We start from the raw sequence: 110,360 nt of genomic DNA, 5'->3' as shown, positions 1-110,360 counted from the left end.
TGATGAATGCGCAGGCCACCTCGTGGCAGGGCTTCGCGCTGGAGGTGCGCGCGATGTCGGGCGATGGCGAGAACCCGGCCTGCTACAACCCGCATCCGCTGATCGGCCTGTGCGTGCGCGGCCATGTGAAGGGCGCGATGACGCGGGGGCGGCGCGTCCACTCCTTCGAGGCGCACGCCGGCGGCATGTTCATCTTCGAGCAGGGCTACGAGGTCGACCGCGCGACGTGGAGCGGCGAGCTCACCGAGACGATCGTGCTCGAGATAAGGCCCGAGGCGCTGCGCAGCCTCATGCCCGAGGGCGACGGCGAGCTGCACCTGCAGACGCACCTCTCGACCACCGACGCGACGCTGTCGGCGCTCGTCATCGCCATGCGCGACGAGGTGGAGCGCGGCTGCAGCTCGGGCCGCCTGCATGCGCAGGGCCTCTCGATGGCACTCGCGAGCTACCTGCAGAACCGCTACGGCGCAACGGGCAACACGCGGCGTCCGCGCGGACGGCTCTCGCAGAGCGACCTGCGCAGGGTGTACGACTGGGTCATGCAGCACCTGTCGGAAGACTTCGGCATCGACGAACTTGCGGCCGAGCTGCACATGAGCGCGGTGCACTTCACCAGGCTCTTTCGCGCCAGCACGGGCTCGACGCCTTACCGCTACGTGATGGAGCAGCGCGTGCGCCATGCGCTTTCGCTGCTGGGCGGCAGCCTGTCGCTCGCGGAGATCGCGCAGGCCGTGGGCTTCTCGAGCCAGGCGCACTTCACGCAGGTGTTCCGCCAGATGGTGGGCACCACGCCGGCACGCGCGCGGCGCGGGTAAGTCCCGGTGAGGGGTGAAGGAATCCTGCAAGCGGTGATCGCATGTCGATATACCGCGGCGGAGGGCGCGGGCAAATTCATGTCTCTACATAACAGGAGACGAGAAGATGCCAACACCCACGCCAGCCGCCCGCGCGGCGACCGCCCTCTGCCTGAGCCTCGCAGCAGCGGCCGTGCTCACCGCATGCGGCGGCAGCAGTTCGTCCGGCCCCGCCGTGCTGCCCTTCGTTCCTGCACCCGCGCCGCCTGCCGCCGCACTGGTGGCGCTGGCCTGCGACGAGAGCCTGAAGACCGCGTTCAAGCCCGATGCCGACACCACCGTGACGGTGGTGAAGCAGTTCCGCAAAGGCGACGACCTGAACCTCGACGGCAAGGCCTCGGGCACGGTGGCGACCAGCGACGTCTGCATGGTCAAGCTCAACGTCGGACCAGGCCACGCCGGTCCGGCCGATGCGCCCTCGACCTCGCCGGGCATCGGCATCGAGGTGTGGCTGCCTTCGCAGGCCTCGTGGAACAACCGCATCCGCGTGCTCGGCGGCGGTGGCTTCGTGGGCGATGCGGGCATCAGCACGAAGACTCAGATCGGCGGTGCGAACGCCGCCGCGATCGCAGCCGGTGAAGGCTCGGTGAGCGCGGTGACCGACGCGGGCCATGCGTCGAAGGCCCCGTTGCCGTCGGTCGACGGCTCGTTCGCGATGAACCCCGACGGCACCATCAACACCACGCTGTGGACCGACTTCGCGAGCCGCGGCATCCACCAGATGGCCGTCAAGGCCAAGGCACTCGCGGCCGGCTTCTACCAGCGCGACGCGAAGTACGCCTACTGGGACGGCTGCTCCACCGGCGGCCGCCAGGGCCACATGCAGGCGCAGGTGAACCCGGACGACTTCGACGGCATCCTGGCCGGCAACAGCGCGATCAACTGGACCAGCTTCATCACCGCCGAGCTCTATCCGCAGGTCGTGATGCAGCGCGACCTCGGCGGCACGCCGCTCACGCCCGACCAGCTGGCGCTGGTGTCCTCGTCGGCGGTGAGCGCCTGCGACAGCACGCTCACCGGCCAGCACGATGGCTTCATCAGCGACCCCGCCGCCTGCAAGTACGACCCCGCGCAGGACGCGGCCGTGCTGTGCACGACCAGCGGCGGCACCAACGCCACCGCCGCATGCCTGAGCACGGCGCAGGCTCAGGCCGTCAACAAGATCTGGTACGGCCAGACGCGCGACGGCAGCGCACCGGCGCCCGCCAGCGACATCGGCTACGGCGCCACGCTGGCGTCGAACCAGCTCTGGTACGGCCTCACCCGCGGCACCGCGCTCAACAGCCCCGGCGCCCCGGGCTTCTCGCTGGCCGACTCGGTGGGCGGCGTGCCCGCCCCCTTCCACATCGCCGCGCACCAGGTGGCGCTCAACCTGCAGGACCCTACGCTGGCCACCCCGGATTTCATCAACGCCACCGGCAACGGCGCGGACAAGTGGAAGGGCCTCTCGTACGCGCAGCTCGCCAACGCGAGCGACCGCGGCAAGGCGCTGCAGACGGCCTTCGCGAACATCAACGCCGACAACCCCGACCTCGCGCGCTTCCGCGACCGCGGCGCCAAGCTGCTGACGTACCACGGGCTCGCCGACCAGCTGATCCCGAACTCGGGCACCGCCAACTATTACGAGCGCGCGGCCAAGGCGATGGGCGGCATCGATGCACTGCAGAAGTTCTACCGCTACGTGGAGATTCCGGCGATGGGCCACTGCGCGGGAGTGGGCTCGGTCAATGGCCTCGCGGGCACGAGCCCCACGGCCAACCCGCCGCTGCCGGCGCAGAACCAGCTGTTCACGGCACTGACCGACTGGGTCGAGAAGGGCATCGCGCCCGACAGCATGGTGATGCAGAACGCCGACAAGTCGCTCGCGCGGCCGCTGTGCACCTATCCGAAGAAGATCGCCTACCTGGGCGGCGACGTGACCAAGGCCGAGAGCTTCGCCTGCCGCTGAGCGGGCGCGTGCCTCTATCTAATAGGGGTGATGGAGAAGGGACAGATCGTGCGGCACGGCGCATCGGCCGACCTGCTGGCCGATGCGCACGCGCTGGAAGAACTGCTCGGTGTCTGAAGACCAGTACCGGGATGCTCGAGAGTCAGTCGTCATTTTTTTCCGAGAGCCTTCGTATCTCCGCTTCGGCAATTTCGCGGTGATGTGTTGACTCTTCGAGCAACAGATACTCTTCGTACTTTTCGATGGCCCGTCCGAACTCCCCTGCATCTTCGAGCTGGCACGCTTCGAACATGAAGCGCGTCAGCAGCCTGTTGGACTCCGGATATGGTGAAGGCGAGTTCAGATAGGCCGGCTTCAGCTCAGGTCGAAGCAGGTATATCTGCTGTTCGATCTCGAATATCCTGGCAAGGATCTCGCCGATTTGTCCTATGTTTTCACGCACGGGTTCGAGCTTGGCGTCCCGTATCTCGGAAGCCGCACTGTCGAGCAATCTCGCTGCCACGGTAAGAAGCTGATGGATGGATTCCGGCGACGCCATATCAACTGTCGATTCAATAGATCACTTGCGAGGCAGCATCGACTGGCGCTCGCAACCAATAGCACTCCCCCGTCCCCGGGATGGTGCGCACAACGAAGCCTCGTCTCTCCAAGACACGCCGAAGCTTGAGGTTGGGGTTCGCACAATGCACCGCATGAACCCGCCATTCGATGAAAGCCAGGCCCTCACGCCTGGCATAGCGGTTGGCCAGTGATGCCACGCTCGGCAACGCCCCTTCTCCACCGCCATCAATGTGCGCAAGCTCCATGATCAACGCGTCGCCATCCACCTTGAACCGGCCAAGCATGTTGGCACTACCTGCCTTGAATACGAGCGGCTCATCTCTCAGAACGATGCCCTGAAGCTCTTCATTTGGCAATTGAAGCACTTCGTCGACGGTGTAGCCCTCCAGCAGGATCAGTGACATGCGCGAACTTCCTCAGTAGCTGAAACAGGTAATCGTCAGGAAGCGTAACCGAAGGGTTCCACCACCGGGTTTCACCTCTGTGCTGCGACAGTGCGACAGCCGAATGATGCTTGGCTGCACGGCCTCGGCGTGGCCGTGCCCATCCACTCGCGAGGCTGCGCATGACGTCCCTGCAATCGCGTCACATCGACAACGTCTATTCCATCGCCACCGGCGCGGCGCTGGCCGATCCGGCCCGGAGCCTGGTCCACAAGTCGTGGGCGCGATGCGTGCGCGACCACGGGCTCGATCCGTCGAAGCCGAGCCCGGCGCGCATCCTTCCGGCGCAGGAGGTGCGCGCGCACCAGCAGCAGCTGGAGCACTTCCTGCGCGCCGCGCGCTCGGGCATGGAAGACATCTACCGCCGCGTGGCCGACCTGGGATACATGGTGCTGCTGACCGACGCGGAAGGCATCACCGTCGACTACATCGGCAACCCCGCGTGGGACGACCAGCTGCGCAAGGCCGGCCTCTACCTCGGTGCCGACTGGAACGAGGCGCACGCGGGCACCTGCGGCGTGGGCACCTGCCTGGTCGAGCGCCAGCCGATGACCTGCCACCAGACCGAGCACTTCGACGCCACGCACATCGCTCTGACCTGCACCACCGCGCCGCTGTTCGACCACAGCGGCAAGCTCACGGCCGTGCTCGACGTGTCGGCGCTGCGCTCGCCCGAGGCCAAGGAGAGCCAGCATCTCGTGCGGCACCTGGTGGCCATCTACGCGCGAATGATCGAGGACGCCGACTTCCTGCGCGCCTTTCGCGGGCACTGGATCCTGCGACTGGGCAGCGCCTTCGGCCTGGTCGACGTGGCGGGCGAGGTGATGCTGGCCTTCGACGAAGGCGGTACGGTGGTGGGCGCGAATGGCGGCGCGCGGCAGGCTTTCGCCGGGCGCCCGCCGGGCGGCCCGGTATCCGAATGGCTGCACATGCCGATGGATGCGATCTGGCGCATCGGCAACGGCGGTGCATCGGCCATGCCCTTCGCCCACACGGTGCTGCTGCCCGGCGGGGGTGAGTACCACGCGTCGCTGCTGGCGCCGCGCGTGCGGCGCGCCGCCGCCCCGGCATCCGCGACGCCGGCCCCACGCCCCAGCGACCGCCTGCCGCCGCTGGAACGCATCGCGGGCGACGACCCGCAGATGCAGAAGCTGCTGGCGCAGGCACGTCGCCTCGTGGATCGCGGCATCCACGTGCTCGTCGAAGGCGAGACAGGCAGCGGCAAGGAAGTGCTGGCGCGCGCGCTGCACGGTGCGAGCAGCCGCGCGGCGATGCCTTTCGTGGCGGTGAACTGCGCGGCCATTCCCGATTCGCTGATCGAGAGCGAGCTGTTCGGCTACACGCCCGGCAGCTTCACCGGCGGCCGCGCCAAGGGCATGAAGGGCCTGATCGCGCAGGCCGACCGGGGCACGCTGTTCCTCGACGAGATCGGCGACATGCCGATGGCTTTGCAGACGCGGCTGCTGCGCGTGCTCTCCGAAGGCGAGGTGCTGCCGCTGGGCGCCGAATCGCCGCAGCGCGTGGACATCGCGGTGGTGGCGGCCACGCACCGGCACCTGCCCGGGCTGGTGGCCTCGGGACGTTTCCGCGAAGACCTCTACTACCGCCTGTGCGGCGCGGTGCTGAAGCTGCCGCCGCTGCGCGCGCGCGGCGACATGCGCTACCTGATCGAGGGCATGTTCAACGAGGAGGCCGCGGCGATGCCTTCGCCGGCACGGCTGTCGGAAGAGGCGATGCAAAGGCTGCTGGCGCACGACTGGCCGGGCAACCTGCGGGAGCTACGCAACGTGCTGCGGCTCGCGCTGGCGCTTTGCACCGGCGCGAGCGTGAGCGCGCAGGACCTGCAACTGCAGCCGCGCGCGAACACGGTCAGCGACACGGAGCCAGATGAAGACGTTGCCGCCGAAGCCGGGCGACTGCTCGACGCGCTGAAGCGCCACCGCTGGCATGTGGCGCGCGCGGCCGACGAGCTCGGCATGAGCCGCGCGACCGCCTACCGTCACATGAAGCGGCTGGGCATCGTGGTGCCGCGCCGCGGGTAGCTGCGACAGTCTCAGGTCGCGGCAGGCACGAAGCGCTCGATCGCGGCGACGGCCTGCCCGAGGCCGTCTTCCGCGCGCATCCGTTCGCCCAGCGCCCTGGCCCGTGCGCGCGCCTGCTCACCTTCCGCGAAGGCAATGCCGCGCGCGAGATCGTCCGCGTGCAGGCGCGCACCCACCACTGCCGGAGGCGCGACGCCGGCCTCGGCCAGCCGGTGCGCCCAGAAGGGCTGGTCGCCCGCGAAGGGCACGACAACCGAAGGCACGCCGGCTCGCGCAGCCGAATGGCTGGTGCCCGAGCCGCCGTGATGCACCACCAGCGCGGTGCGCGGGAACAGCCAGTCGTGCGGCGTGTCACCCACCACATGGAAGTTGGAAGGCAGCCCCTGCGTGTCCATGCCGCCCCAGCCGGGATGCAGCAGAGCGCGGCGGCCGGCGACGCCGTCGATCACCGCTGTACGCAATCGCTGCCTGTCGAAGCCCGTCATGCTGCCGAAGCCCACGTACACCGGCGGCTCGCCCGCAGCCAGAAAGGCTTTCAACGCGGACGGCGCCTGCCAATCCTGCGCGGGCGGAATCCATTGGCCGCAGACCATGGCGTTGTCGGGCCAATCGGTCGGCCGTGGCACGAGGCTCGGGGAAACGCCGTAGAGCATCGGGTGCGTGTTCCACATCGCGCGCCGCGGCGGCAGCCTGGCAACCTCCGCGCGCGCGGCGTTGATCGCCGGTCGGAAGGCGCGCCAGAGCATCGCGTTGATGAAATGGTGGCTCATGCGGCGCAGCAGGCGCGGCACCCTGGCAGGCGGCAGGAACGGCGAAGCGAAGGCCGAAGTAGGCGTGAGCGGGAACATGCCCGCCCCGATGGCCGGCACGCGCAGCGCCTCGGCCGCCGAGAGGCCGGTGAATGCACCGAGGCCGGAACACACGATCGCGTCGCAGCCGCTCGCCGCCTCGATGGTCTGGCGCAGCCACGCCGTGGCATTGGTGTTGGCGATGTCGGCCAGCGCCTTCATGGCCGCGGCCGGTCGATCGCCGAGCGCGATCACGTTCGCCAGCGTGCCCTGGATGTCGCCGGCCAGCGCCTGGGAGCGCACACCCAGCCGCTGCGCCGCGTCGAGCGTGGAGGCGTCCGCCAGCAGCACCGAGCCGTGGCCCGCGTCGTCGAGCGCACGGCATAGTGCGGCGAGCGGGCGCGCGTCGCCCTCGGTGCCGTAGGTGACGACGGCGATCTTCATGACTGCGGCCTCCTCCGCGCGGCCTTCGCATCCTTGCCTGCCTGCGCGCCGGCGATGAAGAGATCGGCGATCACCTCGAACTCCTCGCGCAACACCAGCCCGGGCAGCGTGAGCCAGCGCATCAGCGCGCCGAAGTACAGGTGATGCAGCAGCGAGGCAAGGTGCGCGGACGAGACGTCGGTGCGCAGGGTGCCGTTCTTCTGGGCCGCCGCGATCAGTGCGTCGAAGAGGCCGATGAGATCGCGCGGGAGGTCGTCGCCGTTGCCGCTCTCCGCGCCGCCACCCTGGAGCTCGCTCTCGATGTTGAGAAAGCGGAAGCGGAAATAGTCGAGCAGGTAGTCGCGGTGCTGCCCTGTCCATTCCGCCGACTCCTCGAGCAGGCGGGAAAGCTGCTCGCCGAAGCCCGCCTGCCAGTCGATGGCCGCATGCAGGCGCCGGGTGTCGTCCGCGAGCTTCAGATGCACCCAGTGCGCGAGGATCGCGTCCTTGGTCGGGAAGTGGTTGTAGAGCGTGCCCTTGGCAAGGTCCGACTGCTGGGCGATCTGCTCCATGGTGGTGGCGTCGTAGCCCTGCGACTCGAAGAGGCGCATGGCGATGGCGGCCACGTGGTCGAGCGTCTGGGCGCGCCGGCGTTCGCGGCGGCCTGGGAGTTCGGGTGCTGGCAAGTTCTTGCCCTCGAAATTTGAACGTCGTTCAAGTTTATACGATGCTCAAATTCTGGTGTCCGGCCTTGCTGCGTCGCAAATCCGTCGCAAGACCGTCTCATCCGCGCCGAGACGGCGTGCGACCGCTGCGACAAAAACACCGCCAAGTGCTTGATCCGCCGTCACCGGCACCGCGGCACGGAAGCTGCGCAGCCGGCATCGCGCCGCGCCTGCCGTGCCGCGCATCCATCAACGACGCTACGGAGACATGCAATGACAGACCCGACCACCGGCCCGACCAAGGCCGCCGCCCAATGGCTCGCCGACTTCGCCGCTGCCCTCGCGCGCGGCGACATCGACGCGGCCGTCTCGCTGTTCGAGCCCGACAGCTTCTGGCGCGACCTCGTCGCCTTCACCTGGAACATCCGCACGCAGGAAGGGCCCGAGGCCATCCGCGAGATGTTGCGGGCGCGGCTGGCCGACACGCAGCCCACGGCCTTCGCGGTGGAAGGCGAGGCGACAGAGGCCGACGGCGTGGTCGACGCTTGGTTCAGCTTCGAGACGCGCGTGGCGCGCGGCCGGGGCCACCTGCGGCTTCGCAACGGCAAGGCCTGGACCCTGCTCACCACCATGACCGAGCTCAAGGGCTTCGAGGAGAAGACGGGCGACAACCGCATCAAGGGGGCGGAGCACGGGGTGCACAAGGGTCGCAAGAACTGGCTGGAAAAGCGCCGCGACGAAGAAGCCGCGCTCGGCTACACCGAGCAGCCCGAGGTGGTGATCATCGGCGGCGGCCAGGGCGGCATCGCGCTGGGGGCGCGGCTGCGGCGGCTGGGCGTGCCGACCATCATCGTGGAGCGCAACGCGAAGGCCGGCGACTCATGGCGCAAGCGCTACAAGTCGCTGTGCCTGCACGACCCGGTCTGGTACGACCACCTGCCCTACATGCCCTTCCCCGACGACTGGCCGGTGTTCGCGCCCAAGGACAAGATCGGCGACTGGCTGGAGATGTACACGAAGATCATGGAGCTCAACTACTGGAGCTCCACCATCGCGAAGAAGGCACACTTCGACGAAGCCTCGCAACGCTGGGAGGTGACGGTCGAGCGCGAGGGCAAGCCGGTGGTGCTGCGGCCGAGGCAGCTGGTGTTCGCGCTGGGCGTGTCGGGCTATCCGAACCTGCCGAAGGTGGCGGGCGCCGAGAACTTCAAGGGCGACCAGCATCACTCCAGCCAGCACCCCGGGCCCGAGGCCTACGCGGGCAAGAAGTGCGTGGTGCTGGGCTCGAACAACTCGGCGCACGACATCTGCGCCGCGCTGTGGGAGCACGGCGCCGACGTGACGATGATCCAGCGCTCGTCGACGCACATCGCGCCCTCGCAGTCGCTCATGGAGCTGGCGCTGGGCGGGCTCTACTCCGAGCAGGCGGTGAAGAGCGGCATCGACCACCACAAGGCCGACCTGATCTTCGCGTCGGTGCCCTACAGGATCATGCACACCTTCCACATCCCGGTGTACGAGGAGATGAAGAAGCGCGACGCCGACCTGTACTCGCGGCTGGAAAAGGCTGGCTTCCTGCTCGACTTCGGTGCCGACGGCTCCGGCCTCTTCATGAAGTACCTGCGACGCGGCTCGGGTTACTACATCGACGTGGGCGCGTCGGAGCTGGTGGCCAACGGCAGCATCCACCTGAAGAGCGGCGTGAACATCGAGCGGGTGAACGAGCGCTCCGTAACGCTGACCGATGGCACCGAGCTGCCAGCCGACCTGCTGGTGTACGCCACCGGCTACGGCTCGATGAACGGCTGGCTCGCCGACCTGATCTCGCCCGAGATCGCCGACAAGGTCGGCAAGTGCTGGGGGCTGGGCTCCGACACGCCGAAGGACCCGGGCCCCTGGGAAGGCGAGCTGCGCAACATGTGGAAGCCGACGCAGGTCGACAACCTCTGGTTCCACGGCGGCAACCTGCACCAGTCGCGGCACTACTCGCAGTTCCTGGCGCTGCAGCTGAAGGCGCGGATGGAAGGCATCGACACGCCGGTGTACGAGCGGGCGCCTTCGCATCACGTGCGCTGAACGGGTGTCGTCCCCTCTCCCTCTCCCGCTAGCGGGAGAGGGAGAGGGAGCAAGTCCTTTCACTCGATGAAGCGCCGCAGCCCTTCGATGTCGATCACGGTGATCCCTCCGTACTCGATGCGCAGGAAGCCCGCCTCCTTCAGCCGGTTCAGCGCCGCGTTGCAGCGCTGGCGCGACACGCCCGAGAGATTGGCGATCTCTTCCTGCGAGGTCTGCAGGTGCGGCTCGCTGCCCGGGTGCAGCCAGGGGTGGAACAGCCCCGCCAGCGCGCGCGCCACCTGGCTGTCGGTGTCGAGCAGGCGGTGCGCCGCGTAGTTGCCCATGAACCAGTGCAGCCGCTCGTTGATCTGCTGCAGCAGGAAGTGGTCGAAGCCGCGCTGCGTGCGGTGCAGCCACTCGAAGGTTTCCAGCGGCAGCGCCGCCACCCGGCTCGGCCGCAGCGCGATGATGTCGGCCGAGCGCGGCAGCGCGCGCAGCAGCGTGCCCTCGCCGAACCAGCTGCCCACCGAGAGCCCGCCGAAAGTCACGGAGCGCCCGTCGCTTGAGGTGATCGACCACTTGAGCAGGCCCTCGAGCGTGCCGTACCAGTGCATCGGCGTGTCGCCGCGCCGGCACAGCGCGGCGCCGGCGGCCACCTCGACCTCGCGCATCTCCTCGAGCACGCGTTCGCCCGCGCTCACGTCGAGCAGCGGGAACCAGGCCGAGCCTTGCAGCAGTTGGGGGATCGTCAGCGATGCCGAACGGGGGGCCGGCTTGGTCGTGGGCATGGGATGAAAAAACGGACAGCGCGGCGCGCGCCTTCTTGCTGTGTTCTCTGCTCTTCTTGTTCTGCGTTCCTGCGTGCCTACTGCGCGCCCTTGAGCTGCTGCAGTTCCGCCTGCGCCTCGCGCAGTTTGTCCTCGCGCCTGGCCACCTTGTCGGCGCCGCCGTTGCGTCTGGCATCGCGCAGGTCGCGCTCGCGTTTCGCCACCTCGCGCTCCTGGTCGCGGATGCGCCGCTGGTGCTCTGCCGCCAGCTTCGCCTCGGTGCAGTTGCGGCGCACTTCGGCGAGCGCTTTCTCGAGCCCGCGCAGGCGCTGCTTCTGGCCCCGGGCCTTGGCCTCCTCGATGTCGCGGCCGATGGCCTCGCGCTTGGCCTCGCAGGTGGTGGGCGCCGGCGCCGGTTGCGCGGCGGTCCAGGTCGAGGCCAATGCCGCCGAGGCGGCCAGGAGGATGGGCAGCAGTTTCATGAGGTCTCCTTGAAGCGCGCGATGGCGCAAGAGCGACTTTAGCCGGTGGCGCAGGTAAACCCTGCCCTCAAATGTCGTCGCGATGACTGAGTACGAATGCGTTCAAAAAAATAATTGCCCGCCCCCATGAAAGACTCCAGGAGCCCCCGAGCATGTCGAAGCGCAAAGTGATCGTGACCATCGCCCCCACCGGCGGCATGGCGCACAAGTCGCAGAACCCCCACCTCCCCACCCAACCCGCCGAGATCGCCGCCGACGTGCTGCGCTGCTGGAACGCCGGCGCCAGCGTGGTCGCCATCCACGCGCGCCGCCCGGACGACGGTGCCACCTGCGACGCCGAGGTGTACCGCGACATCAACAGCCGCATCCGCGCAGGCGGCTGCGACATCGTCATCAACAACTCCACCGGCGGCGGCGTGCACGGCGACATGGTGAAGCCGCTGGCCGGCGATCGCTGGGAGATCGCGTGGGAAGAGCGCATCAAGGGCATGGACGCCGGCGCCGAGATGTGCACGCTCGACGCCACCACGCTCAACCTGAGCTTCGAGGGCAAGCAGATCCTGATGGACACGCCCATCACCCGCGGGCGCGAACTGGCCGCCGGCATGAAGGCGCGCGGCATCAAGCCCGAGTGGGAGGTGTTCAGCCCCACGCACATCCTGCAGGACACGACCACGCTGATCGGCGAAGGCCACGACGACGAGCCCTACTTCATCAACCTGGTGATGAACGTGCACCGCAACTTCCAGAACGCGATGCCGTATTCGCCGCGCTTCCTGCAGATGATGGTCGACACACTGCCCAAGGGCAGCATCTTCTGCGTGAGCGGCATCGGCCCCTCGCAGCTCGAGGCCAACGTGGCGGCGCTGCTGCTGGGCGGCCATGCGCGCGTGGGCCTGGAAGACAACCTCTACTTCCGCCAGGGCGAGCTGGCCACCAACGTGCAGCTCACCGAGCGCATCGTGCGGGTGATCCGCGAGCTCGACATGGAAGTGGCCACGCCCGCCGAGGCGCGGCAGATGATGGGCCTGCCGCGGGTGGGCACGCCAAGGCCCGAGTTCGCGCTGGGCTGACGGCGCACGACAAGAAAAAAGCAACCGGAGACAAGCACATGAGCACTCTTTCCCGCACCGCCCTCGCCACTGCCATCGGCATGGCATTCGCCGCCGGCGCATCGGCCCAGGTGTCCGACGACACGATCCGCATCGGCTTCATCAGCGACATGTCGGGCATCTACCGCGACTACGACGGCCCGGCCGGCGCCGAGGCCATCCGCATGGCGATCGCCGACATGGGCGGCGCCATCGGCGGCAAGAAGATCGAGCTGGTCACGGCCGACCACCAGAACAAGCCCGACATCGCAGCCGCCAAGGCGCGCGAGTGGTTCGACGTGCAGAAGGTCGACATGCTGATCGGCGGCGTCAATTCCGGCGCTGCCATCGCCATGGCGGGCGTGGCGGCCGACAAGAAGAAGCCCTACTTCGTGGTGGGCTCGGGCGCGTCCAGCCTCACCAACGAGTACTGCTCACCCTACACGGTGCACTACGCCTACGACACGGTGGCCATGGCGCGCGGCACCGCGAGCGCGGTGGTCAAGGCCGGCGGCAAGAGCTGGTACTTCGTGGCGGCCGACTACGCCTTCGGCGCCGCGCTGCAGAACGACGCGACCAAGACCGTGCTGGCGAGCGGCGGCACGGTGGCCGGCTCGGTCAAGCACCCGCTGGGCGCGAGCGATTTCTCTTCCTTCATGCTGCAGGCGCAGAACTCGAAGGCACAGGTGCTGGCGCTGGCCAACGCGGGAGGCGACACGGTCAATGCCATCAAGTCGGCGGCGGAGTTCGGCATCGCCAGGAACATGAAGCTGGCGGGCATGATCATCACCATCAACGACGTGCACGCGCTGGGCCTGAAGGCGTCGCAGGGCATGTACCTCACCGACAGCTGGTACTGGAACCAGACCCCCGAGGCACGCGAGTGGTCCCGCCGCTTCTTCGACAAGCACAAGCGCATGCCCTCCTCCTTCCATGCCGGCGACTACTCGGCCGCGCTGCAGTACCTGCAGGCGGTGAAGGCCGCGGGCAGCGACGACGCCGACAAGGTGATGGCCCAGTTGCGCAAGACGAAGTTCAATGACATGTTCGTCAAGGGCGGCTGGCTGCGCGACGACGGGCTGATGGTGCACGACATGCACCTGATGCAGGTGAAGGCGCCGGCCGAGTCGAAGGAACCCTGGGACTACTACAAGGTGGTCGAGCCGATCCGCGGCGAGGCCGCATGGACCACGAAGGCGGAGAGCCGCTGCGCGCGGTGGAAATCGACATGAGCACATCCTCGTTGGAAATCAAACGCGTGGCGGTGGTCGGCACCGGCGTGATCGGCGCGAGCTGGGTCGCGCACTTCCTCGCGCACGGGCTGGACGTGAACGCGACCGACCCCTCGCCAGGCGCGGAAGAGAGGCTGCGCGAAGCCGTGGCGCGGCACTGGCCGACGCTGGAGCGCTTCGGCCTGGCTCCGGGCGCCTCGGTGGACCGCCTGCGCTTCCACGACAGCCTGGAAGACGCCGTCTCGGTGGCCGACTTCGTCCAGGAGAACGGCCCCGAGCGCATGGATTTCAAGATCGACCTGTTCCGCCGCATGGACGCGGCCGCGCCGCCCGAGACCATCCTCGCCTCGAGTTCCTCGGGCCTGGCGATCAGCGGCGTGCAGTCGGGCTGTGCGCACCCGCAACGCGTGGTGCTGGGGCATCCGTTCAATCCGCCGCACCTGATCCCGCTGGTGGAAGTGATCGGCGGCGAGCAGACCTCGGCCGAAGTCATCGAGCGCACGATGGCGTTCTACGCGGCCATCGGCAAGCGGCCGATCCACGTGAAGCGCGAGGTGAAAGGCCACATCGCGAACCGGCTGCAGGCGGCGCTGTGGCGCGAGGCCTTCCATCTGGTCGACCAGGGCGTGGCCAGCGTGGCCGACATCGACGCGGCCATCGCGCACGGACCCGGCCTGCGCTGGGCGGTGATGGGGCCGTTCATGAACCTGCATCTGTCGGGCGGCGCGGGCGGCATCGAGCATGTGCTCGCGCACCTGGGCGGGCCGATCGAGGACTGGTGGAAGGACCTGGGCGCACCATCGATGACGGCCGAGCTGAAGCAGCAGGTGGCGCAAGGCGTGGCCGAGGAGCTTGGTCAACGCCGTACGGCAGATCTCGAATCCGCCCGCGACACCCTGCTGTTAAACCTGATTCGCGCCAAGAGCGACACCGGCAGACTCGACTGAAATGACCGACTTCCTCCTCGATGAAAGCCTGATCGCCCCGCCCCGCACGGTGCGCATCGATTTCGACGACGGCTCCTTCGCGCTGCGCTCGCCGATGGCTCTGAAGCCGTATGCGCGCTGCATCGGCGAATGGATCGAGCGCTGGGCACATGAAACGCCCGACGCGCTGGCCTTCGCCGAGCGCGACGAGAGCGGCGAAGGATGGCGCAAGCTCGACTACCGCGCGCTGCGCCAAGCGGTAGGCGCAGTGGCGCAGGGCCTGCTCGACCTGAACCTGCCGGCGGGCCAGCCGGTCGTGATCCTCTCGGACAACGCCATCGACCACGCGGTGCTGATGCTCGCGGCCATGCACATCGGCCGCACCGCCTGCTCGCTTTCCAGCGCCTACTCGCGCATGGCCAAGGACCCGTCGCGGCTGCACGGCATGCTGCAGGCGCTGAAGCCGGGGCTGATCTACGCATCCGACGCGAAGGTGTACGGCGGCTCGCTCGCGGGCTGCGGCGTCGAGGCGATCACGGTGTTCAGCCGCAACGCCGATGCGCATCCGGGTGCGCTGGCCTTCGACAGCCTGCTCGCGGCGAAGGAAACGCCCGCCGTCATGCAGGCCTTCGCCAACGTGCTGCCCGACACGCACGCCAAGTACCTGCTGACCTCCGGCTCCACCGGCAAGCCCAAAGTGGTCATCAACACGCACCGCATGCTGTGCGCCAACCAGCAGATGATGGCGCAGACCTGGCGCTTCCTCGCGCACGAAAAGCCGGTGCTGGTCGACTGGCTGCCCTGGAGCCACACCTTCGGCGCCAACCACAACCTGCACATGGTGCTGTGCCACGGCGGCGCGCTCTACATCGACGAGGGCCGGCCCGCGCCGGGCCTGATCGAAAAGACGGTGCGCAACCTGCGCGAGGTGAAGCCCACGCTGCTTTTCAACGTGCCGCGCGGCTTCGACATGCTGCTGCCCTTCCTCGAGGCCGACGATGCGCTGGCTGCCGAAGTGCTCTCGCGGCTGCGCCTTGCCTTCTACGCGGCGGCGGCGCTCGCGCCCTCCACCTGGCAGAGGCTCGAGGCGGTGGCCCGGCGCGTGCGCCCCGAGCGGCCGCTGTGGCTCACCACCTCGTGGGGCGCGACGGAGACATCGCCCGCCATCACCTCGGCGCACTGGAAGCTCGACGGCGCCGGCTGCATCGGCGCGCCGCTGCCGGGGCTGGAGCTGAAGTTCGTGCCCAACGGCGAGAAGCTGGAGATGCGCGTCAAGGGCGTCTCGGTGTTCCCCGGCTATCGCGACGCACCGCGCGAGACAGTGCAGGCCTTCGACGAGGAAGGCTACTACCGCATCGGCGACGCCGGCTTCCTGGCGAACCCGGTGCAGCCCGCGCAGGGCGTGATCTTCAACGGCCGGGTGGCGGAAGACTTCAAGCTCTCCACCGGCACATGGGTGTCGGTGGGTACGCTGCGCGTGAAGCTGGTGTCGCTGCTCGCGCCGCATGTGCAGGACGTGGTGCTCACGGGCCACGACCGCGACGAGATCGGCATGCTGGTGTTCGCCAGCCCACAGGGTGCCGCTCTTGCTCCGCAGGCGCTGGGCGAGCGCATCGCAGGCGTGCTGCGCTCGCTGCGCGACGAAGGCGCGGGCTCCTCGCAATGCCCGGCCTGCGCGCTGGTGCTGGCGGAACCGCCGAGCCTCGACGCGGGCGAGATCACCGACAAGGGCTACATCAACCAGCGCGCCGTGCTGACGCGGCGCGCGGCCGAAGTCGAGCGGCTGCATGCGCGCTCGCCCTCCGGCGCCGATGCGCTGGTGGTGCGGCTCGAAGGCTGACGTCCCGGCGGGGGCAGGCGCTCAGGCCTGCTCGAACAGGTCCAGCAGCGTGTTCTTCAGCCACCGGTGCAGCCCCGAGCTCTCGTTGCGCTGGTGCCAGAAGAGCTCGATGATGCGCGGCGGCGCCTCCAGCGGCACGGGCATCTTGCGCAGGCCCGTCAGGCGCGGAGGCTCGAACTTCTCGGACCAAGGCAGCACGGCGATCAGGTCGGAGCGGCGCACCACCTCGTATGCCGCGCCGTAGTGGTTCACCGTCGCGACCAGGTTGCGCTGCAGCCCGCGGCTGCGCAGGAACAGGTCGTAGGTGGGCGTGGTCTTGCCGACCAGACTCACGTCCACGTGGCGGGCGGCGAGAAACTTCTTCAGCGGAATCCTGTCGGCGCGCGCCAGCGGATGGCCCGCGCGCATGACGCAGACGAAGTCGGGCGACCACAGCGCCCGCGACTTGAGGAATGCCGGCCGCCGCACCTCCTCGTTGTAGACGCTGATCGCGAAGTCGGCCTTGTTGTCGGCCAGCACCGGGCCGAAGTCGACCAGCGTGTTCGGAATGGCGTGGACCTGCATCGACGGCGCGACCTTGCCCAGCCTCTGCGCCAGCCGAGGCACCACGATGGACGACACGTAGTCGGACATGGCGATGCTCACGCTCGCGGTGCTGCGCAGCGCGTCGAAATGCTCGATGTCCATCGTCGCGCGGATCGCCTGCAGCGACTGCGACAGCGGCTCCCACAGGTCGATGGCGCGCCGCGTCGGGTTGACGCCCGCGCCGCTGCGCACGAAGAGCGGATCGTCGAAGGTGTCGCGCAGCCGGCGCAGCGCGTTGCTCACCGCCGGCTGCGTCAGCGACAGCTTGCCGGCCGCGCGCGTGACGTTGCCTTCGGTCATGAGCGCCTCGAACACCTTCAGCAGGTTGAGGTCGGCGTTGCGGTAGTTCATGGCGTGCCCCGATCGTTCGTTCGTCATTTCATTCACTGGGTCAATGAACACAATCACGCATATAAATTTGTCGTGATATCCCCGCGATCCTACGATCTGCCGCTTCGTCACCGTTGCTCTTCAACGCTCCACCGAAGTCGAGGGATTCACATGACCATGCTGTCGGCCCGCATCGAGCGCCTGCCGTTCTCCGGCTTCCATCGGCGCCTGCTCCTCATGGGAGGACTGGGCTACACCTTCGATGCGATGGACGCCGCGGTGATCGCGTTCGTGCTGCCGGTGCTGCGCACCGAATGGGGGCTCGGCAGCGTGCAGATCGGCGTGCTGGCCAGCGCGAACTTCATCGGCTTCTTCTTCGGCGCGCTCGCGGCCGGCACCTGCGGCGACCTGTTCGGGCGGCGCAAGGTGATGATGTCGGCGCTCGCGATCTACTGCGTGGCCTCGCTCTTCAGCGGCATGGTCGACAGCTGGACGCTGTTCCTGGCCCTGCGCATCGTGGCCGGCTTCGGCGCGGGAGCCGAAAGCGCGATCATCGCGCCCTACCTGTCGGAATTCGTGGCGCGCCGCTACCGGGGCACCTTCACCGGCGCGCTGGCCGGCTTCTTCTCCTTCGGCTTCGTGGCGGCGGCGTTGCTGGGCTATTTCATCGTGCCGGCGCACCCGCAGGGCTGGCGCATCGTGATCTTCATCACCGCGCTGCCGGTGCTGCTCCTGCTGTGGTGGCGCCGCGCGCTGCCGGAGTCGCCGCGCTGGCTCGAAAGCCAGGGCCGGCAAGCAGAGGCCGACACGATCGTCGACGCGATGGAGTCCGACATGGCGCGCCGCGGCCTCGCGCTGCCCGCCCTCAACGAGGAGGACGTGGCCGCGCCGCCGCCCAGCAGCAGCCGCGGCAGCCTGCTGAAGAACTACGCCACGCTGGTGTCGCGCAGGCTGATGCGCATCAGCGTCATGACCTGGCTGATGTGGCTGTCGATCACCTTCAGCTACTACTCGTTCTTCACCTGGATCCCGAGCCTGCTGATCCAGAACGGCATGACCATCACCAAGAGCTTCGGCTATTCGCTGGTGATGTACCTGGCGCAGATCCCGGGCTACTTCTCCGCCGCATGGCTCAACGAGAAGATCGGCCGGCAGGCCACCATCGTGGGCTACATGCTGCTGGGCGGACTCTCGGCGCTGGGGCTGGCCTTCACGCACAGCGACACGCAGATCATGGCGGCGGGCGTGCTGCTGTCCTTCTTCATGAACGGCACCTACGCGGGCGTCTACGCCTACACGCCGGAAGTGTTCCCGACGCAGGTGCGTGCCACCGGCGCGGGGCTGGCATCGGCCATCGGGCGCATCGGCGGCATCACGGCGCCGATCCTGGTCGGCTTCGTGTATCCGACATTGGGCTTCGCGGGCGTGTTCGGCATGACGACGGCGGTGCTGCTGCTGGGCGCGGCAGCCGTCACCTTCATGGGCATTCCCACGCGGGGCCGTTCGCTGGAAGACATTGCGGCGGCCGAGCTTTCCTGAACGACAAGCGACATTCATGCACCCAAGGAATCTTCTTCTGGACGAATCGCTGTCGGCCGTCGCCCTCGCGCACGCCGACACGCAGCAACCCCAGGCCACCTTCGACGCGATCGACAAGGCGCTGGCCACGACCATCGGCCACAGGCTCTTCACCATCCTGGTCCACCATCGCGAGGCGCGCGAGTCGGAGCGCATCTACACCAACATGCGCGACGCCTACCCGGTGGGCGGACGCAAGCCGATCACCGATTCGCCGTGGATGCGGCAGGTGATGCAGCGCGGCCTGCCCTACATCGGGCGCACGGCCGACGACATCCGCGACGTGTTCTTCGACCACGAACTCATCGTGTCGCTGGGCTGCCGCAGCGTGCTGAACATTCCGCTGCGGTGGCGCGGCGAGACGCTGGGCACGCTCAACATGCTGCACGAGGAGAATTGGTACGACGACGGACACGTCGAGACCGCGCGCGTGTTCGCGCAGCTGGCGGTGCCCGCCGTGATGGAGCAACAGACCAAGGAGTCGCCCGCATGACGAACGCAGTGCTTTTCAGCAACGCCCACCTGCTCGACCCGCAACGCGCCGAGCTGCTGGAAGACCATCACGTCCTCGTCGAGGACGGCGTGGTCCGCGAGGTTTCCGACAAACCGATCCGCAGCGCCTCGGCCCGCGTCATCGACGTGAAGGGCAAGACCGTGATGCCCGGCCTCATCGACCTGCACGTGCACGTGATCGCGGTGGAGCTCAATCTCTCGCGGCAGGTGCACATGCCCAACGTGCTGGTGACGCTGCGCAGCGTGCCGATATTGCGCGGCATGCTGCGCCGCGGCTTCACCACAGTGCGCGACGCGGGCGGCGCGGGCTTCGCGTTCAAGCAGGCCATCGACGCCGGGCTGGCGCAGGGCCCGCGCCTGTTCGTCTCGGGCCGCGCACTCAGCCAGACCGGCGGCCACGGCGACATGCGCGCGCGCTCCGACTACCTGAGCAGCAACAACGACGGCGCCTGCGCCACCTGCGTGCGCGTCGGCGCGCTGGCGCGCGTGGCCGACGGCGTGGATGCGGTGCGCAAGGCGGTGCGCGAGGAACTGCAGATGGGCGCCGACCAGATCAAGATCATGGCCTCGGGCGGCGTGGCCTCGCCCACCGACCCGGTGGGCGCCTTCGGCTACAGCGAGGACGAGATCCGCGCCATCGTCGCCGAGGCCGAGGGACGCGGCACCTACGTGATGGCGCATGCGTACACCGCCGCGGCCATCGCGCGCGCGGTGCGCTGCGGCGTCCGCACCATCGAGCACGGCAACCTCGTCGACGCACCCACCGCCGGGCTCATGGCGCAGCTGGGTGCGTACGTGGTGCCCACGCTCGTCACCTACGACGCACTGGCCACCGAGGGCGAGAGCCTAGGCCTGCCGCCGGAGAGCGTGGCCAAGGTGGCCAGCGTGCGAGAAGCCGGCCTTCGCTCACTGGAGATCTACAAGGCCGCGGGCGTGAAGATGGGCTACGGCTCCGATCTGCTGGGCGAGTCGCAGCGCCTGCAGAGCAACGAGTTCCGCCTGCGCACGGAGGTGCTGTCGCCGGCCGAGGCCATCGCCAGCGCGACCACGGTGGGCGCCGAGGTGCTGGGCATGGGCGACCGTCTGGGCCGGCTGGTGCCCGGCGCTCTGGCCGACCTGCTGGTGGTGGACGGCAATCCGCTGCGCGACATCGGCTGCCTGCTGGGCCAGGGCGAACGCATTCCGCTGGTCATGAAGGAAGGCGTGGTGCAGTTCGACGAACTGGCCGCCGCGCGCTGAAGCGCCGCCGCGGGGACTACGGCTGCGCCAGCCACTTGCGCCACAGCACCAGCGCCTTGTCCTGGTAGCGCCGGGTGGCGGCCAGCAGCGCCGCGCGCGGCTCGGGCGACATGAGTTCGGCCGGCAGCAGCGGATCGCGAATGAGATGCCCGATCACGGCCCGCCCCAGCAGCAGAGACTCGCGCGTCGCGGTTTCGAGCTTCTGCGTGCGCAGGCGCTTCTCGCTGCGCTCCAGGCCCGTCTGCAGGCGGCGATAGCCGGCCTCGAGCGTGCGCACGTTCCACAGCTTGCGCGCGGCGGCCTGCGCGGCATCGTCGAGGTCGGCCAGCCGGAACACCAGTGCGCTGGACGCGAGCCCCAGCGCCACCAGCTGCGCGCGTTCGGCCTCCAGCCCTCCCGCGAGGTTGTCGGGGCGGATGTGCAGGCCCGGCCGCAGCGCCGCGAATCCGCGCAGCGAGAGCGCGAGCGCGTGATGGCGCCATGCGGTCTTGTCGGTGCGCGACACGCCCGCGTCGTGCACCGCGAGCCAGTCGCCGCGCCACGCGACCGCCTGCGCCTGCTTGTGCCGCCAGTCGTCGACCGCGCGCGAGAGCGCCGCGCCGCGCCGGTCGAGCGAATAGCTGCCGCGCTCGCCGCGGGCGATCTTGCCCTCGGCCGCCAGCCGCGTCAGGCCCACGCGCAGGGTCGACTCGCCGATGCCCATGAGCGCGCCCGCGCGGCACAGCGACTGCGCGCTGAGCGTGCCGCCGTCGGCCACGAGCAGGTCGAGGATCAGGTCGGGGGCGCTGGGGATCGCCACCGGTACATTACATATTTTGTCCATCGTTGCGAAATGAAGAAATATTTCCTACGATGGGATTTTGCCCCGGAAGGAGCTGTGCATGGCCATGCAATACGTGAGCTGCGACACAGATGGCGCCGTCTGCACCATCACCCTGAACCGGCCCGACAAGCGCAACGCGGTGGACGGCCCCGTGGCGGCCGAACTGCGCGAGGCCTTCGGCCGGTTCGAGGCCGAAGATGCGCTGCGCGTCGCGGTGCTGACCGGCGCGGGCGGCAACTTCTGCGCGGGCGCCGACCTCACGGCCGTGGGCGATCCGGCCCGCCGCAACGAGCTCGACCCCGAAGGCGGCGGCAACGGCCCGATGGGGCCGACGCGCATGGCGCTGTCGAAACCGCTGATCGCGGCGGTGAACGGCTTCGCGGTGGCCGGTGGTCTCGAGCTCGCGCTGCTGGCCGACCTGCGGGTGGCCGACGAGGACGCTGTGTTCGGCGTGTTCTGCCGCCGCTGGGGCGTGCCGCTGATCGACGGCGGCACCGTGCGGCTGCCGCGCATCGTGGGCATGGGGCGCGCGCTCGACATGATCCTCTCTGGCCGCCCGGTGGGCGCGCCCGAGGCGCTGGCGATGGGCCTGGTCAACCGCATGACGCCGCCCGGCGGCGCGCTGGCCGCCGCGCAGGAACTGGCACAGCAGCTGTCGGCCTTTCCGCAGCAATGCATGCTGGCCGACCGCCGCTCGGCCTACGAGCAATGGGACATGCCGCTCGCACAGGCGCTGCGCCGCGAGGGCGCCCAGGGCGTGCCGGTGGTCTTCGCGGAAGGCAGGGACGGTGCCGCGCGCTTCGCCGGCGGCGAAGGCCGGCACGGGGAGTTCGGGCGCTGACGACGCCGCGGGCGCTCAGCCCGCCTGCCGGCGCAGCGCGACGCGCAGCGCCTTGGCGAAGCGCGGGTCGGCCATGGCGCCCACGTTGAAGCGCGACCAGCGCGACACCTGCGTCGAGTCGACGCTGAAGATTCGCCCCGGCGCCATCACGATCTTGCGCGGCAGCAGCTCCTTCGCGAAGGCCAGTGAATCCGCCACGCCGGGCAGCGCGGCCCACACGTAGAGCGACTGCGGGGTGCGCGCGAACACCTCGGCGTCGACCGATTCGAAGAGCCTGATCGCATTGCGCGTGGCCTCGCCCAGCCGCGCCTGCAGGCGGTTGAGGTGCCGCTGGTAGTGGCCCTCGCTCAGGATGACGTCGACCGTGCGCTCGCAGTATTCCGAGCTGCTCACGTGGATCAGCGCCTTCAGGTCGGCGAGGTCGCTCGCGAGGTCCGCGCCGCAGGCGATGAAGCCCACGCGCAGCGCCGCCGAGAACGACTTGGAGAAGCTGCCGATGTAGATCGTGCGCTCCAGCTGGTCGAGCGCGGCCAGGCGCGGCAGCGAGGTGGGCTTGAAGTCGGCCAGCGGATCGTTCTCGACGATCAGCAGGTCGTGCTTCTGCGCGAGCTGCAGCACGCGGAATGCCTTGGCGGGCGAGATGTCGGAGCCGGTGGGGTTGTGCGCGATCGACTGCGTGAAGAACAGGCGCGGCCGCTCGGCGACGAGCAGTCGCTCCAGCGCCTCGAGGTCGGGCCCGTCGGCCAGGCGCGGCACGCCCAGCACCTGGGCGCCCGCCAGCTTGAGCTTGCCGAACAGCGGGTAGTAGCCCGGGTCGTCCACCAGCACCTTGCCGCCGGGCGGCACGAAGTAGCGGATGACGATGTCCATCGCCTCGTTGGCGCCGTGCGTCAACACGATCTGCCGCGGCTCCGCGCCGATGCCGAAGTCGGCGAGCTTGCGCACGAGGTGGTCGCGCAGCGGCGCATAGCCGAAGCGGCTGCCGTAGCGGAAGAGCGCGCCCAGCCCCGTGCGGACCACCTTGGGGTGGTACTTGTCGAGCCGCACGTCGGCCAGCCATGCGATGGGCGGAAAGCCGTCGCCCACGGCGATCGCGTCGGGCTGGGTCTTGAGCTGCTCGCGCATGAGCCAGACGATGTCCATGGCGCGACCGAGGCTGCCGGCATCGTCCTCGGCCGGCTTCGCTGCCTGTTGCTGCTGCGGGGGGCGCACGAAGTAGCCCGAGCCGCGCCTGGGCTCCACCAGTCCGCGCGCGACCAGCAGCTCGAAGGCGGCCACCACGGTGTTCTTCGCGTAGCCGTGGAGCTGCGCCAGTTCGCGCAGCGAAGGCAGCTTGTCGCCGGCCTTGTAGGCGCCGCTCGCGATCTGGCGCTCGATGGCGTTGGCGAGCGAATCGGCAATGGTCGTCATGGGCTTCGACTGTGACACAGCGGGCACGGATGGCCGCCTGCTGTCCGCACTGTCCCGACAAACTGTACCTTCCGCCGGCGGTACAGCCGACCTAAATTGCCCGCTCCCGAAACCGACTCCAGAACCTCCTTTCTTTCGAACGAAGAGACACGCAACGATGGTCGCCGACTCCCGCATTCCCAATTTCCGCGCACTCACTCCCGCGCAGCGCCTCGAGCACCTCGCGCGCGCCGCATCGCTCGCCGCCGACGAGAGCGCCCTGCTCGAAGCACCCGGAGCCCTCGGCGTGGAACGCGCCAACGGCATGGTCGAGAACGTGATCGGCACCTTCGAGCTGCCGCTGGGCGTGGCCGGCAACTTCACCGTGAACGGCCGCGACTACCTCGTGCCGATGGCGGTGGAAGAGCCCTCGGTGGTGGCCGCGGCTTCCTTCATGGCCAAGCTGGCGCGCGAAGGCGGCGGCTTCGAGGCCTCGAGCACCGGGCCGCTGATGCGCGCGCAGGTGCAGCTGATCGGCGTTGCCGACCCGTACGGCGCGCGGCTTGCGCTGCTGCGGGCGCGCGAACGGATCCTCGAGGTGGCCAACAGCCGCGACAAGGTGCTCATCGGCCTGGGCGGCGGCTGCCGCGACATCGAGGTGCACGTGTTCGACGACACGCCGCGCGGCCCGATGGTGGTGATGCACCTGGTCGTCGACGTGCGCGACGCGATGGGCGCGAACACCGTCAACACGATGGCCGAGGCGGTGTCGCCGCTGGTCGAGCAGCTCACGGGCGGCACGGTGCGCCTGCGCATCCTCTCGAACCTGGCCGACCTGCGGCTGGCCCGTGCGCGCGTGCGGCTCGAACCCGCCGTGCTCGCCACGCGCGAGCGCAGCGGCGAGGAAGTGATGGAAGGCGTGATCGACGCCTACACCTTCGCGGCCGTCGACCCCTACCGCGCGGCGACGCACAACAAGGGAATCATGAACGGCATCGACCCGGTGATCGTCGCCACGGGCAACGACTGGCGTGCGGTGGAGGCAGGCGCGCATGCGTACGCCTGCCGCAACGGCCGCTACACCTCGCTCACGACCTGGGAGAAAGACAACCGCGGCGCGCTCGTCGGCACCATCGAGATGCCGATGCCCGTGGGCCTGGTGGGCGGCGCGACGAAGACGCATCCGCTGGCGCGGCTCGCGCTGAAGATCCTCGACGTGAAGTCTGCGCGGGAGCTCGGCGAGGTGGCCGTGGCGGTGGGCCTCGCGCAGAACCTCGGCGCGCTGCGCGCGCTGGCCACCGAGGGCATCCAGCGCGGCCACATGGCGCTGCACGCCCGCAACATCGCGCTGGTGGCGGGCGCCACGGGCGAAGAGATCGACGCGGTAGCCAAGCAGATGGCCGCCGAGCACGACGTGCGCACCGACCGCGCGGTGGTGCTGCTCGAGGCGCTGCGCGGGAAGTAGGCACAGGCGCGACGGACGACCACAAACACAAACACAAACACAACCACAGACGGAGACAACGAGAAATGAACGCAGAAGAAGCAGCGCCCGCCCGCTGGCGGCTGGTGGAGATATGGGGCGACACGGCCGACCTGGGCCACCTTGCATGGTCGATCGTGATCGGCGTCGCGGTGAGCCTCGCGGGCTACCTCGTCGCCAGCCGCGTGCTCGCGGGCACGGTGGGCACGCCCGAGCTGGCGCGGGCCTACGCCATGCTCGCCGGCCTGGGCGGCTGCGTGGTGTCGGGGCTGATCTGCGCGCGGCTCTTCGAGCCGAAGCGCGAGGTGGTCGAAGGCACGGCGGCCGACCCGCGCTGGCGCGAGGAGGTGCTGGCCGAACTCGCCGCCGAACACGGCGGCCTGGGCTCGATGGACGACCTGCCGCCCGTGGTGGTGCGCGAGATGAAGGAGCTCGAGATTCACGAGCTGTTCGCGTCGTACGAGCCCCGCGCCCGGCGTATCGAAGGAGCCGCGCAATGATCGACGCCGCGCTCCTGAACCAGATCCTCGTGGCCACGGGCATGGGCCTCGTGGGCGCCGTGGTGTTCGCGGCCATCGGCCTCGTGTCGGGTACCGACGAGACCACCACGCTCGCGCCGCTCACCCTGCTGGTGGTGCTGCTGGGCGTGCCGCCGGTGGGCGTGTTCACCTTCTTCCTGGCGGCGGCCGTGGCCAAGCACATGACGCACGCGGTGCCGACCGCCCTGCTGGGCATTCCGGGCGACACCATGGCCACGCCGCTGCTGCAGGACGCCAACGTGCTGCGCAACCTGGGCGTGCCGCACATCGCGCTGCGCAAGATGGTGTCGGGCGCGATCATCGCGGCCTTCATCGCGGTGCCGCTGGCCGTGCTGTTCGCGGTGCTGCTGGCGCCCTACGGCGCGGCCATCACCAAGGCGGCGCCGTGGATCTTCGTGGCGGCGGCGGTGGCCATCGCGTACTTCTCCAGCGGACGCTGGGCCTCGGTGGCGACGCTGGTGCCCTTCGTGATGGTGATCGTGGCGCTGCAGGCGCTCACCGGCAAGTACGGCGTGAAGCTCAGCATCAGCTACTTCCTGGGCATTGCCATCGGGCCGCTGGTGGCCGACCTGTTCTCGGTGATCTCGCCCGCCGCGCGTGCCCGCATGAAGCGCGACAAGGTCCGCACCTTCTCGCTGGCGCCCGACGTGAAGGGCTGGTCGGGCTACTTTCCCAACCCGTTCAAGGTGCTCGACCGCGGACAGGTGAAGTGGACCTTCGCGACGGCGGCGGTCTCCAGCGCCACCTTCGTGTTCAGCCCGGTCGCGATGACGGTGGTGCTGGGCGAGCTGGTCGGCTCGCGCATCAGGCATGCGTACCACCGCCTCACCACCACGCTGGCCGCGCGCAACGGCGTGACCGAGGCCACCTACATCGCCGAGGCGCTGATCCCGCTGATCGCCATCGGCCTGCCGCTGAGCCCGGTGGCCGCCGGGCCGGCCGCGCCCCTCTTCAACGCCCCGCCGGTGTTCACCATCGACGCGGCCAGCGGCCAGACGCACAACCTGCACAACCTGCTGAACCACTGGGAGTTCCTGGGCTACGGCATGCTGGCGGTGATCCTGGCCGCGCTGGTGGCCTATCCGTTCACCATGAACTTCGCGCGCCGCGCCGCGCTGTTCGTCTCGCGCAAGGTGAGCCACGAGGCGATCATCGCGACCTTCGTCGGGCTGATCGTGGTCATCAGCGTGTGGGAAGGCCAGCTGCTCGGGTTGCTGGTGATCCTGACGATGGGGCTGCTGGGCGGGCTGCTGTCGCGCGCGATCGGGTTCAACACCGGCGTGCAGTTCATGGGCTACTACACGGCGGTGCTGACGGTGCCGGCGGCGATCAAGGCCTTTGCCTAGAGTCCGGCTAGGGTCGGGGCTGGGGCCTGGCCTTGGGCACGGGCTTCGGCGCCGGCTTCTTCGGCTTGTCCCCGCCGAGGAGTTTCTCCACTTGCTGCCCCAGGCGCGCCCCGATGGCGGTGCCCACGCCGGGCAGCACCGCGCTGCCGATGGCCGCGCCGGTGAGCGCGGCGCCGGTCAGCGAAAGCTCGGGGTCGCTCGCGGTGCCGCCGATCTTGAGCGGCACGCCGACCACGCCGTCGACGAGGTCCACCGCGATCTCGCCGTCGAGCTTGCGGTTGAAGAGCTTCAGGTTGCCGCTGGCCGTGAGCACGCCGGAGCGGGCCTTGAGGTTGCTGTACTGCATCACCACGCCGTCTTCCGTGCCCTGGGTCTCCAGCGTGCCGCTGAGCTCTTCCAGCGAGGTGGTGCCTCCGCGGCTGATGCCGGCGGTGGTGACGGCCTTTGCGACGTCCAGCCTGGTGAGGGTGGCCGGCTGCACCGAGAAGGCAGTGCGGGTGCGCAGGCTGCGGATCAGCGCGCCGAGTTCGTCCGTGCTCGCCGCCTCGGCCGAGAGCGTGGTGGTGCCCGAGAACTTGCCCGCCACCGAGGTGCGGCGCCCGAAGGCCTGCGCCAGGCTCTCGATGTCGATCTGGCGCGGCTCCAGATCGGCCGAGAGCTGGAGCTTTCCGTCGGGCTGGGTCTCGAGCCGGAAGACGCCGTTCCAGGTGCCGCCGCCCGCGTCGATGCGGGTGCGCCAGCGGTCCTGCCCGGCCTGGCGGTCCAGCCGCAGGCGCACGGGCTGGGCCGGCGGCTCCAGGCCGGCACGCTCGAGCCTGGCCTGGCGCGGGCGCCAGCCGGGGTCGAAACGGATCTCGCCGTCGTAGGCCAGCGCGATGTCGCGCCGGTCGATCCAGGTCACGTCGCGCCAGCGCAGCTGTTCCACGGGCACGGGAGCGAGCGTCCACGGCGCGGGCAGCGCGACGATGCCCCCTCCTCCGCCTTCCTGCGGCCTGGGCCCCTTGCCCCGGAACGCCCGTACCGAGGCGCGCGGCAGCACCAGGCCTTCGACCTCGATCTCGTCCACCGCGATGACGCGCTGCAGCAGCGGCGCGGGGTCGAGCCGCAGGGTGACGCGACGCAGGGTGATGGGGCGCGGCTGGTCGGTGGCGATGTCGGACAGCACCAGCACGGGCACCGGCAGCAGCGTCCAGTGGGCCCCGCCCACCTTCAGGGCGACGCCGAAGCGCTTCTCGAAGGCCTCGGCGATCTTCGCGGCCACCTCGTCGTCGGTGGGAAGGCGCGTGCTCACCACCCACGCCAGCGCGCCCAAGCCCAGCAGCACTGCGGCGGCAATGCCGATGAGCCAGTGGCGCAGAGGGCTCTGCAGAGGGCGCTTCATCGGCGCAAGGTAGCACGCAAAGGCGACTCGGTTTGTCAGTCGCCATCGCTATAGTTTTGGCCACTGTTACAGGCAAGAAGAAAGAAGCACCGAATGCGTATCTGGAAAAAAGATATCTCCGTCGAGGCGCTGACGCGCAATCATGTGGGCACCGCCGTCTCGACGCTGGGCATGGAGTTCCTGGAGGTGGGCGACGACTTCATCCGCGCCCGCTGCCCGGTGGACGAGCGCACCCGCCAGCCCTACGGCATCCTGCACGGCGGGGTGTCGGTGGTGCTGGCCGAGACGCTGGGCTCCTGTGGCGCCCACTACTCGGCCCCCGAGGGCGACCGGGCCGTGGGCCTGGACATCAACGCCAACCACATCCGCTCGGTGACCAGCGGCTGGGTGATCGGCACGGCACGGCCGGTGCACCGGGGGCGCACCACGCAGGTCTGGCAGATCGACCTGACGAACGAGGCGGGCGAGCTGACCTGCGTGTCGCGCATCACGATGGCGGTGCTGCAGCCGCGCTGAGGGCGAAGGCGGCCGCCTTCCCGCCCTCCTCTTCCTCTTTCTCCGGCACAGGGTGCGTGCCGGTGTTCAGGCCCGGGTTCATCGCCCACAATCACGCCCCGGGAAAGCCGGAGCGTCCGGGCCCCACCGCGCACAACACCCCAACAAGAGGAGAAAGAAAAAAATGTTCAACTGGACTGAACGGCCCGCGTCCGCGCTGGCCAACGGCGCGGTCATCGCGCCCGACGAGCGGCTGCCCTGGCTGCAGACCGGCGCCATGGGCGTGCAGCACGTCATCGCGATGTTCGGCGCCACGGTGCTGGCGCCGATCCTGATGGGCTTCAACCCCAACATCGCGATCCTGATGAGCGGCATCGGCACGCTGATCTTCTATCTCGTCACCGGCGGCAAGGTGCCCAGCTACCTGGGCTCGAGCTTCGCCTTCATCGGCGTGGTGATCGCGGCCAGCGGCTACGCGGGCAAGGGCCCCAACGCCAACATCGCGGTGGCGCTGGGCGGCATCGTGGCCTGCGGGGTGGTGTACATCCTGATCGGGGCCATCGTGCAGGCCGTCGGCAAGGGCTGGATCGAGCGCTTCATGCCGCCGGTGGTCACCGGCGCGGTGGTGGCGGTGATCGGGCTCAACCTGGCGAGCGTGCCGGTCAAGAACATGGCGGCCGGCAACTTCGACGCCTGGATGCAGGCCGTGACCTTCCTCTGCGTGGGCCTGGTGGCGGTGTTCACGCGCGGCATGCTGCAGCGCCTGCTGATCCTGGTGGGGCTGATCCTGGCCACGCTGGTCTACGCCGCGCTGACCAACGGCATGGGTATGGGCAAGCCGGTGGACCTGAGCGGCATCGCCAACGCCGCCTGGTTCGGCATGCCGACCTTCACCGCGCCGGTGTTCACGGCCAACGCGATGCTGCTGATCGCCCCCGTGGCGATCATCCTGGTGGCGGAGAACCTCGGCCACCTGAAGGCGGTGACGGCCATGACGGGCCGCAACCTCGACCCGTACATGGGCCGCGCCTTCATCGGCGACGGCATCGCCACCGTGGTGAGCGGCGCGGCGGGCGGCACGGGCGTGACCACCTACGCCGAGAACATCGGCGTGATGGCGGCCACGCGCATCTATTCCACCGCGGTGTTCGTGGTGGCCGCCGTCATCGCTCTGGTGCTGGGCTTCAGCCCCAAGTTCGGCGCTCTGATCCAGGCGATTCCGCTGCCGGTGATGGGCGGCGTGAGCATCGTGGTGTTCGGCCTGATCGCCATTGCCGGCGCCAAGATCTGGGTCGACAACAAGGTCGACTTCTCGCAGAACAAGAACCTGATCGTCGCGGCCATCACGCTGATCGTCGGCACCGGCGACTTCACGCTGAAGTTCGGCGACTTCGCGCTGGGCGGCATCGGCTGCGCGACCTTCGGGGCCATCATCCTTTACGCGCTGCTGGGTCGCTCGAAGAACTGAGCCGAAGGCGAACCTTCCAGGGATACCGTGGAACCGGCTTTGTCGGGCCACCGGTATCGCCCCCTGCAAGGGGGTTGGCGAAGCGGTACGAAGTACCGCGAAGCCTGGGGGTTAGCTTGGTAACCTCATGAAAGAAGTGTTTGCCGGAGGGCCTGAGGGAGGGCCCCTTCACCGGCGTTTGGCCCGCGCCCGTTAGACTCCAACGCTTTTCGCACCGACGTTTTCCCAATGGCCGATGTCTCCGCCGCGCGCACCAAGGCGGTTTTCGAATTCAAGAGCGCCACGCTGCCGCTGATCGCAGTGATCCTCAAGACGTCCGACCTGGACGTGCTGGCCGAGGCGCTCGACGCCCAGCTGGCGGATTCGCCCGACTTCTTCGAGCAGGAGCCGGTGGTGATCGACCTCTCCCTGCTGCAGGAGACCGAGGGCGGCGGCGACATCGACTTCGCCGCCCTGCGCGGCCTGCTGGCGCGCCACCAGACCCAACCCATCGCGGTGCGCGGCGGCAACGACGCCCAGAATGCCGCCGCGCGCGCGGCCGGCCTCTCGGTGGCAGCCATGCCCGCGGCCCCCGCGCCCCGTGCCCCGGCCCCGCCGGCCGAGCCCCCCGCTTCCGAAGCCCCGCAGATCGTGCGCGAGGTGCCGGTGCCGGCCAACGGCACGCTGCTGATCGACAAGCCGCTGCGCTCGGGCCAGCAGGTCTACGCCCGGGGCGGCGACGTGGTGGTGACTGCCGTGGTGAGCTTCGGCGCCGAGGTCATCGCCGACGGCAACGTGCACGTGTACGCACCGCTGCGCGGCAAGGCCATTGCCGGCGCGCGCGGCAACACCGAGGCCCGGATCTTCTCGACCTGCATGGAAGCGCAACTGGTGGCCATCGCCGGCACCTACCGGACCAACGAGGTGCCGCTGCCCGACTCGGTGCTCGGCAAGTCCGCCCAGGTACGCCTGGACGGCAAGAAAATTGCGATCGACCCGATTCCCTGACCGGACGAACCCGATCACGGAATGCGGCGACCCTGACAACCAACAACTGAATCGAAACAAGAAGGAATGGCCATGGCCAAAATTGTGGTGGTGACCTCGGGCAAGGGCGGCGTCGGCAAGACGACGACGAGCGCCAGCTTCGCGTCGGGCCTCGCGCTCGCGGGCAAGAAGACGGCCGTGATCGACTTCGACGTGGGCCTGCGCAACCTCGACCTGATCATGGGCTGCGAGCGCCGCGTGGTGTACGACCTGATCAACGTCATCCAGGGCGAGGCCAACCTGAGCCAGGCGCTCATCAAGGACAAGCAGTGCGACAACCTGTTCGTGCTGGCCGCCTCGCAGACGCGCGACAAGGAAGCGCTCACGCAGGAAGGCGTGGAGAAGGTGCTGACCGACCTCGCCGCGATGGACTTCGAATACATCGTGTGCGACTCGCCCGCGGGCATCGAGACCGGCGCCATGATGGCGATGCACTTCGCCGACGAGGCGCTGGTGGTCACCAACCCCGAGGTCTCCTCGGTGCGCGACTCGGACCGCATCCTGGGCATGCTCAGCAGCAAGACCAAGCGCGCCAAGGAAGGCGGCGAACCGATCAAGGAGCACCTGCTCATCACCCGCTACAACCCCAACCGGGTGGCGGGCGGGCAGATGCTGTCGCTGGAGGACATCCAGGACATCCTGCGCATCAAGCTGATCGGCGTGATCCCCGAGTCGGAAAGCGTGCTGCATGCCTCCAACCAGGGCGTGCCCGCGATCCACGACAAGGACACCGACGTGGCCCAGGCCTACAGCGACGTGGTCGCGCGATTCCTGGGCGAGGAGAAGCCGATGCGCTTCGTCGACGCGGAGAAGCCGGGCTTCTTCAAGCGCATTTTCGGGAGCAAGTAGCCCATGTCCTTTCTCTCGTTCCTGCTGGGCGAAAAGAAGAAGACTGCGAGCGTCGCGAAGGAGCGGCTGCAGATCATCCTCGCCCACGAGCGCTCGAGCCTCAGCGGCAAGAAGCGGCCCGACTACCTGCCCGAACTCCAGCGCGAGCTGGTGGCGGTGATTTCGAAGTACGTGTCGATCAACGCGGACGACATCAAGGTGAACCTGGAGACCCAGGACAACCTCGAAGTGCTCGACATCAAGATCGAGCTGCCCGATCCGGTTCCGGCGCCGGGGCGCTGAGCGGAAAGAAGCGAAAGCGCACGGACGGGTCCTGCAGGACCCGTTCGGACAGTGCGCGCTCCCACGCGAGGTAGTCGGCCCAGGCCGCATCGCGGCGCGGACCGAAGACGCGCATCACCGAGCCCCAGTCGTCGTCGAAGGGGGTGAGCAGCTGGGCCGGCACGAAAGCCGCGGTCAGCGGCCTGCCGGAAGCCTTCCAGCCCTGCGTTCCGCCCTGGAGCCAGGAGAACACCGCCCCTGAATCCGGCCAGCGCCGATGCGCGTCGCGCGCCACGCGGGCGGCCGCCGTGCCGTCGGGCGAAGCGAAGACCAGCGTGCGGCCGGCCACCGCGTGCGAGGCCAGCGGCGCGAGCGAGGCAGGCAGCATGTAGAGCGCGCCCGGCAGGTGGCCGCGCTCGTAGTCGAGGCTGGGGCCCACGTCGATCACGGTGACGGCGCCGTTCCTGCGCAGCTGCGCGAGGGCGTCGGGGTCCAGCGGCGGCGGCGCGCCGTCGACGGCGGCCGAGGAGTCCGGCGGGGCCTGTGGAGGCGTGAACTCGCCGTCGTACACGTACACCTCGGCCTGGCCCAGCTGCGTGAGCCAGAAGGCGGTGATGGCCGCGCGCAGGCGATGGGCCGGGTCGTCGACCAGCACGATGCGCGCGCCGCGCGTGCCCACGAGGTTCTCGAAGTGCATCAGCAGCTGGCCGCCCGGCACCTGGCGCAGGCCGCTGCCCGCGAAGGCGGGATCGGGTTCGGGCCGCACGTCGAAGACGTAGAGGGTGCGCTTGCCGTCCTCACGCCATTCGGCGAGTCGGGCCGCATCGGCGACGGGCAGCGCGAAGCGCGCGAGTAGCTCGTCGGCCAGGCCGCGCAGCACCTCGGGTGATTCGGGCGGCAGCTCGTCGTCGGGCGCCGCGTTCTGCACGGTGGGCGCGCCGCGCAGGCCCCAGTCCATGACGCCGTCCTCGACGAACACCGCCTCGCTCGCGCGGCCGAGCAGCCGCAGCGTGGTCGCGCCGACGATGCCGCGCGTGCGGCTGAAGCAGTTGATGGCCCACAGGTGGTCCGGCCCGTCGGTGCCCCGCTGCTCGAAGCGGCGCAGCGCCAGCTCGGTGCCCGGGTGGTTGCGTGCGCCGGGCAGCGAGAGGAATTCGAACTCCGCGCGCGGCCGCGCGTCGACCAGCGTGGTCGGACGGCCTTCGCGCAGGCGCGAGCGCAGCGCCTCCACGGGCAGGCCGGGCGTTCCGTAGTGCAGCCGTGCGCGGTCGCCGAAGGCCTTCACCAGCGTGCCGTAGCCGTCAATGGCGGGCAGGCCCTCGGTCACCCAGCGCTGCAGGCCGCCGTCGAGCGTGCGCACGTCGGTGTAGCCCAGTCGTCCGAGCACGGCCGATGCCGCCTGTGCCGCGCCGTCGGGCGCGTCGTAGTCGTCGTAGAGCACCACCGGCGTGGAACGGCGCGGCACCAGCGCGCCGACCTGCAGCTCGAGCCCGCTGAAAGGTGCGTTGCGCGCGAGGTTCAGGTGGTGCTGCACGAACCAGCGCGTCTCGCGCACGTCGAGCAGGGCGAGCTCGGTCGCGGGCTCCGCGAGCAGCAAGGCCCACAGCCCGGCTGGCGCGACGGCATTCTTCGGGGGCGTGCTCATGCGCGCATTCTCCAGGGCCTGTCGCTCATCAATTGGGCTGGATGCCGGCCTGCTTCACCACCGCGGTCCACTTGACGGTCTCCGACTGGATGAAGCGCGCGAAGTCTTCCGGCGAACTGCCCACCGTGAAGGCGCCGATGTCGTCGTAGCGCTTCCTGAATTCGGCCGTCTGCACGATGTCGCGCAGCTCGCGTGACAGGCGCTGCACCAGCGGCGCGGGCGTGCCGCTGCGCACCACCACGCCGTACCACGAGGTGACCTCGAAATCGGGCAGGCCGGCCTCGGCGGTGGTGGGCACGTCGGGCAGCCAGGGCGCGCGCGTGCGATAGGCCACGGCCAGCGGCTTGAGCGTACCGGCCTTCACGAAGGGAATGGCCGTGACCACTTCGTTGAAGATGAACTGCGTCTGCCCCGCGAGGAGGTCGTTGATCGCCGGGGCGCTGCCCTGGTAGGGAATGGCGGTGAAGTCGGCGCCGGTCTGCGTCTTCAGCAGCTCGCCCGCGAGGTGCGAATAGGCGCCAACGCTGATGCCGTAGTTGACCTTGCCGGGATTCTTCTTCGAATAATCGATCAGCTCGCGCGGGCTGGCCACCGGCAGCTTGGGGTTCACCAGCAGCACCTGCGGCGTCTGCACGAGCAGCGACACGGGCGTGAAGTCGCGCGAAAGGTCGTAGCTCAGCTGCTTGAAGAGCGCGGGCTGCACGGTGAGGTTGGAGGCCGGCGCGAGCAGCAGCGTGTAGCCGTCTGCCGGCTGGCGCGCGACGTATTCGAAGCCGATGTTGCCGGCCGCGCCGCTGCGGTTCTCGACCACCACCGCCTGCTTGAGCCGCTGCTGGAGCTGCTCGGCGACCTCGCGGGCGATCTTGTCGGCGATGCCGCCGGCCGGATACGGCACGACGAGGCGGATGGTCTTGGCCGGATAGTCGTCCAGCGTGGCGGCGTGGATCTGCACGTCGACGGACAGCGCGGCGAGCAACGCCAGTGCGAGGCGGGTGAGGAGTTTCTTCATGGGAGGCAGCGGAAAGGCCGGCACGCGGCTGCTGCGAATGCGCAGCCGGCAGGAGTGCGGCAAAGCCGTGAAGCGTAGGCCTCGCCCCGCCCATGGCGGAACTAAGTTTCGCGCCGATGCTTATGCGAAAAGCGCGCATGCAAGCGGCCGCTTGCTACCTAGCATCGCAGTCCCGTTCATCGCCATGACATCGACTGCCGCACCCCTTACCCAGAAAGCAGCTGCCCGCCGGCACTGGTGGTGGCACTACGAGCTGCCCACGCTGCTGCTGGCCGCCCTGCTCTACGCCGCATGGGGCGCGCTGGTGTGGTGGCACGCGGTGCTTCCGGGCTGGGCCCTGTTCATCGTGGGCGGCTTTCTCGCGCAGCTGCATTTCTCGCTGCAGCACGAGAGCATCCATGCGATGCGCCACCTGCCGAAGTGGCTGCGCCACGCGGTGGTGTGGCCGCCGTTGAACCTCTGGCTGCCCTACCCGTTCTACAACCGCGGCCACAGCACGCACCACGTCAACTTCCACCTCACGCACCCGGAGCGCGACACCGAGAGTGCCTACCACTCCGCGCCGGCGTGGGAGGGCTACGGCCCGGTGTGGCGATGGATCTACATGGCCAACCAGACGATCGCCTTCCGCGTGGTGCTGGGCCCCTTCCTGCGGCTGTGGAAGCTGCTGCGCTTCGAGGTTGGATGCGTGCTCGCGGGCGATTTCTCGCGCCTGCCGACCTGGCTGTGGCATGCGCTGAGCGTGGCGCCGGTGCTCTACTACGTCGTCGAGGTCTGCGGCATGGGCATCGGCGAGTACCTGCTGTACTTCGTGTACCCGGGGATGATGCTGGGCTCGCTGCGCACGTTCACCGAGCACCGCTGGGCCGACACGCCGCACGAGCGCGTGGCCATCGTGGAATCGAACCTCGTGTTCGGGCTGCTGTACCTCTTCAACAACCTGCACCACGTGCACCACCGCGCGCCGACCATGCCCTGGTACGAGATCCCGGTGTACTTCCGCAGGCACCGCGCGGCGGTGCTGGAGGCGAACGGCAACTTCTACTACCGGGGCTACGGGGAGATCGTGCGCCGGCACCTGTTCAAGCCGGTGTTCACCCCGATCCACCCCAACTGGTAGCGACCCGGCAGCGAACGCGAACGGGATCAGTCCTCCGTCACGAAGCGCGCCACCTGCTCCAGCACCTCGGCCTCCTTGAGGATGCGGCGGTGCCCCAAGCCCTGCGTGGCGACGAGGCTGGCTCCGGCGATCGCGTCTCGGTAGGCCTCCGCGTCGGCGAAGCGGTTCACGCGGTCGTCGCGGTCATGCACGATCAGCGTCGGCTGCGCGATGCGCGGCCCCACCGCCGCCGGCTCGAGCTGCTGCATCAGCACGCCCTCGCGCGATTCGAAGAGCCGCTGCATCGCCAGCCGCGTGGCTTCGCTGAGGCCGAAGGTGTGGGCGAAGTAGCGCGTGTAGTCGCGCGGCGAGGCCGGCGGCGCGAGCAGCACGATGCGCTCCGCCGACAGGCCGCGCGCGGCGGCCAGGGCGAGTCCGTTCGCCCCCAGCGAATGGGCGATGGCAGCGCGCAGCACGTGGCCGTCCGCCGCGAGCCGCGCCGCGACGTATGCGATGGCGCGCGCGAACTGCGGCGAGTTGCTCATCACGCCGGCGCTGCGGCCATGCGCCGGCAGCTCGAGCAACACGGGCCGCAGGCCCGCGGCCGCCACGGCCTGCGCGAGCGGCAGCATCTGGCCCGCGTGCCCGCCCCAGCCGTGCACCAGCAGCACCACTGGCGCCGACTCGGCACCGGAGTCCTGCGCGGCAAGGTGGTAGATGCCGACGCTCGCGTCCTCGAAGGCCCAGCTCTCGCGCCGCCAGTCGGCGCCGGGGCCCTGGCCACGGTAGAGCCACTTGGGCGGCAGCGGCGTGCCGAAGACGCGGTAGGCGGCACGCACGCCCAGGGCCGGCCAGAGGCGCTGGGAGGCGGTCAGTCCGAAGCGCAGCGCGCGCATGGCGCGACTGGGCCGGTAATAGTTCGACTGCGCGGCGTGCGCGGCGGCCGGAGAGGAAGTGCTCGTCATGGATGTGCGTTCCTTCCTGGCCTTCAGTACCAGACCCAGTCGCGGTTGCTGCGGGGCAGGCTGCGCAGGGTGTCGCGAAGGCCCCTGACGCCGAGGACGGCCGCATAGGCGGCGAGAAAGAGGGCGATGATCAGCATGGTGCTTCTCCTGTTTATCGCACGATTGTGCGAAATTCTGGCAAATCGAAACGCGTGAATCCGGCCTGCTTCGCGAAGGAGCCGTTCAGGCGAGGTAGCTGGAAAGAAGCCGCTGCCACGTTTGCGTGGCGCGGTCGGCGGCCTGCGGGTCGCGCAGGAAGCGCGCGTCGTGCAGCTGGGTCATGGTCAGGCCGTTGATCTCGCTCACGAGCTGGGCGGGGTCGGTGTCGGCCTTGAGCTCGCCGGTCTCGATGGCCTGCAGCACGGTGCGGCGCAGCGCGGCGCGCCAGCGGGTGATTTCGCCCAGCAGCATCTCGCGCAGCTCGCCTTCGCGGTCGTCGAACTCGAAGGCGCCGGCGGTGTAGAGGCAGCCGGTGTGCATCTCGACGTCGCGCATGCGGGCGATCCAGCGCGCCACGATGTCGTTGAGCCGGGGCAGGCCCTTGGGCTTCTGCATGGCGGGCACGAACACGTCGGCCAGGAAGCCCCGGCCGTACTCCTCGATGACGGCCTTCTGCAGCGCCTCGCGCGAACCCACGCGCGAGAACACGCCGCTCTTGGACAACCCCAGCCTGCTGGCCACGGCCTGCAGCGTGATCGCTTCCAGGCCCTCGGCCAGCGCGAGGTTCATCGCCGCGCCGACGATGGCGGCGCGGGTGAGTTCGCTTTTCTGGGTCTTGGCGTCCATGCGGCGAACTTTAGCACAGTCGTGCGAAATAACAAGCAGCCCACGAGAAGCAGCGCTTGGACTGCCTTAAAGATGTTTTGCTCATGTGAAACCAACAAACGCATCGTTCCCCGAATAAGCGCTTCTGCCGAGAATCGCCGGTCGGCCCCAGCCGGGGCTTCGATGACTCCTCCGCGCCAGATGAACTTCCAACAACTGCGCTCGGTACGCGAGGCCGTTCGTTGCGGCTTCAACCTGACCGAAGTCGCCCATACCCTTCACACCTCCCAGCCCGGCGTGAGCCGGCAGATCCGCGAGCTCGAGGAAGAGCTCGGCATAGAGCTCTTCGTGCGCGCCGGAAAGCGGCTCACGGGGCTCACCGAGCCCGGCGGGCACGTGCTGCCGATCATCGAGCGCATGCTGATGGAGAGCAGCAACCTCAAGCACGCGGGCCAGGAGTTCGTCGCGCAGCAAAGCGGCCTGCTCTCGGTGGCAGCCACGCACTCGCAGGCGCGCTACGCGATGCCGGTGGCGGTGCAGGAATTCCGCGCGCAGTTCCCCAACGTGAAGCTGCACCTGCACCAGGGCTCGCCCAAGCAGATCGCGCAGATGCTGCTCGACGGCGAGGCCGACGTGGGCATCGCCACCGAGGCGCTGGGCGACTATCCGCAACTGGTGGCCCTGCCCTGCTACCGCTGGACGCATTCGGTGATCGTGCCACCGGGGCACCCGCTGCTCGACGCGCCGCTGACGCTCGAGGCGCTCACGCGCTATCCGCTGATCACCTACGACACGGGCTTCACAGGCCGCTCGCGCATCGACGAGGCTTTCGAGCAGCGCGGCCTGCAGCCCAACATCGTGCTGGCCGCGATGGATGCCGACGTGATCAAGACCTACGTGCAGCTGGGCCTGGGCATCGGCATCGTGGCCGGCGTGGCCTACGAGGCCGAGCGCGACACGCAGCTGCGCGCGCTCGACGCGGGGCGGCTCTTCGGCATCAACCTCACCAAGCTGGCCGTGCGGCGCGGCACCTACCTGCGCAAGTACGTCTACGCCTTCATCGAATCGTTCGCGCCCACGCTGACGCGCGCGGTCGTCGAAAAGGCTCTGGGAGACGAAGCCAAGGCCTCGCACTACGAAATCTAGGGCTTGTCCAGAGCCTGTTGCGCGGTGTGTACTGCGGACGACAGAAAGGTTAAAAAAGAAGAATGCAGCTTCACACAGGCGGCGTACATTCGGGTTAATTCCCTGGCTTCCTGGAAATGGATCAGCAATGGCATCGTCGACCTCGCAGCAGCAAGCGCAACAGCAAACAAGGGCTTCCCAGAAGGCGGCCGATGCAGCAGAGCGGCGTGAACGCCTGAGACGGGCCCTGCCCGCCACGGTCGAGCTGCTGCAAAGCCGCCAGGCCGACCGCATCGACGACGCCGACATCGACGCGTACGTGAACCTCAACTGGCTCGAATGGCACGGCGGCGGCCTCCGCCTGACCATCACGGGGCGCAACGTCTGCGCCCAGTCGGTGCCCTCGGCACTGGTCTGAAGACCGGCTCCAGCGTTCGCTTCAAACAAAAAAACCGCCACGGTTGCCCGTGGCGGTTTCGTCGCTGTGCGAGCCTTCGCTTACTGGCCGGCGATGATGTTCGCGATCACGCCGGTGGCGATGGCAGCGAGCACGAAGTCGCCGCCCACGCCCACCCACTGATAGCCACGGGGCGGCTGCTGGAGCCTGTAGGCACGCCAGTCCTGCACCACGTAGTTGCGGCCGCGGTACTCCTGCGGCACGCGGCCGCCGCGGCGCCAATCGGCATGCGGCTGCGGGAAGCCACGGCGGTCGAACTGGCGGCCGTCGCGGAAATCCTGGTTGCCGCGATAGTCTCCGTGCGGACCGCGGCGGTCGAAATTGCGATCGCGCTGCTCGTAGCGACCATCGCCGGGGCGGCCGTTGTCGAAGCGGCGGTCTTGCGCGAAGGCGCTTCCCGCGGCCATGCACATCGCGAGTGCCGCGGCTCCCACGGCCATGATCTTCGAGTTGGTGTTCATCCGGAACTCCTTCATGCGTTGATGACGAGTCCATTGTGTGCACCGCATGTGTCCGTTTTCGCCGCTTCAGGTCGCGGTCAGGTGAAATCAGGTAAGCACTGGTATCCGCGCGGCGTCTTGTCCTGCATCAGCCCGGCGCGTAGCGGTTGACCACCATGCCGCTCTCGTAGGCCGTCGAACGCAACAGCCGCAGCCTGTGGCCCTTGCGCTGGTCGTGGAACACCGAGCGTCCCGCCCCCACGGCCGTGGGGTTCACGAAGAACTGGAACTCGTCGACCAGTCCCGCAGCAACCAGCGCCGACGCGAAGCCCACGCCGCCGATGCTGATGATGTCCTTGCCCGGCTCACGCTTGAGCGCATTCACCTCTTCGGCCATGCCTCCGCGCGCGACCACGGTGCGCTCCCAGCGCGAGAACGCGAGCTTGCCGGTGAGCACGACCTTGCGCGCTTCGACGATCCTCTGGGCGAAGGCGTAGTGCGGGTTCGCGGGGAAGTTTCTCGCCGCGCGGCCCCAGTGGTCGAGGTAGCCCTCTTCCGCGATCGGGCGGCTCAGCAGGATGGTGTCGATGCCTTCGAAGACGGCGTTGAAGTCCTGCTTCAGGCGATCGTCCCAGCCCCAGCGCTCGCCCCAGCCCCACAACTGCCAGTCGAGGCTGCCATTGGCCGGCGACACGTAGCCGTCGACCGACATCTGCATTTGCAGGATGAGCTTTCTCATGCCGGTATCTCCTTCGGATACTGCTTGCTAAATGCAAGCGGTTGAAGTGTTCGGCAACCGATACGAAAATGCAAGCAGTTTTTCAAAGAGATCGGAAAGAGCATGGCCTCCAGCGAAAAGTCGGCGTGTCCGATCAACCTCGCGCTCGAAGTCTTCGGCGACCGGTGGAGCCTGCTGATCGTTCGCGACATGATGTTCGCGGGCAAGCGCCACTTCCGCGAGTTCCTGCAGTCCGAAGAAGGCATCTCCTCGAACATCCTCACCGAGCGTCTCGGCAAGCTGGTCGAGTACGGCGTTCTCTCCAGGGCAGACGACCCGACCCACAAGCAGAAGGCCATCTACAGCCTCACGCCGATGGGCATCGACCTGCTGCCGGTGGTGGCGCAGATCGGCATCTGGGGCCGCAAGTACCGGCCCGTGACCGAGGAGAGCGGCGCTTCCGCCGAAGCGCTGGAAAAGGGCGGGGCTGCTCTGCAGAAGAAGATGCGGGCCGGGCTGCGCAAGGCGCATCTCGGCGGACACTGAAAGCCATCGAGAGGAACGCATGCCTGAACACGCAACACCGGCAGCCGCCGTGATCTACGCCAAGGACGTATCGCGCCTGAGCGCGTTCTATGAAGGTGTCGCGGGCCTCGCGATCATGCACGCGGAAGCCGGCTACGCGAGCCTGGAGTCGGCGTCACTGCAGCTTTTCATCGTCGCGATGAACCCGGACATCGCCGCCCGGGTGCAGATCGCCCAGCCGCCCGTGCCGCGGGAGAACACGGCGCTGAAGTTCATCTTCCCGGTGGTCGACATTGCAGCCGCACGCCAGCTCGCGACCGAAGCCGGCGGCATGCTGAAGCCGGCCTCCGCCGAATGGGAGTTCAACGGCTACCGCCATTGCGACGGGCACGATCCCGAGGGCAATGTGTTCCAGCTGCGCGTGCGCGCAGGCTGAACGACAGGACCGACGGCTCAGCCGCCGACGGCGCTGTTGACCTGGTAGCCGCGCGAGCCACTGCCCTGCCTGGCGTGGCGGTCCAGCGGCGGCAGGTCGAGCTCGATCAGCGCGCCGTGCGCCCTTGCGAGATCGAAGGTGCCTGTAGCTTGCGGCCTGTCGGTGTGCAGCACGAGCGCATAGGGGCCCTCGCCGCGCGCCGCGAGGCGTTGCCCCAGGCTGCCGCCGCCCTCCCCTTCGTTCGACGACGCACCGCCGCTGCCGTTGCCGTTCTCTCGCGGCGACGAGAGCACCAGCACGCTTTGTCCCAGCGCGACGACAGCCAGGCGCACGTTGCTGCCGGGCAGCACGACAGGCTCGCCGATGTGGGTGTCGGCATCGTCGGACACGCTACTGCCGAGCAAGGCCCGGTACCGCGCCAGCGTCGCGTCGAGGTCGCGCACCGCAACGGCCAAGCTCGCCACGCCCAGCACGCCGTTGGCATGCACGCGCACGTCGCCCTCGGGCACGCGCAATGCGCGCGGCGTGAGATCGCCGCACAGGAAAGGCAGGTCGGCCGATGTCGGGCGCGCCGTCTGCCAGCGCAGGCGCTCGCCGTCGGGCCGCACGCGGCCGCCGTCGAGCGGGCCTTCGAGCGCGAGGCCCCGCGCCTTCGCGTCGGCCACCGTGGTGGCGGTGTCGCGCGGCAGCAGCGCGAAGTCGACGATGCCCTCGCCGTGCTTCTGCAGGAGCTGCCACCAGCGTTCCGTGGGCGAAGGCTCGCGCCACGCGATCAGCTCCAGGTAGCTGCCGTCGGCGAACACCACCAGCGCGTTGTGGGTGGCGCGCCCCGGATGGTCGCCGCCGCGCAGCACGTGGAAGCCCAGCGCGCCGTAGTCGGCGATGGTGCGTTCGAGGTCGTGCACCGCGATCACGATGTGGTCGAGTTTCAAAGGCATTCGTGTGTTCTCCCGTGGATGTTTGCTGCTGATCTCGCCGACTCAGGAGGCGGTGCGCGCCGCGCCGTCGCCGCCGAGGTATGCGTCTCGGATGCGCGTATCGGCCAGCAGCTCGCGCGCCGGGCCCGAGAGCACGATGCGCCCCGTCTGCAGCACGTAGCCGTGGTGCGCGATCTGCAGCGCGAGGCTCGCGTTCTGCTCGACCATGAACACCGACACGCCCTGCGCGTTGATGCGCGCGATGAGCTCAAGCACCTTGTCGACGTACAGCGGCGACAGGCCCATGGTCGGCTCGTCCATGCAGATGAGCTGCGGCCGGCCCATGAGCGCACGCGCCATCGCCACCATCTGCTGCTCGCCGCCCGAGAGCGTGCCGGCCTGGAACTCGATGCGCTCGGCCACGCGCGGGAACAGCTCCAGCATGCGCTCGAGGTCTTCGGCCACGGCCTTGCGGTCGCTGCGCGCATAGGCGCCCATCAGCAGGTTCTCGCGCACCGTCATCGCGGGGAACAGGCGGCGCGCTTCGGGCACGGAGCCGATGCCCTTGCGCACGATCTGCGGCGTGCTCAGCCCGAGCGTCGATTCGCCGTTGAAGAGCACCTCGCCCGAGCGCGGCTTGAGCAGCCCGAGCACGATCTTCATCGTGGTCGACTTGCCGCTGGCGTTGCCGCCGAGCAGGCTGACGATCTGCCCCCTGCGCACTTCGATGTCGAGATCGAAATGCGCCTGCACGGGGCCGTAGAAGCTGTTGATCTTTCTGAGCTGGAGCAGCGGCTGCTGTTGCTGTGGCTCATTGGAAGCAGGCGCCGCGCCGCGTTCGGGCAGCTGCTCCTCACCCCGACCCTCTCCCCAAAGGGGCGAGGGAGCTAGACCGGTGCGGGCGACGGTGGCGATCATGCTGACACCGCCTCTTTCTCTTCGTGCGGCACATCCGCCGAGCCTACGTGGCGATGGCCGAGATACGCCTCGATCACCGCCGGGTCGTTGCGCACTTCGTCCGGCAGCCCCTCGGCGATCTTGCGGCCGTCGTCGAGCACGGCCACGCGGTCCGACAGCTGCATCACCAGGTCGAGCTTGTGCTCGATCAGCAGGATGGTCTGGCCGCGCGCCTTCAGGCCGCGGATGATCTCCAGCATCTCGGCCGTCTCGCTCTCGTTCATGCCGGCGGTGGGCTCGTCCAGCAGCAGCAGGCGTGGCTTCAGCGCGAGCGCGCGTGCGATCTCCACGCGGCGGCGGTTGGCGTACGAGAGGCTGTAGGCCGGGTGGTCGATGCGCGGAGCGAGGCGCTGGCCGAAGAGCGCGATGATCTCGCGAGCCTCTTCGCGCAGCGCCTCTTCCTCGCGGCGCACCGCCCCGGGCTGCAACAGCGCGAGCGTGAGCTCGGCTAATGCACCGAGCCCCGGCACGCCGCCCGCGCGCGGTTTCACGGCGCGCAGCCGCGTGTGCGCGCCGACCAGCACGTTGTCGAGCACCGAGAGGTTCGCGAACACGCGTCCGTGCTGGAAGGTGCGCGCCAGCCCGCGCTGCGCGAGTTGCTGGGCCGGCAGGCCGGTGATGTCGTTTCCATCAAACAGCACCTGCCCCTCGTCGGGCCGGTCGAGTCCGGTGACGAGATTGAAGAGCGTGGTCTTGCCCGCGCCGTTCGGCCCGATCACGCTCAGCAGCTCGCCCTCGCCCAAGTGCAGGTCGACGGCATTGACGGCCGTGAGTCCGCCGAAGCGGCGCACCAGGCCGCGTATCTCAAGCAGCGATGGCATCGTCCTCTTTCCGCGATGCGTTGGCAGCTTCGGCCTTCGAATCGACGAGCTTCACCTCGGCACGGATGGTCTGCGGATTGCGCAGCAGGTTGAGGATGGGGCAGTTGCGCTCCACCGCCTCGAACAGCGCGTCGATCTCCTCACGGCTCGCGGGCGAGTCGATGTGCACCGTGTAGCCGATCTCGTGCGGCCAGATGGGCGTCTTCTCGTGGCCCGGCTTGCCGCCGCGCGGATCGATGATGCCCGTCACCTCCACCTCGAGGCTTTCGAGCGGCACCTGCCGTTCGGCCGCCTGGATCAGGAAGATGTGCGTGACGCAGGTGCCGAGCACGCCCAGCTGCAGCTCGGGCGAGCTGGGCCCGAGGTTGTAGCCGGCGAAGTCCGGCGGGCTGTCGCTGATGACCTGGTGCTCGCGGATGCGCAGGCGGCGCACGCCGCTGCGGCCTTCGGCCTTCACGCTGGCCTTGAGCTGCACGGGCTGCGCGGTGCCCGCTTCGACGGCTGCATTGCGCGCCAGTACGGCGGCGCGCTTCTCGGCGAGGTATTCGTTGAGGTGGCTCATGGTGATGTGTTCTTTCAGACAGTGCCCAGCAAACCCTGCGGGCGGAAACGAATCAGCAGGAGAAGCGCGACGCCGTAGATCAGCATCCGGTACTCGGCCGTCACGCGGAACAGCTCCGGCAGGCTCACGAGCGCGACCGCGCCCAGCAGTGCGCCGCTGATGTTCCCGAGCCCGCCGAGGATCACCATCGTGAGCGCCAGGATCGAGATCTGCGAGCCGAAGGTCTCGTGGTTGATGTACGAGTACATGTGCGCGGTGAAGGCGCCGCTCACGCCCGCCGCGAAGCCGCCGAAGCCGAAGGCCAGCGCCTTGTAGCGGTCGGGGCTCACGCCGTAGGCGCGCGCGGCCACCTCGTCCTCGCGCACCGCGCGGAAGGTGCGGCCCAGGTGCGATCGCAGCAGGCGCCACTGCAGCAGAGCAAGAAGCACCATCGCGCCGAAGGAGGCCCAGTAGAGCGCCTCGTTCGACGAGGCATCGCGCCCGAACAGCGACAGCGGCGGAATGCTCGACACGCCGATGGGCCCGTGCGTGAGGCTTTCCCAGTTGAGGATGGTGAGCGCCACGATCTCGCCGATGCCCAGCGTGGCGATCGACACGTAGTGGCCGCGCAGCCTGAATGCCGGGAAGATCAGCGCCGTGCCGATCAGCGAAGTGAGGATGCCCGCGAGCACGATGCCCGTGCCCACCGGCAGGCGCAGGTCGAGCACCAGCAGCGACGACGCGTACGCGCCGATGGCCAGCAGTCCCGCATGGCCGAGCGAGATCTGCCCGATGGTGCCGGCCACCAGCGTGAGGCTCAGCGCGAGCGCGCCGTAGAGCCATGCGTTGGTGAGCGTCTGCAGCAGGTACGGAGACGGATCGAAGAGCGGCAGCGCCACCGCCGCGACGAACAGCGCGAGCAGCAGGCCGCGTGGCACATGCCACGGCTTGCTGGGCGCGATGAAGGTGCCCGTGAGCGGCTCCGGCGGCAATGCGCGCTTGCGCCCGAACAGCCCGTTGGGCTTCCACAGCAGGATCACGAGCAGCAGCGCGAAGGCGAAGAGGTTGCGGTACGGCGTGCCGAGGATCGCCACGCCATAGCTCTCGATCAGCCCCAGCAGAAGGCTGCCCGCGATGGCGCCCGGCACGCTGCCCACGCCGCCGACCACCGTGGCCACCACGCCCTTGAGCGTGGCCTGGAAGCTCATCGCCGGGCTGATGTTGTTGTAGTACATGCCCACCAGCAGGCCCGAGAGGCCGCCCAGCGCGGCGGCGATGGCGAACACGGTCTGGTTCACGCGGTCGACGTCCACGCCCATCTGCTGCGCCGCGTCGCGGTCTTGTGCGGTTGCGCGCACGGCCCAGCCGAGTTTCGTGAAACGCAGGAAGCCGAAGAGCACGGCCGCGCTCGCGAGGCCGATGCCCGCGATGAGGATGTCGAGTGCGCCGATAGTGCCGGTGCCGATGCGCAGGCGCCAGTCGGGCAGCTGCGTGGGCAGCGAGCGCGGATCGGGGCTGAACACCAGCTGCACGAGGATGTCGAGCACGAAGCTGATGCCGATGGTGGCCAGCAGCGGCGCGATGCGCGCCGAGCCCTGAAGCGGCCGCAGGCCCACGCGCTCGATCAGCATGCCCAGCGCGCCGGAACCCAGCACCACCAGCGCGATGGTGACGGGCAGCGGCGTGTGCAGCCAGGTGATCGACGCCCAGCCGATATACGCGCCCACCGTGTACACCGAGCCGTGCGCGAAGTTGATGAGGTGCGAGACGCCGAAGATCAACGCGAGGCCGACCGCCAGCAACGCGTAGATGTTGCCGATGATCAGGCCGTTGACGGTGTAGTCGAAGAACGAAGTGAAGCTCATGGCATGCCGGCTTTGTTCCCTCTCCCGCTTGCGGGAGAGGGTTGGGGTGAGGGTGCAGCGGCCGATGCGAGGGACTGCTGTTTTGCGAAGGCCCCTGCCCTCACCCTCACCCTAGCCCTCTCCCGCAAGCGGGAGAGGGAGCAACGCGGAAGACGGCTCACTTGGAAGCGGCGAGCGCCGCCTTCTCGTCGAGCTGCGCCCACTTGCCGTCCTTCACGACGAGGTTGACGCTCTTCACGCCGACCACGCGGCGCGTCTGCGCATCGAAGTTCGCCTTGCCGAAGATCACGCTGGGCACGTCCTTGATCTTGTAGAACGCGTCGCGCACGGCCTTGCGATCTGCGTTCGGGCCGGCCTGGCGCAGCGCGGCGGCCGCGTACACCACGGCGTCGTAGGCGTAGGCGTTGAAGGCGTCGGGCTCCTTGTCGTACTTGGCGCGGAAGCTCTTCACGAAGTCGCGCACCTCGGCGCGCGGCTCGTCGGGATAGAAGGCCGTGTTGGTGTGGATGCCGTTCACGGCCGCGCCGCCGAGCTCGATGAACTTCGGCGAATACACCGAGCCCACCGCGGCGATGGGCTGCTTCAGGCCCACGCTGCGCACCTGGCCCGCGATGAGCGCGCCGTCGGGGTAGTAGGAGATGAGCACCAGCCCGTCGGGGTTGGCGTCGCGCACGCGCACCAGGGTCGAGCGGAAGTCCTTTTCGTCTGGCTGGTAGCCCTCGGCAATGGCGACCTGCGCGCCGCGCTCCTGGGCGGCCTTCACGAGCACGTCCTTGCTGGTGCGGCCCCAGTCGGTGTTGAGATACAGCACGGCGAGGCGCTTGAAGCCCAGCGTCTTCACCGCGAGCTCAGCCAGCAGCGGCTGCGCGTCGGCCTGGCTGATGGAGGGGCTCCAGATGTAGTCGCCGCCCTTGGTGAAGTCGGGGTGCGAGTTGGTGAAGCCCAGCTGCACCAGGCCCGCGCGCTGGTAGATGGGCGAGGCAGCCATGGAGGCGGGGCTGGAGAAGTCGCCGAGCTCGATGAGCACACGCTTGTCGTTCACCAGCTTCTGGGCGATGGCCACCGACTGGCGCGGGTCGCTCTGGCTGTCCTCGAAGTTGTAGGCCAGCGGGCGGCCGTGGATGCCGCCCTGCGCGTTGATGTGCTCCAGCGCGAGATCGAAGCCCGCCTTCCACTGCGCGCCGTACTGTGCGTTCTGCCCGGTGAGCGGGCCGCTGACGCCGAACCACACGGGCTCGCCGGTGGCGGGCGCGGCCAGGGCGGAGAGCGGCGCGGCCAGCAAGGCCATGGAGAGTGCGGCCACATGACGCAGGAAGCGGTGGCGGGTGAGCGTCGGCATGGTGTCGGATCCCGGGATGAATGAACGGAACGAAGAAGCAGGCAAGCAGGCAGCCAGGGCCTGCAGGCGATTCTTCGCCCGCCTCCATCGCCGGGGAACTAACAAAAACGGGGAGGCTTATGCGCTTTCCGAGCAAAGGGGAAAGTACCCGCGCGGCTGTGGGCTGCGATTAAGCTGCGCGCCACATGAAGAGACGACACCTCCTCCATCTGCTGGCGGGCGTACCCGCGGCGACCCTGCTGGCGGCCTGCGGCAGGCGCAAGTCATCGGCCGCGGCGTTGAAGCCCGGCGCCCATGTGCTGGCCCTCGGCGACAGCCTGACCTTCGGCTACGGCGCGTCGCCCGAGGCCTCGTGGCCGGTGAAGCTGGGCGAACTCACGGGGTGGCAGGTCGAGAACGCCGGCGTCAACGGCGACACGTCCGCGGGCGCGCTGCAGCGCCTGCCGGGGCTGCTTAGCGGGGCGAGCTACGACGCGATCCTGATCGGCATCGGCGGCAACGACATGCTGCGCGGCGTGTCTGCTACAGCCACGCGCGACAACCTCGTGGAACTGATCACCCAGGCGCGTGCGCACACGCCCTACGTGGCAGTGCTGGCGACGCCCTCGCCCGACGCGATGCGCGCGGTGGTGGGCTCGCTCAGCGATGCGCCGTTCTACGAGGAGGTGGCGAAGGCGCAGCAGGCGCTGCTGGTGGCCAATGTGTATTCGAGCGTGCTGTCGGACTCGTCGCTGCGATCCGACCGCATCCATGCCAACGCGCGAGGCTACGAGAAGGTCGCGCAACTGCTCGCGGAGCAGCTCAGGTCCGCTGGCTGGCGTTGATCAGGTCGACGTAGGCACCCTGCAGAAGCTGGTCGGTGCCCACGCCCAGTTGCGCCATGAGCGCGTGCGCCTCGGCGATGCCTGCCTCGGCCGACTCGCCCTCCTCCAGCACCACTTCGAGTTCGAGGAACTCGCCGAGGCCCTCGACGCGGTCGAGGTGCACGCGCGTGCGGCCCACGAGGAACAGCCGCCGCTGCTTGCGCACGCGGCCAGCCTGGCCCCAGGCGAGCGTGAGCGATTCACGCAGCACGTCGGGCGTGCTGCAGGGCGTGATCAGATAGAACGATTCCTTCGGGCCGGCGCTGTTCGCGCGGCGGTAGAAGATCAGCTCGGCGCGGTCGGGCGCGAAGGTGCGCAGCTTGAGGCGGTCTGCGGTGTCGGCGCAGCGGAAGAAGGTGTCGTCCTGGGCGATCTCGATAGGGCCCTTGTCGGCCAGTGTTGCCGCGACGGCTGCGACGCGTTCCACGCTGTCGATGCGAGCCTTGATCTCGATATTTCGTGCCATATCAGGTTCTCCCCCAGGCTTCGCGCACTTCGTGTCGCTTCGCCAACCCCCTTCCGGGGCAACACCGGTGGCCCGGCGAAGCCGGTTCCACGGTGTTCCTGGATTGATGATCAGGGCGCACTGCCCTGCGGACCCACCGACGGCGGCGCAGCCCGCCCGCTGGACCCCGGCGATAGCTTGCGCCCGAAGGCCTCGCCCACGTTGCGCACCGGCCTGCTGGCCTTTTCCGACACGTTGTTGATGCCGCGCCGCGTGGCAGCATCCGCGCGATTGACGCCACGGCCTGCGGCGTTGGTGCCGCGCTGCACGCTGCCCACGACCTTGCCGCCGCGCGAGGGCGACTTGATGGTGTGGGCGCGCTGCGCCTGCGGCGGGTTGTCGGCGCTCTGGGCCTGTGCCGCACCGGCAGGCAGCCAAAGGGCTGCGGCCATCGTCGTGGCGAGTGCCGTGTGAAGAAGGGTGTTCGACGGTTTCATGGGGTCTCCTTGGTGTCTGCAGCGGCCGCGCGTGCCATGCGCTCGCTCTTCCAATAAACGTCGTCGCCGCCGTTCATCCGGTTGAGCACGCGCGCGAGCACGAAGAGCAGGTCGCTGAGCCGGTTGAGGTATTGCCGCAGCGCGTCGTTGAGCTGCTCGGTGGCGCCAAGCGCCACCACGGCACGCTCGGCCCTGCGTGCCACGGTGCGGCACACGTGCGCGAGCGAGGCCGCGCGCGTGCCGGCGGGCAGGATGAATTCGGCCAGGCGCGGCAGCGCGGCGTTGTGCTCGGCGAGCGCGTTGTCCAGCTGCAGCAGGGCCTCGGCCTTCAGCAGCGTGAAACCCGGCATCGACAGTTCGCCGCCGAGGTTGAAGAGCTGGTGCTGCACGTCGACCAGCAGCTCGCGAACGGGCTCCGGCATGGGCTCGCACAGCAGCACGCCGATGTGCGAGTTGAGTTCGTCCACCTCGCCCATCGCGTGCACGCGCAGGTTGTCCTTCGACACGCGCGTGTTGTCGCCGAGGCCGGTGGTGCCGTCGTCGCCCGTGCGGGTGGCGATCTGGGAAAGTCGGTTGCCCATGGAGGCTCCTTCCTGTTCCTATTCCTGCTCAGCGATCGACGACGGTCGATGCGTCGATCTTGCCCGCCAGCCACTGCAGGCCCGCGAGATGCTGCTGGTCGTGGCTGCACAGGTAGTGGATGAGGCTGCGCATCGTGAGCGGACCGTAGCCTTCGAACACGGCCGTGCGCGCGAGCTGGGCGTCGCTCAGGCTGGAGATGATCTCCATCGTCTGCGCGCGCGCCATGCGGAAGTCGGCCAGCACCTTCGCCGGGTCTGCCACGCCGTAGTTGCGCTCGATGGCGAGCGGTTCGCTGTCGATGGAGGCGAGCGTCGGATGGCTTTCGGCCAGCGTGCGCCGGAAGCGAACGTGGTAGCCCTCGATCTCGATGTCGCGCACATGGCACAGCTGCTCGATGGCGGTGAAGGCCTCGCTGGGCACGCCTTCCCACGAGGGCGGCGCCCAGTGCCTGGAAGCCGTGGGAATGGCCGCGAAATGGGCCTCCAGCTGCGAAGGGAAGGCCGCAAGGGCGCTGAGTGTGGTGGGGTTCATGTTTTTACGAAGCGCATTATGGTGCTCGCTCCGTAGAATGGCCGATCCCCCTCACCCCGCCAGGAGACTCCCGATGAACGCCCCGACCCAAACCTCGCACCTGCTGCCGGAGCTTCATCTGCGCGAAGTGCCCGACAGCCTGATCGAGGCGCTGAAGGCACGCTTCGGCGCCAACTGTTCCACGGCGATGGCGGTGCGCACGCAGCACGGCCGCGACGAGTCCTCTTTCGACGCGCCGCCCCCCTCCGCCGTGGTGTTCGCCGAGAGCACGCAGGATGTTGCAGACGCGGTGAAGCTCGCGAGCGAGCACAGCGTGCCGGTCATTCCCTTCGGCGTGGGCTCCTCGCTCGAAGGCCACCTGCTGGCGGTGCAGGGCGGCATCAGCATCGACGTGTCGCGCATGAACAAGGTGCTGTCGGTCAATGCCGACGACCTCACGGTGACGGTGCAGCCCGGCGTCACGCGCAAGCAGCTCAACGAAGAGATCAAGAGCACGGGCCTGTTCTTCCCCATCGACCCGGGCGCCGACGCCTCCATCGGCGGCATGACCGCCACGCGAGCGAGCGGCACGAACGCGGTGCGCTACGGCACGATGCGCGAGAACGTGCTGGCGCTCGAGGTGGTGACGGCCGCGGGCGAAGTCATCCGCACCGGCACGCGTGCGAAGAAGTCGTCGGCCGGCTATGACCTCACGCGCCTCATGGTGGGCAGCGAAGGCACGCTGGGCGTGGTCACCGAGATCACGCTGCGCATCTACCCGCTGCCCGAGGCGGTGTCAGCGGCGATCTGCTCGTTCCCGAGCATCGAGGCCGCGGTGCGCACGACCATCGAGACCATCCAGCTCGGCGTGCCGATCGCGCGCGTGGAGCTGATCGACGTGAACACGGTGCGCATGGTGAATGCCTACGCCAAGCTGAACCTGCGCGAAGAGCCGATGCTGCTGATGGAATTCCACGGCTCGCCAGCCGGAGTGAAGGAACAGGCCGAGACGGTGCAGGAGCTCGCGAGCGGCCATGGCGGCAATGCCTTCGAATGGGCCAGCACGCCGGAAGAACGCACCCGCCTGTGGACCGCGCGGCACAACAGCTACTTCGCGGCGGTGCAGTCGCGTCCGGGCTGCCGCGTGATCTCGACCGACACCTGCGTGCCGATCTCGCGCCTGGCCGACTGCCTGCTCGACTCGGTGGCCGAAGCCGATGCCAGCGGCATCCCCTACTTCCTCGTCGGCCACGTGGGCGACGGCAATTTCCACTTCGGCTACCTGCTCGACCCGAACATCCCCGAGGAGCGCGTGAAGGCCGAGGAGCTGAACCACGCGCTGGTGAGCCGTGCGCTGGCACTGGAAGGCACCTGCACCGGCGAGCACGGCGTGGGGCTGCACAAGATGGAGTTCCTGGTGAATGAAGCGGGCGCGGGCGCGATCGACATGATGCGCACGATCAAGCGCGCGCTCGACCCGAAGAACATCATGAATCCGGGGAAGATCTTCAGCCTCTGATTCCGAGCTCAGGCACCCAATGAAAAAAGCCCGGGGCTCTTGCGAGCCGCCGGGCTTTTTGTTTGTTCGACTGAAGGTTGCCGTGCGATCAGTTGCTGCGACGACGTGCCGGTGCCTTCTCTGCCGGCACGTAGGTCTGCGACGGCGCCGCGCCGCCATCCACGCCCAGTCGGCCGCCGCCGCCGAGGCCTTGGCCGCGCACCGTCTGCGCCTTGTAGTTGCGCAGCGAACGGACCATCTGGTTGAAGGCGTCCATGAAGGCAGCGGCAATCACCTTGCCCTGGGCCGTGTTGGTGTAGCCGCCGAGGCCGCCGCCAGCGCTGCGGCCGGCCAGTGCACCGAAGGCGCCGAAGTCGGTCTTGGAGGCGCTGCCTTCGGAAGCGGCAACCTGCACGCCCGAGCGGTTGTCGATCAGGGTCAGAAGCGCGCTGGCTTCCTTGGTCTGCATGCTGCCGCCGATGGCCGCGAGGGCACGGCCACGGCCGCCGCCCACCAGGCCGCCGAGCGCACCGCCGACGCCGCCGGCATCGCTGTTGCTGAACACGATCTCGGGCGACAGGCCGTAGTCGGAAGCCACCATCTGGCCGCGGCCGAAGTTGCTGCCGCCGCGCATTTCACCCGACTGCTGCAATGCGCGTTCGCGCGTCATGGCGTTCATGCCGGCAGCGCCGCGCTCGACCACGATGAAGCAGTTCGACTGCTGCACCAGCAGGCGCAGCAGGTTGGCCGTGGGGGGCAGGCGGTATTCGCCGGTGAGGATGGTGTACCAGCCCGCGCTCTGGTTCTCAATCAGGGAGACCGTGCCGAGCGGCGATTCGCAGCGCTCGAGCTGGCTGCTCGCGTTGTCGGTGGCGCCGCCTGCCGCGCTGCCGGTGGCCATGGTCTTGGCCGACTGGCTGCCCATTTGCATGTCGGTCGTGGCGCAACCGGTTAGAAGAAGTGCGCCGGCGGCGATGGCCGCGAGCGGGAACCTGGTGAGCTTCATGGATGACTCCCTCTGTTGTTCAGAGATCTGAGGTTGGAAAAACCAGCGGTCGAGGATACGCGCAAAGGATTGCAGGAATCAATCAAACGAACGCCCGCCCCCGGGTTCACAACACTAGGCCGTTCGGCGGATGCGTTCGATCAATCCGTTGAGCGCCTCGATGGAGCCGAAGTGGATCGCGAGCTCGCCGCTTTCCTCGACGCGGCCGCCGCGCTTGCTGCGCTTCTTGATGCGCACCTCGACCTCGGCGGTGAGCAGGTCGGCCAGTTCTTCTTCGACGCGCAGCAGGTCGCGCGACTTCTCGCCGTCGTTGCTGCGGCGCGAAGGCGTGAGCGTGAACTCGGCCGCGAGCTTCTTCACCAGCGACTCGGCCTCGCGCACCGACATCTTCTTGGCCGCGATCTGGTTGGCGGCCGTGATCTGCGTGCCGCGGTCCAGCGACAGCAGCGCGCGGGCGTGGCCCATGTCGATGTCGCCGGCCATCAGCATCTGCTGCGCGGGCTCGGCCAGGTTCAGCAGGCGCAACAGGTTGCTGGCTGCGCTGCGCGAGCGGCCCACTGCCTGGGCCGCCTGCTCGTGAGTGAGCCCAAACTCGGTCACCAGGCGTTGCAGGCCTTGGGCCTCTTCGAGCGGATTGAGATCCTCGCGCTGGATGTTCTCGATGAGGGACATCGCCGCCGCGGCCTCGTTCGGCACGTCGCGCACCAGCACCGGCACGCTGTCGAGGCCGGCGAGCTTCGCGGCACGGAAGCGCCGTTCGCCCGCGATGATTTCGTATTCGGCGTTCTTGGCCGCAGCCGATTCGGGATCGAGCCGCCGCACCAGGATCGGCTGCATGATGCCCTGCACCTTGATGCTCTCGGCCAGCTCGTAGAGCGCGCCTTCGTCCATGCGCGTGCGCGGCTGGTAGACGCCGGCGACCATCTGGTCGAGCATCAGCGTGCTCGGGTTCCGTTGCGCGCCGCCCTCCTCCGCATCGGCGGCGCCGGCACCGCCGCCGCTGTTGTCGGCGGAAGGCGCGGCCGTCGGGCCCAGCAGCGCTTCGAGGCCGCGTCCCAGTCCCTTGGGTTTCTTGGTCGCCATCAGTTCTTTTCTTTCGAGATTTCGTTCAGGAGTTTGCGGCCTTCGGGCCAGTCGCCCAGGCCCGATTCGGCGTTCAGGTGGCCGCCCGCGCCGGCGTCGATGAAGCGTGCGCCCCAGTCGGCGGCAAGCTGCCGCGAGCGGGAGATCTCGCAGTACGGGTCGTCGTTGGCGGCGATCAGCACCGCCGGGAAAGGCAGCGGCTTGCGCACGATGGGCGCCCAACCCGGAATCGACTGGCGCAGGTTGTCGCTCTCCACGTCTCCAGGCGCGACCAGCAGCGCGCCGCGCACCTTGTGCGTGTTGCGCGAATGCGCGGCCCAGGCGGCGACGAGGATGCAGCCGAGGCTGTGCGCCGCGAAGACCACCGGGCCGGGCGAAGCCAGCACTTCTTCCTCGAGCCGCGCGGACCAGTCGCCGCGCAGCGGGCGCATCCATTCGTGCTGCTCGACACGGTGGTCGCCATGGACGGATTCCCAGCGGGTCTGCCAATGGCCGGGGCCGCTGTTCTGCCAACCGGGCAGCAGCAGGATGCGGGGAGCTGTCATTTGCTACTGATTTGATAGCAACTTGCGAAGCGCAAGCGCATGTCAGGCGTTGTTTTCACTGGTGGAGTCTGCAGCCGGCGCGGCGGCGGGCGCCATGACGTCGTCGGGGATGGGCAAGTCCGGCGTGATGCGCGCGACCGGCGCAATCGGCGGAGCCACCGCACCCGAGGCAAAGGCGCTCGCGGGCGGCATCTTGTCGACCAGCTCCTGCGCGAAGGCGATGAAGGCCTGGCTGCCGCGCGCAGCCGGATCGAACACCACACCCGGCAGTCCGTAGCTCGGCGCCTCGGCCAGCCGCACGTTGCGCGGGATCACGGTGTCGAACACCTTGTCGCCGAAGTGGGACTTGAGCTGCTCGCTCACCTGCTGCTGCAGCGTGATGCGCGGATCGAACATCACGCGCAGCAGGCCGATGATCTGCAGGTTCTTGTTGAGGTTGGCGTGCACCTGCTTGATGGTGTTGACCAGGTCGGTCAGGCCTTCGAGCGCGAAGTACTCGCACTGCATCGGCACGATCACGCCGTGGGCGGCGCACAGGCCGTTCAGCGTCAGCAGGCTCAGGCTGGGTGGGCAGTCGATCAGCACGAAGTCGTACTCGGCACCGACGGCGGCCAGCGCGGTGCGCAGGCGCTTCTCGCGGCGGTCGAGCGCGACCATTTCCACTTCGGCACCGGCCAGTTCGCGGTTGGCACCCAGCACGTCGTAGCCGCAGCCGCCCTCCACCAGCTTGTCGGCCTTGACCCGCGCCTCGGCGACCGAGGCCGATTCGAGCAGCACGTCGTACACCGTCAGCTCCAGCTCGCGCTTGTCGATGCCCGAACCCATGGTGGCATTGCCCTGCGGGTCGAGGTCGATCATCAGCACGCGCTGGCCGACCTTGGCCAGGCCGGCGGCGAGATTGACGGTGGTGGTGGTCTTGCCGACTCCGCCCTTCTGGTTGGCGATGCAGAAAATCTTGGCCATGTGAGTACCGAGGGTCGATCGATCAGCGCGAGATTGCGAGCTTGACGCCGAAGGCGATCAGGAAAGTGCCGGCAAGCTTTTCGAGCGTGGTGGAAATGCGGGGATTCGCGCGGATGCGCTCGGCCAGGAAGTGCGTGAGCAGCGTCGAGGTCAGGCCGTACAGGAAGGTCAGCGCGGCGATCGTCACGGCCATGGCGCCGAAAGTGATCAGGCCCTGGTGACGGGCCGGGTCCACGAACAGCGGGAAGAAGGCCATGTAGAACACGATGGCCTTGGGGTTCAGCAGCGTGATGGTGAAAGCCTGGCGCATGAAATGGCTGGGCTTGATGTTGAGGATGGGGGCCGAACCGGGCTTCGCCATCAGCATCTTGATGCCCATCCAGGCCAGATACGCAGCGCCCAGCCACTGCACGGCCTTGAAAGCGGCCGGGTAAGCAGCCATGACGGCGGACACTCCGGCCACCGCAGCCCACAGCAGGAACTGGTCGCCGATGATCACGCCGGCCGTCGCGGCCAGTCCACCGCGGATGCCGCCCTTGCTGGTCGAGGTGATCAGCGCCAGATTGCCCGGGCCGGGAATCAGGAGGAACAGGACGATGGCGGCGACGAATGCGCCGTAGTCAGCAATGCCGAACATGGGATTTGCCTCGAAAAAGCGAGCCGGGAAAGGGACCAGAGGGAGGCATCGAGTCTAAGCGAGCACACCGCCGCCGGGACTGCCCTGACACCGGCTTTTACCGGTGTCGTCGCTTCTTTTGCGGATTCGAGCGCCGATTCAGACGCCGATCAGACGGATTCCTTGCGCGCCCAGACGATGCATCGCTCCGCATCCAGGCCGGGAACCGTCAGTTGTTCCACGTGAAACACAGACACGCCCTTGGGCACGACCGCGAGTTCGTCCGTCGGCATCTTGCCCTTCATGGCGAGCCAGACGCCCCCCGGGGCCAGCAGGTTCATCGAGCCGTTGAAGAAATCAGGCAGCGATGCGAAGGCACGGGAGCTGATGACCTCGTAGCTGCCGGCCAGCGATTCGACACGGGCATGCAGCCCGCGCAGGTTCGGTAGCTCCAGTTCGGCAGCAACCTGCCGGACGAAAGCCGCCTTCTTGGCGACCGCGTCGAGACAGCTGACTTCCAGATCGGGCCGCATGATCGCGATCACCACGCCGGGCAAGCCGCCACCGGAACCCACGTCCAGCAGCTTGCCCTTCCCTGCCCACTCGCGCTGCAGCGGCGCGATGGCCGCAAGGCTGTCGAGCAGATGGTGCGTCAGTACGCTGGCCGGGTCGCGCAGCGCCGTCAGGTTGTAGACCTTGTTCCACTTGAGCATCAGCGTGCCGTAGGCCAGCAGGCGTTCAGCCTGGGCATCGGACAGCGTCACGCCCATGGCGGCCGCGCCCGAGCGCAGCGTGTCGATCGGCGCCGTCATTCGGCGGCAGCTTCCGTGGCGGGGTCGGCGTCCTTGGCAAAAGCCTTGTGACCGCCCTTTCGCAGATGAATCATCAACAGCGAGATAGCCGCCGGCGTCACGCCGGAAATGCGCGAGGCCAGGCCCAGCGTTTCCGGCCGATGCTTGTTCAGCTTCTGCCGCACCTCGAAGCTCAATGCCTTGACCTGGCTGTAGTCGAAATCGGCCGGCAGCTTGAGGTTTTCGAAGTGCGCGGCACGCTCGACCTCGTCGTGCTGGCGCTCGATGTAGCCGGAGTACTTGGCCGAGATCTCGATCTGCTCGATCTCGGTTTCGCTCAACGTGGCCGGGGCACCGTACTTGCCGCCGTCCAGCGTCATGAGCGTTTCGTAGCTCACGTCGGGCCGGCGCAGCAGGTCGGCCAGGTTGTATTCGTGATCGATGGCCTTGCCCAGCACCCGCTCCGACTCCGAAGCCGGCAGGTTGCGCGGGTTCACCCAGATCGACTTGAGGCGCTCTGTTTCACGTGAAACAGCATCGCGCTTCCGGCCGAAGGCGTCCCAGCGTTCGTCGTCCACCAGGCCCAGCTTGCGGCCGGCTTCGGTCAGACGCATGTCGGCGTTGTCTTCGCGCAGCTGCAGACGGAACTCCGCGCGGCTGGTGAACATGCGGTAAGGCTCGGTCACGCCCTTGGTGATCAGGTCGTCGACCAGCACGCCAAGGTAAGCCTCGTCGCGGCGCGGCAGCCAGGCGTCTTCGCCACGGCATTGCAGCGCGGCGTTGATGCCGGCGAACAGCCCCTGGGCCGCGGCCTCCTCGTAGCCGGTCGTGCCGTTGATCTGTCCGGCGAAGAACAAGCCCTTGACCGATCGCGTCTCGAAACTGCTCTTGAGCTCGCGCGGATCGAAGTAGTCGTACTCGATGGCGTAGCCCGGCCGCAGGATGTGCGCGTTCTCCAGTCCGGGCATCGAGCGCACCAGTTGGTACTGGATGTCGAACGGCAGGCTGGTCGAGATCCCGTTCGGGTAGTACTCGTTGGTGGTCAGGCCTTCGGGCTCCAGGAAGATCTGGTGGCTTTCCTTGTCGGCAAAGCGATTGATCTTGTCTTCCACGCTCGGGCAGTAGCGCGGCCCCACGCCGTCGATCTTGCCGGTGAACATCGGGCTGCGGTCGAAGCCCGAGCGGATGATCTCGTGAGTGCGCGCATTGGTGTGCGTGATCCAGCAGGGCATCTGCTGCGGATGCATGTCTGCGCGACCCATGAAGCTGAACACCGGCATCGGCCCTGCCCCACCAGGCATGCCGTCGCCGGGTTGTTCCGTGCACTTCGAGAAATCGATGCTGCGGCCGTCGAGCCGCGGCGGCGTACCGGTCTTGAGCCGGCCCTGCGGCAGCTTCAGTTCCTTGAGCCGAGCCGACAGGCTGACCGCCGGCGGGTCGCCAGCACGGCCGGCCTGGTAGTTGTCGAGGCCGACGTGGATGCGGCCATCGAGGAAAGTACCCGCTGTCAGTACGACGGTGCGCGCGCGGAAAGCGATGCCAACCTGCGTGACGGCGCCGACCACGCGATCGCCCTCCACCATCAGGTCGTCGACCGCCTGCTGAAACAGGCTCAGGTTCGGCTGGTTCTCGAGCCGGCGGCGAATGGCGGCCTTGTACAGAACGCGGTCCGCCTGGGCGCGGGTCGCGCGCACGGCAGGGCCCTTGCTCGAGTTGAGGATGCGGAACTGGATGCCGGCCTCGTCCGTCGCGATCGCCATCGCACCGCCGAGCGCGTCGACCTCCTTCACCAGGTGGCCCTTGCCGATGCCGCCGATCGACGGATTGCAGCTCATCTGCCCCAGCGTCTCGATGTTGTGGGAGAGCAGCAGCGTCTTGGCGCCCATGCGCGCGGCGGCGAGCGCGGCCTCGGTGCCGGCATGGCCACCGCCGACGACGATCACGTCGAATTCTTCGGGGTACAGCATTTGGAAATGGGGGCGCACAACTGACGCGTGCGCGGCGCAAAAGGGGCACCGATTTTAATCGGCCAGGCCCATCTGCGCCCCCTGTGTGGACAAGCTAGAGGGCCATGCCAAATTGCCCGCCAACTCCCATCGATTCTCGATAGTTTGCTATGTTTTTAATAGCAAACTATCCGCGTCAGTCCGTCGCTTCCACCGTCTGTGACAGCGGCACCGGCTTCTCGATGCCGATCAGCTCGCCGCTGGGCGGCGGCGCTATCGACGGCTGCATGCTTTCATCCTGCAGCTCGCGAACGGCGAGCTTCTTGTCCGTCATGCGCACATCGCCGAAGATCGTGCAGAAGGCCACGTCCTTCGCATCGCGCCCCGTGCCCACTCGCACCAGCCGGTCGACCGGCGCCATGCGCGTCGGATCGAACAGCACCCATCGCCCGCCGAGCCAGGCTTCGAACACCGCGTGGAAATCCTGCGGCGGCTCGTCGAACCACACGTAGCCGACCACCAGCCGCGCCGGTATATTGAGCGCGCGGCAGAAGGTGATGCCCAGGTGCGCGAAGTCGCGGCACACGCCCGCGCGCGACACGAACACCTCTCGCGCGGTCGTGGTCGAGTCGCTGCTGCCGGGCTCGTAGGAAATGCTTTCGTGGATCCAGTCGACGATGGCCTGCACCCGGCCGATGCCGGGCGGCAGGTCGCCGAAGAGTTGCAGGGCGCAACGCGACATCAGGTCCGACTCGCAGTACCGCGTCGGCATCGTGTAGTGCAGCACCTCGTCGGGCACCTCGCTGACCCGCATCTCGCGCAGGTCGGTCGGCACCACCGCGTGCGCACGCTGCACGCCGGCCCTGTAGCGGATCTTCAGCGGCCCCGGCTTCGCGTCGAAACGTATGAAGCGGTTGCCGCTCCCCTCGTCGCAGAACAGCCGCATCGGGGTCGCCGGCTCGATCGCCAGCTTCTCCCCGATCACGGTCTGCATGCCCGAGCGCGCCGCCTCGATGTTGAGCAGCATGTGGGCCGGCGCCACGACCTCGTAATCGAGCTGCGCCTCGATGTGCGAGAGGTGCATCAGTCGATCGCTTTCTTCACCGCGCCCACGCCGAGCGCCGCCAGCACCACGAACAGCACCGCGAGCACCAGGAACAGGCCGAACAGCAGCTTGGCGATGCCGGCCGCGCCCGCCGCGATGCCACCGAAGCCGAGCAGGCCGGCCACGAGGGAGATGACCGCAAAAATGATCGCGTACTTCAACATCCTGGTACTCCTTGCAGCAGGCCCTGCCCACCATGCGAGGCAGCTTAGGAAACGCGTCCCGTGCGCCCGATAGTCACCGCGCGCATGCGGCCGTAGGACAAAAACGCGAGGCCGCCAAACCCGCTAGCATCCGCTGCGGTCTCTCACAACAATCAATCAACCAACCTCGTCATCACTGGAGTTTTCGAATGAAGCTGTACTACTCGCCCGGCGCCTGCTCGCTCTCGCCCCATATCGCTCTGCATGAAGCGGGCATCGCCGTCGAACCCGTGCTGGCCAGCACCAAGAGCCACAAGCTGCAGGACGGCACCGACTACTACGGCATCAACCCGCTGGGCTACGTGCCGATGCTCGAGCTCGACGACGGCACCCGCCTGCGCGAAGGCCCCGCCATCCTCCAGTACATCGCCGACCTGGCGCCCACCAAGAACCTCGCACCGGCCGCCGGCACCATGCAGCGCTACCGCCTGCAGGAATGGCTGACCTTCATCGGCACCGAAGTGCACAAGGGCTTCAGCCCGCTGTTCAACCCGAACATGCCCGACGAAGCCAAGGGCATCTTCAAGGACAAGCTCAAGTCGCGCTTCCAATGGCTCGACAAGGAACTGGCCAGCAAGGAATACCTGATGGGCGAGCACTTCAGCGTGGCCGACGGCTACCTGTTCACCGTCACCAACTGGACCAAGCCCACCGGCGTGGACATCTCCGACTTCCCCAACCTGCTCGCCTGGCATGCACGCGTGGGCGCCCGCCCGGCCGTGCAGGATGCGATGAAGGCTGAAGGCCTGCTGAAGTAATACGAAGCTCGCAAAAGAGACTGAAAGCAAGCAGAAGCAGCCAAGCGGCTCGGCCCCTTCCTAGGGAAAACCCGGGCCGCTTCAGCCACAAGCCGCACGATGCGGCTTTTTTTTCGCGCGACGCTACGGGCAGAACTCCAGCCGATCGAAGAAGGAATCCGCGCCATGCCCGAAACCCCTCCGTCCGCCGCCGAACTGCGCGAAGAGATGCGCGGGCCCGTCATGTGGCTCACCATCGAGCGCGAGGAGCGCCGCAACGCCATCAACGCCGCCGTGCTGGCCGGCCTGGGCGATGCCATCGCCCGCGCCAACAACGACAGCGCCGTGCGCGCAGTGGTCATCACCGGCGCCGGCACGCGCGCCTTCTGCGCGGGCGCCGACCTGCAAAGCGGCACCTCCTTCAAGTTCGACTACGCCGCGCCTTACCAGGGCTTCGCCAATCTCTTCCGACAGGCCAGGCAGTCGACCGTGCCGCTGGTCGCGCGCGTCAACGGTGCCTGCATGGCCGGCGGCATGGGCCTCATGGCGATGTGCGACATGGCCGTGGCCAGCAGACAGGCGGTGTTCGGCCTGCCCGAGGTGAAGGTCGGGCTCTTCCCCGCGCAGGTGCTCAGCGTGCTCGGCGGCCTGCTGCCGCGCCGCGTGCTGGCCGAGATGTGCATCACCGGCGAGCCCATCGACGCCGCGCAGGCGCTCGAGCTCAACCTCGTCAACCGCGTGAGCGACGACGTCGACGAAAGCGTCGACTGGCTGCTCGGCCGCATGCTCGACAAGTCGCCAGCCGCCATACGCCGCGGCCTCTACACCATGAAGAAGATCGAGGCCATGGCCTTCGAGGAATCGATGGCCTTCACCGAAAGCCAGATCGGCCTGTTCGCGCTCACCGAGGACGCAGCCGAAGGACAGCTCGCCTTCCGCGAGAAGCGCAAGCCGCAGTGGAGCGGACGATGAGCAACAGCAACAGCGAACGCATCGTCCGCATCGGCGGCGCCTCCGGCTTCTGGGGCGACAGCAGCGTGGGCGCGCCGCAGCTCGTCGGCAGCGGCCAGATCGACTACCTCGTGTTCGACTACCTCGCCGAACTCACCATGTCGATCCTCGCGGGCGCGCGGCTCAAGAAGCCCGAGCTCGGCTACGCGACCGACTTCGTGTCGGTGGCGATGAAGTCCGTGCTGAAGGACGTCGTGAAACAGGGCATCCGCGTGGTGAGCAACGCGGGCGGCGTGAACCCGCAAGGCTGCGCCGACGCACTGGCAGCGCTCGCGGCCGAGCAAGGCATCGCGTTGAAGATCGCCGTGGTGAGCGGCGACGACGTGTCCCCGCTGCTGCCCCAACTGCGCCAGTCGCAACCGCCCGTGCGCGAACTGCAGAGCGGCGCCGCGCTGCCCGAACGCGTGCTCACCGCCAACGCGTATCTCGGCGCACAGCCCATACGCGCTGCGCTCGACGCGGGCGCGCAGGTCGTCATCACCGGTCGCTGCGTCGACTCGGCCGTGACGCTCGGCGTGCTCATGCACGAATTCAAGTGGCAGCCCGACCAGCTCGACCTGCTTGCCTCAGGCAGCCTCGCGGGCCACATCATCGAATGCGGCTGCCAGGCCACCGGCGGCCTGCACACCGACTGGGACACCGTGCCCGACTGGCCCAACATCGGCTACCCCATCGTCGAATGCGGCGCCGACGGCAGCTTCGTCGTCACCAAGCCCGCCGGCACCGGCGGCAAGGTCACGCCCGCGGTGGTGGGCGAGCAGATGCTCTACGAGATCGGCGACCCCGCCGCCTACCTGCTGCCCGACGTGGTGGCCGACTTCACGCAGGTGCGCATCGAGCAGGCCGGCGAGCACCGCGTGCGCGTGCACGGCGCGCGCGGCCGTGCGCCCACCGCGAGCTACAAGGTCAGCGCCACCTACGTCGATGGCTTCAAGACTGCGGCTCAGCTCACCATCGTCGGCTTCGACGCGGTGACCAAGGCGAAGCGAACGGGCGAGGCCATCCTCGCGCGCACGGGTGCGCTGTTCTCGCAGTACGGCTTCGGTCCCTACAGCGGCACGCAGATCGAGGTGCTGGGCGCGGAGTCCTGCTACGGCCCGCATGCACAGCAGGCATTGCAGACGCGCGAGGCGGTGCTGCGGCTCGCGGTGACGCATCCGCGAAAGGAAGCGCTGGAGCTGTTCGCGCGGGAGGTCGCACCCGCAGGCACGTCGTGGGCACCGGGCACCACCGGCGCGGGCGGCGGACGGGCCTCGGTGTCGCCGTCGATCCGGCAATACGCGTTCCTTCTGGACAAGTCGCAGGTCGAGGCATCGGTGAGCGTCGACGGAGAACGCGTCGATGTTCCACGCATGGACAGCGCACCCGCCGACGAAGCGGCCAATGCCATCCCTTCGCCTGCCAGAGCCATCCAGACGACGATCGACACCTCCGCCACCGACAGCATCGAGGTGCCGCTGCTGCGCCTGGCCTGGGCCCGCAGCGGAGACAAAGGCGACACATCGAACATCGGCGTCATCGCTCGACACCCTGCCCTGCTGCCGCTGCTGCGCGAGCAGCTCACCGAGGCACGCGTGTCCGAGTGGCTCGCGCACCTGGTCAAGGGCCGCGTCACGCGCTACGAGGTGCCGGGCATCGACGCCTTCAACTTCGTCTGCGAACAGGCGCTGGGCGGTGGCGGCATGGCCTCGCTGCGCAACGATCCGCTGGGCAAGGGCATGGGGCAGATCCTGCTGGCCGTTCCCATGCGGGTGAGCCCCGCCTTGCTGGCATTGCTTGCCTAGCACCAATCCGTCAACCGTGCGACAGCAGGGTTGAGGCGGCGCGCTTAGCCTTGCGCCCCGTATCAACTCTGCTTTCGATCGCACGATGTCCACCCTTTTCGATCCCGTACAGGCCGGCGACCTGAAGCTCGCCAACCGCGTCGTCATGGCGCCGCTCACGCGCAACCGCTCGCCGAACGCCATCCCGCCCGACATCGCCGCCACCTACTACGCCCAGCGCGCCAGTGCCGGCCTGCTCATCACCGAGGCCACCGCCATCAGCCACCAGGGCCAGGGCTATTCCGACGTGCCCGGCCTCTACGGCACCGAGCAGCTCGACGCCTGGAAGCGCGTGACCGACGCCGTGCACGCCAAGGGCGGCAAGATCGTGGTGCAGCTGTGGCACGTGGGCCGCGTCTCGCACAACGAACTGCAACCCGGTGGCGGAAAGCCCGTCGCCCCCTCGGCCATCACCGCCAGGACCAAGACCGTGCTCATCAAGGACGGCGTGCCCACCTTCGTCGACACCTCCGAGCCGCGCGCGCTCGACGCGAGCGAACTGCCCGGCATCGTGCATGCCTACGCGGTGGCTGCGCGCAGCGCGGTGGAGACCGCAGGTTTCGACGGGGTCGAACTGCACGGCGCCAACGGCTACCTGCTCGACCAGTTCCTGAAGGACGGCAGCAACAAGCGCACCGACGACTACGGCGGCAGCATCGAGAACCGCGCCCGCCTGCTGCTCGAATCCGCGCGCGCCGTGGTCGATGCGGTTGGCGGCGGCAAGACCGGCATCCGCCTGTCGCCCGTCACGCCCGCCAACGACGCCCACGACAGCAATCCGCAGCCGCTCTTCACCTACGTGGTGAAGCAGCTCGCATCGCTCAACCTCGCCTACATCCACATCATCGAAGGCGCCACCGGTGGCCCGCGCGAGATCGAGGACCGTCCCTTCGACTACGAAGCCCTCAAGGCCGCCTACCGCGAAGCCGGCGGCAAGGCCGCATGGATGGTCAACAACGGCTACGACCGTCCCCTCGCCGAAGAGGCCCTGAAGGAAGGCGACGACCTCGTGGCCTTCGGCAAGCCCTTCATCTCCAACCCCGACCTCGTGCGCCGCCTGCGCGAGAACGCACCGCTGAACCCGCTCGACAAGGCCACCATGTACGGCGGCGGCGCGAAGGGCTACACGGACTATCCGGCGCTGGCCTGAGCCCGAAGCAGCAGCGAGGGCCATGGCAAGATGCGACGGACGCTTCGTGTCCGTCGCATCAAGGAGAGAAATGCCATGGCTCGCATCGAGCAACGACTGGCCGCGCTCGGCCTCGTCCTTCCGCCCGCAGTGACGCCGCCACCCGGCGTCGTGCTGCCTTTCCAGTTCGTACGCATCGTCGGCCGCCGCGCGCTGATCTCCGGCCACGGCCCGCTCAATGCCGACGGCACCATCGCCGCGCCGCTGGGCAAGCTGGGCCGCGAGCTGGGCGTGGAACAGGGCTACACCGCCGCGCGCCTCACCGGGCTCGCGATGCTGGGCAGCCTGCAGCGCGCGCTGGGCGACCTGGACCGCATCAGCGCATGGACGCGCGTGTTCGGCATGGTTTCCTGCGCACCGGGCTTCGACAGGCAGCCGGCCGTCATCAACGGCTTCTCCGATCTCATCCTCGAAGTCTTCGGCCCCGACATCGGCGCGCACTCGCGCAGCGCGGTGGGCATGGCGGAACTGCCGTTCAACATTCCCGTCGAGATCGAGGGCGAAGTGGAAATCGACGCATGACGGCATGGACCATCAGGCGCGCCACGAAGGACGATGCAGCCTCCATCGCCGACTGCGCCGTCGAGGCCTTCCGCCACTACATCCCGCGGCTGGGCCTCACGCCGACGCCGATGACCAGGGACTACGGCGCGTCGATCGCGAACGCGCAGGTCTGGGTCGCGCAACAGCAGGAGCAGATCGTCGCGGCGCTGGTGCTCGACGTCACCGACGAGGGCTTCCTGATCGACGTGATCGCGGTGCGCCCCACGCAGCAGGGCACCGGCGTGGGCCGCGCGCTGCTCGAGCTCGCCGAGCGCGAGGCGCTGCGGCAAGGCCACGACTCGATCTACCTCTTCACCAACGAGAAGATGAGCGAGAACCGCGCGCTCTACGAGCGCATCGGCTATGTCGAATACAAGCGCCTCGCCTTCGCGGAACGCACGCGCGTCTTTCTTCGCAAGCAACTGAAGTGACGGCCACGATGCAGCTCGAACGCATTCACCACGTCGCCATCATCTGCTCCGACTACCCGGCGTCGAAGCGCTTCTACACCGAGGTGCTGGGCCTGCGCGTGATCGCAGAAAACTACCGCGCCGCGCGCGATTCGTACAAGCTCGACCTGGCGCTGCCCGACGGCTCGCAGATCGAGCTCTTCTCCTTTCCCGATGCGCCCGCGCGCCTCACGCGACCCGAGGCGCAGGGGCTGCGCCACCTGTCCTTCGAGGTACCCGACGTGCAGGCCGCGGCCGCCGAACTCGCATCGAAGGGCATTGCCGTCGAGCCGCTGCGCACCGATGAATTCACGGGCAGGCGCTTCACCTTCTTTGCCGATCCCGACGGCCTTCCGCTCGAACTCTACGAGGCCGCACCGGAGGAAGACCTGGATGCACTGCTGCTGAAGCTCGAAGGCGCGCTCCATCTTCGAGAGGTCCGCGCGAGCGCCGCGCGGCTCGAGGAACTGCTCGACGACGACTTCCACGAGCTCGGTGTCTCAGGCACGGTGTGGACACGCACCGCCATCATCGAGGCACTGCGCGACGAGGCTTTCTCGGAACGCACGATGTCGGACTTTCGCGTGCTGCGCATGGGGCCGGACGTGGCGCTGGTCACCTATCGCGCGCACCGCGAAGCCATTCCACAGCGCCCCGGCGCGGACTCGCTGCGCAGCTCGCTCTGGCGACGACGCTCGGGCCGCTGGCGCATGGCGTTCCACCAGGGCACGCCGCTGCCGCTCTAGATCGCTTCGCCGAAGGCCACGCTCACGCGAAGGCCAGTGGGCTCGGCCGCTTCGAGCCGCAGCTCCGCGCCCAGCAGCTCTGCATAGCGCGAGACGATCGACAGCCCCAGCCCCGAGCCCTGCCCCAGCTTCTCCCCCGCGGGCCCTTGGGCCCAGCGCCGCATCAGGTCGCGCTGCGCCTCCAGCGGGATGCCGGGGCCGTCGTCGATCACGCTCAGCGTGTGGCCCGCAAGCTCGACCGTGATGGTGCGCCCGCCGTAGCGCAGCGCGTTGTCGATCAGGTTGTCGAGGATGCCCTCCACCAGCGCTTCGTTGGCGCTCACGACCACGCCGTCGTCGAGGCCGCGCGCGCCCAGGTCGACGCCTCGCGCATCGGCTCGCGCGAGGTGCCGCAGCACCGTCTGCTCCGCCAGCACGTCGAGCCGCACGGGCACGCGCTTGAGTTCGGTGCGTGCCTCCTCGGCCAGCGCGAGCGCGAGCAGCTGATCGATCAGGTGGCTGGCGCGCGCCTGGCGTTCCGACACGCGCTCCAGCTGTTCGCGCCATACGTTGGTGTCGTGCTGCGCCAGCCCGTACTCGGCCAGCGCGCGGATGCCCGCCAGCGGCGTGCGCAGTTCGTGCGCCACGTTGCCCACGAACTCGCGCTGCGCCTGCACGCTGTTGCCCAGCCGCTCGAAGAGCGAGTTGACCGCATTGCCCAGGCGCTGGATCTCGCGCGAGGTCTGCGCCACCGCCACCGGCGAAAGATCGCGCACGTCGCGCCGGTCGAGCGCGCGCTGCAGTTCGCCGAGCGGGCGCAGGTCGCTGCGGATGCCGTACCAAAGCCATACCGCGAGCAGGATCAGCAGCACGATCTGCGGCGCCAGCGCATAGCCCAGCAGCTGCCGCACCAGCGCCGTGCGGCTCAGCGTGGTCTGCGCAATGATCACGCGGTAGGGCATGCTGATGTCGGGTTCGGCGTCGTGCTCGAGCACCACCGCGCGCAGCGTGCTGCCCTCGTAGTCGACATCGGAGAAGCGGTAGCGCGAACCGTCCACCGGCAGCGGGGCCTTCAGGCCCGACTGCCCCGAGATCAGCGTGCCGTCGAGCCGCTGCACCGCGAAGTAGACCTTGTCGACCTGGTCGAAGAGCACGGTGGCCACTTCGCGCGGCGTGAGCAGCAGCTCGATGCCGCGCTCGCCCGCCTGCACGTTGGCCGACAGCGCATACGCGTCGTCGAGCATGCCGCGGTCGAAGGCCTGCTCGGAGAAGTAGTTGGCGATGACCAGCGCGATGACCGCGCCGACCATCCACGTGAGCGCCAGCGGCACCAGCACGTTGCGCAGCACGCGCCGCGTGAGCGACGGCGCGCGCACTGTCGCCGCCGGCTGCGATTCGGTGGTCTGCTCCTGGCCGGTCACGCGCGGATCAGACCTCGGCTTCGAGCAGGTAGCCGATGCCGCGCAGCGTGCGGATGCTCGCGCCGGTGCCCTGCAGCTTCTTGCGCAGGCGGGAGATGAAGGCCTCGAGCGCGTTGTCGCCGAGCGATTCGTCGAAGCTGGAAAGCTTGTCGGACAACGCACGCTTGCTCACCGTACGGCCCGGCGGACTCATGAGCTCCCACAGCACCTCGAACTCGCGCGCCGGCAGGTCGAGCGGGCCGTTCGCGGTGGAGAAGCGGCGTGCCTTGCGGTCGAGCTTCAGCTGCCCCAGCAGCACGATGTCTTCCGTGCCCTTCGCGCGGCGCACCAGCGCACGCAATCGCGCCTCGACCTCGGCCAGGTCGAAGGGCTTGCCCAGGTAGTCGTCGGCGCCGGCATCGAGGCCGGCGATGCGCTCCTCGGTGCGGCCCCGCGCGGTGAGCACGAGCACCGGCGTGCGGTCGCCGCGCGCACGCGCCTGCCGCAGCGCGGTGAGGCCACTCGCGAGACCGCTGGTGGGGCTCGCCGTGGCCGGCAGGTTGAGATCGAGCAGCACGGCATCGAAGGGCTGCACGCGCCACAGATGGTCGGCATCTTCGACATTGGTCGACACGTCCACGCGATGGCCGGCATCAGCGAGGCTGCGCACCATCACGTCGCGCAGAACGGTGTCGTCTTCGACGAGCAGAATTCGCATGGTCTTTGAATGGTTGGGGGTAATCTGCCTTGCGAACGACGGGTCAGCGGCCGGTCAGTCGCTCCAAGCGATAAACGCCACATGAGCATACGACAGCAACACGAAACGCGGGCCATTTTCATGGCCTGCGCCACGCGATGAGTGCGCGCGAACCCTCCGATCTGCTGAGCCTGGTTCCTCCGGAAGTGCAGCGCACCGCCGTGGTCCTGCTGCATGGTTTATGCAGCACGCCTGACGAGTTGCTGACCGTGCAGTCGGCGCTGCGCAGCCGCGGCTATCCGGTGTATCCGCTGTCCATCGAAGGTTACTCCTTCGACGCGGGCGCGCCGCTGCAGCGCGCGGCACCGTACGAATGCTGGCTCGACGCCATCCAGGCACAGGTGAAGGCGCTGCGCGCGCGGCACGACCGCGTGATGCTGGTCGGAATCTCCGCTGGCTCTTCACTGGCGCTGGGTGCAGCCATCCGCTGCGGCAGCGACGTCGATGCGCTGGTGCTCATGTCGACCACGCTGCGCTTCGACGGCTGGGCCATTCCGCGCACGCAGTTCCTGCTGCCGCTGGCCTTCTACACGCCGCTGGGCCGGCTCTGGCAATACCGCGAACGCCCGCCCTACGGCGTGAAGAACGAACGCGTGCGCGCCTGGATCGAGCGCGAGCTGCGCCACCGCAAGGTCTCGCGCGCTGGCAGCTCCGTCATCGGCGTGGGCCACCTGCGCGAGCACGACAGGCTCATCCGCCATGTGCGCCGCAACCTCGGCAGCGTGCAGTGCGCCAACGTGCTCGCGCTGCATGCCCATCAGGACGAGGTGGCCAGCGTGGCCAACCTGGGCATCCTCGCGCGCGGCCTCCGCTGCCGCGCATTCCGCGCCGTGGTGGTCGCCAACAGCTACCACATGATCACAATCGACAACGATCGTCAACAGGTTGTGAGCGAAACAGTGTCGTTCGTCGATGCAGTAGCGCATGGCACGATGCCCGAGCATCCGCTGTACGCCTGACCTCTTCGAACCCGTTCGACCACGCCTGAAAGGAAAGCATTCCCATGTCTTCTTCCGACGCATCCACCCCCACCTTCAACAGCATCGCGGCGATCCTCGAGACCGACTTCCGCGTCGATCGCTCGACCATCTCGCCTGCCACCGTGCTGACCGATCTCGGCCTCGACTCGCTCGCGCTGATGGAGTTCGTCTTCGCCGTCGAGGATGCCTTCCACCTGCGCATTCCCGAAGACCGCCTCGATCCGCGCGAAGCCGGCATCACGCTGCAGCGCCTGTGCGAAGTGATCGACGCGGAAAGCGCCGGCATCACCGCGGGCCAACCGGCGGAAGCAACGGCATGAGCGCAGCACCGGGCCGCCCCAGGCAAGCTCGCACCGCAGCGCGAAGCGCGGAGGCCTTCCAATGAGCAGTGGTGCCGCCCACGCCGTGCTCGCCGCCTCGGCTGCACGCGCCGCATCAGCGCCGGTGCGCGTGAGCGGCATCGGCTTCGTCACGCCCATCGGCCGCACCATCGAGGCCTTCGACGAGGCCCTGTTCGCGGGCCGTTCGGCCGTGCGCGCGCAGACGCTGGAGATCAAGGGCATGGACCCGATGGCGCTCGCCGTCGCCGCCTGCGACTTCGACTCGAACGGCGTGCGCAGCACCTCCCGCCTGCCGCTGGACCGCGGCACCGCCATGGCGCTGGCCGCCGCGCAGGACGCGGCCGGCGAAGCGAAGCTCGACCTCGAATCCATCGACCGCGACCGCCTCGGCATCTTCTGGGGCTGCGGCCTTGCGGGCGCCGGCACCTTCGACAACACCACCAGCGCGCTCTACGGCGAGCAGCGCCGTATGCGCCCGACGACCGTGCTCACGGTGATGCCCAACGCCGCCGTGGCCGAACTGGCGCTGCACTTCGGTGCACGCGGCTCGGCCATTGCCTACGCCTGTGCCTGCGCCTCCTCGGCCGTGGCCATCGGCGAGGCGATGCGCGCGATTCGCGGCGGCTGGATCGACGTTGCCATCGTCGGCGGCCACGACGCCATGCTCACGCCCGGCGTGATGGCCAGCTGGCACGCCATGCGCGTGATGGCGCCGCCGCCGGCCGATGCGCCCTCCTCCGCATGCCGCCCGTTCTCCGGCGACCGCGCGGGCTTTGCCATCGGCGAAGGCGCTGCCGCGCTGGTGCTCGAATCCGAAGCCCATGCAGCCGCGCGCGGCGCCGAAGCCGCGCCCTTCGTGCTCGCGGGCTACGCCACCAACTGCGACGGCACGCACATCACCAACCCCGACTCCGCGGGCCAGGTGCGCGTGATGCGCGCCGCGCTGCGCGACGCGGGCATCGAGGCCTCCGAAGTCGGCCACATCAACGCCCACGGCACAGCCACTTCCGCCGGCGATGCCGCTGAAGCCGCATCGATCCGCGAGGTGTTCGGCAACACCGTGCCCGTGAGCGCGACCAAGGCCATCCACGGCCACGTGCTCGGCGGCGGCGGCGCGATCGAACTCGTCGCGGCGCTGCGTGCGCTCGCACGCGAGACGCTGCCGCCCATCGCCAACCTGCAAAAACCCGATGCCGCATTCGACCTCGACTTCGTGCAGGGCGAGGCTCGCGAGGCCAAGGGCATCCGCTATGCGCTGTCCAATTCCTTCGCTTTTGGCGGCACCAACGCTGTCATCGTGGCCGGCCGCGCGTCCGATCGCTGAAGATTCGCTGAACACTTCCTGAAAAAACGCGCGGTGCATCGGCTGGTCGTTTTCGTCGTGCCGGTGTTCGCGCTGCTCATGGCGTGCGAGTTCGCCTGGGGCTGGTTGAAGCGGCGCAACACCTACCGCTTCAACGACACGCTCGGCAGCCTGAGCCAGGGCCTGCTGAGCCAGGCGCTCGCGGTCTGCACGCAGCTCTTCCAGATCGGCCTCTACGCGATGGTCTATCCGCTGGTCGCGATCTGGACCCGGCCCACCTTCTGGGACAGCGCCATGGGCTGGATCGCGGCCGTGCTGCTCTTCGACTTCTTCGACTACTGGTTGCATCGCGCAGGGCACGAGTCAGCGGTGTTATGGGCCGCGCACTCGGTGCACCACCAGAGCCAGCACTTCAACTTCTCCACCGCGCTGCGGCAGGAGAGCACGGTGGCCTTCCTGGGCTGGGCCTTCTACCTGCCGATGGCGATGGTGGGCGTGCCGCCCGAGCAGTTCGGCCTCGCGGGGCTGATCGTGCTGGTCTACCAGTTCTGGATCCACACGGAGCACATCGGCAAGCTCGGCTGGTTCGACCGCGTGTTCTCTTCGCCGTCGAACCATCGCGTGCATCACGCCGTGAACGATGGCTACGTCGACCGCAACTACGGCGGCATGCTCGTGGTGTGGGACCGGATGTTCGGCACCTTCGCGGAAGAGACCGAACGCTGCGTCTACGGCACGCGCAAGGCACTCGCGAGCTTCGACCCGATGCGCGCGATCCTCGGCCCCTACGCGCCGCTGCTGCGCGACGCCTGGCACACGAAGCGCTGGCAGGACAAGATCGCCGTGTGGTTCAAGCCGCCGGGCTGGCGGCCGGCCGACGTGGCGGCGCGTTTCCCCGAGCCCGCGTTCTCGCTGGAAGAAGCCATGCACATCCATGACCCCGCGCTCACGCGCCCACAGGTCGCTTCGGCCGCACTTCACTTCGCATGCTGGGTCGGCGTGACGCTGGCCTTTCTCTGGCGCGCCGACGATCTCGCGTTCCAGATCGGGCTGATGCTTCTCGTGCTCGCGGTCGGCGGCTTCTGGTCCATCGGCGCCGTGCTCGATTCGCGGCTTCGGCTGCGATGGGCCTGGTGCGCGCAGGCAGCATTGCTGGCGATCTCGGCGGTACTGCTCTTCACCTGAACACCCGATCACCTGAGCCTGGCCCGCTATGCTCTGCGCCTTCATCGTTGCGGGGCATCCATCATGCGCAGGCTGGCCACACCCGAAGACATCGACACCGTCTTCGCCCTCTACATGCACGAGAAGGTCGTGCCCTACCTGGGCTACGACCCGATGCCGCTCGAAGACTTCCGGCCGATCTACCGGCAGCTGCTCGACGGGCGCGACTTCTTCGTCTACGAGCGCGACGGAGACATCGCAGGCTTCTATCGCGCCTCGCGCTATCCCGGCCGCGTGCGCCACGTGGCCAGCCTCGGCACGCTCGCGGTGAACCCCGCGCTGCATGGCCAGGGCATCGCGCTGGCCATGGTGACGGACGCGATCGAGCGGCTCAGGTCGGAGGGCGTCGAGCGCATCGAGCTCATCGTCGAGAGCGACAACGCGCCGGCGCTGCGCTTCTACGAAAAGCTCGGGTTCGAACGCGAAGGCACGCTGCGCAAGTTCTACAAGCGTGCCGGCGATGCGCAGGCCATCGACGACCACGTCATGGCGCTGCTCTTCGACTGAGCGACCAGCACGAGAGGCTCAAGGCTTCCAGCGCCGCAGCAGCAGCGCATTCGCCATCACGCTCACGCTCGACAGCGCCATCGCCGCACCGGCCACCACAGGGCTCAGCAGGCCGAAGGCCGCGAGCGGAATGCCGGCCACGTTGTAGGCGAAGGCCCAGAACAGGTTCTGCCGGATCTTCGCCACCGTGCGTGCCGAAAGCTCGAAGGCCTGCGCGACCAGCGCGAGATCTCCACGCATCAGCGTGATGCCCGCGGCTTCCATCGCCACGTCGGTACCACCGCCCGAAGGCGCCATCGCAATGCCCACGTCGGCCGCAGCCAGTGCGGGCGCATCGTTGGCACCGTCGCCGACCATCGCTACGACGTGGCCGTTCTTCCTCAACGCGGCGACCTGCGCAGCCTTGTCGGCCGGCAGCACATCGGCGCGCACATCCTCCGCCGCGATGCCGAGCCGAGCCGCCATCGCCTGGGCAGCGCGAAGGTTGTCGCCCGAGATCATCACCACGCGAAGGCCCCGGGCACGCAGCGTGCGGATCGCTTCCGCGGCCTGCGGCTTGGGTTCGTCGGCGAAGGCGAGCAAGGCCTGCACATGCGCGGCACCGGCATCGTCGAAGCGCAGCAGCGCGGAGACTGTTGTGCCTTGCGATTGCAGGCAATCGACTTCCGCATCGTCGGGCATCGCGTCGAGCTCGCGGCACCAGCGCAGGCTGGCGATGGCCCATTGGACGCCCTCGACTTCTCCGCGCACGCCACGACCCGGAAAGGCTTGCATGACTCCGAGCGCGGGGACCTGCAGATTGCGCTGCGCCGCCGCCGACAGCACCGCCTTTGCCAGCGGATGCTCGCTGCCGCCCTGCAGGCTCGCGGCAGTGGCCAGCAACTGGTCTTGCGAAGCAGCGGCACCCGCCACGGGCACCAGCGCGGTCAGCACCGGACGCCCGATGGTCAGCGTGCCTGTCTTGTCGAAAGCCACGGTGTCGACGCGGTGCGCGATCTCCAGCGAACGCGCGTCCTTGATCAGCACGCCATGCCGCGCCGCCACGCCGGTACCCGCCATCACGGCCACCGGTGTAGCGAGGCCCAATGCACAGGGACATGCGATGACCAACACCGCCACGGCATGGATCAGCGCCGTCTCGATGCCGGCCCCCGCCACCATCCAGCCCGCGAAGGTGGCCAGCGCGATCAGCAGCACCACCGGCACGAACACGGCCGCGACCTTGTCCACCAGGCGCTGGATCGGCGCCTTCGCAGCCTGCGCGTCTTCCACCAGGCGGATGATGCGCGCGAGCACGCTCTCGGCGCCGATCGCGCTCACCTCGATGACCATGCGGCCGTCGCCATTGACTGCGCCGCCGGTGAGCGCATCGCCCGGTCCCTTGGCCACAGGCAGCGGCTCGCCGGTGAGCATGGATTCGTCGACCTCGGATTGCCCTTCGATCACCCGTGCGTCGGCCGGCACGCGCTCGCCGGGCCGCACCGCGAGACGGTCGCCCACCATCACCTCGGCCAATGGCACGTCGCTTTCCTTGCCTCGGGCGCCGATCAGGTGCGCCACTTCAGGCCGCAGCTGCTGCAGGGCACGGATCGCGGAAGTGGCCTGGCGCTTGGCGCGCGCCTCCAGCCACTTGCCGAGCAGCACCAGCGTGATCACCACCGCCGAGGCCTCGAAGTACAGATGCGGCACCATGCCGTGGCCCGCATGCTCGCCGGTGGACGCACGCCACCAGAGCCAGAGCGAGAGACCGAAGGCTGCGCTGGTGCCCAGCGCCACCAGCAGGTCCATGTTGCCGGTACGCGCCTTCACCGCATGCCAGCCGGCGCGATAGAAGCGCGCGCCAAGCCAGAACTGCACCGGCGTCGCGAGCAGCAGCTGCACCCACGGCGGCAGCATCCAGTCGAGCCCGAAGAGATCGCCCAGCATCGGCGCCATCAACGGAATCGACAGCGCGAGGCCGATCGCGACCGGGCCGAAGCCGGCCCATGGCGAGAGCGCTGCTTCATCGGCCGCACTGTCCGGCGTACGAGGCTCGTAGCCGGCAGCGCGCACTGCGCGACGCAGGCGGGCATCCATGTCTTCGCTGCCGCCCGTCACCACGCGGGCCGATTCGGTCGCGAGGTTCACGCTCACGTCCTGCACGCCCGGAACGTTCTTCAGGGCACGCTCGACACGCATGACGCACGAGGCGCAGGTCATGCCGCCCACCGAGAGGTCGAAGGTGGAAAGGGAGGGATTCGACTGAAGTTTTTCCATGTACGAAGGCTAAAGCCTCACACCATGTCAAGGTCAAGCGGACATCTTCAGAGCCCCTGCCCTGGACATTGACATCGTGAGAGGGTTCAAACTGTGGCCTCTCGATATCCCTCATTTTCAAGGAGCTACACGATGAGCCAGAAATTCCAGGTCACGGGCATGAGTTGCGGCCACTGCGTCAACGCAGTACAGAACGCGGTGCAGACGGTGGATCCCGAAGCGCAGGTCACGGTCGATCTGGAGACGGGTCATGTCGACGTGCTGAGCGAGCAGCCGCGCAAGGACATCGTGGCCGCCATCGAGAACGCGGGGTACGCGGTTCAATGACGGTGGGCAACGTCACCATCGGTGAAGCGGCGCAGCGCTCCGGCGTTTCGGCCCGCATGGTCCGCCACTACGAAGGGCTGGGCCTGCTGCCGGCGGTGGCGCGCACCGAGAGCGGCTACCGCCAGTACGGCGAAGCCGACATCCACACGCTGCGCTTCATCAAGCGCTCGCGCGACCTGGGTTTCTCGATGGAAGAGATCGCCGAGCTGGTCGGACTGTGGAACAACCGGCGGCGCACGAGTTCGAGCGTGAAGCGCATCGCCGAGAAGCATCTTGGCGAACTGGAGCAGCGCATCGCGGACATGCAGTCCATGCGCAACACGCTGGCGCATCTGGTCCACTGCTGCCACGGCGACGCCCGCCCGGATTGCCCGATCCTGGACGACCTCGCGAATTAGGTACTCCCCCAGGCTTCGCGCACTTCGTGTCGCTTCGCCAACCCCCTCGCCGGGGGCAATACCTGCGGCCCGGCAAAGCCGGTTCCGCGGTGTTCCTGGAACTACTCTTTCAAGCGCCGCGGACGAGCGAGAGCACCTTGCCCGCATCCAGCGTGCGGGCCTTTTCCTGGATGGCGGGCAGATATTGCGTCTGCAGGTTCTGGCCTTCCTTCACCACGCCGGAGAAAGTGTCCTTCAGCATCTGCGTCGAGAGCGTGCGGCCGCCGGCGTAGTAGCGCTTGGCGACGTGGCCCAGTGCGTAGGTCGACGCGAAGCTCATCCCCGAGCTCACGGCCTGGTTGCCCAGCCCGCGCAGCAGGCCGCCGCCGACCTTTCCGAGCAGGCCTCCGAGCAGCTTGCGACCGGCCTGTTCCAGGTACTGCGAGGTGAGGCCCACGCCGACCGTGGCCAGGAAATCCTTGATGTGGCCGCTGTCGAGCTCGTAGCCGTACGACTTGCCGATGCGGTAGACCAGCTTCATCTGCAGCGGAATGATGGCCATGGTCGATAGCGTCTCGGGCAGCAGCTCGAGCGCGCCGTTGAGGATGGAGGCGTTGAGGATCGACTTGTCCAGCTCGGCCGTATCGGGAGTGTTCGGCGCCGACGGCGCCACGGCGACGGCTGCCGCTGCTCCAGCGGTTGCGGCCGCTGCCGCCGGCACCGCGGCCGCGATGTCTTCCGCCTGCTGCGAAAACGCCGCCGCCGAGGCATCCAGCCCCAGCGAGGTGCGCACGTCCGTCAGGAACATGCGCTCCGCCTCCGACTGCGTGCCGTCCGCGTCGCAGACGCACACCGCCATCTCGTAGGCCAGCTGCCTCGCCTCGGGACTCTTCAGCTCCCCTGCCACCGAGGCCAGCGACACGCGCTTCATCAGCACGTCCTGGTAGAGCGTCGGCAGGTTCAGGCCGTCGGACTGCGACAGGCCTTCCGCGATGCGCTTGATCTCCGCGCGCTCCCGCTCGTGCTTCTCGCCGTCGACGAAGGCAGCCAGCAGGCTCAGGGTAACTATCGACTTTGTTTCAGAAGGTGTCATGTTCGCTATTTCCGCAATTTCAACGACCCGGTGGGGTCGCGGCCCGCGCCAGAAGGTTCCTTCGCCCGTTCTCCCCACAAACCTTGGGCAACTCTGTGGATAACGTCGGCACTTCTGTGTAGGGGTCTCGCAAGCCGTTGATTTAAAAGAAGAATCCTTAGTCTGCCCATTTTTTCGGCAATGAATTTCTCCGGGCAAAAACCGCTTTCGCAGATTTTCGAAGGGCCGTCAAAGGACAAGTCTGGGGACATTTTTTGAACAAGGCATGGTTTATCCACAGGCCCGAAGGGTTACCCAATGTTGTCCATGTCGCGGGTACAAACCGGAAGCGCAGCTGCGCACAGTGACAGCGGCATGACAAGTGCTTGTCGCATAACGAAAAAAGCGGCATGTCCACAGAGGGACGCGACCCTTATCTACTACTACTAATTTGAATAATAAAAACAAGAGATAGGGAACAAGAGAAGCCGCGCCCCGAAAAAAACGCAGCGAACGGCCGCGCCGGTCCCGAACGCCGCGGGCGAAACCGGTCCTCCCGGTTTCCTCCTCCCCCTCGCTAACATTCGCGGATGAGCTTCAAACCCCGGATCCTGATCGCCGAAGACGAGTCGGGCATCGCCGACACGCTGCAATACGTCCTGAAGAGCGACGGGTTCATCCCGGTCTGGTGCGCCACGGCCGAGGAAGCCATCGCCCAGTTCGCGCAGGAACCGCCTGCGCTGGCCATCCTGGACATCGGGCTGCCCGATCTCAACGGTTTCGAGCTCTTCAAACGCCTGCAGGCGCTCAATCAGTCCATGGGCGGACCGGAGGTACCCATGGTGTTCCTCACGGCCCGCAGCGACGAGATAGACCGCGTGGTCGGCCTCGAGCTGGGCGCGGACGACTACATCGCCAAGCCTTTCTCGCCACGCGAGCTCGTTGCACGCGTACGAACCATCCTGCGGCGCAGCGCCAGAAACGGCTCAGGAGCCCCGTCAACGGGCGCGGGAGGAAACCAAGGGGTCCCCCATCAGATTTCGGGCCACGCACCTCCTGCGACCTCTCAGGTGCCTCCAATGCCCTTCGCGCTGGACAGCGAGCGCATGCAGATCCGCTATTACGGACGTCTGCTGGAACTCTCTCGCTACGAATACGGCTTGCTGAAGCTGCTGGTGCAGCGACCCGGCCGCGTCTTCACGCGCGACGAGCTGCTCGAACTCGTCTGGGACGACTCCAGCGACAGCTTCGACCGCACGGTCGACGCGCACATCAAGACCCTGCGCGCCAAGCTCAAGGCGATCGCGCCGGAAGTCGAGCCGATCCGCACGCTGCGCGGCACCGGCTACGCACTGAACGAAGAACTGCCGTCAAAGGCATGACGCCGCCCCTGGCCTGCCTTGTCGCGGAATACCGCGGAACCGGCTTTGCCGGGCCGCAGGTGTTGCCCCCGGCGAGGGGGTTGGCGCAGCGACACGAAGTGCGCGAAGCCTGGGGGAGAGCCAGGCCTTGACCCGGCGCACGCGCATCTTCATCGGCATCCTGCTGATCTACACGGCGGGTATCGCCTTCCTGCTGTACCGCGTCGTCTCGGACATCGATCCGCGCTACCGTGAATCGGCGGAGGAATCGCTGGTCGAGACCTCGCAACTGGTGGCCAGCCTGGTCGAGCAGGACGTGATCGCCGGCGCCATCAACACCGCGCGGCTGGAACCGCTGTTCCGCACGGTCTACGCGCGCGAGTTCTCGGCGCAGATCTACAACCTGCACAAGAGCCGCGTCGAGCTGCGCGTGTACGTCACCGACCGCAACGGCCGCGTGATGTTCGATTCGCTCGGCAGGCACCTCGGCGCCGACTATTCCAAATGGAGCGACGTGAGCCGCACGCTCGCCGGCCTGTACGGCGCGCGCACCTCGCGCGACGTCGACGGCGATCCGCGCACCTCGGTGATGTACGTGGGTGCTCCGATCCGCTGGAACAACGAGATCGTCGGCATGGTCAGCGTCGGCAAGCCGGTGCAGAGCTTCGGCCAGTTCGTGGAGGACGCGCGCGTGCGCACCATCTGGGTCGGCGTGGGCTCGGCGCTGGCGCTGCTGCTGCTCACGCTGATCGTCTCGGTCTGGCTGGTGCGGCCCTTCGGCCTGATCCGCGACTACTGGACCTGGGTGCGCGCCCAGCGCAGCCTGAGCCTTTCACGCATGGCACGGCGCGCGGTGGACGGCGTGCGCACAGGCTTCAGCGAAATGCGCGACGCGCTCACTGGCCGCAACTACGTGGCCGACTACGTCCAGACCTTCACGCACGAAGTGAAGAGTCCGCTATCCGCCATCCGCGGCGCGGCCGAGCTGCTGCAGGAACCTTCGATGCCACATGCCGAGCGCGAGCGTTTCCTGAAGAACATCGAGCGCGAGACGCAGCGCATCCAGGAAATCGTCGACCGCATGATGGAGCTCACCGCGCTCGAGACCCGGCGCGCGCTCGACCGCACGGAACCGGTGTCGCTGGCCGCGCTCATCGACGACATCGCCGCCAGCGCGCAGCCCGCCGCCGCCAAGCGCAGCATCAGGCTGCTCGTGAACATCCGCAACGAAGCGCGAACCGAGGGCGATCCTTTCCTGCTGCGCAGGGCGATCAGCAACCTGCTCGACAACGCCATCGATTTCTCGCCGCGCGACAGCGAGGTGCTGCTCACGCTGGAAACGACGTCGAAGCTCGCCCGCGTGAGCGTGCGCGACCACGGGCCCGGCATTCCGGAGTACGCACAGGAAAAAGTCTTCGAGAAGTTCTATTCGCTCGCCAGGCCGCACAGCCAGAAGAAGAGCACGGGACTCGGGCTGGCATTCGTGAAGGAGATCGCGGCCCTGCACCATGGCCGCATCGACCTGGGCAATGCGTCGCGCGGCGGGGCGGTGGCCACGCTCACTCTGCCGCTGTCGTCACATCACTGAGCGGATCTCGACGAGTTCGGGGCGCGGTGGGAGCGATTCGGGAAGACGCAGATCCCACACCAAGCCGCAGCGCTCGAGCAGCCTGAGCATCCACCATCCCGGGTCCCATTCCCCGGGCGCGAGGCCAAGCCGGGCCGAGCCCGGAAAAGCATGATGGTTGTTGTGCCAGCTCTCACCCATGGTCAGCAGCGAGGTCCACGGTATGTTTCGCCCTTGCGCTGCGGCGCCACGCACTTCGTAGCTCATCGCGCCCTGGTTGTGCGCAAACCAGCCGATCAACCAATGGCCCAGCACGCCTGCGGTGACACGTGCGCACACGCCCCAGAAAACGAAAGCCCATCCGCCCAGGAGATAGAAGAGCACTGCGATGGGCAGCTGCTGCAGCATCCAGGTTCTTTCGAGCCAAATCAGGAAGCGGTCGTTCGCGACGAATGGTTCGATCCGGATGTGAGGCGGATGCGAGAGATGAAGCTCGCAGTGAAGCTGCCACCATGCATCGATCCAGAAACCGCGGCCATGCCGCAGGTAGTCGTGGCAGACCGGCAGGCGTTGTGCGTAGTCACGCAACTCACGCTGGCGAAGAATGCCCAGCGGCCCGGCCAAGCCGACGAGCACGCCGCAATAGATCAATGCGTAGCGCAACCATCGTGGACATTGAAAGCTGTGGTGAATCAGCTGGCGGTGGCTGCCCAGCGAGTGGCCGAACAGCAGCACGAATGCGGTGCTCGCAACGAAAAGCGTGAATGCATCCCACCGGAAAGAGAAAACGCCACCAACCAGCGCGGCGGTGGCCATTCCGGAGAACCAGAGCGACTTGACCGGTGCGTACAGGACTTCGCCTTCGCAGACGAAGTCCGCCTGCCCCGCGTGAACCCGATGGTGATCGAGACCCGAGGGCAGCATCGCGGGAAACTCAGCGCCCGATCAGCGCGCGATAGGCTTCGCGCGTTTCCGGACTCACCGCCCCGAGGGCCTGCAGGTACTGCGTCTGGTGCTGGCCGATCATGCGTGCCGAGGCCACCGTCTTCGAACGGCAATACCAGTGGCAGGTGTGCTGCATCAGGAACAGCTCGGCCGACATGGTGTAGGCCTTGGACTTGGGCGTGCGGCCCGCTTCGTTGCGCATCACGCCGGCGATGCCGCGCGCGTGGATGAGCAATGCCTGTCGCATGTCGAAGCTCGCGGCCGGAAAGAGCTGGGTGAAGAGCGGAATGGCCACGGGCAGCTTGCTGACGCGCGTGATGGCCTCGGGCATGCGCGAGAACTCGGCCGCGAAGCCGTCGACCTGGCCCGAGAGCTTTTCCTCGGTAGTGTCGAGCAGTTGCCAGATCTGGCGGCGGCGCTCGGCGTCGTCTTCGCCGAGGCAGCGCATGTAGCCGGAGGTGAGGCTCTCCATCAGCTTCTCGATCTGATAGCGGCCGAGGTGGCTGGCCAGCAGCGCGATACGAATGCGCTGTTCCCTGGACTTGAGTATGTAGAAGCCGGCGGCGAAGAGCGCCACCAGGGTGAGGATTTCCATGAATGCGAGAAGAAGGAGAAAAAGAGAAGGCGGGAAGCAGCACCGAGTGTAGGCACCGCGACCCGCCGTCTCTTTTCAACTTCGTGAAGAGCGCCTGGCTACCGGAAGAAATCGAGGATCCGGTTGCGCTCTTCCGGCGGAGGCGGTGCACCGACGGGCGCGCCGGTGAGCTGCTCCACCGGCAGCGGAACTGCCTCGGCGTTTTCCACGCCAAGGCTCGCCACGTTGTGGCCCGGCGTGAAGTCGTCGAAGTACCACTCGCCGTCGAGGTTCACCACGCCTTCCGGCTGGGCGGGGCGGGTCACGGGCACGCCCTGCAGCGCGGTCTGCATGTAGCCGGTCCAGATCGGCAGGCTCAGGCTGCCGCCGGTCTCGCCGCGCACGCCGAGTTGGCGCGGCGTGTCGTAGCCGACCCATGCGATGCCCACCATGGTCGGCTGGAAGCCGGCGAACCAGGTGTCGAAGGAATCGTTGGTGGTGCCGGTCTTGCCGTAGAGGTCGTCGCGCTTGAGTGTCTGGTAGGCCTTGAAGCCGGTGCCGTTGCGCACCACGCTCTGCAGCAGCGAATCCATGATGAAGGCATTGCGCTGCGGAATGGCGCGCCGGCTTTCGTCGAGCACCGGCGGTTCGGTTTCCATGATGACCTTGTCCCGCAGGTCGGTGACGCGCGTGACCAGGTACGGATTGACGCGGTAGCCGCCGTTGGCGAACACCGAATAGCCCACGGCCATCTGCATCGGCGTGACCGAGCCGGCGCCCAGGCCCATCGGCAGGTTGGCGGGGTGCTTGTCCTTGTCGAAGCCGAACTTCGTGACCCAGTCCTGCGCGTAGGGCGCGCCGATCGACTGCAGCACGCGCAGCGTGACCAGGTTCTTCGATTTCATCAGCGCGGTGCGCAGCGGCATCGGGCCCTCGTAGGTGCCCTCGAAGTTCTTCGGCTCCCACGGCTGGCCGCCGTTGGCGCTGGCATCGAAGTACAGCGGCGCGTCGTTCACCACGGTGGCGGGCGTGAAGCCCTTCTCGAGCGCGGCCGAGTAGATGAAGGGCTTGAAGCTCGAGCCCGGCTGGCGCCAGGCCTGCGTCACGTGGTTGAACTTGTTCTTGCCGTAGTCGAAGCCGCCCACCAGCGCCTTGATGGCGCCGCTGCGCGGATCCATGCCGATGAAGGCGCCTTCCACCTCGGGCAGCTGCGTGATCTCCCAGGTGTTCTTCGGCGTCTTCGCCACGCGGATCACCGCGCCGCGGCGGATCTTGATGTTCTGCGGCGCCTTAGCGGCAAGGCCCGACTGCGCGGGCTTCAGGCCGTCGCCCGTGATCTGGATGGTCTCGCCATTCGCGCGCACGGCGCTGATTTCCTTGGCGCTCACATCGAGCACCACGGCCGCGATCACGTCGCCGTTGTCGGGATGCTCGGCCAGGGCATCGTCCACTGCCTCGTCGATTTCCTTCTGTTCCGTCGGCAAGTCGACGAAGCGCTCGGGCCCGCGATAGGGCTGGCGGCGCTCGTAGTCCATGATGCCTCTGCGCAGCGACCTGTAGGCGGCTGCCTGGTCGGCCGCGACGATCGAGGTGTAGACCTTCATGCCGCTGGTGTAGATGCTGTCGCCGTACTGCGCGTACATCATCTGGCGCACCGTCTCGGCCACGTATTCGGCATGCAGCCGGTTCGGATCGGCCGCGTCGCGCAGGTGCAGCTCTTCCTTCTTCGCGGCCGCCGCCTGTTCGGCGGTGATGAAGCCGGTCTCCTGCATGCGGTCGATCACGTACAGCTGGCGCGCACGCGCGCGGCGCGGGTTGGCCACCGGGTTGTTGGCGCCGGGCGCCTTCGGCAGGCCGGCGAGCATCGCGGCCTCGGCGATGGTGATGTTCTGCAGCGGTTTGCCGAAGTAGGTCTCGGAGGCGGCGGCGAAACCGTAGGCCCGGTTGCCCAGGTAGATCTGGTTCAGGTAGATCTCGAGGATCTGGTCCTTCGTGAGCTGCTGCTCGAGCCGCATCGCCAGCAGGATCTCGTAGGTCTTGCGGCTCATGGTCCGCTCGGAGGTCAGGTACACGTTGCGTGCCACCTGCATGGTGATGGTCGAGGCGCCCTGCTTGCGGCCGCCCTTCAGGCTGGCGACGGCGGCGCGAAGGAATCCCTTGTAGTCGACGCCGCCGTGGTCGTAGAAGCGCGCGTCTTCCACTGCCAGCACCGCGTCCTTCATCACCTTGGGAATGTTGGCGAAGGGCGTGAGGTTGCGGCGCTCTTCACCGAACTCGCCGATCAGCTGGCCTTCGGTGGAATACACGCGCAGCGGCAGCTTGGGACGGTAGTCGGAAAGCTTCGAGACGTCGGGCAGCTTCGGGTAGATGGTGACCACCGCGACGATGGCCGCGACCAGCACCACCAGCGCGCCGGAGCCGACACCGATGGCCGCCCAGCCGGCGATGCGCTTCCAGTTGAGGCGGGAATCGCGAGGCGCCGCGCCGTCGTCGCCGGAAGCCTTGGAATTTGAGCGTTTGAACATGGGAAATGCCTGTTTGGCTAGCGAAAGGATTGGAGCCGCCGCGCGTTGCCGCGTTCCAGCATCCGGAAGTCGAGCGTGCCCTGCCGCGCAGCCCGCTGCGCGCAATGCATGGCATCGAAATACTTGTCGTGGTCGAAGGCGATCAGCAGGAGGTCCACGCCGGCGTTCAGGGCGTGGACGGTGGCGTCGCAAAGACCGCGGTTGTAGGCCGCGCCCATCGTGAGATCGTCGGTGACGAGCAGGCCCTGGTAGCCCCATTCGCCTCGAATCACCCGCTGCACGATTTTGCGCGAGAAAGAGACCGGATATCCGGCGTCGAGTTCCGCAAGGATGACATGGCCCAGCATGATTGCCGCATCCGAATGTTTCGACACGTCTTGAAACGGCTTCCAGTCGTGCGACGCGAGCCGGGCGACCGGCGTGCGCAGTTCGGCGGCGAAATGGTGGGTGTCCTCGGTCACGCCGGCAAGGCCGGGAAAGTGCTTGAGCGTGCCGCGTACCCCAGCGGATTCGAGGCCCAGTTCGTAAGCGAGCGCCACCTGCGCGGTGACGGCCGGGTCGGCCGAGATGGCCCGTTCGTCGATGCGGGTGTGCAGGTCCCAGCGGCCCGGCGCGCGGCCGGTGCGCAGGTCGACCACCGGGCTGAAATTGAGAGTGATGCCCAGGTCGGCGAGAGCCCTGCCCTGCCGGGCTCCGTAGGCATGGGCGCGTTGCGCGAGTTCGTCGTCGGGCAGGTCGGCATCGAGCAGCGAGGCCAGCGAGGGCTGGCGCTCCACGAGCGGCGACAGGCGCGAGACGGTGCCGCCTTCCTGGTCGGTCGCGACGACCAGCGGTGGCAGGCCGGCCGCGCGGCGCACCGCCTGCAGGCCTGCGATCTCGTCGCGCAGCTCTTCGGCCGTACGTCCCTGGACATTGCGACCGGTTACGAAGATGCCGCCGATCAGCCCCTTGCTGGCCAGCTCCCGAAGATTTTTCGCATCGTCGTAGCCGACGATGAAGTGCGCGCCCAGCGCCTGTGCGAGCGGGCCCTCCGACGCATTCACCTCGGCACGGTGTCGGTGCGAGGCGGCCTCGTTGCACAAGGCGGTCAGCAGGGCCGCGAATGCCAGCCCGAGCGCTACCGGGCGCAGCCTGCCGCGCGCGAGCCGCCACGCAATCGCTATGGTTGCCACCAGCATCGCCAGCAGCAGGGGCAGTTCCCATGCGCGCATGAAGCGCAGGTGCGGATCCTTCAGGTGCCAGGCCCAGAACCACAGCGTGGCCAGAGCCAGCCAGCCCGCGGCACCCGCGATGACCCGCAGCAGCCTCATGCCGCCTGTGCTTCCTGTGCCGCGACCGGCGCCGGCTCCGTGCGCCGCGAGAGCGCATACCAGTCGACCTTGCGCGTCACGAGCATCAGCACGGACAGCATGCCGAAGATCAGCAGCGCGCCCAGCAGCAGTGCGTTGCTTTCCGAAGCCAGCAGGCCGTAGAGCGCGCCATACAGCAGCGCAACGAAGGCGCCGAACGACAGGCCGCGCCGCCAGCCACCGAGCACCGCGCTGAAGTACACGGCCAGCAACGCGACGCTCGCCGAGGCGGCGCCCGCGTAGGCCATCCAGAACGCGAACTTCTCCGACAGCGCCAGCAGCAGCAGGAAGAACAGCGCGATCGACAGGCCGACCAGGCCGTACTGGATCGGATGCAGGCGCAGCTTGCGGAACAGCTCGAACATGAAGGCGGCCATCAGCACGAGCCCGATGAAGAGTACGCCGTACTTGCCTGCGCGCGTGCTCATCGAATAGACGTTGATCGGCTGCGCGAGCGACACGTCGAAGGTCTGCAGCGGGCCCATGTTGCGGCGTGCCGGAGCGGCTGCAGCTGCCGGGTGGGCGCTGCCCGCCACGTCCGCCGAGCCGCCCTGGCCAGAGAGACCCGCACGCACCTGTTCGCGCGCCGAGGTCACGAGCGAGGAAACGCGCCAGTGCGCGTCGAAGCCCTGGGGCGTCACGCTGCGCTCGGCCGCGAGAAAGCGGCCGCCGAAGCTGGGATGTGCCCAGGGCGAACGCAGATGCGCGGTCGTCTCCTCGGCGATGGGCGCAATGGCCAGCGTGTCCTGCCCGACCAGGCCCAGCTTCATCTCGAAGGGAATCGGCTTGCCGGCTTGCCAGGCCGCGAGAGCGGCGCCGGTGACCGGCGCGTGGATGCCGTCGGCGAACCAGGCATCGTCGGCCAGGCCCGGCACGCGCTGCCTGAAGCGAAGGTCCTCGCCGCCCATCGTCATGGTCGGCGAGCCGTCGAGGCCGCGCAGGTCGCTCACGTTGAAGGCGATGAGGGGCGCCTTGAACTCGATCTTCGAATCGGTCTCGCTGTGCGACACGGCCTTGGGGTCGAAGGCCGCGAAGCCGCCGCTGAGCGTGGCGTCGAGTGTGTAGAAGGGAATCCTGAAGATGCCGCGGTAGCGTTCCTGCGGCGCCATCGAGCCTTCGATGTGCAGCTTGTCGGGGAACACCACGTGGGCCATCTCCTTGCTGCGCGGTTCCTGGCCGATCACCTTGCCCTGCGCGTTGCGCAGCGGCTCCATCCACTTCTCCACGTACGGCACCAGCAGCAGCGGGCCGACCATCGTCTGGCGGCCCGCATAGGTGGCGGCGAGCTCGGCGGCGGCTTCGCGCTGGCTTTCGCCGCGGGCGCGGTTGATCGAATCGATCTCTCCCAGCGGAATGCACAGGAGCAGCAGCAGGAAGAACAGGCCGGCGACTTTCGCCAGCATGGAGCTCTGGAGCGCCTTCAACAGCTGAAACATCTTTTTCTCTCCTCGTCTGTAGCGATGGCCGCGATGCTCGCTGCCCGACCGGAAGGCCGTGTGAAGCGCCAGCGGCGCCTCGCTTCACACAGACTTCACACAGCGGGCGCGGGCTGCAAGCGACTTCAAGGGGCCTTCCAACTGTCTTCTCGCGCGGTGATGAAAGTTGCGGCCGTGCAAGTTCGCACGGACAAGGACCCCGCCATGGATGCCCAAACCACCACACGTCCCGGCCGCTGGCTCTGGCTCGCCACCGTGAGCCTGGCGACCGCGGGCTTCATCGCCATGGGCGTGCGCCCGGCGCACGCGCAGGAAGCGCCCGCCGGGCCGCGCCTGAAGACCGAAAGCCCCTATTTCTTCGTGAAGAGCGACGACCCTTCGGTCGACCGCCTGCCGCTCAAGGGCACCGAGGTCTCGGTGAAGATCTCAGGCGTGATCGCCGACGTGACGGTCACGCAGACCTACCGCAACGAAGGCCAGCGCGCCATCGAAGCGAAGTACGTTTTCCCCGGTTCGACCAAGGCCGCGGTGAGCGGTCTCAACGTGCGCCTGGCCGACCGGCTCATCACCGCGCAGATCCGCGAGAAGCAGCAGGCGCAGATCGAGTACGACACCGCCAAGAAGGAAGGCAAGACCGCAGCGCTGCTCGAGCAGCACCTGCCCAACGTGTTCCAGATGAACGTCGCCAACATCCTGCCGGGCGACGACGTGAAGGTGGAGCTGCGCTACACCGAGCTGCTGGTGCCGCAGTCGGGCAACTACCAGTTCGTGTTTCCGACGGTGGTGGGCCCGCGCTACAACTCGCCGCAATCGGAGAACGCGCAGGCCAAGTGGGTTGCCCAGCCCACGCTGCCCGCAGGCATGGCCGCTGGCACCGCTTTCAAACTCAAGGCCACCATCGACACGCCGATGGGCATCAAGGAAATTCGCTCGGCCACGCACGCCATCGACGTGAAGAAGAGCGACGAGGACCAGCACGCCGACATCGTGCTCGCCTCTGACGGCCGCCCGGCCGACAACCGCGACTTCGTGCTCGACTACCGCCTCGCGGGCGAGAAGATCGAATCGGGCCTGATGCTCTACAAGGGCCAGGGCAACAACGCCGAGAACTTCTTCCTCGCGATGGTCGAGCCGCCCAAGGCCGTGGCCGCCAGCGCGATCTCGCCGCGCGACTACATCTTCGTGGTCGACATCTCGGGCTCGATGCACGGCTTTCCGCTCGACACCGCGAAGACGGTGCTCGAACGCCTGATCGGCGGCCTGCGCCCGAGCGACACCTTCAACGTGCTGCTGTTCTCGGGCAGCAACAAGATGCTTTCGCCGAAGTCGGTGCCGGCCACGCGCGCCAACATCGAGCAGGCGCTGGCCACCATCAAGAACTACAGCGGCAGCGGAAGCACCGAGCTCATTCCGGCGCTCAAGCGCGTTTACGCCGAGCCCAAGGAAGAGAACGTGTCGCGCACAGTGGTGGTCGTGACCGACGGCTACGTGACGGTCGAGCGCGAGGCCTTCGAGCTGGTGCGCAACAACCTTTCGAAGGCCAACGTGTTCGCCTTCGGCATCGGCTCGTCGGTCAACCGCAGCCTGATGGAAGGCATCGCGCGCGCCGGCATGGGCGAGCCCTTCATCATCACCGACCCGATCCAGGCGCCCGAACAGGCTGCGCGGTTCCGCCGCATGGTCGAGTCGCCGGTGCTCACCAACGTGAAGGCCACCTTCGGCGGCCTCGATGTGTACGACGTGGAGCCGCAAGCCCTGCCCGACGTGCTGGGCGAGCGGCCGGTGATCGTGTTCGGCAAGTGGCGTGGCGAAGCCAGGGGCCGCGTGATCATCGAAGGCCAGAGCGCGAGCGGCCCCTACCACCAGGAAGTGCGCATCGACGGCAACACCCGCCAGGACACGGCCGCGCTGCGCACGCTGTGGGCACGCCACCGCATCCAGAGCCTGAGCGACCAGGAGACGCTGGAAGGCGGCTCCGCCTTCAAGGAACGCATCACCGAGCTCGGCCTGAAGTACAGCCTGCTCACGCAATACACGAGCTTCATCGCCGTCGACAAGGTGGTGCGCAACGTGGCGCCGCAGGACAGCGTGGGCGTGAACCAGCCGCTGCCCCTGCCGCAAGGCGTGAGCGAGCTGGCGCTCGGCGCCGAGGTGCCGAGCACGCCCGAGCCCGAGTCGCTGGGTGCCATCGCCGTCGTGCTCTCGATGCTCGCCATGCTGCGCCGCCGCGCGCGCCGCAACGACGCGCGCCGCTTCACAGCCTGATCCATCCGGAAGAAAGAAAAAAGAATGTCATTGGCAATGCTTGCCCACCGCCATCCGCGCATCGTGGACTGGGGCATCCACATCGACCGTACGCCGGCCGCCGGCTGGATCGGACTGCAGTTCGTCGCGCTGATGCCGACCTGGGTCTGGATGGCCCAGCGCATGCGCGACGGTTCCGACGATCCGCTGGGCCTGCTGGCGCTGGTCGCGCTCGCCGCACTGGCCTGGAGCCGCCGGCGCGAGCTGCGCGCATCGCCGCGCCTGGGCTGGCTCGCGCTGGCCGGCGCGGGCACGGTGCTCGCGACCCTGCTGCGCACGGGACTCGGCTTGGTGCCCGCGCTGCCGCCGCTGGCGGCGGGGCTGATCGCCGTACTGGCGCTGGCCTGCGGGCTGCTGGCCTTCCTGCCGCGCAAGGTGGCGGCGCTGCCGGTGGCCGGCCTGGCGGTGCTCGCGCTGCCGCTGCTTTCGTCGCTGCAGTTCTATGCCGGCTATCCGCTGCGTGTGGTGACGGCCGAGATCAGCCGCTGGCTGCTGTCGCCCGGCTTCGAGGTGGCGCGCGAAGGCGCGAGCCTGGTGGTCGACGGCCGCCTGGTGATCGTCGATGCGCCCTGCTCCGGCGTGCAGATGGTGTGGCTGGGCTACTTCACGGCCTGCGCGGTCGCGCTGTGGGCCTCGCGCAGCGGCCGGGCCTTCATGGCGCGGCTGCCGATGGTCGGCCTCTTCGTGCTGGCCGGGAACATCGTGCGCAACAGCGTGCTGATCGCCTTCGAAGGCGCGGGCCATCCGCTCGCGCCCTGGGCTCACAACGCGCTGGGTCTCCTGCTGCTGGCCGTGGTGTGCGGCGCCATCGCCCGGCTGATGGTGCCGGACCGTCCTGCGCCCGAGCCCGCCGAACTGCCCATTCCGGGCCTGATCACGACCCAGGGAGGCCGCCATGTCGACACCGTTCTTTGAGCGCTGGTTTGCGAACCATTTCATCAATCGCATCGGCCACAAGACAGCCTTCGCGCTGGCGATGCTGCTGTGCATGCTGTGGTCGGCCAGCGCGGCCCTGCGCGCGCCGGCCGAAACGATGCCGGCCGCCGTGGCCTCGCACGAATGGCCGAGCCAATGGGACGGCGTCGCGCTGCGCCCGCTGGCCCTGAGCGACGTCGAGCAGCGCTTCGCCGACCGCTTCCCCGGCGCCATCGGCCGGATGACCGACGGCACCCAGACCCTGGTGATGCGCGAGGTGAACCAGCCCACGCGCATGCTGCATCCGGCCACGGACTGCTACCGCGCGCTGGGCTATCGCATCGAGCAGGCGCGCCTGGAACGCGACGCGCAGGAGCGCATGTGGCGCTGTTTTGTTGCTCAACGGCACGGAGCGCAAAAAATCCGCGTCTGCGAGCGCATCGTCGACGCCCAGGGCACGGCTTTCACAGACACTTCAAGCTGGTACTGGGCAGCCGCCAGCGGCCAGTCGCATGGGCCGTGGCAAGCTGTCACCGTAGCGAGACCGATCTGAGAAACCTGCCTGTGAAGAAGACCCTGCGATTCGTGCTCTATGGCCTGCTGGCCCTGGTCATTACGGCCTGCGTGGCTATCTTTCTGATAGTCAAGCTGGCGCTCGCGCCGGCCTCCGGCGAGTGGAGCACCACGGTCAAGGCGGGGCCCCTGAATTTCGAGATCGGCGTGCCGACCGCGGTGCGCGTCGCCACCTCCGCATGGTTCGCGCCCTATCTCGACGGGCGCTCGCTCGACACCCGCTTCGGCACCGTGCGCTTCGCCTGGAAGCCGGCCGGCGAGCTGCTGGAAATGCAGTGCGCGCCCTGCAGCGCGGAGGTGCCGGCGCTCGGCACCCAGCCGATCCGCGTGGAGCGCCTGGTCGCCACCGTGAAGCGCGACGGCAACACGCTCAACGGCACCTTCGAGGCCACGCCGCGGAGCACCGACACCTCCCGGCTGCAGGGGCAGTGGGACGGCAAGCTCATGCCGAAGAACATCCATCTCAACGCCAGCGTGCAGGACGCGCCCATCGAGCGCTGGTACGCGGTGCTGGTGCCCGCGCTGCCCGAGCTTCAGCGCGCGCGCATCGGCGGCACGCTTGCGCTGCGCGGGCAACTGGTGCTGCCCGAAGCCACGTTCGCGGTGCAGCCTGTCATCAGCCAGTTCGCCGTCGAGGGGCTGGGCACCGAGGCCATGCTGGGCGCGCGCACCAGCTGCGGCCCGTCGGCGAAGCTGGCCAACGACAGCTGGCTGGCGCGCGCTGTCATCGCCGCGGAAGACCAGCGCTTCTTCACCCACGGCGGCTACGACCTGACGGAAATCCTCGCTTCCATCGACAACAACCAGAAGCCCGGCCAGACGCGGCGCGGCGGCAGCACGCTCACGCAGCAGCTGGCCAAGCTGCTGGTGACGGGCAGCGACCGCACGGCGGAGCGCAAGCTGCGCGAGCTGCTCTACGCGGTCGAGATGGAACAGACGCTTGGCAAGGCCCGCATCCTCCAGCTGTACCTCGACAATGCCCCCTGGGGCGGCAACCTCTGCGGCGCCGAGGCCGCGGCGCGGCGCTACTTCAAGCGCAGCGCGCGCACGCTCGAGCCGGCGCAGGCCGTCTGGCTCGCGGCCATGCTGCACAAGCCGCAGGCCGTGCTCGAGCAATGGCGGCGCGACGGCCAGATCGACGCCGACCGCATCAAGTGGATCGCCGAGGGCATCCGCGGAATCAGCCGCAACCAGCGCGAGGCGCTGCTCAAGAGCGTTGCCGCGGCGAAATTCATGGCACCGGAGGCCGCCACGCAATGATGAACACAGCCGCCCTGACCGTTACCGATATCGAATCCATCGAACGCGCCACCATCGCCGCGGTGTCGCCCGACCTGACCGAGGAGCTCGACGGCTGGCTGCTGCCCTTCGCCGGCGGCACCGTCAAGCGCGCCAAGTCGGCCGTGCCGCTGCACCGGGGCCCGGTCGACCACGCCACGCTAGACCGCATCGAGGACCGCTACGACAGCCGCCAGGCGAAGCCCGCGCTGCGGCTGGCCGATGCACCCTGCTTCGACGGGCTGCGCGCCGAGCTCGAGCGGCGGCACTACGTCGCCGACAGCCCTACCTGCGTGCAGGTGACTTCTGTGCGGCGCATGCGGGAGGTGGTCGCGCCGGACGGTGCCCTGGCCGATGTCGATCGGACACCCGATGCGGCCTGGTCGGCGCTGTTCCTCGGCGAGGGTTTCGATCCGGTCGATGGCGCCCATCGCGTGCGGATGTTGTCGCGCGCCAAGGGCACGCTCTATGCCAGCGTGCGAGAAGGCGGCCGCACCGTGGCGGCCGGCGCCATGGCCTTCGGCCACGGCTGGGCCAGCGTTCACGGCATGCGCACCGACCAGGCGCAGCGCGGCCGGGGGCTGGCCGGACGCGTGCTGGCCGGGCTGGCGCAGGCTGCGGTGGAACGCGGCTTCGAGCGGGTGTTCCTGCAGGTCGACGCAGTCAACCACCCGGCGCTCGCGCTCTATCGCCGCGCAGGCTTCGAGACGCAGTGGAAATACAGCTACTGGCAGCGCCAGCAGTGGCCCTGAGGCCGGAATCCGCCCCGATATCTCGGGCCGCCGGCTGACAGCCAGCGGGTGGCGCGGCGGGCGCGTTAGTGCCACCATGGACACATGACGAACGCCAATCACCACGCCAACCACCCCACCGATCCCGTCGCCACGCCGCGCGGCATCGACCACATCGTGGCCGGTGTTTCCACCAGCGATGGCGACGGCGTGAAACTCACCCGCGTGCTGCAGCAGCCCCTGCAGAAGCGGCTCGACCCCTACCTCATGCTCGATGCCTTCGGCAGCGACAACCCGGGCGACTACATCGGCGGCTTTCCCAACCACCCGCACCGCGGCTTCGAGACCGTCACGTACATGATCGCGGGCCGCATGCGCCACCGCGACAGCGCGGGCCACGAAGGGCTGCTCGAGAACGGCGGCGTGCAGTGGATGACCGCCGGCCGCGGCCTCGTGCACAGCGAGCTGCCCGAGCAGGAGGAAGGAATGATGGAAGGCTTCCAGCTCTGGCTCAACCTGCCGGCCCGGGACAAGATGCGCGAGCCCTGGTATCGCGACATCCAGAGCGCGGAGATCCCTGAATTCACCACCACCGGCGGAGCGCGCGTGCGCGTGATCGCGGGCGCCAGCCACGGTATCGAAGGCGCCGTGCGGCGCGAGCACACCGAGCCGCTCTACCTCGACATCGAGCTGCCGCCGGGCGCCGAATTCGCTCAGCCGCTGCCCGACGACCACAACGCGCTGGTCTACGTGTTCCGCGAATCGCTGTGGATCGCGGGCAGCGAGATCCCGACGCGGCGCATGGCCATCCTCGCCAACGACGCCGGCAGCGACGGCGTGGTGCTGCGCGCCGGCGCAACCAACCACAGCCCGGCGCGCGCCCTGCTCATCGCCGGCAAGCCGCTCAACGAGCCGATCGCGCAGTACGGGCCCTTCGTGATGAACACCTCCGAGCAGGTCAGGCAGGCGGTGCACGACTTCCAGAACGGAAAGCTGGGCTGAACGCTCCGGCTTTCGGGCGGGGACTGTAGTCGCCCGCCTACCGGAAATCGGCATCGCGTACATGCCCCGGCCGCGGCGCGGGCGGCCTAGATTGCGCACATGCCCCCCACGATCCGGAAAGGACAGGCGCCAGAGACGCTGCAGCGCGCCGAGTTCCATGAACGCTTCATGCAGCCCTTTCAAGACCCGGCCTTCCGCGCCGAGGCCGATTCGCTGCGGCGCATCGAACTCATCGCCTGGCAGGCCTACGAGGAAGGCCGCAAGGCGCCCGTCACCCGCAAGGCCGGGCCCGGCTATGCCGACCCCGAGTACGAACTTTCGGTCGACTGGCTCGAGGCCAAGGCGCGCATCGACGCCGCGCAGGCCGCCTGGGGCCAGCCACAGACGCCTTCGCGCGTGCTGCTGGTGAACGGCTCGCCGCGCAACGACGGCACCTGCCCCGGCGAAGTCTCCAAGACCTGGCGGCTGGCCCAGATTGCGCGCGAGGTGCTGGCCAGCAACGGCATCGAGACCGACATGCTCGACCTGAGCCTGCTCACCTCCGAGTACGGCCGGCAGATCCACCCCTGCAAGGGCTGCGTTTCCACCGCCATGCCGCTGTGCCACTGGCCCTGCAGCTGCTATCCGAACCATTCGCTGCGCCAGACCGGCGACTGGATGAACGAGATCTACGAGCGCTGGGTGTCGGCGCACGGCGTGATCCTGCTCACGCCCACGCACTGGTACCAGGCCACGAGCCCGCTGAAGCTCATGATCGACCGCCTGGTCTGCGCCGACGGCGGCAACCCCGACCCCACCAGCACGCACGGCAAGAAGCCCGACGAGGCCAAGGCGCTGGAGCTGGAAGGCTGGGGCTACCCCAGGCACCTCGACGGCCGCGTCTACGGCGTGGTGGTGCACGGCGACGTGGCCGGCATCGAGAGCGTGCGCCGCAATCTCTGCGACTGGCTCGACTGGATGGGGCTCATCGAGGCCGGCACGCAGTCGCGGCTGGACCGCTACATCGGCTACTACGGACCCTACGCCACCAGCCACGACGCGCTCGATGCCGACGCGGACGTGCAGGAGGAAGTGCGCCAGGTGGCCCGCGCGGTGGTCAAGGCGGTCACCGAGCTGCGCGCGGGCAGGCTGCAGGTGCCCGACCGGGGCCTGAAGCGGCCGCGGCCCAAGTAGCGCCGGGGCAGCTGAGGCAGGCGGGGGCAGGCAAAGCGGGAGGAAAAGAGTCAATAAATCACGCAGGAAGCCGCTCCAGGAGCGGCCTGTTCATCATTCTTTACGCAAGCTCACGCCGGGCTAACGGATGCGATACAGAGCTCTTCCACACTTCGTCTCACCTGCTGCCCATCGGCGGCGGGCTTCTTCGAAAGGAAGCACTTCTCGTGATTTCTCTCCGCCAACGCATCGTCTGGGCCAGCCTGCTCGGTTCGGCCGCCCTCGCCTCTTCGGGCGCCTTCGCTCAAGCGCCGGCAGCCGCTCCCTCCGCAGCCGTGCCCACCGCCGCGGTGGCCCAAGCCGACAACGCCGCAGCGCCCAAGGCCCAGCACAAGCGCATGGATCCGGCCCAGCGCATGGAGCGCATGAAGGAACACCGCGCCAAGCGTCTCGCGGCCCTGAAGGAAAAGCTCAAGCTCACCTCGGCACAGGAAGGCGCATGGAGCACCTTCACCAGCGCGACCCAGCCGCCCGGCGGCCCGCGTCCGCACATGGACCGCGCCGAGTTCGCCAAGCTGACCACGCCGGAGCGCCTGGAACGCATGCAGGCCCGCCAGGCCGAGCGCAGCGCGATGTTCGCCAAGCGCGCCGAAGCCACGAAGACCTTCTACGCCACGCTGTCGCCCGACCAGCAGAAGACCTTCGACGCCGAGACCGCCCACTTCGGCGGCCCGCGCGGCCATCGTGGCCATGACGGCGGCCACCGCGGTGCGCCGCCGGCTCCCGCCAAGAGCTGATCGATCGCCGCGATCATTGCGCGGCGAAGCAACCCAAAAAAGCCCGCGACGCGAAAGCGCCGCGGGCTTTTCTCATGGGGCCTTCGGACTTACTTCGGCGTACCCGTCTTGTCCGTCGGATTCGTCACCACGTCCGGGCGCTCGCCCTTCTGGCCGAACTGCGGCTTCACCTTGCGCCCGGTCTGGCTCACTTCTGCGCGCGACATCTCGCCTGTAGGCTGCGGCATGGCGTTGGGCTGGTGGTTGACCGTGGTCGTCACCTCGCCCTTGGGCACCGGGTTGTTGGCGTTGTTGCGGTTGTGCGCGCGGGCCTCGGCCTTCACCGACTCGCGCGACATCGGCATCGAGTTGTCGGGGCGCTGCGGCGGGTTGGCGACGCCGGCCGGCGTCATGGTGCTGGCTTCGCCGCCCACCGAGGGATCGGGCTGGGCGGGAATGGAAGTGGTCTGCGCCATCGCGATGCCCGCTGCGCCCAGCAGCGCGGCAAGAACGGTGGCGTGGAAAGCGGCCTGGTGTTTCATGGGTGTGCTCCTTGTGGCTTGTTCCTCGAAAAGGCGGGCTGCCTTTTCCTGAACCGTGAATTCACCGTAGGAGCCCCGCGATTCCGCCCGTGTGGGGGTGCGGCAGGCATGCCTGTAGGAACCGGCCGTCCGGGCACGAAGGCGGCTGGGGATGGCGGCGGGAAGACGGGGGAAAGAAGTTGGCGCGTTCCTACAGTCAGGACGGGCGCGGCCACGTACAACATGGATGACGATGTCTTCCTCGCCCATCATTCCCGAAGCCACCGCGCCCGATGCCGAGTCGGCGACGCCTGTCACGCCGACCTCGCTCAAGGTCATGACGGTGAACACCCACAAGGGTTTCACCGCGCTCAACCGCAGGTTCATCCTGCCCGAACTGCGCGACGCGGTGCGCACGGTGGGGGCCGACGTGGTGTTCCTGCAGGAGGTGCTGGGCACGCACTCGCGCCATTCGCGCAGGGTGAACAACTGGCCCGAGGCGCCGCACTATGAATTCCTGGCCGACACCATGTGGCCGCAGTTCGCCTACGGCCGCAACGCTGTGTACCCGAAAGGCCACCACGGCAATGCGGTGCTCTCGAAATTCCCGATCGTGCATTTCCGCAACCACGACGTGTCGGTGAGCGGCCCCGAGAAGCGCGGCCTGCTGCACTGCGTGCTGCGGCTGCCGGGCCGAGTGGTCGACGTGCACGTGATCTGCACCCACCTCGGGCTGGCCGAGGCGCACCGGCAGCAGCAGCTGGAGCTGCTGTGCCACATCGTGCGCGACGAGGTCCCTTCCGAGGCGCCCCTGATCGTGGCGGGCGATTTCAACGACTGGCGCGGGTGCGCGCACGAGATCCTCGAAAAGGGCGCTTCGCTGCGCGAAGTGTTCGTGCACGCCACCGGCCGCGCGGCACGGACCTTTCCGGCTCGCTTTCCGGTGCTGTCGCTGGACCGCATCTACGTGCGCAATGCCGGCGCGCACGCGCCCGTGGTGCTGCCGCGCCGGCCGTGGTCGCACCTGTCGGACCATGCCCCGCTGGTGGCGGACATCGACCTGTGAGCGACGCTGCCATGAGCGAAAACGGCATCAACGGCAGCAATGGCAACGGCCACTGGATCGCCGGCAACCGCATCGGGCTGCTGGAGAACGGCGAGGAATTCTTTCCGCGCGTGTTCGAGGCCGTGCGGCAGGCGCGGCGCGAGGTGATCGTCGAGACCTTCATCCTGTTCGAGGACAAGGTCGGCCTGCAGCTGCACGCCGCGATGCGCGAGGCGGCGCAACGCGGCGTGAAGGTCGACCTGATGATCGACGGCTTCGGCTCGCCCGATCTCTCGCGCGAGTTCATCGAGGGGCTGACCTCGGCGGGCGTGAAGGTGCGCGTGTTCGACCCGGGCCGCCGCTTCATGGGCCAGCGGCTCAACGTGTTCCGCCGCATGCACCGCAAGATCGTGGTGATCGATGGCGAGCACGCCTTCGTCGGCGGCATCAACTACTCGGCCGACCACCTGCTCGACTACGGCCCCATGGCCAAGCAGGACTACGCGGTGGAGCTCCAGGGGCCGGTCGTGGGCGAGATCCACCAGTTCGTGCTGCGCGCGATCGCAATGGGGGCACTCGGCGGCAAGGGCGCGGGATGGTTCCGTCGCAGGCTGCGCCAGGTGCCCGCGGCGGCGCACTCGCAGCCCGCGGGAACGGCCGATGCCATGTTCGTCACGCGCGACAACCGGCGCCACACCAACGACATCGAGCGGCAGTACCGCGCTGCCATACGCGCGGCGCGCGAGCGCATCGTGATCGCCAACGCGTACTTCTTTCCGGGCTACCGGCTCATCAAGGAACTGCGGCGTGCGGCGAGGCGCGGCGTGGACGTGCGGCTCATCCTGCAGGGCGAGCCCGACATGCCCATCGTGAAGACCGCCGCGAGCATGCTGTATCACCACCTGCTGCACGCGGGCGTGCGCATCTACGAGTACTGCGACCGCCCGCTGCACGGCAAGGTCGCACTCATGGACGACAGGTGGAGCACGGTGGGCTCGAGCAACCTCGATCCGCTGAGCCTTTCGCTCAACCTCGAAGCCAACGTGGTCGTGCGCGACGAAGCCTTCAACAGCCTGCTCGGCGAGCGCATGGACCGGCTGATGGAGTGCAGCTGCAAGCAGGTGCAGGCCGCCGATCTCGCCAGCGAATGGAGCGGCTGGCGGCTGGTGCGAAGCTTTTTCGTCTTCCACATCCTGCGCTGGTATCCGGCCCTGCTGGGCCGCCTGCCGCGCCACGTGCCGCGCCTGACGCCGGCGGAGGCCACCGACCTCGCGAGCCGGCGCGACACCGGGCGCAGCGATCCGGCCGGCGGCGCCACGCAGACGGAAGCCGCCTGAGCCCGGAGGGAGCATCGCGATGAGCACCATGGCCCTCTCGCGCCACAGCTGGTGGCCCTGGGCCCGCCGTGCGGCGGTGTGGGGCTTCTTCGCGCTGATCGCGTGGCTGCTGGTGCGGCAGGCGCGCACCATCGAGTGGGAGGACGTGCTCGACGCGATCCGCGCGCTGCCCGCCACAGCCCTGCTCGCGGCCGCCGCGCTGGCGGCATGCAGCTTCGCGCTCTACAGCACCTACGACCTGCTCGGCCGGCATCTCACGCGGCACAGGCTCGGCACGGGCACTGTGATGGGGGTGACCTTCATCAGCTACGCCTTCAACCTCAACCTCGGCTCGCTGGTGGGCGGCGTGGCGTTCCGCTACCGGCTCTATTCGCGCCTGGGCCTCGCGAAAGACACCATCACGCGCGTGCTCGGCTTCAGCATGCTGACCAACTGGCTGGGCTACCTGGTGGTGGCCGGCGCGGCCTTCTGCTTCTGGCCGATGACGCTGCCGCCCGACTGGAAGATCGACAGCGAAGGCCTGCGCATCCTCGGCGCGGTGCTGCTGATGGTGGCCCTGGCCTACCTGGTGCTGTGCGCCACGTCGCGGGGACGCGCGTGGCGTGTGCGAGGCCATGAGCTCAGGGTGCCGGGGCTCGCGATGGCGCTGCTGCAGCTGGCGATGTCGTGCGCCAACTGGTCGCTGATGGGCGGCGTGATCTGGTTCCTGCTGCAGGGGCAGGTCGAGTACACGCAGGTGCTCGCGGTGCTGCTGGTGGCGGCGGTGGCCGGCGTGGTCACGCACGTGCCGGCGGGGCTCGGCGTGCTGGAGGCGGTGTTCGTGGCGCTGCTCTCGCACGAGGTGCCGCAGGCGCAGCTGCTCGGCGCGCTGCTGGCCTATCGCGGCCTGTACTACCTGCTGCCGCTGGGGGTGGCCACGCTGGGCTATCTGGTCACGGAGGCGCGGGCCAGGCGGCTGCGTACGTCGCAGCGCAGGAGCCGGTAGCGCTCAGTTCAGGCTCAGAAGTGGTACGTGTAGCGCAGCCGGACGAAGTTCTCGCCCGGGTTGGGCTTCTTGATGCCGCCGTTGGAGAAGTGCTGCAGCCGCAGCGAGAGTTCGTGTTCTCCATGTTCGCCGAAGCTGCGCCCGATGCCGATCACCTCGGTGAACTGGAAGGCAGTGCTGAAGCTGCGGTCTGGCGTGCGGTAGACGTGGTCCATCACGCTGCCGCCGACGCCGCCTTCGGCAAACCAGGGCGAGCCGCCGCGGTCGAAGCGGTAGCGCCAGGTGTAGATCGCGCCGATCTGCGCGTAGTCGTGCGGGCCGTTGCCCAGCGCCGGCGCGTGCCAGTTGCTCAGGAAGACGTCCCAGTAGGTGGTGAGCGCGCCCTCGTGCACCGGCTGGCGTAGCGACCAGGGAATGGTCATGCCCACGGTGGCCGAATTGGTGCTGCCCATGTCGCCGTGCGGGGCGCGGCCGCCTTCGACATAGAAACCGTGCGCGCTGTCTTCGAACGCGTGGGCCGCCGTGCCCGACAGGCCGAGAAGGCCCGCGAACAGGGCCGCTCCGGCAACGGACGCGCAAGTTTGGAATCTCATGATGCGAGGTGTGAACGCACTAAGTGGAAATGAGGAGGTCATCTTCAATTTCCGCCGCATGCGGCATCCGCCCGGCACGCAATTTCCACATCGGAAAGCAGGACTTGATCAACAAAAATGCAGATCCATTCCTGGTGTGCGCAAACCGCCGCCGCCCGGCCGCGCCTATAGTGGCCCGACCCCTTATTCACGCGCTCGAGCGCGGCCTCACCCATGTCGTCTACAAGTTCCGTTGCCAGCCTCCCGGGCCCGCTCATGCAGCAGTGGCTCGAGCTGTCGTTCAAGACCCACGAGATGCTGCTGTCGTCCGGCCTCGTGATCGGCATGCGCACCGGGCGCATGGCCCGCGCGGGCCTCGCGCCCAGCGCGGACGACATCGCCGAGTTCCAGCTCATGGGACAGGAAAAGCTCGAGGCCGCGAGCGAATCGGGCATCGCGATGGCCAGGCAATGGCACAGCAGCCATTTCTCGCTCGCCAACCGGGTGCTTCAGCAATGGCTGCAGAGCACGACGGCGTTCTTCTCGCTGGCTGGCAGCGTCACGCCGGCGCAGGCGGCCGCACATGGCGATGCCTTCGTGCAATCGGCCGCGGATACCGTCGATGCGGCGAGCGAACTGCCCGCGATAGCGGCACGCATCGCGCGCCAGGGGCTGAAGCCCATTCATGCCGCCGCGACTTCCAACGCGCGCCGGCTCTCGGGGCTGGACTCCTGAGATTCCTCAGTTCTTCGCGGTCACCAGCGTCAGCAGCGTGATCTCCGATGGCGCGCCGAAGCGCTTGGGCGGGCCCCAGTAGCCGGTGCCCCGGCTCACGTAGACCCACATGTCGTGCAGGCGGTGCAGGCCCGCCGTGAAGGGCTGCTGCATCGGCACGAAAAGATTCCACGGAAAGAACTGGCCACCGTGCGTGTGGCCCGACAGCTGCAGCTGATAACCGGCCGCGGCCGCCAGCGGCGCGCTGCGCGGCTGGTGCGCGAGCAGCACGCGCGTGTGCACCAGCGGCGGCGCGTCGTGCAGCGCCAGGTGCGGATCGCTCGCATGAGCCGCGTCGAAATGCCCGGCCGTGAAGTCGGTCACGCCGGCAAGCACCAGCGCGCTTTCGAAGAGCTCTTCGTCGGTCTGCGCGCCGCGCACGTTGCGCGTCTGCAGCACCACGTGCTCGTTGAGCAGCACCTTCAGGCCCAGCCGGCGCAGCTCGTCGATCCAGGCATGTGCGCCCGCGTAGTACTCGTGGTTGCCGGTGACCACGAAGGTACCGTGGCGTGCGCGCAGCCCGGCCAGCGGCGCGATGTGCTCGCGCAGTTCCGGCACGCTGCCGTCGACCAGGTCGCCGGTGATCGCGATGGCGTCGGCGCCGAGTCGGTTCACCGCGTCGACGATGCGCTGGATGTAGCTGTTGCGGATCGTCGGACCCACGTGGATGTCGCTGAGCTGCGCGATCGCGAAGCCTTCCAGCGCCTGCGGCAGGCCGCGGATGGGCACTTCCACCCGCTTCACGCCGGCGGTGCGGCGCGCATTGAGGAAACCGATCGCCGAGGTGGCCGTGGCCATCGCCAGCACCGCCAGCGCGCTCCACGGCAGCAGCGCGTTCCATTGCACCTGGACGCCGCCGAGCGCGCCCGCGAGCCAGGTCAGCATCAGGCCGGCGTCGCGCACGAGCGTCAGCACGAACATCGAGGAGAACCAGCCCATGCTGATCAGGCCGATCCACTTGAGCAGGTTGCTGTTGCCGGCGCCCTCGCGCCCGCGGCGGTGCGACATGAAAGGCAGGGGAATCGTCGCCGCCGACACCACCAGCGCGAGCAGCGCCAGCGGCCATGCGGGCGTGAGCACGGCCAGCGCGGGCAGCAGGCGCAGCGCGATATAGACGTGCAACAGCGCGGTCAGGGCGCTCAAGGGACGGATCGGCATCGGGGCAATGGGGTCGGGCACTGCCCGGGGACAGGCTATGTGCAAGGCGCATGCCGCGCATTCAAGATACCGCGAGGCGCGTCGGTCGCTATTTTTTCTATAGCGGACGGCGCCCGGATAGCAAGCCTTGTGGCATGGCTCAACCCGTGAATTGTGCGCCAGCCGGATGCGTGCCGGCGCTCACTTGCCCGGCGCTACTGCACCGGCCGCGTGCCGGCAGAGGCCATGTCGGTGCCGGCCGGCCAGACGAAGGTCGCCTTGGTCGGCGCGCCCTGCAGCACGTGCAGCTCCTGCTTCAGCACCTGGCTGCCGATCCGCGCCTCGACCTCGTAGTTGCCGGGGTCCAGCCGCGCCACCATGAACGGGCCGCCCGATACCACGTTGTCGAGCAGCGCCGCGCCACTGCTGTCGCGCACCGTCACGTGCACGTTGGCCGCGAAATCGGCGCCCTTGTGATCCTTGATCGCGAATTCGAAGGTCGCGGGCCAGCGCGGCGATACCGTCTCCATCAGCTGGGCCTCGTCGCTGCCGATGCCACCGCTCATGTACTCGACGCCGTGCGTCATGTAGATCGGCGGGTTCACCGTTGCCTGGGCCGTCGAGAGCGCGCCGAGCAGGACAGCACCGCAGAACATCGCGGCCGCCAGCGGCCGTGCGGTGCGCAGTGATGGAAAACGGGGGGTCATGGTCAGAGTCCTTTCTTTCCTTGCATGGCGGGAAGCCACGGTGCCACTTTGCGGCGCGCGGCTTAGGAAAGGCTGACCTGGAAAAGGAGCGGGCACGCCGTGCGGCGTGCCTGCCCGTCTACCTGCGTGCTTGTTCGCTCGCTTCTCAGCGGGCAGCGGAAGAAGTCTGCGCCAGCGTCTGCGTTTGCGGCGGCATCACCGAGGCCATGTCGAAGTTCGACGGCCAGACGAACGATGCGCGCGCCGGCACGCCGGCAATCACCACCAGCGACTGCGTCAGCGTGAGGCCGCCGAGCGTCACGTTCACGTCGTACGCGCCCGGATTGAGGCGCGCGAGCATGTAGGGGCTCTGCGATTCCACGTTCATCACGACCTGGCCGGTGTATTTCTGGCGCACCTCGATGCCCGCCTTGGCGGGGAAGCCGGGCCGCTGAGCACCCCTGCCGTCGCTGATGCCGAGTTCGATGGTCGCGGCCCAGCGCGGCGACACCATTTCCATGAACGCGGCCTCGTCCTTCGCGGCGCCGCCGCACATGTATTCGATGCCCTGCGCCACCTGGATGGGCGGGTTCGAGAACGCATGGGCCGAAGTCACGGCCCCGAGGAAAGCTGCGGTACCGCCCAAAACCAGCGCGGCCAGCGGCCGGCGGAGACGCATAGGGTTCATTGCTGTGTGGTCCTCGATCTTGCGTGACGTGAAATCCGTCGGGGATTTTGCTTAGCAAGAGTCGGGCTAGATATAGCGTTTACGAGGAACGATCTGCGGATCGAAACTGAATGCTATTGTTTTCATAGCTGATGACGCCCGTGTGACGGGCCTGTTGGCTACTTTTATTAACAAACCTCAGGGAAACCCTGATCTGCCTGGGTTTGGGGCGCGTCCGGCGGAAGTGCGTGCCGGGAGTGCACAGCACGGATACTGCGGCTCCATGAGCACCGACGACGAACACGATCCGATGCGCGAACGCCGGGAGGCGATGACTGCTTGGGAGCAGGGCCTGCGGCCCAGGCCGGAGCGTCACCTGGCGCTGTGGCTGGCGTTGGCGGTGCTGGTGGTGTTCCTGTTCTACCTGGCGGCGGAGTGGCTTCTGACTCGGCAAGCCGCGCAGCGGCCGGATCGCCGGAGCGCGACAACGCCTTCCCCGGCAGCACAGCCCCTGACGACCGCGCGCCCTGCCCCTTTGTTGGCGCCTTCGCCCTCTCCGGGCATCACCGCGCCCGGCACCTTCGAGGTGACCAAGTGCCTTACGCCTTCAGGCAAGGCGGCCTACTCCGACGGCCCATGTCCCGAAGGGTCGCGCGCCACCACGGTTCGCCTGCAGCGCGACGTGAACATCGCGGATGGGATGAGCCGGCAGGAACGCGAGGCATCGATCCGGAACAACGAGGTCGTCGCCGCGCAGCAGCAGCGGTACGAACAGCAGGTGGCGCAGAACGTCGACCAAGGCATGGCCGAATGCAGCGAGCTAGCCGAGCGCATCAAGTGGCTCGATGCTCTGGCAAGGCGGCCACAGGGCACTTATTCGCAGGACCGGCTGCGTGATGAACGGCGGCGTACGCGGGACAGCCAGTTCAGGCTGAGATGCCCTCAGCAGCAGCCGTGAAGCTCGACCGGAAGCCGCGCTCAGGCGATGGAGAAGAAGGCGGCGAAGGCAGCTGGAGCATCCGCTTCCCTCACCACCTTCGAGATCCGCATCAGGCGACCTTCATGCAGCCCTGTCCAGAACAGTTCGAAGGCTGCAGGGCGATTCGGCGTGCTGCCGCCGGAAGGAATCACCCAGACGACGTCCTTGCCCCTGATGCCGAGCGTCCGGGCGAGCTGATCGATGAATTCGAAGTAGGTCATGTTGCCCGACATCCGCCCGGGGGCGTCAGACGTCGATATTCGCCGCCCGCAGCGCGTTCTGCTCGATGAACTCCCGCCGTGGTTCCACTTCGTCGCCCATCAGCATCGTGAACACGCGATCCGCCTCGATCGCGTCGTCGATCTGCACCTTCAGCAGGCGGCGCACGTTCGGGTCCATGGTGGTTTCCCACAGCTGCTCGGGGTTCATCTCGCCCAGGCCCTTGTAGCGCTGGCGCGAGGTGGCGCGTTCGGCTTCGCTGATGAGCCACTTCATGGCCTGGCGGAAGTCGTCGACCTTTTCTTCCTTGGTGCGGTCGCCCTCGCCGCGCTTCACCAGCGCGCCTTCGGGGCTCAGCAGGCCGCGGAAGGTGTTGGCGGCTTCGGCGAGCGCGGCGTAGTCGGCGCCGTGCACGAAATCTTGCGTGAGCACGCTGCTCTTGATGTTGCCGTGGTGGCGGCGGCTGATGCGCAGCAGCGGCTTGTCGGTGCGGGCGTCGAACTCGCTGCTCACCTCGGCCGGCACGCCGGTCGTGTTGAGCTCGCGCAGCTTGGCTTGCAGCGCCACGGCAGAAGCCTCGGCGGCGGGCGTGGTGTCGAGGTCGAGCGCCACGCCGTCGGCGATGGCGCGCAGTGCCTCGGCGTCCATGAAGTTGCGCAGGCGCGCGATGACGGCCTCGGCCACCTGGTGCTTGCGCGCCAGTTCGGCCAGGGTGTCGCCGCTGAGCGTGGTCGAACTGGCGCCGCCGGTCTCGATGCGCGCGTCCTTCAGCGCCACCTTGAGCAGGAAGGCGTCGAGCGCGGGGCCGTCCTTCAGATACTGCTCTTCCTTGCCGACCTTCACCTTGTACAGCGGCGGCTGCGCGATGTAGATGTGGCCGCGCTCGACCAGCTCCGGCATCTGCCGGTAGAAGAAGGTCAGCAGCAGCGTGCGGATGTGGGCGCCGTCGACGTCGGCGTCGGTCATGATGATGATGCGATGGTAGCGCAGCTTGGCGACGTTGAAGTCGTCCGCGCCGCCGCCCGGCGTGCTCGCGCCGGCGCGGCCGATGCCGGTGCCCAGCGCGGTGATCATCGTCAGGATTTCGTTGCTGGTCAGCAGCTTTTCGTAGCGTGCCTTCTCGACGTTCAGGATCTTGCCGCGCAGCGGCAGGATGGCCTGGAACTTCCGGTCGCGGCCCTGCTTGGCGGAGCCGCCGGCGGAGTCACCCTCCACCAGGTAGACCTCGCACAGGGCGGGGTCCTTTTCCTGGCAGTCGGCCAGCTTGCCGGGCAGGCCCATGCCGTCGAGCACGCCCTTGCGGCGCGTCATTTCGCGGGCCTTGCGAGCGGCCTCGCGGGCGCGGGCGGCCTCGATGATCTTGCCGCAGATGATCTTGGCGTCGTTCGGGCGCTCCTGCAGGTAGTCGGTCAGCAGGCGGCCGACGATGTCTTCCACCGGCGCGCGCACCTCGCTGGACACCAGCTTGTCCTTGGTCTGGCTCGAGAACTTGGGCTCGGGCACCTTCACGCTCAGCACGCAGCACAGGCCTTCGCGCATGTCGTCGCCGGAGACTTCGACCTTGGCCTTCTTGGCCAGCTCGTTCTCCTCGATGTACTTGTTGATGACGCGGGTCATCGCAGCGCGCAGGCCCGTGAGGTGGGTGCCGCCGTCGCGCTGCGGGATGTTGTTGGTGAAGCAGAGGACCTGCTCGTTGTAGCCGCTGTTCCATTGCATCGCCACTTCGACGCCGATGTGCGTGCCGGGAATGCCGCCGTAGGTGTCGGCCGGGCGCTCGCCCTCGGCGTAGAACGAGTTCGGGTGCAGGACGGTCTTGCCCTTGTTGATGAACTCCACGAAGCCGCGCACGCCGCCGGCGCCGGAGAAGTCGTCTTCCTTGCCGCTGCGCTCGTCCTTCAGGCGGATGCGCACGCCGTTGTTCAGGAAGCTCAGTTCGCGCAGGCGCTTGCTGAGGATTTCGTAGTGGAAGTCCGAGTTCTCCTTGAAGATCTCGGTGTCGGGCAGGAAGTGCACCTCGGTGCCGCGCTTGTCGGTGTCGCCGATGATCTTCATGGGCGAGACCTCGACGCCGTTCACCGTCTCGAGCAGGCGGTTCTGCACGAAGCCGCGGCTGAACTCGAGCTCGTGGATCTTGCCCTCGCGGCGCACCACCAGGCGCAGCATGACGCTCAGCGCGTTCACGCAGCTCACGCCCACGCCGTGCAGGCCGCCCGACACCTTGTAGCTGTTCTGGTTGAACTTGCCGCCCGCGTGCAGTTCGGTGAGCGCGATCTCGGCGGCCGAGCGCTTGGGCTCGTGCTTGTCGTCCATCTTCACGCCGGTGGGAATACCGCGGCCGTTGTCGGTGACGGAGATCGAGTTGTCGGTGTGGATGGTCACGACGATGTCGTCGCAGTGGCCGGCCAGCGCTTCGTCGATGGAGTTGTCGACCACCTCGAAGACGAGGTGGTGCAGCCCGGTGCCGTCGGAGGTGTCGCCGATGTACATGCCGGGGCGCTTGCGCACGGCTTCAAGCCCTTCGAGGATCGTGATCGAACCTTCGCCATAGCTGGTGTCGGCGGGCACGGTGTCGATCTCGGGGATGTAGACGGGCTCGGTGTGCGGCACGTCGGGCTTGTTTTCTTCAGCACTCATTCGGATATTCCTCTGTCTCTCACGGCATTCGCGTGATTTTTCGGGCTCTCAAAAGCTCAATTCGCCGCCTCTTGAAAGCGCAAACCCGCGGAGGGCCGCGGGTCGTGTGCGCAAGGCGCCGTGTGGTGTGTCTTCTAGATTCGCATCGGCATCACGACGTACTTGAAGGATGCGTTCTCGGGGATGGTCAGCAGCGCCGAACTGTTGGAGTCGGCCAGGTCGAGCTTGACCATGTCCTGGTCCATGTTCGACAGCGCGTCGATCAGGTAGGTCACGTTGAAGCCGATCTCGATGGTGTCGCCGCCGTAGTCGATGTCGAGCTCGTCCTGGGCTTCTTCCTGCTCGGCGTTGTTCGACGCGATGCGCAGCGTGCCCGGCTCGATGTTCAGGCGCACGCCCTTGAACTTCTCGCTGGTCAGGATGGCGGTGCGCTGCAGGCTGGCCAGCAACGGCGCGCGGCCCAGCGTGACGGTGTTCTTGTGGTTCTTCGGGATGACGCGGTTGTAGTCGGGGAACTTGCCCTCGACCAGCTTGGTGACGAACTCCATGCCGCCGAAGCCGAACTTGGCCTGGTTGTTAGCGAACTGCATCTCGATGGCGCCTTCGGCGTCGGACAGCAGGCGCTGCATTTCGAGTACGGTCTTGCGCGGCAGGATCACTTCCTGGCGCGGCACTTCCACGTCGAGCGTGGCGGAGGAGAAGGCCAGGCGGTGGCCGTCGGTGGCGACCAGGCTCAGCTGCTTGCCCTCGGCGACGAACAGGATGCCGTTCAGGTAGTAGCGGATGTCGTGCACGGCCATCGCGAACGAGACCTGCGAGAGCAGGTCCTTCAGTGTCTTCTGCGGCACGCTGAACACGGGGCCGAAGTTGGCGGCTTCCTGCACCAGCGGGAAATCTTCGGCGGGCAGCGACTGCAGGGTGAATCGGCTCTTGCCGCCTTTGAGCACCAGCTTGCTGGCGCTCGACTCGAGGCTCACGGTCTGGTCGGCCGGCATGGTGCGCAGGATGTCGATCAGCTTGCGCGCGCCGATGGTGGTGGTGAAGTTGCCCTCGTCGCCACCGAGCTCGGCGGTGGTACGGATCTGGATTTCGAGGTCGCTGGTGGTCAGCTGCAGCTGGCCGCCGGTCTTGCGGATCAGCACGTTCGCCAGGATCGGCAAGGTGTGACGCCGCTCCACGATGCCCGCGACCGACTGGAGCGCGGCGAGGACCTTGTCCTGGGGTGCCTTCAAAACGATCATGTCTTCTTCCTCTTCTATCTCTTTGAATCAGCTTGCAAGGCGCCATTCTCCGCTGTCGCGAGGGGCTCCCTTGATGACATTCGGCTTCTTTCCGGTCAGCCCTTGAGGGTCTGCTCGAGCACGTGGAGCTGCTGGTTGAGTTCGGTGAGCTGTTGGCGCTCGCCCGAGATCTTGCGCACCGCGTGCAGCACCGTCGTGTGATCGCGCCCGCCGAACAGCTCGCCGATTTCCGGCAGGCTCTTCTGCGTGAGCTCCTTGGCCAGGTACATCGCGATCTGCCGCGGCCGCGCGATGCTGGCCGGGCGTTTCTTGCTGTACATGTCGGCGACCTTGATCTTGTAGTAGTCGGCCACCGTCTTCTGGATATTCTCGACGGAGATCTGCCGATTCTGGATCGACAGCAGGTCGCGCAGCGCTTCGCGCGCCAGGGCGATCGAGATCTCCTTCTGGTTGAAGCGCGAGTACGCCAGGATCTTGCGCAGTGCGCCTTCGAGTTCGCGCACGTTGGAGCGCACGTTCTTGGCGACGAAGAAGGCCACTTCCTCGGGCATTTCGGCCGATTCGGCCCGCGCCTTGTTGATCAGAATAGCCACGCGCATCTCGAGCTCGGGCGGCTCGATGGCGACCGTGAGGCCGGAGTCGAAGCGCGAAACCAGGCGCTCGTGGATGTCCGCCAGGCCCTTCGGATAGGTGTCGCTGGTCATCACGATGTGCGATTTCTTGGCGAGCAGGGCCTCGAACGCGTTGAAGAATTCTTCCTGCGTCCGGTCCTTGTTGGCGAAGAACTGCACATCGTCGATCAGCAACAGATCGAGCGAGTGGTAGCGCTCCTTGAACTCATCGAAAGTCTTGCGCTGATAGGCTTTGACCACATCCGACACAAATTGCTCGGCGTGGATGTAGAGAACTTTGGAATCCGGCTTGTCGGTCAAGAGCCGGTTACCCACAGCATGCATCAGGTGGGTCTTGCCCAGGCCGACGCCGCCGTAGATGAAAAGAGGGTTGTACAGATGGCCCGGCATGCCGGCCACGTGCATCGCCGCGGCGCGCGCCATGCGGTTGGCCGTGCCCTCGACCAGGGTGTCGAAGGTGAGGCCGGAATTCAGGCGGTTCTTGAAGCCGGCGGCGGCCGGCTCCTCGCCCGGGCCGGCCACGTCGCGCGGCACGTCCGTTTCGGTCATGACGGCCACGGGCGCAGCACGCACGGGGATTTCGCGAGGAGCAAGCGCTAACTCGATGGCGACCGGCTGGCCGTACATCTTCTCCGCCATGGCGGCGATCTTGCCGGCGTACTGGGCACGGATCCAGTCGAGCTTGAACCGGTTTGCGACGAACACGGTCATGCGCGACAGGTCGTCGGCGACCTGTGCCGTCAGGGGTTTGATCCAGGTGTTGAACTGCTGCTCGGACAGCTCCTGCGCGAGCTGGTCGACGCAGGCTTGCCAGAGGCTCTCGCCGATGCCGTCAGTCGACAT

General features: G+C 68.1%; 109 protein-coding genes (1 of these 109 running past the window's edge). 56 read left to right on the top strand and 53 right to left on the bottom strand.

Going from position 1 to position 110,360, the window contains the following annotated elements; genetic code table 11:
* Both ABL840_RS00545 and ABL840_RS00540 read left to right on the top strand, forming a co-directional pair.
* A protein-coding gene (locus ABL840_RS00545; RefSeq protein ID WP_093300441.1) for a helix-turn-helix domain-containing protein crosses the window boundary here: on the top strand, positions 1–815 show its 3' portion. It extends 64 nt beyond the left edge of the window; only the last 815 of its 879 coding nucleotides appear in the window; the start codon falls outside the window, past its left edge; its stop codon occupies positions 813–815.
* A 106-nt stretch (positions 816–921) separates the two neighbouring features.
* Positions 922–2,802: a tannase/feruloyl esterase family alpha/beta hydrolase gene (locus ABL840_RS00540; RefSeq protein WP_093300440.1), complete on the top strand. Its 1,881-nt coding sequence runs from the start codon at positions 922–924 to the stop codon at positions 2,800–2,802.
* A gap of 142 nt (positions 2,803–2,944) precedes the next feature.
* On the opposite strand, the gene ABL840_RS00535 is transcribed toward ABL840_RS00540, so the two are convergent.
* Both ABL840_RS00535 and ABL840_RS00530 read right to left on the bottom strand, forming a co-directional pair.
* Entirely contained in the window at positions 2,945–3,340 is a 396-nt protein-coding gene (locus ABL840_RS00535) for a hypothetical protein (protein WP_093300438.1), read from the bottom strand.
* Positions 3,341–3,353: 13 nt separating this feature from the next.
* A complete protein-coding gene (locus ABL840_RS00530; RefSeq protein WP_093300437.1) occupies positions 3,354–3,767 on the bottom strand; it encodes a hypothetical protein in 414 nt (137 codons plus the stop codon).
* Positions 3,768–3,928: 161 nt separating this feature from the next.
* Here ABL840_RS00530 and ABL840_RS00525 point away from each other — a divergent pair, with 161 nt between their 5' ends.
* Positions 3,929–5,848, top strand: coding sequence for a sigma-54-dependent Fis family transcriptional regulator (locus ABL840_RS00525; RefSeq protein WP_093300435.1), 1,920 nt, complete (start codon positions 3,929–3,931; stop codon positions 5,846–5,848).
* Positions 5,849–5,859: 11 nt separating this feature from the next.
* Here ABL840_RS00525 and ABL840_RS00520 read toward each other — a convergent pair whose 3' ends face one another.
* Positions 5,860–7,080, bottom strand: coding sequence for a glycosyltransferase (locus ABL840_RS00520; protein ID WP_093300434.1), 1,221 nt, complete (start codon positions 7,078–7,080; stop codon positions 5,860–5,862).
* Entirely contained in the window at positions 7,077–7,745 is a 669-nt protein-coding gene (locus ABL840_RS00515) for a TetR/AcrR family transcriptional regulator (protein ID WP_093429311.1), read from the bottom strand. The genes ABL840_RS00520 and ABL840_RS00515 overlap by 4 nt, the downstream gene beginning before the upstream one ends.
* A 252-nt stretch (positions 7,746–7,997) precedes the next feature.
* Between ABL840_RS00515 and ABL840_RS00510 the strand changes: the two genes are divergently transcribed.
* The gene (locus ABL840_RS00510; RefSeq protein WP_093300431.1) at positions 7,998–9,800 is read left to right on the top strand and encodes an NAD(P)/FAD-dependent oxidoreductase; all 1,803 of its coding nucleotides are present in this window, start codon (positions 7,998–8,000) and stop codon (positions 9,798–9,800) included.
* A gap of 59 nt (positions 9,801–9,859) precedes the next feature.
* On the opposite strand, the gene ABL840_RS00505 is transcribed toward ABL840_RS00510, so the two are convergent.
* Both ABL840_RS00505 and ABL840_RS00500 read right to left on the bottom strand, forming a co-directional pair.
* Positions 9,860–10,567 (bottom strand): Crp/Fnr family transcriptional regulator, encoded by a 708-nt coding sequence (locus ABL840_RS00505; RefSeq protein WP_093300429.1) that lies wholly within the window; start codon positions 10,565–10,567, stop codon positions 9,860–9,862.
* 77 nt (positions 10,568–10,644) lie between these two features.
* Positions 10,645–11,028 carry a DUF1090 domain-containing protein gene (locus tag ABL840_RS00500; protein ID WP_093195729.1) on the bottom strand — a complete coding sequence of 128 codons (384 nt, stop codon included), beginning with the start codon at positions 11,026–11,028 and terminating at the stop codon, positions 10,645–10,647.
* Between the two features lie 152 nt (positions 11,029–11,180).
* Here ABL840_RS00500 and ABL840_RS00495 point away from each other — a divergent pair, with 152 nt between their 5' ends.
* The 4 genes from ABL840_RS00495 to ABL840_RS00480 are packed head-to-tail and all read left to right on the top strand — an operon-like array spanning position 11,181 to position 16,117.
* Entirely contained in the window at positions 11,181–12,101 is a 921-nt protein-coding gene (locus ABL840_RS00495) for a 3-keto-5-aminohexanoate cleavage protein (protein WP_093195730.1), read from the top strand.
* A gap of 38 nt (positions 12,102–12,139) precedes the next feature.
* On the top strand, positions 12,140–13,351 hold the full coding sequence (locus ABL840_RS00490) for an ABC transporter substrate-binding protein (protein ID WP_093300428.1): 1,212 nt from the start codon (positions 12,140–12,142) through the stop codon (positions 13,349–13,351).
* Positions 13,348–14,298, top strand: a complete 951-nt coding sequence (locus ABL840_RS00485; RefSeq protein WP_093300586.1) for a 3-hydroxyacyl-CoA dehydrogenase NAD-binding domain-containing protein — start codon at positions 13,348–13,350, stop codon at positions 14,296–14,298. The genes ABL840_RS00490 and ABL840_RS00485 overlap by 4 nt, the downstream gene beginning before the upstream one ends.
* Position 14,299: 1 nt before the next feature.
* A complete protein-coding gene (locus ABL840_RS00480) occupies positions 14,300–16,117 on the top strand; it encodes a feruloyl-CoA synthase (RefSeq protein WP_093300426.1) in 1,818 nt (605 codons plus the stop codon).
* Between the two features lie 21 nt (positions 16,118–16,138).
* Here ABL840_RS00480 and ABL840_RS00475 read toward each other — a convergent pair whose 3' ends face one another.
* Positions 16,139–17,080 (bottom strand): LysR substrate-binding domain-containing protein, encoded by a 942-nt coding sequence (locus ABL840_RS00475; RefSeq protein ID WP_418116165.1) that lies wholly within the window; start codon positions 17,078–17,080, stop codon positions 16,139–16,141.
* A gap of 123 nt (positions 17,081–17,203) precedes the next feature.
* Between ABL840_RS00475 and ABL840_RS00470 the strand changes: the two genes are divergently transcribed.
* From ABL840_RS00470 to ABL840_RS00460, 3 genes are read left to right on the top strand one after another with little or no spacing between them, the layout of a single operon-like run.
* The gene (locus tag ABL840_RS00470; protein WP_093195734.1) at positions 17,204–18,571 is read left to right on the top strand and encodes an MFS transporter; all 1,368 of its coding nucleotides are present in this window, start codon (positions 17,204–17,206) and stop codon (positions 18,569–18,571) included.
* 16 nt (positions 18,572–18,587) lie between these two features.
* Positions 18,588–19,103 (top strand): GAF domain-containing protein, encoded by a 516-nt coding sequence (locus ABL840_RS00465; protein ID WP_093300423.1) that lies wholly within the window; start codon positions 18,588–18,590, stop codon positions 19,101–19,103.
* Complete coding sequence (locus ABL840_RS00460) at positions 19,100–20,362, top strand: metal-dependent hydrolase family protein (protein ID WP_093300422.1); 1,263 nt, start codon at positions 19,100–19,102, stop codon at positions 20,360–20,362. Before ABL840_RS00465 ends, ABL840_RS00460 begins: the two co-directional genes overlap by 4 nt.
* Positions 20,363–20,378: 16 nt before the next feature.
* Here the strand turns inward: ABL840_RS00460 and ABL840_RS00455 are convergent, their stop codons facing one another.
* Positions 20,379–21,161, bottom strand: coding sequence for a PaaX family transcriptional regulator (locus ABL840_RS00455; RefSeq protein ID WP_418116164.1), 783 nt, complete (start codon positions 21,159–21,161; stop codon positions 20,379–20,381).
* A gap of 82 nt (positions 21,162–21,243) precedes the next feature.
* Between ABL840_RS00455 and ABL840_RS00450 the strand changes: the two genes are divergently transcribed.
* Entirely contained in the window at positions 21,244–22,026 is a 783-nt protein-coding gene (locus tag ABL840_RS00450) for a crotonase/enoyl-CoA hydratase family protein (RefSeq protein WP_093300419.1), read from the top strand.
* 15 nt (positions 22,027–22,041) lie between these two features.
* Here ABL840_RS00450 and ABL840_RS00445 read toward each other — a convergent pair whose 3' ends face one another.
* On the bottom strand, positions 22,042–23,436 hold the full coding sequence (locus ABL840_RS00445; RefSeq protein WP_093300417.1) for a PLP-dependent aminotransferase family protein: 1,395 nt from the start codon (positions 23,434–23,436) through the stop codon (positions 22,042–22,044).
* A 157-nt stretch (positions 23,437–23,593) separates the two neighbouring features.
* Here ABL840_RS00445 and ABL840_RS00440 point away from each other — a divergent pair, with 157 nt between their 5' ends.
* From ABL840_RS00440 to ABL840_RS00430, 3 genes are all read left to right on the top strand, one after another.
* Positions 23,594–24,880: a hydroxymethylglutaryl-CoA reductase, degradative gene (locus ABL840_RS00440; RefSeq protein ID WP_093300416.1), complete on the top strand. Its 1,287-nt coding sequence runs from the start codon at positions 23,594–23,596 to the stop codon at positions 24,878–24,880.
* 65 nt (positions 24,881–24,945) lie between these two features.
* The gene (locus tag ABL840_RS00435) at positions 24,946–25,398 is read left to right on the top strand and encodes a hypothetical protein (protein ID WP_093195741.1); all 453 of its coding nucleotides are present in this window, start codon (positions 24,946–24,948) and stop codon (positions 25,396–25,398) included.
* Positions 25,395–26,783: a tripartite tricarboxylate transporter permease gene (locus tag ABL840_RS00430; protein ID WP_093300414.1), complete on the top strand. Its 1,389-nt coding sequence runs from the start codon at positions 25,395–25,397 to the stop codon at positions 26,781–26,783. The genes ABL840_RS00435 and ABL840_RS00430 overlap by 4 nt, the downstream gene beginning before the upstream one ends.
* 7 nt (positions 26,784–26,790) lie before the next feature.
* Here ABL840_RS00430 and ABL840_RS00425 read toward each other — a convergent pair whose 3' ends face one another.
* Positions 26,791–28,164 (bottom strand): hypothetical protein, encoded by a 1,374-nt coding sequence (locus tag ABL840_RS00425; RefSeq protein ID WP_418116163.1) that lies wholly within the window; start codon positions 28,162–28,164, stop codon positions 26,791–26,793.
* Between the two features lie 93 nt (positions 28,165–28,257).
* Here ABL840_RS00425 and ABL840_RS00420 point away from each other — a divergent pair, with 93 nt between their 5' ends.
* The 5 genes from ABL840_RS00420 to minE all read left to right on the top strand — a co-directional run bounded on the left by ABL840_RS00420 (position 28,258) and on the right by minE (position 32,284).
* A complete protein-coding gene (locus ABL840_RS00420) occupies positions 28,258–28,680 on the top strand; it encodes a hotdog fold thioesterase (protein WP_093300412.1) in 423 nt (140 codons plus the stop codon).
* Between the two features lie 163 nt (positions 28,681–28,843).
* A complete protein-coding gene (locus tag ABL840_RS00415; protein ID WP_093300410.1) occupies positions 28,844–30,127 on the top strand; it encodes a solute carrier family 23 protein in 1,284 nt (427 codons plus the stop codon).
* A 228-nt stretch (positions 30,128–30,355) separates the two neighbouring features.
* Entirely contained in the window at positions 30,356–31,114 is a 759-nt protein-coding gene (gene minC / locus ABL840_RS00410; protein WP_093195745.1) for a septum site-determining protein MinC, read from the top strand.
* A 72-nt stretch (positions 31,115–31,186) separates the two neighbouring features.
* On the top strand, positions 31,187–32,002 hold the full coding sequence (minD, locus tag ABL840_RS00405) for a septum site-determining protein MinD (protein WP_093195746.1): 816 nt from the start codon (positions 31,187–31,189) through the stop codon (positions 32,000–32,002).
* Between the two features lie 3 nt (positions 32,003–32,005).
* Positions 32,006–32,284 carry a cell division topological specificity factor MinE gene (gene minE, locus ABL840_RS00400; RefSeq protein WP_093195747.1) on the top strand — a complete coding sequence of 93 codons (279 nt, stop codon included), beginning with the start codon at positions 32,006–32,008 and terminating at the stop codon, positions 32,282–32,284.
* Here the strand turns inward: minE and ABL840_RS00395 are convergent.
* Positions 32,241–33,908 (bottom strand): rhodanese-like domain-containing protein, encoded by a 1,668-nt coding sequence (locus tag ABL840_RS00395; protein WP_093195748.1) that lies wholly within the window; start codon positions 33,906–33,908, stop codon positions 32,241–32,243. The two genes, minE and ABL840_RS00395, sit on opposite strands and share 44 nt — an antisense overlap.
* Positions 33,909–33,936: 28 nt before the next feature.
* Positions 33,937–34,917, bottom strand: a complete 981-nt coding sequence (locus ABL840_RS00390; RefSeq protein ID WP_093196166.1) for a Bug family tripartite tricarboxylate transporter substrate binding protein — start codon at positions 34,915–34,917, stop codon at positions 33,937–33,939.
* 184 nt (positions 34,918–35,101) lie between these two features.
* Here ABL840_RS00390 and ABL840_RS00385 point away from each other — a divergent pair, with 184 nt between their 5' ends.
* Positions 35,102–36,037 (top strand): fatty acid desaturase, encoded by a 936-nt coding sequence (locus ABL840_RS00385; protein WP_093195749.1) that lies wholly within the window; start codon positions 35,102–35,104, stop codon positions 36,035–36,037.
* Positions 36,038–36,063: 26 nt separating this feature from the next.
* Here the strand turns inward: ABL840_RS00385 and ABL840_RS00380 are convergent, their stop codons facing one another.
* The gene (locus ABL840_RS00380) at positions 36,064–36,981 is read right to left on the bottom strand and encodes an alpha/beta hydrolase (RefSeq protein ID WP_093300408.1); all 918 of its coding nucleotides are present in this window, start codon (positions 36,979–36,981) and stop codon (positions 36,064–36,066) included.
* A gap of 222 nt (positions 36,982–37,203) precedes the next feature.
* Entirely contained in the window at positions 37,204–37,806 is a 603-nt protein-coding gene (locus ABL840_RS00375) for a TetR/AcrR family transcriptional regulator (protein ID WP_093195751.1), read from the bottom strand.
* Positions 37,807–37,986: 180 nt separating this feature from the next.
* On the opposite strand from ABL840_RS00375, the gene ABL840_RS00370 reads away from it, so the two are divergent.
* Entirely contained in the window at positions 37,987–38,931 is a 945-nt protein-coding gene (locus ABL840_RS00370) for a CysB family HTH-type transcriptional regulator (RefSeq protein ID WP_093196167.1), read from the top strand.
* A 127-nt stretch (positions 38,932–39,058) separates the two neighbouring features.
* Positions 39,059–39,328 (top strand): hypothetical protein, encoded by a 270-nt coding sequence (locus tag ABL840_RS00365; RefSeq protein WP_093195752.1) that lies wholly within the window; start codon positions 39,059–39,061, stop codon positions 39,326–39,328.
* A gap of 80 nt (positions 39,329–39,408) precedes the next feature.
* Here ABL840_RS00365 and ABL840_RS00360 read toward each other — a convergent pair whose 3' ends face one another.
* On the bottom strand, positions 39,409–39,828 hold the full coding sequence (locus tag ABL840_RS00360; protein WP_093195753.1) for an RcnB family protein: 420 nt from the start codon (positions 39,826–39,828) through the stop codon (positions 39,409–39,411).
* A 127-nt stretch (positions 39,829–39,955) separates the two neighbouring features.
* On the bottom strand, positions 39,956–40,546 hold the full coding sequence (locus ABL840_RS00355) for a dihydrofolate reductase family protein (protein WP_093300406.1): 591 nt from the start codon (positions 40,544–40,546) through the stop codon (positions 39,956–39,958).
* Between the two features lie 102 nt (positions 40,547–40,648).
* Between ABL840_RS00355 and ABL840_RS00350 the strand changes: the two genes are divergently transcribed.
* Together ABL840_RS00350 and ABL840_RS00345 are read left to right on the top strand one after the other, a co-directional pair.
* Positions 40,649–41,071 carry a winged helix-turn-helix transcriptional regulator gene (locus tag ABL840_RS00350; protein WP_093195755.1) on the top strand — a complete coding sequence of 141 codons (423 nt, stop codon included), beginning with the start codon at positions 40,649–40,651 and terminating at the stop codon, positions 41,069–41,071.
* 19 nt (positions 41,072–41,090) lie between these two features.
* Positions 41,091–41,486 (top strand): VOC family protein, encoded by a 396-nt coding sequence (locus tag ABL840_RS00345; RefSeq protein ID WP_093429310.1) that lies wholly within the window; start codon positions 41,091–41,093, stop codon positions 41,484–41,486.
* A gap of 17 nt (positions 41,487–41,503) precedes the next feature.
* On the opposite strand, the gene ABL840_RS00340 is transcribed toward ABL840_RS00345, so the two are convergent.
* The 6 genes from ABL840_RS00340 to ABL840_RS00315 form a co-directional block, all read right to left on the bottom strand.
* Positions 41,504–42,424, bottom strand: a complete 921-nt coding sequence (locus tag ABL840_RS00340; RefSeq protein ID WP_093300402.1) for a VOC family protein — start codon at positions 42,422–42,424, stop codon at positions 41,504–41,506.
* 42 nt (positions 42,425–42,466) lie between these two features.
* Entirely contained in the window at positions 42,467–43,321 is an 855-nt protein-coding gene (locus ABL840_RS00335) for an ABC transporter ATP-binding protein (protein ID WP_418116162.1), read from the bottom strand.
* Entirely contained in the window at positions 43,318–44,181 is an 864-nt protein-coding gene (locus ABL840_RS00330) for an ABC transporter ATP-binding protein (protein ID WP_093300400.1), read from the bottom strand. The genes ABL840_RS00335 and ABL840_RS00330 overlap by 4 nt, the downstream gene beginning before the upstream one ends.
* Complete coding sequence (locus ABL840_RS00325) at positions 44,165–44,743, bottom strand: OsmC family protein (protein ID WP_093195759.1); 579 nt, start codon at positions 44,741–44,743, stop codon at positions 44,165–44,167. The genes ABL840_RS00330 and ABL840_RS00325 overlap by 17 nt, the downstream gene beginning before the upstream one ends.
* A gap of 14 nt (positions 44,744–44,757) precedes the next feature.
* The gene (locus ABL840_RS00320) at positions 44,758–46,587 is read right to left on the bottom strand and encodes an ABC transporter permease (RefSeq protein WP_093300398.1); all 1,830 of its coding nucleotides are present in this window, start codon (positions 46,585–46,587) and stop codon (positions 44,758–44,760) included.
* A gap of 157 nt (positions 46,588–46,744) precedes the next feature.
* Positions 46,745–47,926, bottom strand: coding sequence for an ABC transporter substrate-binding protein (locus ABL840_RS00315; RefSeq protein WP_093195761.1), 1,182 nt, complete (start codon positions 47,924–47,926; stop codon positions 46,745–46,747).
* Positions 47,927–48,111: 185 nt separating this feature from the next.
* Here ABL840_RS00315 and ABL840_RS00310 point away from each other — a divergent pair, with 185 nt between their 5' ends.
* The gene (locus ABL840_RS00310; RefSeq protein ID WP_093300396.1) at positions 48,112–48,750 is read left to right on the top strand and encodes a GDSL-type esterase/lipase family protein; all 639 of its coding nucleotides are present in this window, start codon (positions 48,112–48,114) and stop codon (positions 48,748–48,750) included.
* Here the strand turns inward: ABL840_RS00310 and ABL840_RS00305 are convergent.
* The 4 genes from ABL840_RS00305 to ABL840_RS00290 all read right to left on the bottom strand — a co-directional run bounded on the left by ABL840_RS00305 (position 48,728) and on the right by ABL840_RS00290 (position 50,844).
* Positions 48,728–49,255 (bottom strand): class IV adenylate cyclase, encoded by a 528-nt coding sequence (locus ABL840_RS00305; protein WP_093300394.1) that lies wholly within the window; start codon positions 49,253–49,255, stop codon positions 48,728–48,730. The two genes, ABL840_RS00310 and ABL840_RS00305, sit on opposite strands and share 23 nt — an antisense overlap.
* 110 nt (positions 49,256–49,365) lie before the next feature.
* Entirely contained in the window at positions 49,366–49,731 is a 366-nt protein-coding gene (locus ABL840_RS00300) for a hypothetical protein (protein WP_093195764.1), read from the bottom strand.
* A complete protein-coding gene (locus ABL840_RS00295; protein ID WP_093300393.1) occupies positions 49,728–50,312 on the bottom strand; it encodes a cob(I)yrinic acid a,c-diamide adenosyltransferase in 585 nt (194 codons plus the stop codon). The genes ABL840_RS00300 and ABL840_RS00295 overlap by 4 nt, the downstream gene beginning before the upstream one ends.
* 28 nt (positions 50,313–50,340) lie before the next feature.
* A complete protein-coding gene (locus ABL840_RS00290) occupies positions 50,341–50,844 on the bottom strand; it encodes a DinB family protein (protein WP_093195766.1) in 504 nt (167 codons plus the stop codon).
* 73 nt (positions 50,845–50,917) lie between these two features.
* Between ABL840_RS00290 and ABL840_RS00285 the strand changes: the two genes are divergently transcribed.
* Complete coding sequence (locus tag ABL840_RS00285) at positions 50,918–52,342, top strand: FAD-binding oxidoreductase (RefSeq protein ID WP_093300391.1); 1,425 nt, start codon at positions 50,918–50,920, stop codon at positions 52,340–52,342.
* A gap of 88 nt (positions 52,343–52,430) precedes the next feature.
* Here the strand turns inward: ABL840_RS00285 and ABL840_RS00280 are convergent, their stop codons facing one another.
* From ABL840_RS00280 to ABL840_RS00240, 9 genes are all read right to left on the bottom strand, one after another.
* On the bottom strand, positions 52,431–53,327 hold the full coding sequence (locus tag ABL840_RS00280; RefSeq protein ID WP_093195768.1) for a CsgG/HfaB family protein: 897 nt from the start codon (positions 53,325–53,327) through the stop codon (positions 52,431–52,433).
* Between the two features lie 114 nt (positions 53,328–53,441).
* Positions 53,442–54,410 carry a ParB/RepB/Spo0J family partition protein gene (locus tag ABL840_RS00275; protein WP_093195769.1) on the bottom strand — a complete coding sequence of 323 codons (969 nt, stop codon included), beginning with the start codon at positions 54,408–54,410 and terminating at the stop codon, positions 53,442–53,444.
* Positions 54,410–54,955: an RBBP9/YdeN family alpha/beta hydrolase gene (locus tag ABL840_RS00270; RefSeq protein ID WP_093300389.1), complete on the bottom strand. Its 546-nt coding sequence runs from the start codon at positions 54,953–54,955 to the stop codon at positions 54,410–54,412. The genes ABL840_RS00275 and ABL840_RS00270 overlap by 1 nt, the downstream gene beginning before the upstream one ends.
* Positions 54,956–54,997: 42 nt before the next feature.
* Entirely contained in the window at positions 54,998–55,918 is a 921-nt protein-coding gene (locus ABL840_RS00265; protein WP_093195771.1) for a ParA family protein, read from the bottom strand.
* Positions 55,919–55,940: 22 nt separating this feature from the next.
* On the bottom strand, positions 55,941–56,555 hold the full coding sequence (locus ABL840_RS00260; protein WP_093300388.1) for a LysE family transporter: 615 nt from the start codon (positions 56,553–56,555) through the stop codon (positions 55,941–55,943).
* A gap of 149 nt (positions 56,556–56,704) precedes the next feature.
* Positions 56,705–57,346: a 16S rRNA (guanine(527)-N(7))-methyltransferase RsmG gene (gene rsmG, locus ABL840_RS00255; protein WP_093300387.1), complete on the bottom strand. Its 642-nt coding sequence runs from the start codon at positions 57,344–57,346 to the stop codon at positions 56,705–56,707.
* Positions 57,343–59,292, bottom strand: coding sequence for a tRNA uridine-5-carboxymethylaminomethyl(34) synthesis enzyme MnmG (gene mnmG / locus ABL840_RS00250; RefSeq protein WP_093300385.1), 1,950 nt, complete (start codon positions 59,290–59,292; stop codon positions 57,343–57,345). Before mnmG ends, rsmG begins: the two co-directional genes overlap by 4 nt.
* Before the next feature lie 175 nt (positions 59,293–59,467).
* The gene (locus ABL840_RS00245; protein ID WP_093300384.1) at positions 59,468–60,355 is read right to left on the bottom strand and encodes a transglutaminase-like domain-containing protein; all 888 of its coding nucleotides are present in this window, start codon (positions 60,353–60,355) and stop codon (positions 59,468–59,470) included.
* Complete coding sequence (locus ABL840_RS00240; RefSeq protein WP_056574793.1) at positions 60,355–60,540, bottom strand: DUF1328 family protein; 186 nt, start codon at positions 60,538–60,540, stop codon at positions 60,355–60,357. The genes ABL840_RS00245 and ABL840_RS00240 overlap by 1 nt, the downstream gene beginning before the upstream one ends.
* Positions 60,541–60,728: 188 nt before the next feature.
* Here ABL840_RS00240 and gstA point away from each other — a divergent pair, with 188 nt between their 5' ends.
* The 7 genes from gstA (at position 60,729) to ABL840_RS00205 (ending at position 67,077) form a co-directional block, all read left to right on the top strand.
* A complete protein-coding gene (gene gstA, locus ABL840_RS00235; protein ID WP_093195776.1) occupies positions 60,729–61,337 on the top strand; it encodes a glutathione transferase GstA in 609 nt (202 codons plus the stop codon).
* Between the two features lie 165 nt (positions 61,338–61,502).
* Entirely contained in the window at positions 61,503–62,288 is a 786-nt protein-coding gene (locus ABL840_RS00230) for an enoyl-CoA hydratase/isomerase family protein (protein WP_093195777.1), read from the top strand.
* A complete protein-coding gene (locus tag ABL840_RS00225; RefSeq protein ID WP_093300382.1) occupies positions 62,285–64,111 on the top strand; it encodes an acyclic terpene utilization AtuA family protein in 1,827 nt (608 codons plus the stop codon). Before ABL840_RS00230 ends, ABL840_RS00225 begins: the two co-directional genes overlap by 4 nt.
* A gap of 85 nt (positions 64,112–64,196) precedes the next feature.
* Positions 64,197–65,300 carry an alkene reductase gene (locus ABL840_RS00220; protein ID WP_093300381.1) on the top strand — a complete coding sequence of 368 codons (1,104 nt, stop codon included), beginning with the start codon at positions 64,197–64,199 and terminating at the stop codon, positions 65,298–65,300.
* A gap of 75 nt (positions 65,301–65,375) precedes the next feature.
* A complete protein-coding gene (locus ABL840_RS00215; RefSeq protein ID WP_093300379.1) occupies positions 65,376–65,861 on the top strand; it encodes a RidA family protein in 486 nt (161 codons plus the stop codon).
* The gene (locus ABL840_RS00210; RefSeq protein ID WP_093300378.1) at positions 65,858–66,313 is read left to right on the top strand and encodes a GNAT family N-acetyltransferase; all 456 of its coding nucleotides are present in this window, start codon (positions 65,858–65,860) and stop codon (positions 66,311–66,313) included. Before ABL840_RS00215 ends, ABL840_RS00210 begins: the two co-directional genes overlap by 4 nt.
* 8 nt (positions 66,314–66,321) lie before the next feature.
* A complete protein-coding gene (locus tag ABL840_RS00205; RefSeq protein WP_093300581.1) occupies positions 66,322–67,077 on the top strand; it encodes a VOC family protein in 756 nt (251 codons plus the stop codon).
* Here ABL840_RS00205 and ABL840_RS00200 read toward each other — a convergent pair.
* Together ABL840_RS00200 and ABL840_RS00195 are read right to left on the bottom strand one after the other, a co-directional pair.
* Entirely contained in the window at positions 67,074–68,477 is a 1,404-nt protein-coding gene (locus tag ABL840_RS00200; protein WP_093195782.1) for a sensor histidine kinase, read from the bottom strand. The genes ABL840_RS00205 and ABL840_RS00200 overlap by 4 nt on opposite strands.
* Before the next feature lie 7 nt (positions 68,478–68,484).
* On the bottom strand, positions 68,485–69,174 hold the full coding sequence (locus ABL840_RS00195) for a response regulator transcription factor (RefSeq protein ID WP_019653620.1): 690 nt from the start codon (positions 69,172–69,174) through the stop codon (positions 68,485–68,487).
* A gap of 137 nt (positions 69,175–69,311) precedes the next feature.
* On the opposite strand from ABL840_RS00195, the gene ABL840_RS00190 reads away from it, so the two are divergent.
* From ABL840_RS00190 to ABL840_RS00170, 5 genes are all read left to right on the top strand, one after another.
* Positions 69,312–70,172 carry an alpha/beta hydrolase gene (locus tag ABL840_RS00190; RefSeq protein ID WP_093300376.1) on the top strand — a complete coding sequence of 287 codons (861 nt, stop codon included), beginning with the start codon at positions 69,312–69,314 and terminating at the stop codon, positions 70,170–70,172.
* 44 nt (positions 70,173–70,216) lie between these two features.
* Positions 70,217–70,513 (top strand): phosphopantetheine-binding protein, encoded by a 297-nt coding sequence (locus ABL840_RS00185; RefSeq protein ID WP_093300374.1) that lies wholly within the window; start codon positions 70,217–70,219, stop codon positions 70,511–70,513.
* A gap of 61 nt (positions 70,514–70,574) precedes the next feature.
* Positions 70,575–71,858: a beta-ketoacyl-[acyl-carrier-protein] synthase family protein gene (locus ABL840_RS00180; protein WP_093300372.1), complete on the top strand. Its 1,284-nt coding sequence runs from the start codon at positions 70,575–70,577 to the stop codon at positions 71,856–71,858.
* Positions 71,859–71,891: 33 nt separating this feature from the next.
* Positions 71,892–73,022 (top strand): sterol desaturase family protein, encoded by a 1,131-nt coding sequence (locus ABL840_RS00175; protein WP_093300370.1) that lies wholly within the window; start codon positions 71,892–71,894, stop codon positions 73,020–73,022.
* Between the two features lie 63 nt (positions 73,023–73,085).
* Positions 73,086–73,568, top strand: coding sequence for an N-acetyltransferase family protein (locus ABL840_RS00170; RefSeq protein WP_418116161.1), 483 nt, complete (start codon positions 73,086–73,088; stop codon positions 73,566–73,568).
* A gap of 18 nt (positions 73,569–73,586) precedes the next feature.
* On the opposite strand, the gene ABL840_RS00165 is transcribed toward ABL840_RS00170, so the two are convergent.
* Positions 73,587–75,824, bottom strand: coding sequence for a heavy metal translocating P-type ATPase (locus tag ABL840_RS00165; protein ID WP_093300366.1), 2,238 nt, complete (start codon positions 75,822–75,824; stop codon positions 73,587–73,589).
* Positions 75,825–75,956: 132 nt separating this feature from the next.
* Here ABL840_RS00165 and ABL840_RS00160 point away from each other — a divergent pair, with 132 nt between their 5' ends.
* Together ABL840_RS00160 and cueR are read left to right on the top strand one after the other, a co-directional pair.
* Positions 75,957–76,151 (top strand): heavy-metal-associated domain-containing protein, encoded by a 195-nt coding sequence (locus tag ABL840_RS00160; RefSeq protein WP_019653627.1) that lies wholly within the window; start codon positions 75,957–75,959, stop codon positions 76,149–76,151.
* A complete protein-coding gene (gene cueR, locus ABL840_RS00155; RefSeq protein ID WP_093300364.1) occupies positions 76,148–76,549 on the top strand; it encodes a Cu(I)-responsive transcriptional regulator in 402 nt (133 codons plus the stop codon). The genes ABL840_RS00160 and cueR overlap by 4 nt, the downstream gene beginning before the upstream one ends.
* A gap of 109 nt (positions 76,550–76,658) precedes the next feature.
* On the opposite strand, the gene ABL840_RS00150 is transcribed toward cueR, so the two are convergent.
* Positions 76,659–77,621, bottom strand: coding sequence for a YcjF family protein (locus ABL840_RS00150; protein WP_093300362.1), 963 nt, complete (start codon positions 77,619–77,621; stop codon positions 76,659–76,661).
* Positions 77,622–78,190: 569 nt separating this feature from the next.
* Between ABL840_RS00150 and creB the strand changes: the two genes are divergently transcribed.
* Complete coding sequence (creB, locus tag ABL840_RS00145; protein ID WP_093300361.1) at positions 78,191–78,982, top strand: two-component system response regulator CreB; 792 nt, start codon at positions 78,191–78,193, stop codon at positions 78,980–78,982.
* A gap of 127 nt (positions 78,983–79,109) precedes the next feature.
* Positions 79,110–80,549 (top strand): two-component system sensor histidine kinase CreC, encoded by a 1,440-nt coding sequence (creC, locus tag ABL840_RS00140; RefSeq protein ID WP_093195792.1) that lies wholly within the window; start codon positions 79,110–79,112, stop codon positions 80,547–80,549.
* On the opposite strand, the gene ABL840_RS00135 is transcribed toward creC, so the two are convergent.
* The 5 genes from ABL840_RS00135 to creD all read right to left on the bottom strand — a co-directional run bounded on the left by ABL840_RS00135 (position 80,538) and on the right by creD (position 87,357).
* Entirely contained in the window at positions 80,538–81,452 is a 915-nt protein-coding gene (locus ABL840_RS00135; RefSeq protein WP_093300359.1) for an acyl-CoA desaturase, read from the bottom strand. The genes creC and ABL840_RS00135 overlap by 12 nt on opposite strands.
* A gap of 10 nt (positions 81,453–81,462) precedes the next feature.
* The gene (locus tag ABL840_RS00130) at positions 81,463–82,068 is read right to left on the bottom strand and encodes a hypothetical protein (protein WP_093300357.1); all 606 of its coding nucleotides are present in this window, start codon (positions 82,066–82,068) and stop codon (positions 81,463–81,465) included.
* A gap of 98 nt (positions 82,069–82,166) precedes the next feature.
* Entirely contained in the window at positions 82,167–84,572 is a 2,406-nt protein-coding gene (locus tag ABL840_RS00125) for a penicillin-binding protein 1A (RefSeq protein WP_093300356.1), read from the bottom strand.
* A 17-nt stretch (positions 84,573–84,589) separates the two neighbouring features.
* Entirely contained in the window at positions 84,590–85,882 is a 1,293-nt protein-coding gene (locus ABL840_RS00120; protein WP_093300354.1) for a glycoside hydrolase family 3 N-terminal domain-containing protein, read from the bottom strand.
* A complete protein-coding gene (gene creD, locus ABL840_RS00115; protein WP_093300352.1) occupies positions 85,879–87,357 on the bottom strand; it encodes a cell envelope integrity protein CreD in 1,479 nt (492 codons plus the stop codon). The genes ABL840_RS00120 and creD overlap by 4 nt, the downstream gene beginning before the upstream one ends.
* 204 nt (positions 87,358–87,561) lie before the next feature.
* On the opposite strand from creD, the gene ABL840_RS00110 reads away from it, so the two are divergent.
* From ABL840_RS00110 to ABL840_RS00075, 8 genes are all read left to right on the top strand, one after another.
* On the top strand, positions 87,562–89,622 hold the full coding sequence (locus tag ABL840_RS00110) for a VIT and vWA domain-containing protein (protein ID WP_093300580.1): 2,061 nt from the start codon (positions 87,562–87,564) through the stop codon (positions 89,620–89,622).
* A gap of 24 nt (positions 89,623–89,646) precedes the next feature.
* Positions 89,647–90,576 carry an exosortase Q gene (gene xrtQ, locus ABL840_RS00105; RefSeq protein WP_093300350.1) on the top strand — a complete coding sequence of 310 codons (930 nt, stop codon included), beginning with the start codon at positions 89,647–89,649 and terminating at the stop codon, positions 90,574–90,576.
* Complete coding sequence (locus tag ABL840_RS00100) at positions 90,557–91,129, top strand: hypothetical protein (RefSeq protein WP_093300348.1); 573 nt, start codon at positions 90,557–90,559, stop codon at positions 91,127–91,129. Before xrtQ ends, ABL840_RS00100 begins: the two co-directional genes overlap by 20 nt.
* 11 nt (positions 91,130–91,140) lie before the next feature.
* A complete protein-coding gene (locus ABL840_RS00095) occupies positions 91,141–92,409 on the top strand; it encodes a biosynthetic peptidoglycan transglycosylase (RefSeq protein ID WP_093300347.1) in 1,269 nt (422 codons plus the stop codon).
* A complete protein-coding gene (locus ABL840_RS00090; RefSeq protein WP_093300578.1) occupies positions 92,409–93,179 on the top strand; it encodes a GNAT family N-acetyltransferase in 771 nt (256 codons plus the stop codon). The genes ABL840_RS00095 and ABL840_RS00090 overlap by 1 nt, the downstream gene beginning before the upstream one ends.
* Positions 93,180–93,263: 84 nt before the next feature.
* Complete coding sequence (locus ABL840_RS00085; protein WP_093300345.1) at positions 93,264–94,160, top strand: pirin family protein; 897 nt, start codon at positions 93,264–93,266, stop codon at positions 94,158–94,160.
* Between the two features lie 99 nt (positions 94,161–94,259).
* The gene (locus ABL840_RS00080; RefSeq protein WP_093300343.1) at positions 94,260–95,333 is read left to right on the top strand and encodes a flavodoxin family protein; all 1,074 of its coding nucleotides are present in this window, start codon (positions 94,260–94,262) and stop codon (positions 95,331–95,333) included.
* 206 nt (positions 95,334–95,539) lie between these two features.
* Positions 95,540–96,109 (top strand): Spy/CpxP family protein refolding chaperone, encoded by a 570-nt coding sequence (locus ABL840_RS00075; RefSeq protein WP_093300341.1) that lies wholly within the window; start codon positions 95,540–95,542, stop codon positions 96,107–96,109.
* Positions 96,110–96,198: 89 nt separating this feature from the next.
* Here ABL840_RS00075 and ABL840_RS00070 read toward each other — a convergent pair whose 3' ends face one another.
* Entirely contained in the window at positions 96,199–96,630 is a 432-nt protein-coding gene (locus ABL840_RS00070; RefSeq protein WP_093195804.1) for a serine/threonine protein kinase, read from the bottom strand.
* 232 nt (positions 96,631–96,862) lie between these two features.
* On the opposite strand from ABL840_RS00070, the gene ABL840_RS00065 reads away from it, so the two are divergent.
* From ABL840_RS00065 to ABL840_RS00055, 3 genes are read left to right on the top strand one after another with little or no spacing between them, the layout of a single operon-like run.
* On the top strand, positions 96,863–97,675 hold the full coding sequence (locus ABL840_RS00065) for an endonuclease/exonuclease/phosphatase family protein (protein WP_093300339.1): 813 nt from the start codon (positions 96,863–96,865) through the stop codon (positions 97,673–97,675).
* Between the two features lie 11 nt (positions 97,676–97,686).
* Entirely contained in the window at positions 97,687–98,991 is a 1,305-nt protein-coding gene (clsB, locus tag ABL840_RS00060) for a cardiolipin synthase ClsB (RefSeq protein ID WP_093300577.1), read from the top strand.
* Between the two features lie 19 nt (positions 98,992–99,010).
* Entirely contained in the window at positions 99,011–99,976 is a 966-nt protein-coding gene (locus ABL840_RS00055) for a lysylphosphatidylglycerol synthase domain-containing protein (RefSeq protein WP_176947418.1), read from the top strand.
* A gap of 14 nt (positions 99,977–99,990) precedes the next feature.
* Here the strand turns inward: ABL840_RS00055 and ABL840_RS00050 are convergent, their stop codons facing one another.
* Positions 99,991–100,569, bottom strand: coding sequence for an acyloxyacyl hydrolase (locus ABL840_RS00050; RefSeq protein WP_418116160.1), 579 nt, complete (start codon positions 100,567–100,569; stop codon positions 99,991–99,993).
* A 255-nt stretch (positions 100,570–100,824) separates the two neighbouring features.
* Here ABL840_RS00050 and ABL840_RS00045 point away from each other — a divergent pair, with 255 nt between their 5' ends.
* Positions 100,825–101,283 (top strand): polyhydroxyalkanoate granule-associated phasin, encoded by a 459-nt coding sequence (locus ABL840_RS00045; RefSeq protein ID WP_418116159.1) that lies wholly within the window; start codon positions 100,825–100,827, stop codon positions 101,281–101,283.
* Positions 101,284–101,289: 6 nt separating this feature from the next.
* Here the strand turns inward: ABL840_RS00045 and ABL840_RS00040 are convergent, their stop codons facing one another.
* The 3 genes from ABL840_RS00040 to ABL840_RS00030 all read right to left on the bottom strand — a co-directional run bounded on the left by ABL840_RS00040 (position 101,290) and on the right by ABL840_RS00030 (position 103,833).
* Positions 101,290–102,465: a metallophosphoesterase gene (locus ABL840_RS00040; protein WP_418116158.1), complete on the bottom strand. Its 1,176-nt coding sequence runs from the start codon at positions 102,463–102,465 to the stop codon at positions 101,290–101,292.
* Positions 102,466–102,674: 209 nt separating this feature from the next.
* Complete coding sequence (locus ABL840_RS00035) at positions 102,675–103,166, bottom strand: hypothetical protein (RefSeq protein ID WP_093300331.1); 492 nt, start codon at positions 103,164–103,166, stop codon at positions 102,675–102,677.
* A 145-nt stretch (positions 103,167–103,311) separates the two neighbouring features.
* On the bottom strand, positions 103,312–103,833 hold the full coding sequence (locus tag ABL840_RS00030; protein WP_093195810.1) for a hypothetical protein: 522 nt from the start codon (positions 103,831–103,833) through the stop codon (positions 103,312–103,314).
* 262 nt (positions 103,834–104,095) lie between these two features.
* Here ABL840_RS00030 and ABL840_RS00025 point away from each other — a divergent pair, with 262 nt between their 5' ends.
* Positions 104,096–104,770, top strand: a complete 675-nt coding sequence (locus tag ABL840_RS00025) for a hypothetical protein (protein WP_093300330.1) — start codon at positions 104,096–104,098, stop codon at positions 104,768–104,770.
* Positions 104,771–104,790: 20 nt separating this feature from the next.
* On the opposite strand, the gene ABL840_RS00020 is transcribed toward ABL840_RS00025, so the two are convergent.
* The 4 genes from ABL840_RS00020 to dnaA all read right to left on the bottom strand — a co-directional run bounded on the left by ABL840_RS00020 (position 104,791) and on the right by dnaA (position 110,360).
* Entirely contained in the window at positions 104,791–105,012 is a 222-nt protein-coding gene (locus tag ABL840_RS00020) for a hypothetical protein (RefSeq protein WP_143042915.1), read from the bottom strand.
* A gap of 25 nt (positions 105,013–105,037) precedes the next feature.
* Entirely contained in the window at positions 105,038–107,644 is a 2,607-nt protein-coding gene (gene gyrB / locus ABL840_RS00015; RefSeq protein WP_093195815.1) for a DNA topoisomerase (ATP-hydrolyzing) subunit B, read from the bottom strand.
* Between the two features lie 134 nt (positions 107,645–107,778).
* Complete coding sequence (gene dnaN / locus ABL840_RS00010) at positions 107,779–108,885, bottom strand: DNA polymerase III subunit beta (RefSeq protein WP_093195816.1); 1,107 nt, start codon at positions 108,883–108,885, stop codon at positions 107,779–107,781.
* Between the two features lie 95 nt (positions 108,886–108,980).
* Positions 108,981–110,360, bottom strand: coding sequence for a chromosomal replication initiator protein DnaA (dnaA, locus tag ABL840_RS00005; RefSeq protein ID WP_093195817.1), 1,380 nt, complete (start codon positions 110,358–110,360; stop codon positions 108,981–108,983).

This window comes from Variovorax sp. NFACC27 (assembly GCF_048301545.1).
Classification (GTDB): domain Bacteria; phylum Pseudomonadota; class Gammaproteobacteria; order Burkholderiales; family Burkholderiaceae_C; genus Variovorax; species Variovorax gossypii.
This window is presented reverse-complemented; position numbering and strand designations above follow the sequence as displayed.

Excerpts from the sequence above, each read along its gene's own strand:
- ABL840_RS00540 (WP_093300440.1), top strand. The coding sequence starts at position 922 with ATGCCAACACCCACGCCAGCCGCCCGCGCGGCGACCGCCCTCTGCCTG.
- ABL840_RS00535 (WP_093300438.1), bottom strand. The coding sequence starts at position 3,340 with ATGGCGTCGCCGGAATCCATCCATCAGCTTCTTACCGTGGCAGCGAGA.
- ABL840_RS00530 (WP_093300437.1), bottom strand. The coding sequence starts at position 3,767 with ATGTCACTGATCCTGCTGGAGGGCTACACCGTCGACGAAGTGCTTCAA.
- ABL840_RS00525 (WP_093300435.1), top strand. The coding sequence starts at position 3,929 with ATGACGTCCCTGCAATCGCGTCACATCGACAACGTCTATTCCATCGCC.
- ABL840_RS00520 (WP_093300434.1), bottom strand. The coding sequence starts at position 7,080 with ATGAAGATCGCCGTCGTCACCTACGGCACCGAGGGCGACGCGCGCCCG.
- ABL840_RS00510 (WP_093300431.1), top strand. The coding sequence starts at position 7,998 with ATGACAGACCCGACCACCGGCCCGACCAAGGCCGCCGCCCAATGGCTC.
- ABL840_RS00505 (WP_093300429.1), bottom strand. The coding sequence starts at position 10,567 with ATGCCCACGACCAAGCCGGCCCCCCGTTCGGCATCGCTGACGATCCCC.
- ABL840_RS00500 (WP_093195729.1), bottom strand. The coding sequence starts at position 11,028 with ATGAAACTGCTGCCCATCCTCCTGGCCGCCTCGGCGGCATTGGCCTCG.
- ABL840_RS00495 (WP_093195730.1), top strand. The coding sequence starts at position 11,181 with ATGTCGAAGCGCAAAGTGATCGTGACCATCGCCCCCACCGGCGGCATG.
- ABL840_RS00490 (WP_093300428.1), top strand. The coding sequence starts at position 12,140 with ATGAGCACTCTTTCCCGCACCGCCCTCGCCACTGCCATCGGCATGGCA.
- ABL840_RS00485 (WP_093300586.1), top strand. The coding sequence starts at position 13,348 with ATGAGCACATCCTCGTTGGAAATCAAACGCGTGGCGGTGGTCGGCACC.
- ABL840_RS00480 (WP_093300426.1), top strand. The coding sequence starts at position 14,300 with ATGACCGACTTCCTCCTCGATGAAAGCCTGATCGCCCCGCCCCGCACG.
- ABL840_RS00475 (WP_418116165.1), bottom strand. The coding sequence starts at position 17,080 with ATGACGAACGAACGATCGGGGCACGCCATGAACTACCGCAACGCCGAC.
- ABL840_RS00470 (WP_093195734.1), top strand. The coding sequence starts at position 17,204 with ATGACCATGCTGTCGGCCCGCATCGAGCGCCTGCCGTTCTCCGGCTTC.
- ABL840_RS00465 (WP_093300423.1), top strand. The coding sequence starts at position 18,588 with ATGCACCCAAGGAATCTTCTTCTGGACGAATCGCTGTCGGCCGTCGCC.
- ABL840_RS00460 (WP_093300422.1), top strand. The coding sequence starts at position 19,100 with ATGACGAACGCAGTGCTTTTCAGCAACGCCCACCTGCTCGACCCGCAA.
- ABL840_RS00450 (WP_093300419.1), top strand. The coding sequence starts at position 21,244 with ATGGCCATGCAATACGTGAGCTGCGACACAGATGGCGCCGTCTGCACC.
- ABL840_RS00445 (WP_093300417.1), bottom strand. The coding sequence starts at position 23,436 with ATGACGACCATTGCCGATTCGCTCGCCAACGCCATCGAGCGCCAGATC.
- ABL840_RS00440 (WP_093300416.1), top strand. The coding sequence starts at position 23,594 with ATGGTCGCCGACTCCCGCATTCCCAATTTCCGCGCACTCACTCCCGCG.
- ABL840_RS00435 (WP_093195741.1), top strand. The coding sequence starts at position 24,946 with ATGAACGCAGAAGAAGCAGCGCCCGCCCGCTGGCGGCTGGTGGAGATA.
- ABL840_RS00430 (WP_093300414.1), top strand. The coding sequence starts at position 25,395 with ATGATCGACGCCGCGCTCCTGAACCAGATCCTCGTGGCCACGGGCATG.
- ABL840_RS00425 (WP_418116163.1), bottom strand. The coding sequence starts at position 28,164 with ATGAAGCGCCCTCTGCAGAGCCCTCTGCGCCACTGGCTCATCGGCATT.
- ABL840_RS00420 (WP_093300412.1), top strand. The coding sequence starts at position 28,258 with ATGCGTATCTGGAAAAAAGATATCTCCGTCGAGGCGCTGACGCGCAAT.
- ABL840_RS00415 (WP_093300410.1), top strand. The coding sequence starts at position 28,844 with ATGTTCAACTGGACTGAACGGCCCGCGTCCGCGCTGGCCAACGGCGCG.
- minC (WP_093195745.1), top strand. The coding sequence starts at position 30,356 with ATGGCCGATGTCTCCGCCGCGCGCACCAAGGCGGTTTTCGAATTCAAG.
- minD (WP_093195746.1), top strand. The coding sequence starts at position 31,187 with ATGGCCAAAATTGTGGTGGTGACCTCGGGCAAGGGCGGCGTCGGCAAG.
- minE (WP_093195747.1), top strand. The coding sequence starts at position 32,006 with ATGTCCTTTCTCTCGTTCCTGCTGGGCGAAAAGAAGAAGACTGCGAGC.
- ABL840_RS00395 (WP_093195748.1), bottom strand. The coding sequence starts at position 33,908 with ATGAGCACGCCCCCGAAGAATGCCGTCGCGCCAGCCGGGCTGTGGGCC.
- ABL840_RS00390 (WP_093196166.1), bottom strand. The coding sequence starts at position 34,917 with ATGAAGAAACTCCTCACCCGCCTCGCACTGGCGTTGCTCGCCGCGCTG.
- ABL840_RS00385 (WP_093195749.1), top strand. The coding sequence starts at position 35,102 with ATGACATCGACTGCCGCACCCCTTACCCAGAAAGCAGCTGCCCGCCGG.
- ABL840_RS00380 (WP_093300408.1), bottom strand. The coding sequence starts at position 36,981 with ATGACGAGCACTTCCTCTCCGGCCGCCGCGCACGCCGCGCAGTCGAAC.
- ABL840_RS00375 (WP_093195751.1), bottom strand. The coding sequence starts at position 37,806 with ATGGACGCCAAGACCCAGAAAAGCGAACTCACCCGCGCCGCCATCGTC.
- ABL840_RS00370 (WP_093196167.1), top strand. The coding sequence starts at position 37,987 with ATGAACTTCCAACAACTGCGCTCGGTACGCGAGGCCGTTCGTTGCGGC.
- ABL840_RS00365 (WP_093195752.1), top strand. The coding sequence starts at position 39,059 with ATGGCATCGTCGACCTCGCAGCAGCAAGCGCAACAGCAAACAAGGGCT.
- ABL840_RS00360 (WP_093195753.1), bottom strand. The coding sequence starts at position 39,828 with ATGAACACCAACTCGAAGATCATGGCCGTGGGAGCCGCGGCACTCGCG.
- ABL840_RS00355 (WP_093300406.1), bottom strand. The coding sequence starts at position 40,546 with ATGAGAAAGCTCATCCTGCAAATGCAGATGTCGGTCGACGGCTACGTG.
- ABL840_RS00350 (WP_093195755.1), top strand. The coding sequence starts at position 40,649 with ATGGCCTCCAGCGAAAAGTCGGCGTGTCCGATCAACCTCGCGCTCGAA.
- ABL840_RS00345 (WP_093429310.1), top strand. The coding sequence starts at position 41,091 with ATGCCTGAACACGCAACACCGGCAGCCGCCGTGATCTACGCCAAGGAC.
- ABL840_RS00340 (WP_093300402.1), bottom strand. The coding sequence starts at position 42,424 with ATGCCTTTGAAACTCGACCACATCGTGATCGCGGTGCACGACCTCGAA.
- ABL840_RS00335 (WP_418116162.1), bottom strand. The coding sequence starts at position 43,321 with ATGATCGCCACCGTCGCCCGCACCGGTCTAGCTCCCTCGCCCCTTTGG.
- ABL840_RS00330 (WP_093300400.1), bottom strand. The coding sequence starts at position 44,181 with ATGCCATCGCTGCTTGAGATACGCGGCCTGGTGCGCCGCTTCGGCGGA.
- ABL840_RS00325 (WP_093195759.1), bottom strand. The coding sequence starts at position 44,743 with ATGAGCCACCTCAACGAATACCTCGCCGAGAAGCGCGCCGCCGTACTG.
- ABL840_RS00320 (WP_093300398.1), bottom strand. The coding sequence starts at position 46,587 with ATGAGCTTCACTTCGTTCTTCGACTACACCGTCAACGGCCTGATCATC.
- ABL840_RS00315 (WP_093195761.1), bottom strand. The coding sequence starts at position 47,926 with ATGCCGACGCTCACCCGCCACCGCTTCCTGCGTCATGTGGCCGCACTC.
- ABL840_RS00310 (WP_093300396.1), top strand. The coding sequence starts at position 48,112 with ATGAAGAGACGACACCTCCTCCATCTGCTGGCGGGCGTACCCGCGGCG.
- ABL840_RS00305 (WP_093300394.1), bottom strand. The coding sequence starts at position 49,255 with ATGGCACGAAATATCGAGATCAAGGCTCGCATCGACAGCGTGGAACGC.
- ABL840_RS00300 (WP_093195764.1), bottom strand. The coding sequence starts at position 49,731 with ATGAAACCGTCGAACACCCTTCTTCACACGGCACTCGCCACGACGATG.
- ABL840_RS00295 (WP_093300393.1), bottom strand. The coding sequence starts at position 50,312 with ATGGGCAACCGACTTTCCCAGATCGCCACCCGCACGGGCGACGACGGC.
- ABL840_RS00290 (WP_093195766.1), bottom strand. The coding sequence starts at position 50,844 with ATGAACCCCACCACACTCAGCGCCCTTGCGGCCTTCCCTTCGCAGCTG.
- ABL840_RS00285 (WP_093300391.1), top strand. The coding sequence starts at position 50,918 with ATGAACGCCCCGACCCAAACCTCGCACCTGCTGCCGGAGCTTCATCTG.
- ABL840_RS00280 (WP_093195768.1), bottom strand. The coding sequence starts at position 53,327 with ATGAAGCTCACCAGGTTCCCGCTCGCGGCCATCGCCGCCGGCGCACTT.
- ABL840_RS00275 (WP_093195769.1), bottom strand. The coding sequence starts at position 54,410 with ATGGCGACCAAGAAACCCAAGGGACTGGGACGCGGCCTCGAAGCGCTG.
- ABL840_RS00270 (WP_093300389.1), bottom strand. The coding sequence starts at position 54,955 with ATGACAGCTCCCCGCATCCTGCTGCTGCCCGGTTGGCAGAACAGCGGC.
- ABL840_RS00265 (WP_093195771.1), bottom strand. The coding sequence starts at position 55,918 with ATGGCCAAGATTTTCTGCATCGCCAACCAGAAGGGCGGAGTCGGCAAG.
- ABL840_RS00260 (WP_093300388.1), bottom strand. The coding sequence starts at position 56,555 with ATGTTCGGCATTGCTGACTACGGCGCATTCGTCGCCGCCATCGTCCTG.
- rsmG (WP_093300387.1), bottom strand. The coding sequence starts at position 57,346 with ATGACGGCGCCGATCGACACGCTGCGCTCGGGCGCGGCCGCCATGGGC.
- mnmG (WP_093300385.1), bottom strand. The coding sequence starts at position 59,292 with ATGCTGTACCCCGAAGAATTCGACGTGATCGTCGTCGGCGGTGGCCAT.
- ABL840_RS00245 (WP_093300384.1), bottom strand. The coding sequence starts at position 60,355 with ATGCACCTCTCGCACATCGAGGCGCAGCTCGATTACGAGGTCGTGGCG.
- ABL840_RS00240 (WP_056574793.1), bottom strand. The coding sequence starts at position 60,540 with ATGTTGAAGTACGCGATCATTTTTGCGGTCATCTCCCTCGTGGCCGGC.
- gstA (WP_093195776.1), top strand. The coding sequence starts at position 60,729 with ATGAAGCTGTACTACTCGCCCGGCGCCTGCTCGCTCTCGCCCCATATC.
- ABL840_RS00230 (WP_093195777.1), top strand. The coding sequence starts at position 61,503 with ATGCCCGAAACCCCTCCGTCCGCCGCCGAACTGCGCGAAGAGATGCGC.
- ABL840_RS00225 (WP_093300382.1), top strand. The coding sequence starts at position 62,285 with ATGAGCAACAGCAACAGCGAACGCATCGTCCGCATCGGCGGCGCCTCC.
- ABL840_RS00220 (WP_093300381.1), top strand. The coding sequence starts at position 64,197 with ATGTCCACCCTTTTCGATCCCGTACAGGCCGGCGACCTGAAGCTCGCC.
- ABL840_RS00215 (WP_093300379.1), top strand. The coding sequence starts at position 65,376 with ATGGCTCGCATCGAGCAACGACTGGCCGCGCTCGGCCTCGTCCTTCCG.
- ABL840_RS00210 (WP_093300378.1), top strand. The coding sequence starts at position 65,858 with ATGACGGCATGGACCATCAGGCGCGCCACGAAGGACGATGCAGCCTCC.
- ABL840_RS00205 (WP_093300581.1), top strand. The coding sequence starts at position 66,322 with ATGCAGCTCGAACGCATTCACCACGTCGCCATCATCTGCTCCGACTAC.
- ABL840_RS00195 (WP_019653620.1), bottom strand. The coding sequence starts at position 69,174 with ATGCGAATTCTGCTCGTCGAAGACGACACCGTTCTGCGCGACGTGATG.
- ABL840_RS00190 (WP_093300376.1), top strand. The coding sequence starts at position 69,312 with ATGAGTGCGCGCGAACCCTCCGATCTGCTGAGCCTGGTTCCTCCGGAA.
- ABL840_RS00185 (WP_093300374.1), top strand. The coding sequence starts at position 70,217 with ATGTCTTCTTCCGACGCATCCACCCCCACCTTCAACAGCATCGCGGCG.
- ABL840_RS00180 (WP_093300372.1), top strand. The coding sequence starts at position 70,575 with ATGAGCAGTGGTGCCGCCCACGCCGTGCTCGCCGCCTCGGCTGCACGC.
- ABL840_RS00170 (WP_418116161.1), top strand. The coding sequence starts at position 73,086 with ATGCGCAGGCTGGCCACACCCGAAGACATCGACACCGTCTTCGCCCTC.
- ABL840_RS00165 (WP_093300366.1), bottom strand. The coding sequence starts at position 75,824 with ATGGAAAAACTTCAGTCGAATCCCTCCCTTTCCACCTTCGACCTCTCG.
- ABL840_RS00160 (WP_019653627.1), top strand. The coding sequence starts at position 75,957 with ATGAGCCAGAAATTCCAGGTCACGGGCATGAGTTGCGGCCACTGCGTC.
- cueR (WP_093300364.1), top strand. The coding sequence starts at position 76,148 with ATGACGGTGGGCAACGTCACCATCGGTGAAGCGGCGCAGCGCTCCGGC.
- ABL840_RS00150 (WP_093300362.1), bottom strand. The coding sequence starts at position 77,621 with ATGACACCTTCTGAAACAAAGTCGATAGTTACCCTGAGCCTGCTGGCT.
- creB (WP_093300361.1), top strand. The coding sequence starts at position 78,191 with ATGAGCTTCAAACCCCGGATCCTGATCGCCGAAGACGAGTCGGGCATC.
- ABL840_RS00135 (WP_093300359.1), bottom strand. The coding sequence starts at position 81,452 with ATGCTGCCCTCGGGTCTCGATCACCATCGGGTTCACGCGGGGCAGGCG.
- ABL840_RS00130 (WP_093300357.1), bottom strand. The coding sequence starts at position 82,068 with ATGGAAATCCTCACCCTGGTGGCGCTCTTCGCCGCCGGCTTCTACATA.
- ABL840_RS00125 (WP_093300356.1), bottom strand. The coding sequence starts at position 84,572 with ATGTTCAAACGCTCAAATTCCAAGGCTTCCGGCGACGACGGCGCGGCG.
- ABL840_RS00120 (WP_093300354.1), bottom strand. The coding sequence starts at position 85,882 with ATGAGGCTGCTGCGGGTCATCGCGGGTGCCGCGGGCTGGCTGGCTCTG.
- creD (WP_093300352.1), bottom strand. The coding sequence starts at position 87,357 with ATGTTTCAGCTGTTGAAGGCGCTCCAGAGCTCCATGCTGGCGAAAGTC.
- ABL840_RS00110 (WP_093300580.1), top strand. The coding sequence starts at position 87,562 with ATGGATGCCCAAACCACCACACGTCCCGGCCGCTGGCTCTGGCTCGCC.
- xrtQ (WP_093300350.1), top strand. The coding sequence starts at position 89,647 with ATGTCATTGGCAATGCTTGCCCACCGCCATCCGCGCATCGTGGACTGG.
- ABL840_RS00100 (WP_093300348.1), top strand. The coding sequence starts at position 90,557 with ATGTCGACACCGTTCTTTGAGCGCTGGTTTGCGAACCATTTCATCAAT.
- ABL840_RS00090 (WP_093300578.1), top strand. The coding sequence starts at position 92,409 with ATGAACACAGCCGCCCTGACCGTTACCGATATCGAATCCATCGAACGC.
- ABL840_RS00085 (WP_093300345.1), top strand. The coding sequence starts at position 93,264 with ATGACGAACGCCAATCACCACGCCAACCACCCCACCGATCCCGTCGCC.
- ABL840_RS00080 (WP_093300343.1), top strand. The coding sequence starts at position 94,260 with ATGCCCCCCACGATCCGGAAAGGACAGGCGCCAGAGACGCTGCAGCGC.
- ABL840_RS00070 (WP_093195804.1), bottom strand. The coding sequence starts at position 96,630 with ATGAAACACCAGGCCGCTTTCCACGCCACCGTTCTTGCCGCGCTGCTG.
- ABL840_RS00065 (WP_093300339.1), top strand. The coding sequence starts at position 96,863 with ATGTCTTCCTCGCCCATCATTCCCGAAGCCACCGCGCCCGATGCCGAG.
- clsB (WP_093300577.1), top strand. The coding sequence starts at position 97,687 with ATGAGCGAAAACGGCATCAACGGCAGCAATGGCAACGGCCACTGGATC.
- ABL840_RS00055 (WP_176947418.1), top strand. The coding sequence starts at position 99,011 with ATGAGCACCATGGCCCTCTCGCGCCACAGCTGGTGGCCCTGGGCCCGC.
- ABL840_RS00050 (WP_418116160.1), bottom strand. The coding sequence starts at position 100,569 with ATGAGATTCCAAACTTGCGCGTCCGTTGCCGGAGCGGCCCTGTTCGCG.
- ABL840_RS00045 (WP_418116159.1), top strand. The coding sequence starts at position 100,825 with ATGCAGCAGTGGCTCGAGCTGTCGTTCAAGACCCACGAGATGCTGCTG.
- ABL840_RS00035 (WP_093300331.1), bottom strand. The coding sequence starts at position 103,166 with ATGACCCCCCGTTTTCCATCACTGCGCACCGCACGGCCGCTGGCGGCC.
- ABL840_RS00030 (WP_093195810.1), bottom strand. The coding sequence starts at position 103,833 with ATGAACCCTATGCGTCTCCGCCGGCCGCTGGCCGCGCTGGTTTTGGGC.
- ABL840_RS00025 (WP_093300330.1), top strand. The coding sequence starts at position 104,096 with ATGAGCACCGACGACGAACACGATCCGATGCGCGAACGCCGGGAGGCG.
- ABL840_RS00020 (WP_143042915.1), bottom strand. The coding sequence starts at position 105,012 with ATGACCTACTTCGAATTCATCGATCAGCTCGCCCGGACGCTCGGCATC.
- gyrB (WP_093195815.1), bottom strand. The coding sequence starts at position 107,644 with ATGAGTGCTGAAGAAAACAAGCCCGACGTGCCGCACACCGAGCCCGTC.
- dnaN (WP_093195816.1), bottom strand. The coding sequence starts at position 108,885 with ATGATCGTTTTGAAGGCACCCCAGGACAAGGTCCTCGCCGCGCTCCAG.
- dnaA (WP_093195817.1), bottom strand. The coding sequence starts at position 110,360 with ATGTCGACTGACGGCATCGGCGAGAGCCTCTGGCAAGCCTGCGTCGAC.